The organism is Sporofaciens sp. St.21A7 (assembly GCF_059728535.1).
Genome location: NZ_BAAGFN010000001.1, coordinates 4140135 through 4255477, shown reverse-complemented (window position 1 = coordinate 4255477; position 115343 = coordinate 4140135). Strand labels below are relative to the sequence as shown.

Sequence of the window (115343 nt, the reverse complement as noted above, 5' to 3'; positions counted from 1 at the left end):
TAGATGTTCTGCAACATAGCGTAAGGCGGCTCCGTCCCGGTTGCCGTTTCTGGCGCTCATGTCCATCAGCCGGTAGCGGTCGGAAGAATCTAAGGAATTAAATTCTGCATAAGAGTACAGCGCTACCCCGGATTCACCGTCCGGCGTGGTATGTCCATAGATGGTAACCGGAATCTTAAGGCTCTGGCAGAAATCGTAGAGTACAATCGCCGTCATCCTTGCGTAAGTGATCCGGTCGGAGCTGCTCATGGAGCCGCTTTCGTCGATCAGGAGACCTACCGCCAATTTCTGTTCTTCCGAAGGAAGCCTTGTCCTTGTAAAAAATGTACCATCTTCATGGTGGAGCGCTCTTGTGTCCAGGCGTTTTCCAAACTGCAGGTTCTTTAATTTCCCGCCTTCGCTTTCTTCCTTCAGGAGCGGTGCGATGGTTTTCTGCAGTCTCTTGGAAGCCCGAAGAAGAGGCGGCGCAATGGACTGGTAATCTTTGATTAGATAATCCGGTACACTGCACATCCGGTTTACGGTCACATGGATTCCTGCATGGGCGTTGCCATAATGGATATCATTGGCTGCTTTCTGCAGTTCCTCCGTCATTTCCTGTTGGTATTGTTCCTCCGCTTTTTCCGTTGCAACACTGTTCAGGATACGGAAGAGGTCGCTGGCTGATTTCTCATAACCGGAACCCAGATATTGATGGTTATAAGTAATGCCGGGATTGTTTCCTTCTAAAATTGTGGAAGTTTTTGCAAGCTGAATCCGGTCGCCCTCCTCACTTACGACATCCTGTGCGTGGGACATGGCATTCTGGCGTGCCTGTGGAGATAACTGCAGAGGCGAAGAAGAACTTTGTGTCTTCTTTCCGGTTTCCGCCTGCTTCGGCATAGCCCCGCCTTTCCCGGAAGGCAGAGGGGTGCCGCCCTGGATCTGGTCGCCCAGAATTTCGCTCAGCAGTTTTTTCACATCATCTTCCGAAGCAGCGTTTAGCTTTTCCCTGGTGTCCTCCACCATTGGTTTGATATACTCCCAGAGAATCCCCAGGATTTGGTTGGAGGCATGGAGCCGGTCTTTCACATCATCCGAGTAGATAGATTCTTCCACATATGGTACGCAGTCCTCCAGATAATCCAGATAGGGACCGGTATAACCATTCAGGTTATTAACTGTACCTGACCTGCAGTATTGCAGGAGAAGGTTTGCCACAATAGAAAAATCAGAATACCCCTTATCAATCTGGCTCTGAAGGGACGGCATCAGCTCATTCATCCGCAGGCTGTTCAGCTCAATCCCCTGTTTAAAAGTACCGGGATAGGCGTCACACATGCGGGCTTCGATGTAAATGTCCTCTAAAATGTTGCTGATATGAGAGGCGCACTCAGAAAGCGTCAGGCATACCGCCTTGTCCTTTTCATGCATGGCTTCCAGCATTTCTTCACAGCTTTCCTGGTATTGGTCGTCAAAAGACGGTTCTTCCGGATAGAAGGAGCCATGTTCCATATTTCTCAGATAGAGTCCAAGGGTTGTGAAGTCTGTAAACAACAGATGTGCTGTTTCATGTCCGTTCATCCCCACAAGGCTTTCGGAGCGCAGCATCCGGGATGGGAAACTCTGTGTAACAAAGTTGCCGGCATTGATATGGATCTTATAATTGTCCGTATATGCAGCGCCACCGGAGGTATCCCACTCCATGAGGGTTTGCAGTCCCTGGCGATAGCGGCCGGTAGCCGCTTTCGCCATAGAGGACAGGTATTTCTGGTAGGCAGAGGATAAGAACAGCTCTTCATCCGTCAGGGTGAGGGTCTGGTCCTTGATCATCTGTTGTAGTTTTTTCTGGTTGCTGTTCAAAATTCATTCATCCTTTCTTTATCATAATTTTTATTTGTAACCGCAATTCCTCCGTGCAGTACATTTATAGAGATAACTGCCCAGTCATTGTGGTTAAAATACTTTTTCCGTCAGAAGTTCTTCCATGGTACAGCAAAAATACAGCGCCATACGGTAAGTGATATAGGTCGGCGGAAGGACTTTTCCGGATTCGTAATTCATGATGGCTTTCCTCGGTACATGCAGGATCTTCGCCAGCGTTTTCTGGGAGAGCCTCCACCGTTTGGATTTCCTGAGATAAGAAAGATTGGCGGCTAACACTCCCCGCATCTCTTCCTCTGTGATCTGATAATCCCTCATAAAAAGCCCCCTTTACGCCGCAAGGATGGAATCCAGGCAGCCGTTCTCCACTTCCTGCCTGCTCTCCGCGTCTGCCGAAACAGCGGAGAGAATGGTGTAGTGGGCGGCTTCCCGGATATCCCCGCAGACCATGAAGGACTGCACCCAGGAGATCAGCTCCCTGACTCCGCAGCATCCGTCTGTGATCAGGTTCTCGCGGCAGTATTCGGATACGGCTTTGACAATCTTTGCCATGGTGGTTACGGTCTTTTTGTCACTACAGCCGGTAATGCCAAGGACACGCTTGACTAAGGTATCCTCATCCGGCTCATCCAGATCGATCACAAGGTTCATCCTGGAGATGACAGACTGGTTCATCTGTTTACAGCCTGCATAGTCATTATTAGTGGTTACTACGATTGTGGTATCCGGGTGGCGGTGAATGACCTCCCCGTTTGGCAGGAACACGCTGTTACAGCGGTCCAGCAGGGAATTTAAGCCCACCAGCACGCCGGGATTGGCAATGACCGTTGGTTCCTGTAATTCCACAAGATAGCCATAGCGGATTGCTTCTACCAGCGGGGTGTCCACGTATTTAAACTTCTGGTGGGAATCCTGCTTTGCGTAGTGGTCATGCATTTCATTAATTATGGTATCCACCAGCTTCTGGTAAACCGTATCCTCATCCACCCTTTCATCATAGGTGCCGGTCAGCTTCTGGTAAGCCGTTGCCGGGTCCATCATGATGTCCTGGAATGTAGGATATTCACTCTGGAGAGCGGAAAGTTTCCCTTCTACATCGGGCAGGATCTGTCCGAGCAAATCGAAAATCTCGGTATTTGCAGAGCAGGTAATGCACCGGTAAGGGAGATGAAGGCCGGAAGCAATCGCTTTAGCGCCTTCGGTCTTTCCTGTCCCCGCTGGCCCTCTTAATAAGAAGTTCCGCATGGGTGATACGGTAGCCGTTGTTAATTTAGCGTGTTCGCAGATCCTTTTAATCTCCGGCGGTATGATGTACCAGTCGGGAAGCTGCGGTACGGTGAGTTCTTCCTGGGGAGTCAGTGTCCGGGATTCGGACAGGATGTATTTGCTTACGAAATCTTTTTTGGAAACGCTTGCCATTATTTTCCGGGTAGATGTACCGGGTTTTACGACCTGGAAGGTTCCAAGGATGACATCTGTGGGAGAATAAGTGCCTTTCTGTACTGTAAATGCTTTGAGTTGTGGAATGGAACCGTTGGTTGGCGTATCATTTGGAATTCCGCCGACTGTCAGGGAGGTTCCATAGCGGATACGCCGGTAAAGGTTATCGCACAGGATTGCTGCGGTCTCTGCCGTTTCGTCCATGTTTGGATAGCCGTTATCCCGGTCTTCCTTCAGCTTCTGGTAATGCTCATTAAACTCGTCATCCGCCATAGCAGTTGGAAGGAGTGCAAAGATCAGGGCAGCGCCGCTTTTGTCATCTTCCTTCAGCATATATTTTTCCGGATTGTTTTCCGGATCCGGAGGCATCTGGTAACAGCCTGCCGTAAACTTGCCGTTTGTCCGGTTGTAAACTGCTACGTGGAGTTCTCCGGTCTTGCTCGGATATTCCGCAATTGTGAAATTATTTCCCTGGCTTCCGATTGCACCAAGTTTCTCCGGCGGTTTCCCGCTTGTTGGTGACTCCAGTTCCAGATATGCGAGGATTGCCCGAAGCGTCGCCGCATGGAGCGTGGAACGCTTCTGGGGCTGTATGCAATGCTTGGAATAAACATTCTTAAATACCGGGTCATCCGTATAATCCGCGAACGGTTCCGGCAGCTTTCGCTTAAAGGACCAGTTGGGTAATATATTTCCATTTGCCATAATCATTCTCTCCCTTCTATGCCCAGGATAATTCCAGGGTGTCATTGGTTTCCGTTGCTTTCAGCTCATCACGGGTAAAGATATCCATGAGGACTGCCCAGTAATCTCTGGGAGGAAAATGTTGGAAGGTATCTTTTATTTCAGGGGTATTGTTGGCATAAATAAATATTTCCCCGGCTTCATTGATATACAGCTTCTGGTGCCCCCTTGCCTGCAGGTCTCCGATCAGTTCCGTCAGTAACGGCTTCCCGATGAGGGAATACCAGGATTCCGGATCTACATGGACAGGAGGTTCTGCCGGATTTTCCGGATTACCGGGCGTAGGGTTATCTGGATTCTTCCGCCCTGGAACGGGTGTGAAGTCTGTAATAGTCATCATGAAGAGCTTCAGATGCCCGTACCTGTCCAGAGAAATATCCGCGAAGTTATAATCTCCCGTATGGAAGGTTCGGATGCGGATGATCTCACAATTCAGCAGGGACTCCGCCTTAATGGGCAGGGTATATTCCCATGACGCATCCGGGAAAGCTGCTTTGATCTTATCGGTGATCTGGTAACCGACCTGTCGGATCAGCAGCGTTTCCATGTCAAAGACAGGACTTTTCTGACGGCTTTTCCTACGCTTCTGTCTGTGAAAAGGAGTATTTTTAAAAAAGGATGGAACTGAGATACGCGGCAGCATGGGAATCAGAAGGAAAAGAAGGCTTCCTGTGATTCCGGCGATTGCGATGCCGGCAATGACAGTCCGATTCATTTGTTCTGGAGTAAAGAGCAGAGCCAGGAATAAAATCAGGGCGGCTGCTCTTATAATCTTGATACGGTTGTGTTCTGTTTTTCTTGTTTTCATTTGGAATTCCTTTCTTTGAAATTTAGTGTAATAAAGGAACTGCAGCATCCGGATTGGACACGCAATTCCTTTCATTTAGTGATTCGCGGAAGCGGCTGTCGTCTGCCGACTCCGTAACCGGGTGATTCTGAAGTTATGCAGTAAAGGGAAGCTGTGAAGCCATGCCTTCCGGGATGTTGGTAAACCCGTCTCCGGCAAAACCGCCCTGCTGTTGGCCATACTGGGTGTTTCTGCCCTGCTGCTGGTACATCTGGTTTCCAACGGATCTATTCTGTTCAGGGGCATTTGCCTGGTAAGAACCGCTTTGCGGGGCTCCTCCGTTCGCAGGCTGTGAACCGTTGCCCATGTTGCCGCCTCCGCTTGGATAACTGCCGCGTGCAGTACCATTCCCGTTATTCGGATAGTTGGCACCTGCATTTCCGTTACCAGCATTGGAATAGTTCCCATTCGCAGTACCATTGCCGCCATTTGGATAGCGGCCTCCACCGGAGGGATTGCTACCGCTCGGATAGCTTCCGTTTCCGGTAGCATTTCCATTAGCAGGATAAACGCCTCCCTGTGCAGCACCAGCAGGATTCTGATAGCCGCCGTTTTGCGGGGCTGGATTCTGATAGCCCCCGGATCCCGGCGTTGTTGCACTTCCATTGTACGGCGGTGTGCCTGCCTGATTTCCGCCTGTGTCTCCTTCTGACTTGTTGGAAAGACAGAACTGCCAGTCCCGTACATTGATCTTTGCGCCGGAACCAGCCTGACCTGCTTTTTGTCCCTGGCTGTAAACAAAGGGATGTAGCTCAAGTTCTCCATAAATATACAGGCAGGTTCCTTTCTTGACTCCAGCCTTTGAAAGCCGTTCTGCCAGATGCTTGTTCAGATAACACTGATAAAAAACGGATTCATACGGATTTTCCGGGTTATTCTGTGCGTTCTGGCTTCTTTGTGAGGTAGCAAGGTCTAAAGAGATATACTCCGTACCGTTGTTCCTTCCCTGCTGCATGACGGGATCTCTGGTGACTCTCCCCATGAGATGAATGATTGCTGACATAAAATTTCTCCTTTCTGCCCTCTGGGCGTTGAAATAATAAAAATAGGTAAAATTTTAGGAAATCTAAGATTCAGATTTCTAATAAATAAAAAAAGAGCCATTAAGCGACCGCAGGATGCGGCTATCCTAATGACTCTGATTTCCAAACTTAAACTCGCGTGTGTTCTGGAGGAATGGTCCAGACTCCCGATGTGGGATAACACAAAAACTTAAATACATGATTATAATAACACAATATATAGGTTTGGTCAACAAATAAATCTATATGTTGTATATGTAAAATGGAAGTTGAAGTATCTCAGAAAGTAACAAGAGGTATTAATAAAATTAGAAATGTCTTGCTTTTATATTGTTATTTTTTGCCATCTAAGATTATGGTCGGTAGATATTTTAGAAGAAGGCTACGGCTATTTCTCGAATATCGTTTATATAGTCAATATAAATGACTGCATACGGTTTTGTGCCGTTCGTGAATTCTGTATCAGAATGATATAAATTAATTTTCAATGTATCTGGTTCGCCATTAAGACGATTATGTTCGTCTTCAATACGTTTATACAGTTCTTCGCTGTGTTGTTTGCTATAAACTGCAACATCTATCTCGGTTTCACGATGGCCGCCTGCAGATGAGGAACTATAACTTGACAATACTTCATAGTCTGAAAGATTAGTAGAGTCTATTTCAGGCTTATCTGACTTTGTTGCAATATGTTCGTTGGAAGATACGTCAGAGTTGTTCAAAATGCCATTTTCTGGCGAACTAGCATAATATACAACCACTCCTGTTAACAAAGCTACAATAATTGCGGTGATTATTCGCTCTTTTTTCACTTTTTACCTCCCAGATAGCAACTTGTTATCCACATTTGTAATAGGCAGATTGGCCTCTCATCTTTCGGTGAGAAAGCAAATCTGTCAATTTCACGATTTCTAAAAATATATGCCGTTATTGTTCTTACAAGAACAATGTTGCTATACACATTTTAATGCAATAATTAAAATACATCAATAGAAAGAAGAGCAGAAATGATAGTGTATGATAGATTATGGGAGACTATGAAGAAAAAGGGTGTTACGCAATACTCACTAATACATGATTACAACATTAACGAAGCACAGTTAGACCGTTTCAGAAAAAACGGTGTCATAAAGACTATTACTATAGATCGCCTATGCAATATACTGGACTGCAATGTAGAAGATATATGTCGGTATGTAAAAGATGAACCCAGAGAGTAATGGTATATGTTTTTGAAAAGCATATACTTTTTTTGTGGAATATTGTTTCTACAAGCACAATGTTATTTTTGGGAATCCCATGGAATAATAGTCATATAGACGTCAGAAAGGTAAGAATATGATTGTATATGACCGTTTGTGGGAAACCATGAAGAAAAAGGGGATTTCGCAATACGCCCTGATCAAAGACTATCATGTGAATGAAGCACAGCTTCACCGCCTAAGAAATAACATGATAATAAAAACGATTACGCTTGATCATCTTTGTGAAATATTGGATTGTGAAGTTGAGGATATCTGTAGACACATCAAGGATAAGTCTGATGAATCCTAGAGGTTGTTTTCATCGTCAATCCCTCAAAATAGCAATCCAGAAAACGGCGAATCCTTTATTTTCCATGGATTCACCGTTTCAAGGTGTATTTTATGATAGGATTATTTTAATTTTGTATCATAGTACTGTGCCATAAGCTCAACGGAGTTTTCAGGCACATGGAACGTTTCAGATATTTCTTTTATGGAGTTCTTTTCAATGCAATATTTCTGATAAACAAGTGCCGACATTTCACATGACTGGGCAATGAGTGTTCCAATCAATTTTTGCATTAGTGAATGGAACTCTTCAACATATGGACTTGGTTTTGATTCCTCTATCAGTTTTATCATTTTTTGTTTTTCACTAAGTTCGATATCAGACGCCATATTTTCCCTCATAAAAGTTAAAACCTTCTCTTTATCGGACTTCTCCATTCTGGAATATGTCCAAACAATTTCTATTATTTCTGTCGGCGTATCACATGGCAGCGGCGGTAATTGTATGTAATTTTCTGTCATTTTAATCATTATCTCCTGTTTTTCACTTATGCTTAAAGCATCTGCAGTATTAAATAGTTCCTTTTTACACTAGGTCTGAGCATATTATCAAATTCGCCGTAAACGTCCCAAAAATCTACTAATTCCTGCATGATCTGCTTAGACAGTTTTTTCGTTTGTTTCTCTCTGTAAAAAAAATAATCGATTGCCCATTTGGTACAAGGATATGTACCCATTCTCTTTAGTACTTCATCGTTACATTTTTCCAGCGCTCTTAATACCGCCAGGCGTGAGAAATCCCCATTCAGGTTCTCCAAAAATAATTCAGATAAATAAGTATTTTTCTTCTTTTTGTCCACGGTTCACCCTCCTTAAATAGATTTTTTTGATAGGGGGTTCTGAATATGGAACCTTCCGACAAGTAAATATTACTGCAATAATAAAAGAAAATCAAGAGGAAGAGTTCGACGGATTATGATAAAGTTTGACAAATTATGGGAAACGGCTAAAGCTAAAGGGTTTACAAATAATGCCCTCCATGAAAAACATCACATTAGTAAAGCGCAACTATCCAGACTGCGCCACAACAAAGGGGTGACCACTTGTACAATTGACCGTCTTTGTAATCTTTTGGAGTGCGATATTAGCGATATTATGGAACATATACCAGACGATAATTTTTTTTGACCTTTATAGTTCCGAATGTGGAACCTTATTGCCTGATTTTTTTCTTGCGATAATAGAAAAAAAGTAAAGAAGGGTTCACATGATTAAGTATGACAAACTTTGGAAAACGGCAGAAAAAAAAGGAATCACAAAATCTATGCTGACTAAGAAGTATAATGTAAGTAAAGCTCAGCTTTACCGTTTAAGATACAACCAGCCGGTAAGCACAAACACGCTTGACCGCCTTTGCAATATTTTAGAGTGCGATATCAACGATATTATGGAACATATACCCGATGATAATTTTTTCTAAGCGGTACAGGAATAGGTTCTATAAAAACATTCAACCAATACGATGAGAAAGCTGACTGCTGCCTGGTCAGTCAGCTTTGTAAATAGTGGTTTTAACATAGTTCGCCTTTTAAAACTGTTGGAATGAAATCTGTTTATTAAGGTATAGGTTTCCGATTGCCTGCAGTACTGGGTACTGGATGTGAAGAAGCTGAGTTTCTTCTGCCAGAGATTCATAGGTCGCATCCGTATCCTCATACAGCAGATTCCATATTTCTTTCGGATTTTTGGCAGTTTCCCCCTGGTCTACACAGGCGAGCAGTTCTGCGGTGGTAAGCTCCGTAGCTTTAGCGAGTTCCAAGACAGTTTCTTCCATTGGAGCGCATTTTTCTTTCTTCAGATACCGCCCGAAATCACGAAACCTTATTTTCCCCTCCAGATAGAGCTGGATACAGGTGAAGAGCCGTACCGAAAAATGGTCAATAACCGGCTGGATATGCAGTGTTCCAAGGAGCCGGTACAGGGCGTCTACTCCGGTCAGCCCGTCGCCCTTTACGATCAGTCCCCGCAGAAGCAGGCGGTTTAAGTAATGGGAAAAGGAAAGTCCTTCTGGGCGGCCGGAATCTGCAAGCCGTTTGCTATATGCCTTCTCCAGTTCATAGATCTGTAGGATCTGGAAAGCAAGACAGCTCCAGAGTACAAGTTCATGCTCAGATAATCCATATTCCTGCTGGTTATTGATGACTACCGGGACTGGATTTCCCATCTCATCCCGTTTGATTTTCAAACTTCCGATTGCGGTGTATAACGTCAGCATAATAACTACCTCCTCTTTTTCATGTATTTTCCTTTGGAATTATGCCAAAAGCGCATATAATTCCTGATCTTCCCTTAACTGTTTCCTTGCTTTGCTCTGCCATGCCCGAACATGGTTGGATGGGACATTGTAGAGCTTTGCCACTTCTGCACTGGTGTAGCCGTTCTGTTGGAGACGAAGTGAAGCAATCCCCTTTTTTATATGATTACTGCCTGCACATTCCAGCCTGTTCAGGTAAGAGGCGGATTCTTTCGACAGTACAGCCTGTTCTGGGGACAGTGCGTCTGTTTTAGAGAGTATAAATTCCGGCTCATAGGTACTGCCATCTTCGGCAGTAAGGATTGCATCCAGAGAGCAGAACGCGCTTTTACGTTTCCCGCAGTCCCGCCAGTAATCATAAATAGCATTCCGGATCGCCGCCCTCGCATATGGCGAGAACGGCTGTGTGGGACTGCATTTCATGGCGGCATTGCACAGGGCAAGGTATCCGATCTGTGTCAGCTCGTCAAACTCATCCTGAGACAGATGTGAAAAGCTTCTAGTAAGCGCCCGAACCATCCGGGGAACGAGGCTTAAATGAGCGATTACAAGCTGTTTCTGTTCATAATTCATGGTTCCATCCATGGTATCCCTCCTTTTTTATCCGGCCATACCAAGCGGTATGTGGTTATTCTGTAGAACTTTAGATGCTTCCTGTATCAGCTGGTCACACATGTAGTCGCTGAAATTCCCGATATGTGCCTGACGAGTTTGCAGGCAGAATTTATCGCCAATCCATCGGTAAGCCTCCTCGCGGCTGAAGATCCCTTTTCTCCAGAGCTGGTCGAAAATCTGATGGGCCTGGATGCGTTTCTTACGGAGCGTGCGGTTCGCTAGGGAGCCTTTTGGCAGGGAGGTCCCCTGATGGACGCCTACATAGGAATCACAAGCCGGATAGTGGCTGCATACATAGATTTTTCCTTCAAAAGCATTGTTGCCATACACATAGGAAGCATCTCTTAAGACCGCAGGACTGCCGCAGTATGGGCAGCGTATTGTCTGTTTTTTCATAAATGTTCACCTCTCTTACGTTTTGTATATGTATAAAATACTTAGAAATAACAACCTTTACGTTTTGTATACGTATATTATAAGTAAATAAGCAGGGGATTCCTATAAGGCAAGAGCAAAAACAGGTGCCAATTTGGGACTTTTCCCCAATTTCCTCCAGTTAATACGTTAATACGATAAAATAAAGAAATAAGCACTGGAAAAGGTGTCTGCACAAATCTTCCAATGCTTACTCTATGCAATCTTCTTTTATTACTCATTTGACAGCCAGCGGCTATTGAATTTCCGGATAAAAGACCGCCTGGATCAGAGGAAACAGTCCGCTGTCTGTAAATCTCGGATAGTTGACTGCGGTAAAGATAAATTTATCACAGAAATACCGGAGCAGGAACAAGATCACCAGTATGATGCATACCCGGTAAAAGATGCAAGTTCTTCTGCCTCTTTCTTTGGAAGGAAAGAACCTGCAGTATAGGATAAAACACATGGGTATAAAGATTAAACTGGTAAACGTCTGGTCAATGAATTGTATAATTGTAGTAAGGTTCCTCATAAGTCATCCCTCCGTTTTTCTTTTCTTTGTACGTGGCAGGCAGAGAAAGTGCAACGGATAGCTATAAAATGAATATATCTGTTTTATTACCAGTCATAGCAATCTTTATTCTGGATATCTAATAGCGCCATGCAGGGGCAGTCCGGAGAGATTATTTTTTTGCCTTTTAGGAATTCCGTATACATTTCCAGAAAAGCAGAATCGTTGAATACCGCAAGACATTCTTCCGGCTCCGGACGGCAGGCAAAAAGAATACTTGCATCCGAATGAGGAAGAACCAATGGAACCGCCCGATGATCCGGACAAAACAGGAATCCGGACGTATTGCAGGTTTTTTTCACTCTGCAGTTGGCACATTCTACATAAATACAATGATGCCAGTTCCCATCACAGGCATCTAAAAAGCGGCGGATATGTTTAGCATCCGCGAGGCAGTGTGTTATCTCCATAGTTACCTCCAGATACAGGCAGCTAGATGAAAATGCTGCCTGTGTTGAAATCAATGCCGGCAGATACAGTTGTCAGTGATTCATCCTGCCGCCTGCTAATCTGCCGCCATATAATGAACGAGTTGCCATATCAAATTTACTTCTGGTGCTTACGTCTCCAGTAGAAAACAAGCCCGCTGATAATAATGAAAAGCAGGGAGCCTGTAGCAATACAGATGTAAAGCAGGATCGGAGCATCATCCCCAGTCTTGACAGGAGAGGAAATGTCCGGTTCTTTTGGTTCGGTCGGTATTTCTGTTAGCTTTACAGTCTGGCTTTTGGCTTTGATGTCTTCATGGCTGGTTACTTCTACCTCTTTGTCCTTGTCTTCTTCCTTCACCGTGACATAGAGTTTCTCAAAGACAACCACATCATGTCCTTTGAGTTCTGTGGCATCAAAAGTGAAAGTAACATCAATGGAGCCGCTGGATTCTTCTGGTTTAAATGTAGTTTCCGCAGTAACCGGCTTGCCATCGATCAGGACTTCCTTACCGGTTTCTTTGTCCATTAAAGTTCCAACTAAACGATAGGAGGGGCCTCCGGCAACCAGATCCTTATATTTCACCGTATCTATGATCTGCGTCTCCTTTTCAGCCAGTGCTTCCTGATCCCCGTCCTTGCCATCCTTAGCAGTAGTACCGATTTCCGGTATATAAATGCTCTGCGGTTCAGATTCAATATCTGCGTGGACCGCGACCTCTTTTTCTTGATAGGAAACGGATTCAAACGCTACAACGGTTTTCCCTTTCAGGGCGCTGGAATCAAAGGTAAAGGAAAGCTCCACGCTTCCTTCCGCCTTTTCCGGTGTAAATACAAGTTCTGAGGTAACAGTTTTTCCATCAACCAGCAGAAATTCGCCATTTTCCTGATCCATGAGGGTGCCGGTCAACTTGTATTCTTTCCCCGGAATCAGACGCTGGTAGGTAACGTTATCTACAATCGTTAATTCTTTCTTGGCAGGTGCCATCTGGCTTCCAGTTTCCGGGCAGGTGGCTTTTGTGCCAATCTCCGGAAAATAGATGCTTTGTGGTTCAGAATCGATATCAGCATGAACCGTAAGTTCCTTCCCCTTGTGAGAAAGAGATTCAAAGACGACAATCGTTTTGTTCTTAAGTGTGCTTGCGTCAAATGTGAATGACAACTCCACAGTCCCGTCTGCTGTCTCCGGTGTAAATATCAGCTCGGAGGTAACCGGCTTTTTATCAACCAACAGGGGCTCGCCGTTCTCCTGATCCATGAGGGTTCCGGTTAATTTATACTCTTTTCCCGGAACCAGACACTGATAGGAAACGGTATCTGTAATCGTTACTTCCTTTTTCGCAGGTGCCATCTGGGATTCGGTTTCCGGGCAGATGGCTTTTGTACCGATCTCCGGGAAATAGATGCTCTGAGGAGTGGATTCAATGTCTGCATGGACAGCGACCTCCTTCTCCTGATAGGAAACGGATTCAAAAGCGACAATGGTTTTGCCCTTCAGGGCGCTTGCATTGAATGTGAAGGATAATTCCACCGTGCCTTCTGCCTCTTCCGGCGTAAAGACAAGCTCGGAGGTCACAGGCTTTTCATCAACCAGCAGGGGCTTTCCGCTCTCTTTATCCATAAGGGTTCCAGTGAGTTTATATTCCTTTCCGGGAACCAGATGATAGGAAACGGTATCTACTATCGTGAGCTCCTCCTTTGGAATCGCCATCTGGGATTCGGTTTCCGGACAGCTTGCCTTTGTGCCGATTTCCGGGAAGAACATCTGCTGATCCTTAAACTTCGGATCTGCATGCATCCCCACCTCTTTTTCTTCCTGGGTGACTGACTCATAGATGACCGTATTTTTGCCTTTCAGGGAACTGCCGTTAAATTCAAATACAACGTCAACGGTGCCTTCGCTGGCTTCCGGAGTAAATGTGGTCTGCGCAGTAATGGGAGTATCGCCGTCCAAAAGCGGTTCTTCTGTCTCTGCATCCATCAGCCTTCCGGCAGCGACATATTCCAGATTGGGAATTAGTCCTTTGAAGAAGATGGTGTCGGTAAGCTGTACTTTTTCATCCGCATTGGCGATATTATCTTCTGTATCGGAGTCCTTCGCCTTTGTGCCGATTTCCGGGAATGAGATCTGTTGCTCCGTATCCTTTAAATCTGTATGGGCAGCCAGTTTCTTCCCATCCTGATGAAGTTCCTCAAAGATTACTGTAGTCTTTCCTGCTAAAGAAGTTGCGTCGAACGTAAAGGTGACTTCCGCACTTCCGGATGATTTTTTTGCCGTAAATTCTTTTTCGGCAGTCACCGGCTTTTCATCAATCAGGATCGCTTCACCGGTTTCTGCATCCATCAGCGTGCCGATAATCTGATACTTCTGACCCTTCTTCAATCCAGAATATTCTACAGTATCAATCAGCGTCACTTTCTTTTCTGGTTTGCTCATATGAGTTCCTGTATTCTTATCAAGGGCGGTGGTACAAATTTCAATTTTGTCGTCGGTAAGCGTCCCTAAATCCACACTGACAGAATCCTTATAAATAGTGACCTCGAATTTTAAGAGATCCATGCTCTCGTTTGCATTGCAGCGCTGTTCTTCTATAGAATAAGTATCATAAGGAAGAGCGCCCTTGGAATCATCCGGTTTCGATGTTCCGAACCAGATTCCGTCTTCGGAAGTCTTACCCTGGTTGGTATTGTGGGTGTGCTTATTCCATTTGGAAGCAGTGCTGGCATAGCCGTTCTTATCGGTAACAATCGTGTGGCTTTCCCCGGTCGTTACAGATGTGATAGAAAACGGGACGTCAGAAAGCCGTCTCTGTTCTCCATCGACAACCTTTATTAGTTCCAGATCCCCGCGGATGACCTGGTTTGATATGGCCGCATCTTCAGAGGTCAGATTCACAATCTCACCATTTTGGGTGATGTCAAATTCCACGGAGAGCTTTCCTTCATTCAGATAGCCTTCCGGGGCTTTGGTTTCATCTGCCCGATAATGCCCGAAGGGGAGCACGTCATTCTTTGTGGAAGCCGATCCATTGCTGTCGGTCGTAAGAGTCATAACTACCTGGTTCTTAGTGTAGGTTTTACCATCTATTATGACAGGATTTTCATTCAGGGATGTGATGGTAAAGACTGCGCCTTCCAGCGTGGCGTCGCCTTGCGGTTCTTTCTTCTTTGTCTCAAAATCCCGTTTCTGAAGCTTGACGCCACCTCGGCAGATTTGTTCCTCTACGGAAGAAGCATTATAGCAGGATACAGTTTCCGCTTTGCCGCCTGCTGTAATCTTCTGTACAAACACTGTATCATTGGTGAAATAACCGATTGGAGCTTTTGTCTCCTGTACTGTTACTGTGCCAAGGGGGAGACAGAGAGTACATCCATCTTTTTGGGTATAGAATTCATCCCCGGATACCAGATAATTTGCGGAAAACTTCGCTTTCCCTTCGGAATCTGTTTTAAAAATCCAGGTACGTGCAGGAGTTGCGCCGTCAGCGGCAGGATCTGTATCAGACTGTTGAGTGTAAAATTTTACTGTGAACTGAGCCTCTGATAAAGAAGCTCGGCCCTGTGGCTGTGCGGCATTCATTTCTTTGTCAAGTTTTTGAAGCAATAGATCCATCGGATCATTCTGGGGTACTTCCGTTACATGAAGGGAAGCAGTTTTTTCCGGTTCTACAGTTACATTATGAACCGTTATGTCAATGATATAGCCTTTGGAAGCTTTCAGTTCTTTGACCGTGTAGCTTCCGGACTCTAGTTCATCGGATTTGGCATAACCATTCTGGTCGGTAGTCAGTTTTGTGACAAGTGTTTCCCCCTTATAAATGCCATATTCCGCACCCCTTAAGGAATAATTCCCATTCCCGTCAGAGACGGCAGCATTTGAGGAAACCTTGCGGAGTTCTATGTAGCCATAAGGAACTTGATACCAGCTTCCAACTAAGGTCTGGTCATTATTGCCCGGAATGATAAAAGCCCGGAAGGTTGCGGGAGGTTCTGGAAGCCCTCTGACGGCGTTTGCTACTTCGACGGCTTTATCAATGTAATTCTGGGGAGCGCCATGGAAGGCGCCGCTGTCTGAAGCATAGCCTGCATAGATGTACGCAACGACCAGATGACCGATGACGTAGGAATTGTCATCCGACCAGCCGCCGAGATATTGGTTCTTGATATGCCTGTCATATCCATATCCGCCATTCAGGTAATATAATGCTTTTCGGATGGGGGAGTTATTGCCAAGCAGGGTGTAGGCATAGGTTCCTGATGAGGGCGTAGGCTGTAACGGTTCTACGCAGTAAGCGGTATTGCTGCCGTCAAAGGTCATTTTTGTGGTACAATAGCTGCCATAATTGATAGTAGGTCCAGAATTGTATTGGATGGTGCCGTCTGCGGCATGTACAGGTACGCTGCCGGAAGGACAGGTTCCTGCAGTAACAAGGACTGCAAGCAGAAATGCGGACAGCCGTTTTATAAAATGTTTTGCTTTTTGTAACATTAATTTCCTCCTTGAAAATAAATTTGCCATCACTACAAAATCCATCGATGGCAGATTTCCTCGTAGGATGGCAAAGAAAAAAGCAGCCATATTAGCTGCTTGGTCTACGGTGTTCAGTTGTACCGGCAGATGTTTCTTCATACCGCTTTTCTTCATTCTATGGTTGGGACTCTTTGGCGGGCCGCGGATCTTCTGCATCAGGAAGTTCTGTGCTCTAAAATCATGGAGTACGTTTTCTGTAGTATTTAGCTCTGCGATCATAGGATTAACCTTCCCTGTGTTTTTGGCGCGCCAAGATCTCTAAGAGTTCCTGACGGTCGGTGGTGATCAGTTCCTTTTCCAGTGCAGAAGCTTTGAACTCTACGGTGATATTATTATTGTTTGTTGAGATTAAACCATTCCCCCTCTGAAAATGTGTGATGTTCATGACTTCGGTTTCGGAAAGATGGAGGATATGTTTCACCCTCTGGGCCTCCTCATCCTCCATGTTCAGGATGATCTTGGTCTTGCAGTTATTGATGATCCCTTTCCCATATTTACCGTCATCCAACGCAAAGAAATCATTTAAGTCCTGAGTGGCGAAGATCCCGGCTCCTGAGTAGGCACGGATGATCTTGGCGATCTCCAGTACAAATTCTGCGGCCAGCCGGTTGCTGGAAGCGCCGATCAACTGCCAGACCTCATCCACAAAGATTGCCTTTTCCTCCGTCCGGTTTTCCTTCGCTTTATCCCAGACATAATCCAGTGCCACAAACATGCCGACCGTTAAGAGGTCGCTGGAGCCGGTCAGCTCTGAAATATCCAGTACCGTATATTTATTGGTCAAGTCTACGTTGGTCTGTTGGTTAAAGGAAGAGGCGGAGCCATGCACCAGGCGGTTCAGGATATGTGCCAGCCGTTTGGTATCCCGGCTTTCCATCAGGATATCATAGACATCCTCCAGGATCGGCATTTCCTTATACTGGTCAGGATGTTCCGGATCAATCAGGGATTCATTTTTATGGGTGATCCCTTTTCTGGCATAGGTTTTGATCAGCGCTTCATCTAAAAGCTGTTTTTCCTCATGGTTCATATCCGGGATCAGCAGGCTGAAGAAGATATGCAGCTTCTGTATCTTGGAAGCAAGAGCCGAAGCGTCCAGCGTCGGGCCATCTAAAAGTTCATTAACGGAATTATCAATCTTTCGGATTTCCATGATGTTAATACAGCTCCGGCTGGCTGGAGAGATCTGGATAAATTCTCCGCCTACATTCTTACAGGCGCGGTAGAACTCATGCCCCTTTAACGGGGCGATAATGAAAACCTGAATGCTTTTCCGGCGCATCCGAAGCGCCATGGTCTGCATGGTAAAGGTCTTCCCGGCACCAGAGCATCCCAGGATGCAGATGTTGGAATTTTTATACTGTTTGGAATCAAAGATATCTGCAATGACCAGGGAATTATTATGCTTATTGACTCCGAACAGGATGCCGTTGTCATCGCAGATACTATAACTGGTAAATGGATAACAGCTTGCGGCACCTGTGGTCAGCACATTCCGTTTGGACAGCACATAAAGCTTCTTATCCAAGGAAGCAAGCGGCAGGGAAGATCGGAATCCCTGCTCCTGCAGGAAATAACAAGAGCGTAAGTCCATGTCCTGAGAGATCAAGAGTTTTTTCATCTCCTGTATCCGCCACTGCAGTTCCTCCAGGTCTGACGCCGTAATCGTAATGAGGAGATTCAGATAGTAGAAATCTTCATTATTGGCAAGCCCTGCTTTCAGAAAATATCCGGAACGGATAGCGGAATCCAGGTCATCGAAATCTGAGTTCGTATCCGAGGCATCCTTGATCTTGGAACGGTTGATACGGATCTGCTGTCCCAGGCGCTGCTGGATCTTGTCCTTTGGCTGCTTATGCAGATAGAAATCAATATCAATCCCTTCCCCCGCATTGATGAGGAGGGAGAGCCAGCCGGGAGTGACCTTATTCTTATATCCGTCTGAGGGAACCATGAGATAGGTATGGTAAAGCCCGTTGATCCGCACATAGTTACTATGCGTTAGGTTCAGAGATTCCGGCGCAGTAAATGCATTGCTGTGGATGGTATCCACGTCTTTGCCCTCCGCCATGCGCTGTCCCAGAACTTCAGTGATCCGCTCCGGGAGAGGCTTATCGGTACACAGTGTCCGGTTCAATAATGTATAGAGTACATCGGTGGTGAACTCATCCTCATTTTCGTGTGTGACCACATCATTGCCGCACTGATAGAGGAAGGTTTTTGCTGTCTGTGCCGCAGTCTCCAGCGCCGCCAGGATCTCCTTTTCTTCCACCTTCCGGTTTACGTTGAACGGCTCATACTCAAAGATAAGAAAAAAGCGGCGAGAGACTGCCTCCCTGGAGCTTAAATGACGCACGAACTGGATATAGTCCCTCTGAAGCTCCCTGCATCTGGGATCGGATTCACGTTCTAGCTCTTTTGCAGACTGCTCCAGGTGTCGGTTGATATCTGCTTTCTTGGAGATCATCTTAATCTGAAGCTTCACAGGACTGATCTTTAAATAAGAGATAAAGCTGTAGATAATGCTCTGCTGTTCTCTGGCACTTCTTAACAGGAAGTTGATGGGTTCGATCTCCAAGATCTTGACGTAACGGTGATCAGTGGTATAGACGATACCGTTGGCAATCTTTTCGATGGGGAGATAGTCCTCCAATGTCTGGTATTTACGCTTCTTCTTTTTTGCCGGAGAGGAAGGCGGGCTGTCCGGATGTTTCTTCCGGTAGGCAGCCTCCCTCTTTGCGTCCTTTTCACGCCGCAACGCGTCTTTTTTCTCAAATTTAGCTGTCCGGACGGCTTCTTTTTTATCCTCCTTTCTTTGCCGTTCGCGTGTTGCCTTCTCTTGTTTTGCCTCTTTTAACGCCTGAACCTGCGCTTTCTTTGCCAGCTTCCGATCTATTTTGAGTACACGGATGTCTTCTTTTGCCTGCTTTTTAATCCCGTTGCTGGTGGAAGTATCATAGATCCGGCGTTCCCGTTTCTTTTCTATTTTCTTACGTGCAGCCTCTTTTTTTCTGGCTTTCCGGCTGGAATGCCCAACTTCCTGAACTTCCCCGAAGTCCGATCGCGAATCCTGAACGGTATTTTCTTCGGAAACATCTTTATCATGATACTTTTGTTTATCAATGCTTTGTTTTGTGTTTCCTTTGTTCGTTTTCTGCTTCTGGCTCTTAGGTTCCCGGTTCCTTGCGTGCTGTCTCCGCTTCCGGTAATCTGGCATGACGTCAGAACGGTAGATGATCCTACGGTTTTTTACGAACCGGAGGGCATTCATTAAAAATGCAGTCAGGCTTTCCCCGCCAATCCCGATGAGGGCAACCATGGCGGCTGGGAGGGATGTCATGCACAGGATGATGATGCGAGTAGTCAGCGATACGGGCAGGTGGACAACTGGAATTCCGATTCCGGCTGCAAGCACAGCCCCTTCAATGGCATTCCGAATCTTGAACATCCCGCCCATAAAAGTGCCGCGTTCCATAAAGTTGCGGGGGATCAAAGCTGCCTGCTGTTCTTCCGGGCTGCTCATGGCGTCACCTCCTCTGCGTTATTTCCTGAATGATTTATAGTGCCATCAATTTGAACAGCGCTTACGGTGGAATCTGAAGCAATATTACCATCATTATTTTCTGTATCTGCATAACCGCCTTCCTGCATGGCTTCAATATCTTCCGTTGTTACGGAAGGAAGGGAATCATCCGTTTGACGTGTATAAATACGCGAATATACGTTTTCTAATGATGAGATCTGTCGTTCTTCTTCTCCAAATGTAAATGTCCCGTCTGCAGTGAGGCAGGTCACAGGAATCCTGCTTCCATCTGATAGTGCAAACTGAAACAGTATTTCTCCATTAGAGGGATAACTGGTCTCATCTACAACAAAGGTTACAGATGTTATATTTCTATATCCCGTATCCTGTAAATAAGAAACCATCTGTGTTTTTAAATCCTCTATCTGGATAAGTGGGAGAAATGTTTCCAAATCCTCAAATCCAAGATACTGCAATCCAGACAGAGAAGAGGTTCCTTTTATCGGTGATGGTTTCGGTGTTTTCCCAGTAGTCGGAACTGGCTTCTTTTTTGCCGGCTGTTCTTCCGTCTGATCATGGTGCATGGCCGGCAGTATAATGCCAACCGATACGAGCACAGCCATCAGGAGAATGGACAAAATTAATTTTTTTCTGCTCATATGGTATCCTTTCTATTTCTTGTCAAAAATCCAGTACGCATTGGATGTAGCATGGACTTCGGACATCATGTCAAATTCCCGGTTGATATAGTTCTTGGAAGCGCTGTCGTTCGGATCATTTACCAGAACCTTCCCGTTTGCAGTGACTCCCCGGAGGACAATGAAATGCCCGCCGCTTGTAAATAAGCCCGGACGCTGTGAGCTGATGACAGGATGCCCTTCCGACAGTGCCTTCAGGACTGTGTTGGCGTCACTGGTCTGGGTAACGGAACCACACCCGAAATGGGAGGCCGCCGCTTGGAAATAGGACCAGTAGGTTCCCACGCCCGGCTTATAATAGGAATTTCCGCACCAGGAAACCGCATCTACCGGGGTAATGGTTGTCCCGGTCAGATAGCTTGCAATCATGGCAAAGCTGGTGGGACCGCATCCGCTGGAAGCAATAGAGCCTCCGCCGTAAGGAATATTCCCATAATCTGTCTGCAGGTAGTGGGGGATCTGCATCCCGTTTGCCGGATAGGTGCCGCCTGTGGAAGTCACGATATAATAACGCAGGACATGATCCACATATTCCTTGTCACCGTATACAGAATAGTGCCAGCCTGGACGGGCGCACATCATATCAGAGTATGCAATGGCATTTTCCTTAGTGTAGCCACCGTCACGCGCTATCGCCCAGTCAATATAGCCGGAGCCATAATTATAGCCTTGAAGCGCCAGTTTGATCCGGTCCAGATCCGTCGGCCCGGTACACCCGGCTTTCGTGAGGACATGCTTTAATGCCTGAATCCCACATTCAATGCTGTATTCCGGATCAGTAATACTGCCCGGTGAATGAGGATATTTCTGGTTGTATCCGCTCTCAGATGCCTGCATGACATCCGTTCCGCGTCCACCGGATTCCTGCATCATGACGGCAAGGATCAGCTCCACGTATTGTCCCATACCGTATTTGGAAGCGATCCGTTCTACCGTGGTCCGGTAAGCCAGCACCTCTTCAGATACATTTGCAGTCGCAACCCCGGAAGCAGACGAACCGAAAAAGAGTTCCAGATTCTCCGCATAAGCTTCAGCCAGTTCCTTCTGCTTGTCCGTCAGATGGAATACGTGGTCTGCAAAATAGGTGTCACCGGCATATTTCACGACATAATTGTGCCGCGTAAAAGTAACTGTTTCGGTCTGTGGTGCAGAAGAGTTATTCCCGGCAGCGCCGTCATTGCCTGACTCGCCCTCCGCGCCTGTTTCCGTCTCCACTTCCATAGTGACGGTTTCTGTTGATACATCATAAGAAAAAAGATCATCCTTATTTTCCCGGATGACCTTCTGAAGCTCTTTTATATTAATTTCCTTATAACTTTCCCTGCTGGCACAGAACTGCGCGATCAGCAGATTGGAATTGACAGAGATGGAAGAGGCATAAGGATCGGTGATGGATACGGTATCCCCTTCTGGAACCTTGGACGCTTCTTTTTGGATTTCTTCTAATACCTCATCGTGGCACTCCATTAAAACCTCCACGATTGCCTGATTTGCTTTCTGTAGGTTCTCATTGATCAGGGTGCCGCTGTTTAATACGCCGGAGTTCTCCGATAAGTCCCCAAAGGTAAGTCCGGGAAGCATGGTCAGGAATAATACTGGAAGCATCAGTGCTGCGGTAATGGCAACGGCAGATTTCTTGATTTCTTCTTTATGCCCAAGAGCCATGCCGATTGCAGCGCCTGCAGCACCGCCAACTCCGCCTTTTACAGCCTTTGCAAATGGAGCTGCCCGTTTGAGTTTTAATAAATCAGATACAGCCGTGCCTACACCGGCTGCTTCAGACAGGCCGCTTTGCTGTTCTGCCAACTAAATGCGTTCCTTTCTTTGGGGAGCCTGCGGAAGTTTCTGGACAATGGATTCGTGGTAGGCAACTTTTCCATCCTCCGTTTCGTAAGGCGTCTTATTGACGGTCGGCTGGGCATACTGTTTGTACCAGGTAGCGCCGTCAACGGACTGCACAGTATCGAATGTCCCCGGTGTGGGAGCCAGATACTGGTCTGCATGGTACATAGCGAACTCTCGGTTTCCGGAATCGGTTGTCGTCTCCGTCCCGGTCATGCGTCCGCCGCCGATCTCCATGTTGGTAAATACCGGAAGCGGCTTGTCCTGGTCTTCCTTCATGCCCATATAGGAAATGAAGGCTTTTTCTGCCTCTTCACCTTTAATGGAGCCGACCTGGCTGTAATTTCCCTGGGCGACATTGCTGATGACGTTGTTGGCAAAATCCCCGCCCTTGTTCAAGGAAGAGTGGTACATGGCGCTTCCGATGCTGGAGTGTTCCGTATACCCGGTTACATGGTTAACAGCGCTCCGTTCGGTCTGTCTTCCCACCGATCCGGCAAGCCCGCCGGAGAGAAAACTTCCCCCTACGGCTGCATCACCGGGAGAACCGGATTTCCGGTATCCACCGCCGCCGTTACTGCCGCCACCCTTCAGGTGCATAGAGCTGGTTAAGCTCCGTCCAGCGATCAGAAGCTCTGCCATCATGTTTCCGCCTGTATTCCCAACGTTGATACCAAGACTTGACATGAAGGAATCTATCTTTTGGCTGACCTTCAGAAATGCAATGGCGCACAGAAACCAGATAAAAACATTTCCGGTGACGGCTTCCTTTCCCTGGTCTGCCACAGCCTGCTCTACTTCTGCTTCGGTAAGTTCTGAGGCAAAGACTGGCATTGAATAGAGAAGCGCCATGCAGGAAACCAGTAAGATTAATGATAGTATTTGTTTTTTGTATTTCACATTCGTCTCCTTTCATCAGATGGACAGTGGATTTGCAAGGAAGGTGCCGACCATAGAAGTAAACAGCCTCAAGCACCAGGCGTTCATTAATAATAGGAAGAACTGTCCGCCTAACATTCGGCACCAGCTCTTGAAGATATTTCCGGTAGATTGGGAGGCGCCTGTGGCAAAAGCAACGGGTGCTGTAAAGACCAGAACCCCCAGAAGGATGTAACGTTCTGCTGCTTCAAAGAGGAGCTTGATGTAATTCCATGCTAGGATTAGTACCAGAATCAAAGAGATGAGAGCAACCGCCCCATTTGCACAGACTCCTAAGATGACAGTAATGACTGAGCTGAAGTCCGCGAACTTTAGGGATGGAAGGTCATCGGTTAGTATCCAGCTATACGGTGTTCCGGCGATATCTAACAGCAGGTTCACAATGTCCTTTGCATAAAAGGTCAGAAACAGGAAGATAAAGGTTCGCATAGATAATTTCAGAGGATCTTCCGCTTCAACCCCTGCACCTGCAAAATAATTTTTAAAGAGCTGCCAAACCCAGTTTAAAAGAATCAATCCAATGGCAAGGGACAGAAAAATCTGATACATATTCTCGGCTGCCGGAAAATAGCGGAGGAAGGTATCCATGGAACATCCCAGTGCGCCCAATACTGAAGTAGTGATAAGATCCAGAATGTTCATGACCTGCTCTGCGATCCATTCCACGATTCCGTCTAAGATTTTCATACGGATGCCTCCTTTCTTATCCTATCCATTCCACTGGCCGCCCGCAAAGAACGGAGTGATGTAGGCCATAATGAATCCTAGCCCGTTTAAAATGGCCCAGGTGATGATGATCCGTTTGAGCCATGCGCGGGACTCATCCACGGTCTTGCCGGATTTGGAAAAGTTCATCATAAGTAGGGCTACGGATGCGGTTACCACAGCGGCAATGGTGGAGATCAGGACGATCTGGTTGTAAACGTCCTTCATGATTTCCTTTGCCTTGTCCCATACATTTGCTGCCATCACTGGCTGGACACTGCAGGCTAAGAATGTAAATAAAAGCGCCGCCGTATAGAGGTACTTCATGTAGTCGATATGGCGCTTCTGCTTGTTGTACATACGATGAGAATCCTTAGTGAATGATGTCGGATTTGGCGGTGTTTCTTTGACTTTGTGTTTTCTCATATCAGTGTTGTCTCCTTATTCTGAATCAGGCAGGGAGACTGTGTGCCATCCCTGACTGTCTGTTGCTGCCTGTCCGGGTATTCCGTGAATCTATATATTCGCTGTTTTGTGCTGGGCAGTGAGGTTTCTGGGGTATCCGGTACAGGAGGGGTTCCTGCCTCTGCCTGGATTTTCAGACGATGTAGAGAACGCGCCGTCGGCACGGTCCTTTGCATGTAATGAAAGAAAGCAGACTGGTCAATACAGTCTGCTTCCCACGGTTCCATATGAAATTGTAAGTCTATTTTCACCTCCTGCAATAAAAAACGCAGTCAATAATCCTGGGGTGAGGCAATGCCCAAGATATTGCTGCGCTTTTTCTGCATATAATTTTGACAATATCAATTTTAACATATGACTTTTACGGTGTAAATCGCAGAAATGTGCCAGTTTAAGACTTTTTTGTGCCAATTTCATGTCGCACTCTTAAAGCGTTGATACACATTCTGTTAGATACTGTTTGCCGATTCTGCTAACAAATATACTGATAAGAATGGTATACACGCTTTTAGCGTTGGTAAGAAATGGAGGTCAAACAGATGGAGGGATTAGGAAAACGGATTCAGAAATATCGGGAGAAGGCAGGAATGACTCAGGAAGTACTGGCAGAGCAGGTCGGAGTCAGTTGGAATCATCTTGGGGCGATTGAAAGAGGAGTTAAAACACCAAAGCTGGAAACCCTTGTCCGAATCATTAATGTTCTGGAGGTATCTGCGGATGATGTGATGCTGGATGTATTACGTGTTGGGAGGAAGGCTCAGTGTACAAGGATAGAGGAAAAGCTTCAGAGGCTCCCGAAGGAGAAACAGGATAAAATCCTGCGGATTTTGGATTTTCTGATTGAGGAAGAAGAAAAGTAGCCTGTGCTAGAGCGTAAATATTTTCTATCAATTATTGATTAATACGCAATATAATGCTGAAAATATGTGGAAATAAAGTAATATATGATGAAAATATTGTCTTGGTTTGGTATACTGATTCTGATAGCATTGGTACTATATCTATTAGAATTAGGAGGGAATATGGGTAGAAACAAGACAGTATTTGGAATCGGCGTCCTGTGTTTTATCATGGGGATGTGTCTGGGAGTAGTTTTGGCCGGGCTAAATAAGCAGGAGTTTCAGGCTGAAGAACAGAAAACGAGAAAGACATGGAAGAGACAGGAACAGCCTCCTGCTAACAGTACGCTTGCTGATACGGCAGAGTGTTATCTGTGTGGGAACCATAATCGAAGTTTGATGGGTATGTTCCGTGGGAGAGATGATCTGGGGGTAATCTGTGTCAACGACTGGTATGTAATGGATATGCAGATCCGGAATCTGGATGGAATGGGCGGAGGAGGTTCTGGATGGACTGTTGGCGCAGAGGATTCATGCAGCTTTCAGACAGACCGGTATCCAGAACGGGGAATTTCGGAGATAACGGTGGAATATGGTGCAAACAGTATCTTTGATGTGAAGAAGGTGCAAGGACATTTGTGCCAGTCCTGTCTGGATAAGCTATTGGAGGTCATGGATTGTTATGGATATGAAGGAAAAGAATCGGGGGCAAAGGATATATGTCTGGTGGATTTTCAGACGCTGGAGCTGTATTCCCTGCAGGAGCATTACAGTACGCGTTACATACGGGATTATTATGTCCAGATTGATGGCGGGGATGAGGAAGATATGGACGTAATAGGAATCTATACCCCGGTACTGGAGAATGGGGAGCGAACGCAAAGCATTACAAAGGGGTTGGAAAACAGGTATAATTGACCTACCTTGAATTGGGAAAGGATGTCTGCCATGATAGAGTGTATTGTTGGTGGAACTGGTGGATTTATGGGAGCGGTCTGCAGATATTTAATCGGAATGATCCCGTTGAAAGAAGGATGTGTATTTCCGAACAAAACACTAATGATAAATATTATGGGATCTTTTCTGATTGGAATTGTTACTACATTTTCCTCCTTGGCATTGGAGACAACAGATATGATGAAAGACGGGAAGATGCATCTGGTGGCCAGTTATACCGTACTCAGTGTTATGCTTGGGGTACTGGCTGTATTCGCAGGCCAGGGAATTGTCGGAAAGGGATAAGAGGACGATGAGCAGAAGGGGATATGATGTCAAACCAGTCACGACTTTTGTTGGCAATCATTACCTGTTTTCCGAGCGGCAGTGTCTGGCTCAGGTGCGGTCTGTGTTAGCTAGGGAATCTATTCAGAAACGGGAGAATAAAGAGCTACTGCAAACAGAAAGGGGACGCTTATCAGAGACGGTGCCTATAGATGGTTTTAATACGGTTATCACATTGGAAGTAGCACTGTCGGGTTCTCATGTTTTTTACTGCAAGGACTGGGCGCTGCGTGATCTGACCGGATTATGGGGAATATACCGCGTCATTGACAAAACGTAGACAGCGATCGAATTGTTGCTTAGGTAGTTGGAACTTCAGCATATATCTAAGGCATTTTTTTATTTAGATATGCCTGTATCTGATTCAGGCAGGCTGTCGGGATTAATCCGGCACATTGCGCACCCAATGATACAACATTTCTGTGTAAACGCGGATCATTTCGGATGTGGACCGAGTTTTAGTGCGAATGGAGGGGGGGGGAGTTGCGGAGATGCTATTATTCTAAACCGTTGTAAAAGCTGGCTGAATCTTATGCCATTGATTGTGTGTGGGGGGATTGGAGCCATCTAGAATCTTCTGCTTTGGTTTGGTTTCATCTGGAAGGCTGTAGTTGTATAATAGATGGCAAATTTGAATTTAAAGGATATATGAAAAAACAATTGAATTATAGGGGGTAATTATGAATAGAATTATTTCACAAATTGAAAACATAAGAGAAATAAATAATCAAAATAAGTTAGTTGTTTTTGTAGGTGCCGGAGTTTCCAAAAATTCTGGTGTTTGTTCCTGGTGGGAGCTTGTGAAAGATATTGCTATAAAAATAGGATATGATGATATTTGTGAAAAATGTGTAACGAAATATGATTATTACTCTGAAGATGGAAAAGGATATGAATTTTGCAATTCAAACAGCAAATGCTTTTGGAAGTACAATTTTTCTACTGATGAATTTTTAAAGATTCCACAGTATTTTTTTGATACCAAAGGGGAAGATGAATACTATGATTTTTTAAAAGAAAAATTTTGTCAACCATATGTTCCCAATGAAATCAATGAATTAATAATTCAATTAAATCCAGAATATATAATAACAACTAATTACGATCATTTGCTTGAAGATGTGAATAATCCTAATGTTGGAAATTATACTGTAATAAAAAGTGATAAAGATTTGCTCGAACAGAATGGGCGTCGTTACATAATAAAAATGCATGGTGATATAGATGATATAAAACAAATTGTTCTTAAGGAAGATGACTATTTAAAATATTCACAAAAACATATTCTTATTGAAACATATATAAAGTCGTTACTTATTGATAAAATATTTTTGTTTATCGGATATTCGTTAAATGACAGTAATTTAAGTCTAATTATGAGCTATATAGATTATTTTGTAAAAGATAAGGAAATCAAGAAGCGTTCACCACACTATTTAGTAGTAAATAATGTCTCAAATGCCAGCAGGCAAACTCCGTATTGGAAAAATAAAGGTGTGGAACTTATTGATTTATCACGGCTAAACAAGGATATGAAAAATAACACAGAATGCAAGACGCTTAAGTCAGAACAAGGACAAGCGCTATTTACGTTTTTAAAATATTTATACGATGATAAACTACCATATTCCAATAATAGACAAATTGCATTAGAAAGCTCTCTATTAAATATTAGTAGACAATTTGAAGCATTTAATTTTGTAAGTTATACAGATTTGATTATTGCCTGTCATTTTTTACATCCTGTTAAAGTCATTGATTCTATGCTTCATTTTACTAATCTAAGTGAATACAATTCATTAAAGTCTATTTTTGAAGAACAAAAAGACACCTCCCTAACGATAAAAAAAACCTTTACTAAAGCAGGATTATATGGAATCAGTTATAATAAATTTCATGATTCTTATGTTATTGAGGAAAATTGTTTAATAGAAGACACTTTATTCGAAATGTCACTGAAAAATCAATATAAAGAAATACTTGATATTGTTAAATATAGTAATAACGAATTAGAAAAAGCATATTATTATTCTTTAATATATAGAACTAGTGATAAGTTAACTGAAATTATGAATGAAATTGAAAAACGAATACACGGATTTAATTATTACAATTTATCTATTAAAGAAAAGTTGATTATTGCAATATTTGAATTTAATAATATTTCTACGCGTCTCTTGAATTTTGATCGTGTTAATGAAGAGCTACGAAAAAAACTTGCGTTTTTTTTAGACAGTGCATCTCATCAAAGTATAGCATTTGAAACTATAAAAAAATTAAGTGCTAACAACGACGAAACACTAAATATGTTGAACAGATATTTGATTAAGCATGAGGAATACTATATGAAAAAATCAAACGTAATCAAGCAGGGAGGCTCTATATATGGTGATTTGTTTGATTTGCAGAGTATAGTATACAATTATTATAAGTTTTATAAGAAAAATTATCTTATGTTAGACTGGTTCAATAATGTTGAAAAAATATGTGAGCCATATGTTAAAGCAATATTGTGTACCTACTATCCAGATGAATATCAGTTTTCAAACAATGGCATGGGCAGAACAAAAGTAATTGCATATCCAATAAACATTATTGATATTGACATGATTGTAAAACACACTACATATAAAAATTTTAATAGTTGGTTAACTCATTATAAGGTTTTTAAAATTAAAATTAACGATGATGTAGATATTGTAGAAATTTTTCAAAATTTTTGTTTTTCTATGCATAATTATTGGAATTTATATTTAGAAGATCAATTGAAAGTATTTGCCAAACTTATTTCATTAGTAGAATTAACAAAGGAACAAGAGCAAAGTATTTTATCCGCATTTCTTAAATTAGTCAAACCAGATGAAATAATAAATATTCGAATGCTTCGCAACTGTTTAAATACAATTTGGATATATGTACAAAAACATTATGATAATAGCGATAATAACTTTGAAACTTTATTATCATTAATGGTCAACGAGCAATTAATAATGGATCTTCTTGATGGCAGAATAGCATATGAAAAACTTATTGAGAAATTATCTGTTCATGCCAATAAAGATATTTATAATGTTTGTGTAAAAATTATTACTAGTAGTAAATCAAGTCGAGAAAAGTGTTATTTGACATTTGTTTTTCGAAATATATTGCTTGAACATGATAATAATTACTGGAAACCGTGGATAAAGAAGAACATAAGCCAAAATTTGGTTTCAGAAATATATACATATATAGAAAGCGAAATATTTATTTTTGACAATGAAATTAAAAACTATTTTAATAATAAAATGGTTGAGTACAATAAATGCAATGGATACAATACATATCCAGATTATCAAAAACAGGTTATTGAAGTTCTTTTAGTAATGTTATTAGTTGGACATATACCAAATTTGGAAGATATTGAATTCTTAAGGCAATATACAGAACAATCTGATTATCTTGATTTCTTATTTAATGCTGATACTTTTAATTATAGCAAGATAAAGTCAGCAGATTACATGTGGTGTAATTTTATTAATAATGATGATTTTAGAAAGAGAATACTACAGCACAAAGCTGAATTTTGGAGTGAGGATGACGAAAAGAGGATAAAATTAGGATTTGGAAGTGACTTTGAAAATAGAGTTGCGTATAAATATTTATTCAATTAATATTCCTGAAAAAACTGAACTTATTAAACTTGATTTATCCCTATAATAATTATAATTTGTCAATACTAAAGCAAATGAAATATTTCTTGTTAGAAGAATCTAGTTTATCAGAGAGTTGAAGAAGACAAAAGACAGGGAACGGCAGCTATCTGCTTTTGCTGCTGATCGGTCATTTGCAAAAATATCTGAGGTAAATATGATCTACTATGAAAAGGATTACTATGCGGTCCCGGATACAGGTGCAGAGAAGGCATACGAGCTCCTCCGTCAGTCTCTGCTGTTCCAGAAGAAAGTTGCTATCGCAAAAACCGTAATGGGAACCAACGAAAAGCTCTTGGTATTATATCCTACGAAGGAAGGCATTATTTTGCCATGATGAGATTGTGGCGATACCGAAGACAGTGCCTAAGATGAAATTAGATGAGAATGAACTTGATATGGCAAAAATGCTGATTGGACATATGACAAAACCTTTCAAGGTAGACGAATTCCAAGATGAATACCAGGCGAGACTGCGGGAAGCAATTATGAAGAAGATCTAGGGACAGGAAATTGTTGCAGTGGAAAGTAGCAGCCCATCCAATGTCATTGACCTGATGGAAGCTTTGCAGAAAAGCCTGGAATCATCGAAAAATCCGGATGAGGCAGCCAGAAGCAGCTTACGGGGACTGCATGATGGGGATATATGAAGCCCGCAGCGCAATCCCCATACTGAGTGCATGGCAGATGGAAACATTTGATAATCCGGCCTGGATTTATGAGTTGAAGATGGATGGCTTCCGGTGCCTTGCTTATATTGATAGAAATGATGTTGATTTTCGAAATAAACGGAATATGCAGATGCTGCCCAAATTTCCGGAGCTTGCAGAGATTTATAAGAATGTAAACGATAGGTGTATTTTGGATGGAGAAATCGTAGTGCTTGCAGACGGTGTGCTGGATTTCTACCGTCTTCAGACACGCCCCCTGTTGACAGACCGGTTTAAGATTGAACTGGAGGCGGAACGGCTTCCGGCTTCTTTCGTGGCATTTGACTGTATTTATCAGGGAAGCCAGGAGCTTGTCTTTCAACCACTTATGGAACGGAAACATAAGCTTTCCGGGATGATTACGGAAAATGACAGGATTGCAGTTTCTCGTTATATAGAAAAAGAGGGAACGGCGCTTTATCAGGCGGCGGAGGCAAGGAAATTGGAAGGAGTTGTGGCAAAAAGAAAAGAGAGTCTGTATTTTATGGGAAAGCGGACAAAGGATTGGATAAAGTTTAAACGCATGGCAGACGAGGAATTCATTGCCGCGGGATATATACAAAAGGAACATACCTTTAGCTTGGTACTGGCAAAATACCGGCTTGGTAGGCTGGTTTATAAGGGGCATGTCACTTCCGGAGTGACGAAGGATGCAGTAATGCACCTGAAGGAAACAGGAAGGAATCCATTTCAGATGCTGCCGACTGGGAATGAAAACGCTGTTTGGGTGGAGCCGAATCAGGTCTGTGTGGTGGAATATATGCCGAATACGCGGCATTCTCTCCGGCAACCCGTTTTTAAAGGATTTCGTGATGACATTCTCCCAGAGGACGTACAGGCAAGTGATGAGATATGAAATAACGTCTGGGAAAAGGCAGTGTCATTCATGCCGTATTTTGAAATACAGCAAAGAAAAATCTTGATACTCGTGTTAAGATGATGACATGAAATCGGAAGTTGTGGAAAATATTTCTATGAAAATATTGGTAGATGCGGATGCCTGCCCGGTTGTTTCCATTGTGGAGCATGTGGCAAGTAAATATAGGATACCAGTCATTCTCTTGTGTGATACGAACCATGTACTGTAGTCAGCGTACAGTGAAGTCAAAGTGGTTGGAGCCGGTGCGGATGTAGTGGACTTTGCACTGGTCGGTTTATGCCAGAAGGGAGATCAGATATTGTGGTAACGCAGGATTATGGTGTTGCTGCTATGATTTTGGGAAAAGGTGCATATGGAATCCATCAGAGCGGAAAGTGGTATACGGATGAGCATATTGACCACATGTTGATGGAACGGCATATTAGTAAGAAGGTAAGACGTTCAAAATCAAAACATCATCTGAGAGGGCCTGCAAAGCGGAAAGCAAAGGATGATATAAGATTTGAGGAGTCATTGGAACGGTTGCTCCAGAAAATACTCTGAAGCAATAGAAAGTTAATTGTTGCAGAGCTAGAATATAGTAATTGCACTCTAAATGGGGACTTGATTTCTCAAAGTCCCCAGTGTATAATCAAATCAAGGAAGGCATTCAGATGCAAGATCTGATGCCCTCAGTAAGTTGAATTATCTACGTATAAGACATAGCATCCATCAAACTTTCTCAGGGTCGTGGATGCTATTTCTTATTATGCCGGTTATCTATGTAGGTCAATGCCGTAAATAGAACCAATAACAGCGTTAAAACTTCCATTAGTGTCATGGGCATCACCCTCTTTCCTAAACTAGAGGGCAAACCAAAATCGCATCCGCTTTCTTCCCTGTTCAATTATACGAAAATAGTATATCATGCACCTTGGTCGTAGGCAATCAAATAATCGTTTGACTTTAGAAAAGAATACTGCTTACTGTCAAAGATTCTGCCTGATGATCCGGGAAATCAACCCAACTGCCACATTCCGTTCTTCATCAATATGCGTTACGACGAAGGATACTTCATCTTTCTTTCCCACCGTCCGGTTGTCATAGCAGGAGTGGGCGATGGCATTGACTCCGATGGAGAGCCGGACAAATACCGTCCCTTTATGGATATCTTCCACAGTTCCGGCATATTTGCCTTGAATTTTGCATTTCTTCATGTTTTCCTTGCTGGTATTGCCTTCCACACTCTTGACATCTGCTTTGATCGTTACGTTTTCTGTATTTTCAGCAGTAACGGACAGGATACGCACCAGGATATGCTCTCCTACATGAAAACGCTCCCTTGCATCCCCCAGCCAGTCAAAGGACAGGTCGCGTGCCGGGATGGAAGTCTCCACACCGAAGATCTCTGCCCGGACAACCTTTTCTGCCACAGCGACAATCCTTGCCTGCACGATACGGTCTTCATAAATCTTAGAATTGCCGGACGTATCCCGATCGAGATAAAAGATCTGACGTTTCTTCAGCATAGCTTCCTTCCGGCTGGCAACCACACTCCTTGACTGGGCATCCAGCCCTTTCACAATAAAGTCAATCTCGCAGCCGAGCATGTTGTTAAGGACTTTGTTCTGGCGGAGGGAAATGTCTCCGTAATCATGGGATTCATCCTGCACCAGATTGATCATCATCTCTGAGATTGGGATGATGGTACGGAACTCCTTATAATAAACGATCGCGATTAAACTTCCATTCTCCGTCTTTTCGATTCCGCCCAACATCCCCGTCAGTATCTTCTTTGTGCGGTAAGCATTCTGGATTTCGTGCCAGATGAGGTCTGCTTTCGACTGTGCTGTTTCCAGCACAGCGTCAGAATCAAGCGTTAATACAGGTACGTTTGTAATTGTGTTCTGTTCGTTTTGCATAAATGATCTCCTTTTCTATGACATGATTGAATTTTTATCTAATGGAACCATCTCCGGTTCATCGGACCATGGGTTATCGGATAGCCTGTCTGAAGAATCCGGATATAGTGGTTCCTGATAAACATGTTCTTGGGTTACATGTGTCGGCATTGCAGGCGATGTTGATCCTGGTGGCTTGCGGGGAACTGAAGCTGAAGAGCCATTCCTTTGTCTGCGTGGTTTCGGAGGTGCTTTGGGAAGATAATCATACTCTTCGGTTATCCCCTCTTCTTGCCATTTCGGGATATGTTCTGCCGCCTTTTTGGTTACCAGTTTTTTTGCATCCGGGTGCAGTGTGTAATCATATTTCTGAACCTTCAGCACTTTCTGCCCTCTTAAGATAATAAGCGCAGTATCCAGAGGGAGCCGCAGGATCTCATCTGGCGTCAGGAGTTTGCGTTTGCCGATGGACTGGGTTTTCCGGTATTCCGGAGAATAATCTGACACCCGCCAGGTATTGAGCTGCTTCGCTTCCGAACTGACACCCACAGTCACGTCTCCAGAGCGCGAACTGATAAATTCAGCCGTTACTTCGTCGGTACATCCAAGAAATAACTGAGTGTCGCAGTTCCCTATAATTTCCTGCCATTGGTTGAAGGGATAGCGGTTCTGCATCTGAGGCAGGTTCTGGAAGATGCACGAAATGCTTAACCCTCTGGAACGGCAGACAGAAATCTTCTTATTTAACTCCAGGATAGCCCCAGTGTTTGCCAGCTCATCCGCGAGGATATGTACCGGGACTGGCAGATGGCCGTCTACTCCGTGTTTATCTGCAAACCTTACCAGTTTGATAAATACAAAGGTCATAAACAGTGACGACAGGAAGTCAAAGGTGCTGTCCTGGTCGGACGTAATGCAGAAGTAAGCGCATTTCTGCTTCCCCGGCAATGTCAGGTCAATTTCATCATAAGAAGTGATCTGCCGGATCAATTTATTCTGGAATACCTGAAGCCTGGCACCAAGCCCGATGATTACCCCGGACCGCACGGTATCACTTGCCTGCTTGTAGATGCAGTAAGGAACCTTTGCCGGGTGGCTCACCGGAAGCAGGTCAAAGAGGCTGTTCAGTTCCTTTTCGGAGCTGAGCGTCAGCAGTTTGTATACCTGCCCGATGTTCTTGGACTCTGAGGGGAATCCCTGCTCTACATAGAGAACCAGCGCTTTTAGCAGATTTAATTCCGCGTTATCCCAGAAGTGATCCCCTTTTGCGGAGCCCGTATTCTGGATGATAACATCCGAAAAAACCTGCGCCATCGTCTCCTGGCCGTCAATCTCCATCAGGCAGTTCCATGCATCCGAGTTCTCCGGGTTCACAAGGTTAAAACACCGCACAGTGTAGCCCTCATTCTCCAGATAACCTGCCATGCTTTCGTACAATTCGCTCTTTGGATCGGTGATAATTAAACTCTCACCGACTCCACCGTTTTTCCCGCGTGCGACACACTGGAAGATCATATTACGGGCAAATGCCCTGGACTTCATAGAGCCGCTGGCACCATAGACGGCAATGTTGCGGTTCATGCGTGTTTCATAGGGGAGGCAGACCGCCTTCCCGTTCAGTTTTCCAAGAATTGTCCCTTTGGTTTTCTTTACATGGTCTGTCAGCTCCAACACCTTGTACATCTCATCCTGTGTCATAAATCCAGATGTACCATAGGTGCCTTTCAGGGAGTAATTCAGGTTGCGCTCTTTATCAAATACCTCCCCGTTCCGGTCAGCACCCATCCTCATCAGCAGAAAAACCAGGAGTCCGAGTGCAAGAAGGCAAAGAAAAATCCCATATAAGTTATATGGGAACTGAGCCAGTGCATGAAGGCATGCGATTGGGTGCAGGGAAGGAGTCTTTGGATAGGAACCGTTACCGGCGAAGTTGCCGGCGCTGGTCCAGACCTTATAGTTACAGATAAATTGTGCAATATAACCTCCGGCATATAAAATACAGAGGAAAATCGGAAGAACGAAAATAAGCTTCCACCATTTACAGTTCATGTAAAAACTCCTTTCTGAATTTAGCCAGGTCAATGCTGGAGAAACGTACATTACTGCTCATATATTTCTCCAAAACCGGAATCTGAAAGTCAAAACAAATTAGGTTTCCGGACATTCCATAGACATCCAGCCCTTTATTAAAGCGCCGGAGCCTTTGCATGTCAAAATCATACGCAAGTAATGTAGGGGTTCCATCTGAAGCAATAGCATCATGCTCCATAGGAATATTAACCCGGAGACTTTTCTGGTCGGACAGTAGAAGCTGATCCAGGCGGGCGGTCATTTTTGGGTGCAAAAGCAGTTCCAGCAAGATCTCGCCGTGTGTGTTGCTTGGAATAAAATGGAAATGTTCAAAGGAGTCATCCACCATAAATAGGCTCCTCCTATATCCGCCGGTACTGGATAAAAGCCGTAGGGCCGTTTCCATATTATCTCCAAACATCATTGCGCGGATTTCTGGTTGTCCGCAATAAGGAAATCCCTGTAGAGAATGTTGCAGGAACGCGTTCAGTTTTATTTCTGTCTTGTGTTCCCACTTTAAAATGTTGCTTCCAGTGTTATAAACGGCATAAACGCATTGTGGTGCCAACAGGATTCCAAGACTGCGGGAGCTCTTAATCTTTATAGTTACTTCACCAAGTTCCTTAACCTCCCTAGATGAATAAAAACATGGGAGAGCCTGTAGGTCAATCATTTCCCGTTCTGTAGAAAAAATCTGTGGTTTCTCATCATAATAGAATGGAATCCTTACATGGGAAAGCGTAAGATAGACCTGTGCTTTCTGATGAAGCCGGAGCCTCCTGGACACTTCGCTTCGTATATGGTTAGTTTCGGTACTGCCAGTGAGGTAGTATTGAAAGCGTAGAGGATTCTGGTGCAGAAGCATCTCCCTGGCTCTTTTCGTTAAGCGATAGCCCCTAAGTCTGTCTTTATAGTGGGTACGGATTAGTTTATCTGCCTTTAGCTCTGTGATCACCTTCTCAGCATAGGAAGGGCTGGAAAATAGTCTGTTTAGCTGGTCAGCCGGAAATTCCCCACTGATTCCGATCAGCTCCAGCAGTTGATATTTCTGGGTATTTGGTCTTAGCAAATTAGTATCACCTCAGTTCATTTAGATACGCATGTTAGCCTACACTTGGGTAGGATGTTCCTCTCTTAAATCTTCGGAATAAACAGGAAATAAGAGAGGAACACCGTATTTTTACACAAATCGGGTTTTCAGTGAAAAAAATCAGGAATTATCCGATATGTTTTTTATGGCAGTTTCATGGTCGGCTAACCATTTGGGAAAAGCGGATTTTTCCATAATATGAATGACCGTATGATCTTCGGCTCCCAATTCCGTCATATGATGGATGTCACAGAACTGTCCGCTGTCATCTATCAGGGCATGGGTGGAAATAACGTCCAGAATCTGCTTAAATTCCAGGTTATCATAGTCCCGGATTCTTTTCCGGGAGAGGGATTTGTCATACACCTGAATGAAGCATATAATGCAGTCCCGGTAAAGCGGAAAGCTTTGCTCTTTTACAAACTCGTGCAGAGCATAATTCAGCGGATCATGCAGAAAAGCTGTATTGGATCTTAACTTTCGCTTTGGAAACAGAGCCGGTAATGTAACGGACAGTATGCCGTTCTCCAGGGATATATGGATTCCCTGAGCTTCGGCAGCGTGTTTTAGATAGTCGGATTCACCAGTGAAATCGGTTATATAGACCAGCTTTCGTAACTGGCAGGCAAGTCGTTCAGCCTTATATGCAGCCTCGGTACTTAATTCCTCATAATTTGAACGATGCTTCTGAAAATCGATTGTCTGCAAGGCAAAAACAGTATTCTGCAGTTTCACAAGTTCAGCTTCTACTTTCTGGGTTTGCTGATAAATTGCTTTTTTGTCCATAAAATCATCCTCATTTCTTTTGTTTTGTGTAATAATTGACAGTTCCTTCGGGGCTTACCAAACAAAATGCCGTTATCCCGCCTATGTTGATTTGGGCTGCCTGCTGTTCGGACTCCAGTATGATCAGGCGGTTTGTATCTTTGGCAGGCAGGCTTGCCATTACATGGTTTATCAGTGCTTCTTGTCCCGGACTTATGTAGATTACTTCATATGCTTTATCTTGTGAGAAAAAATGAAGCTTAACAGGAAATTCGCCGCTGGTGTGGTAGGCAACGGCCTCTTTGAAGTCCAGAAGAACCCAGACGGCGGCAATCATGCTATATTCTGATGAACCAGAAGCTTCCGGAGTATCACATAGGAGGTCTCTGTCTTTGTCATAGTAGATACGCCCTTGCTTGATCAGGTTTGTAATCAGGGGCTTCATAGATTCCCTGTTACGAATAAAAAACTGCAGTACCTGTTCATACTGCAGTACATGGTAGGTAGTAATGAGCTTTAGTAGACGCTCACCTTCACCTTTGTAAATTTGGTTTCTTGATTTCATGACCTTCTCCTTTGTTTCATGGCCTGGCAGATCTTTGCATAAGCGAATTTGCAATGTATTTTATATGCGTATGGCGTATGCATAGTCTACGTGTTGTTCTGATTTTAATAATGGTACGCATGGTATACATACAGGTTATGTATCGTACCGCCGTCAATGATCAGTTTACGGGTTACAATAAGGAATCTGTTATTGGCAGTTCACTCCGTATGCTAAAAGTAAACACAGCACCCTGTATGGGTGCTGTGAAAAGAGAAACTTTAAGCAATACTATTATAACATGCGTGAATATACGGCACAATCGCAGAACAGTGCCAATGAATGTCAATCCTGTGCCAATTCTAAATATTCTCTAAAAATATGGATCATTTAGCACTGGAACTATAAAAAATATGGATTTATCTTAAAATACGGGTACATGCAAAAGATGCCAGAAGCTTTGGGGCGTAGCGTTGACTCATACGAAGCTGTAGGTTGTTTGTCAATATGATAGTATTATCGTAAATGCTGTGGATTTTTTCTAAAGAGACAAGGCAGTTTTGCCTGCATCTGATAAATCCATATGGTGTCAGGAATTTCTGTTCGTCAGTCAGAGAACCATATTTTTGATATATCCCGTGCTCTGTATGGATTGTAATATTATGTGTTTGTATTTTCATGAAGTAAATATCGCCAATTTTAATCCGAATAATGGCGGCTTTTGTTTTGTAGATGTATTCTGTCTGTGTGTTTGAATAAAGCTGTAGAGCTTTTTCTAATCCGGGAAATCCATGCTGGTCTAAGAAAGCAGTCAGAGAGCAACATAAGGATTCCTTTTGTATTAACTCTTGTATCCAGTCCATGTTTTCACATCCTTTTTATAGGGTTATATATATTAAGACAATCGAATTGCCAAAAACTGACGGCATCATTGAGAAATAATTTCTCCTTTTTCGGATGTGATGTAATTAGTATCGGATATGATAGGAATATATGTGTTAGCCTTCCGGAAAAAAATCATTTAGTATCTTGATAGTTTCCTTTGCTGTAAAACCCCACAGGATTGTACTTAGCGCTTCAATGGCAGCATGGCGTTTCCGGTAATAGGTACGGTAGGAAATGTTGGAAATATGAGTTCTTAGCTTCTCTATGATTTCGTTCACGCCCTTCAGTTCCTGGGGAGACAGGAAGGTATAGTATAGAATCCAGTAATACTGTTCTCCGTATTTGTGATTGGTTCTAAGCAAGTCTACAGAGGAATCCAGCATTTTCAGCATCCGGTTACTCCGTTCGATGCTTCTTGCACGTTCTTCGATATCACCTCCGGATAGATCGGCACCTGCGGCATAGATAGAATCAAGAAATTCATCTACGCTTGTCCCATATTTCATTCGGAATTGAGTTTCCATCTGACGTACTACCACTTTAAGGCTATAGTTGGCATCCCGGTATCTGCGAAGGAACTTATATGTGTCATGAAAGCGAGGATCTTCCTCTGGGAACAGATAGCCATGTTTATCCCTGACGTCTTTCATCTTTGCAGTTTTTATATTAGTTTTTCTGCTTTTCTTCATCTTTGCATTCTCCCCTTCCGAACTATTTATGCCTCTATCTTTTAATTTTGTTTGCTGATTACCAGTATTTTCCGTTTTTACAGCATTGGATCTTTCATCTTTTCTGTTTGGATCTTTCATCCTATTACACCCCCATTAGAATTTTTTCAACGATATCTGTATGCTCTTTCAGGATTGGATCTCTCTCCAGATAGTCCTTTTCTTCAGGCTTGACGCTTAGTTCAAATCTGTAGGCGGCATTTCCGTAAGGGCAGATAATACTTAGAGTATATATATTTACTATATTCTTGCAGGCAGAGGATAAAGGAGATAATATATAGCGGGTTTTGGGACACTCGCAGCACGGAATCCCTTGTGATTTCAGCATTTCCGCGACTTTTTGGATGATAAACTGCATGTGTAATTTTGGAACGCAGGGATCATTTTCTGGAACGCTGACCTGATCTTCTTTGATAACTTTTGAGACGCAGAGTTCTTCTTTGCTTTCTGGTACATGAATTGGCAGTTGCATGGTCATTGCGATTTCCTCTTTATCTATCATCACATCACTAATATCGAACATAACTGACAAATAATCATTTAGATAAATCATACTGCCATGTTTTCCGGTAAAGGACACTAATGTGATGAGATTCATTTCTTCAAATTTTTTTAAGGTACGTGATACGGTCGTTTTAGAATGATTCCAGCGGTCGCCTAATGTCTGGAAGCTGGTCATCGGATTGCCAGTATGGTTACGGTAATATACAACGGGGCCGGAATAGGAACCTTGTACAGACGGATCATTATATATGGCGTGAATCCACATATCTAAAAGCATATCCATCTCTGAGCACTTGCCCATGCTGATGAGTTCATGGACCTTAGAAATCGGGAAAAAGAAAAAGCCGTCATCCTTCTTGCAGGGGTAGTTATATTCCAGTGCGGTATTATCCTTCGGCCAGTTTGTAATCTTAAACTTCACAACTTTCTTATTCTCCAGAAGAGAGTATGTGATGTAGTTTTGTTTCTGCAGGTAGTCCAGAACAGAGGCTGCCTGATGCTGGAACCGGCACCGAAACCATGTGCGTAGATCTGCCAAAGTACAAATCCATTCTCCAGGCCCGACAAGATAAGTCATAGTTTCTGTGCGGCGGTAAGATGACCTGTAATTTGCATAAGAGCACAGGACTATGTAATAAAAAAGAAAAGAGCTTCCGTTTGTCCGGATGCCCTTGTTAGTGATGAGTGACCGTATGAAATCTCTGTAAATTCTGCAGCGTGGAAATTCTACGATTTGTTTCAGCTCTAATTGATAGGTTTGATTATCCATAAAATGCCTCCTTAACATATAAAAGCCGACACTAATAGTCGGCTCAAATTTGTATAGATGTTTAATATATTATTGTATTGGCTAATAGCTACCACATGTGCTATACTAAAAATGGTACTAAAAAACTAAATAAAAAACACTTATAGAAGCTATGGGTTCCGAAGTAGATAATCTTTGAAATATATGGAGTTGTGCGGATTTAAAGCACTTAAAGGAACAATGCGAATCTTTAAAGCCTAACGTCTTAAATGCTTCGGGACGTAGAGGTCGCGTGTTCGAATCACGTCACTCCGATTTTTGATGAAGATACCTCAAAGCCTTGTATTTACTGGCTTTGAGGTTTTTCTTAATTTTATGAGCAAAGACTAAATCTTATTTTTATCGCTTCATTCTAACACCCATTCTAACACTTATCCAACTCTGGTATTCAGCACTCCTGCAAGACGTTCAGAACGTTCTATAAGAGCCTTGGAATCTAAATGTGTGTAGATATTCATTGTGGTATAAAAATCAGCGTGTCGCAGCCATTCTTGGATTTCACGGGGGTGCCATCCTTTTGCCGCCAGTATGGAAGCCGTAGAGTGCCTCAGCGCATGGAATGTCATATCCGGTCTGCCAAATTCCGTAACCAGCTTCTTAAAATGGTGATATACATAATCAGGTGCAATGGGTCTTCCGTCATCCCAGACAAATAATTCCTTTTCCCGTTGATATCGGTTCATGACAATACGCAAGTTAGGGTTTGTTTTGCCTTCTGTGAGCATAAGATGATAGTATTCTTCAAAATGCAATGGTTTAAGGTCAACCAACCTTAATTTTTTATCACTGGAAATACTCAATAATATGCTTAGCGTTTAAAAGATATCCTTCATAGGTAGATTGTTCAACAATCCCTTTTTTCATATCCAGCCAATGCTTGACCCAGTCGCTGAACAGGGTCTCGGACGTTTCGTCAAATTCATTAGAAGTATATTTGGCAAGTTCGCTGCGAAGCATTTGTTCTGCCTTGCGTTTCTTACCTGTGACACATAAACCGGTAGCAATCCATTTGGGTTTTCTCTTGCCAGTTTGCTTGTTGTAGAAGTTCAACACCATATAATAATAGGTCTTACCGTCAGCTAATTTTTTAGTCTGTAGGCTACCCGTCATTTCAAAATCTCCCTATTGATACGGGCAGATATCAAATATATTTTAACAGTTCTGTCCGTATTTATCCATTAGTTTGTCATAAATTCTATAATCGCTTGCTTAGAAATACGATAAATCCGACCGATTTTTCGGTATGCAATTTTGTTTTGTGATAATAATTCGTAAGCTGCTTCACGGCTGATTTTCAGCATTTCTGCCATGGTAGTTACATCAACGACATCAGGGTATTGGGTAAACATTATAATTCCTCCTCATGTGGTATATTAATTTGGATTGTCTGCTGAAAAGTAGGGGTGCGGTCAGAACATAGTGTTCCCATGGCAAAGCATTGACCGGGCGGTAGGTTTGTTAGTAAGTCCAGACAGTCTTTCGTGGTTTTGTTAAATACTCAAACTTCCCACATAAAAAATGGGTTTTGCACCTTGATAAATCAATACTTGAACTCATAAAATAACATTTAGGCAGCCGCTGAACCGTACTCCAATGCTTTTTGCATGTACTTTGGCAGTCTCTGAACAAAGCTGGTAGTGAAATCCTCCAGCTGTTGTTCCGTGATGTGGAAATGTTCCATTACGGTATCCATTAGTGCATCTATGATAATCCTCATGGATTGACTAAAAGTGATATCATCCAGTTCATCCATGAGACGGTAAAACAATTCACAAATCGTTTTGTCATCGGTATTACACCGCTGCGTAACTGCAAGCATCATATATCGTACAAAAACCATAGACACATGCGCAGTCAAAGCGTCATAGGACAGGCTCCGGCACTCTTTTACCAGATGTAAATAGGATTTGCAGGTCTTGAAAAATACCTCAATATCCCAGCGTTTCCCATAAATACGGATGATTTCTTCTTCTGAAATCGTTGTGTCTGTACTGATAATGGCAAGCCAGTCTTTTTTTCTTGCTTTTGTTCCGGACACAGACGATTTTTGCCGGAATTGCCTCATCACCAACGGTGACATCAACGGAAAGCAGATATTTGGAGCGGCCTCTGCGTTTTTTGCATTGTTTGTAAATTTCTTTGATGTTGTATTTCCCATCCTGATATCCATATTTGATTTTACTGCTTTTCTTAACCATTGCGATTGTGTCTAATTCGCAGTCTGTCTTCAATGCAGTAATGGTCTTCGGTGATGAAAACCAGCTATCAAACAACACATATTTTGCAGAAATTCCGGATGATCGTGCTGCTTTGAGCAGGTCAATCATGACCTCTGTTGCTTTACGTCTGGATTGTTTCCGCCTTTTTCCGGCAAGGGAACGCCCATCGAAGTCTGCAGCTTTGCAGAGCAGATTTTTATCATCGGCTGCCGACATAAGACAATGGTTGAGCGGAACAAAGGAGTTCCCATCGGACCATCCGAGCGTCAGCATACGGTAACCGTTCTTGTACTTCATGGAACAGTGGTCAAAGACTTTCGCCAAAAGTTCTGTTTTCTTTGAACGGGAACGGTCAAACAGACTATCATCAATAATGAAGACATCTTTGCGGTTCTCACCTGTAAGCGGCTTCATGAAAACATTGATGATACGGCTTGAAAGTAAGGTTGTGAACCGAAACCAGTTAATCTTTGCATTATTGAGGAAACGATAAACAGTGTTTTTGCAGAATGAACCGTCAAATGTGCCGGTTTTCCGTTGCATATACATGCTCCGATTCGAGAAAATGAGACAAAACAGGTATCGAAACACTTCGATTACCGGGATTCCTTTTGCTTTTCCGGCATTACATTTGAAAAGAAGCTTTCCGATTTGGAATCTATTCATAAAATTTGTGACTGAATTGAAAATCTCGTTTTCGTTTTCCTCAGAATGTGGTATACTTGACATGGCATAAATCTCCTTGCTGTGTGATTGTTTTTCGCAACTCAATTATACCATAAGCAAGCGGTTTATGCCTTTTTTATGGACTAAAGTATTGATTTTTCAAGGTTCAGCACACCAAATGGTGTGGGAAGTTTGAGTAAAGTACAAATATATAGCGAAAAATGTCGATTTTTTTCTTAAAATATGATATACTAATAATGTTCTTAAATGTAAGGAAGTTAAGAAGTAATTTGTGCTTCTTTGTTTTCTTACTCTTTTTTTTTGGTATGTTTGTAAAATGCAGGTCGTGTTAAGTAATATATGATATACATAAAATTGCAGATAAATCAAAGGATATAAATCTCAGAATAAAAATGAAAGGGGATTATGATTATGAAGGAATTAAAAAGACAGCTTAGAGAAGAAATATGGGAAATATTAAAGGAGCAAGCAGTGAAAGGAAGTATAGTAGTTGCAGAAGTTCCACAAAGATTAAGGGAGCGGCTTGGAGTTGAGTGGAAGGATTTTGTGGATTATAGCGGCCCGGGAGAGTGTAAAAAGTGGTTATGTGATGAATTTGCACTTAGAGAAGATCCTAATAATAAACATTGTTTGTTAATAGATACATTTGTCAAATCCAGATTAGACAAACAGACAAGAAAAAAAATTGAAGGGATAATGACTGCAAACTTTAATGCAGAAGGATACATTATGAACTCTGCTATTCCATTAATGTTGAAGACATATGGGATAGAATGGAAAAAATTATCCGAGGGCGAGGGTTTTGAAGAATGGATTGAAAAAGAATTTCCTATGTTTTGGATTGACAAAAAGGGAAAAGCCCCTTGTATCCGCCGACGTACAGTAATAAAGGAAGAGCAGGGAGGGGATAATACAGAATTATATCCAATAAATATTGATATAGAATCCCAAGATTCTATATCGCAAGTAAAGGAAATGCATCAGTTTGCATTTATGGGATGGTGGTCAAACACGTCCAAGTTGTTGCGTAATTTGACTGGCTTTAAAGGTAATGACGAAAATATATGGAGGGGAATTATTGCAAGAAATATGGCTGTGGCAAAGCTTAATGTGGATGGGCACTCATATTTCGAAGCATTGGATGATGAAATACCTAAAATTGCTTTTAATACTGGTTTAAAGACTCCCGCAGGGAAGACAATCTATGGAATATTATGCGAAAACAGCCGCGAGAATCGCTCCCCCCAATGGATGTTGTCCTGTTTTTGTTATCCTGGGCAAAGCGGTGAGGGACAATGGCTGTCAAGAAGATTTTCTATTCCATCAGAAGACAAAAGTAATTATGAACAAATATATAATGACATGAGAGTTCAAATAAAAAGTCTAAAGGAAACACGTGCATTTTTAGTAAATGTGATGGATGGACTGAATCAGACAATTGCTGAGGGAAGGGCAATTAATGAAGAAACTGTTCAACAAATCAATAATTATTATAGAACATGGAATGAAGTGTTAAAATGCGTGGAAGTTATCTATCCAACAAATGTTACGTCTGACAAAAAATTGAATTTGGAAGAATTGGATACGTATATCTCCAAAAGTGAAACATATCATGAAATGCTCGGTCAAGCAGTTTCAAAATTTGGCATAATGGCAATGGAACTATATGACTGTATGTCAGTGCGTCATTTAATCAGTGGGAATATGGAAACGACCGCTATGTACCTGGATAATAATGTGATTGTCGGTACTTATAGTGAAAAATCCAATACAACAATGGATTTTTCTGCATTTTTTAAGATTATTGATTATTACAAAGCTCTTAAATATATTGTAGATAGCCACAGCGTGAACGATAAAGTAATGGATGATTCGGAAAAGGTATCCGAACATTTTAATATACCTTCAAGGGCGATTGGCATGTACCTGCTCGGTACTGGTCCCATAACCGCGTTAGATCATATTGCTGTCATTGACAATATTTTAAACCAGTGTATTATTTCAAGTAAGAGACAGGAAGTTAATAGATTATCGATTAAATGTGAAATTGAACAACCAGTTAATAATATGTTAACTCAAACCGTAAAATCGGTTTTTTCTGAGGAAGGCATTTCTAAAGAAGCTCTTAGGAAATACTTTGTTGCTGAAAACGAATTTGAAACATGCATTATTACCAATCAGATGAAACAAGCTGTCAAAATATGTTCCAGCTCAGAAAAAATGTTGTCTATGGGTTATATCCAGGAAGAAATTGACAGAATAAACAGCGTTTTTTTGTATAAGAAGGAAATGTCTGGAAGCTTAAAGGAATACTTCTGTGCGTGCAGGCTTTTGAAATTTCAGGAAAATAAGAACAGACAGGCAGAAAAATATTTGTTATTGGCTGACAAAACAAATGAAACGATTATAAAGCTATTGGATATATACCGCAGGGAGGAGCGAATTGAAGATTTTCTGTTAGTCTATGATAAATACTGCCAGGACTATAACATCGATTTTGTTAACAAGAGCTTTTTAGTCCAGATTTATTCGAAATATATGATGCAGGGAAATTTGCTGGCGCTAATTGCAAATCATCCGGAAGTGACATATGACGATGAGAATTTGTCGCATATTATCCAGGCATTAGAAGAAAAAGGACAGGAACAGAACTTAATAGAATTGCTTTCCGACCGCAAGAACCTCCTTGAAGTCCAGCCGGTTCTGAACAAATTTGAGGAGGCTCTGGTAAATTCCGACCAGGAAGAAATGGCAAGGCTGGCAAACGATAAACGACTATTATCAGAATTAGGCTATAGCGATGAGGAACAGAATAATATTTATCAAAGCTTTATGTTGGGAGATTACCCGGAACAAACTGGCAGTTCATGGGAATTTGAGACCGGATGCAGAATATATATCTTCCAAAAAAACAAACATATGCTTGCTGAACAATATTTATGGAAGGGGTTAAATCAATCCAATCTAACTTTGCAATGTCTGAAATTATTTGCAATCCTAAGTGGTGAGCGCAGATGGAAGGAATGTATTTCTTTATATGAGGCATATGAAAACAAATTAATGGCGGTCGAAGGTGCCAGAAAATACTATATCACTGCAATAATTCACACTGACATAGAGCGCGTGTGCGATATGATTAATTCCAACTTGATGGATTTTTTGGATGATGAAGTCTTTAGTCTATTACAGCAGAGTGGAAACGATGAAAGAAGCAAAACACTGATACGGCAGATTCAGGAAATTTTAAAACGCATTGATAATGATTACATTTCCAGTGTTGTATATATTCGGCCTGAATTGCGGGAATTTATTGTTCATCCGGAAAGAATGGAAGATTATGGAATATTTTCTGACGAAGCGAATAAAATAGTCAATTTATATAAAAATGATACATTTTCTTATGGAACTAGTGCCTTGGAAATTGCGAAAAGAGTATTTGCTTTTTGGAAAAATAGAAATAATCTGGCAGAAATGTTTGCGGCTATGGCGCAGCCCAAAACGGAAGCAGCAGCATTTTTAGTGCAAATTTTTGATGAAGTTCAAGATTATGACAAACTGCTAGATATATTCGAACAGATGCCCGATCTGGTAAAGAAATATCCATTGAATTACCTAAAAACATTGTTTTTTAAAAAAGACTACAATAAGTTTCTTGACTTATATGAACAAATAGATGACGATGCCAGAACACCATTATTGAAAGTTGAGGCATCCATCTGTTATTTGGTTTTAGAAAGAGATTGTTCAGAGAATCAAAACGAAAAACTTTCTCACCTAGATGAGGATATTATTAAATCTCACCCTTGGCTAGTGATACGATTTATGTCAGTCCTTACAGAAAAAAAGAAATATGGTATCTATGAAGAACTATTAATAAATTATTTTGACAAGGTGATAAACAATTATGAAACGGATATGATAAATGCTTTTATTACAGGTAATAAAAATCTAGGAGAGGAGGAGCTTCTTGTTATTCAGCAGAACTGCGAGCAGATAGATAAGAATGATATTGCCATATATTTGTACAATGTACTTGGCATTGGAGACAAGAAGGGCTTGGCTGATGAATTTTATCGTAAAAGGCGCGAAGAAATTGCTGAAATGGAAGATTCTGAAAAACTGATATGCATTAATTATCTGGAGAAACTATACCCTCCCATGTATAGTGAGCTTTATCGCCTTGAAGTTTCTTACAGCCTGGAAAATATACTCACCTGCAATAGAACTGATTTAGAAAAAAAACAGATGATTATTGCGTTCTTACAGAATTTGAAGGTAGATGAAGTACTGTTTGAGGAAATTGTAAATCGTTTTGAACAAACTGCTTATCTGGATTTTCCGGCAATTTGCCAAGAACTATACAATGCATACAAGGCTGCAGGCTGTGTAGTAGAAAAGCCATTGAGTTTGTTCAGTAGACATGCCATTAAGTTGTGGGTTCAAAACAAATTGGATAGCAGCTATTGTAAGTTTGTCTGTAAAATTTATATAGAAGCTATCCTGGAGCATAGATTTCCTGATAATATTCGTCCTGATGCGATTTTTATCTGCAGGAAATATATGGAAAAGACCGAAAATAGTGAAGCGGCATTTTGCTTGTATAAAATGTATCAACAGTGCGGAAACACAAAAATGTCTGAACTGGCATTTCAGTATATTATGGATATGTCGCCTTCTGAATTGCCGGTTGAGATATACGAACAGATTAGCGAAGATATAAAGTCAAATAACGGGGCGGTTAGGACAAGGTTGTTAAATATTTTTAAGGAAGAGCTTGAAAGCCGCAAAGTTGATGAAGTAATGGATTTTATTGACGAAGTTAAATGCTTTATTCATTTAAATCAGTCTGCGATTGAGTTTTTAGGACAAGTCGAAAAAGAGAACAATAATACTGTATATTCCGAGGAGGAAAGCGAATATCTTCTTAAAATATTATTTCGAAATACGACATCGCCTAAATTATGGGAAAAGTGCATAAATCTGCCATTTAAAAGCGAGCCAGAGCTCTATGCGAAAATCCTTTATAATATTGCTAAAAACGACGCTGGATCATGGTTGGACTGTGTTAAGTACTGTGAAAAATACGAATTGAAAAATTTGATGTTTGAATCTTTATACTGTTGGCTGGGCAGCGAGCAAGAGTGGGGTGATATCATAGAATGTCAGAAATTCTTTATGCATTTGGAGAGTAATACAAATTATCTACAGGAATTCGACGATAAGATAATGATGCAGGGTATAGTCGAACGATTATGTAAAACGTATGATATGCCAGATATGTCAGATGAAATGTCTCATGAGGCCATGCGCTCTATTGCTATGGTGGCAGTTGCAAGCGGCATGGAAGAGATTTTATATAATTGGTTTTCAGATATTCTCGCTACTAAAGAAAGCTATGTGGCAACTGTCGTTATTAGCAGTCTGCTCTTGAAAAGCCGGATCCCATATGCATATAAATTGTTGCAAAAAATGGCAGTAAATATTAATAACTGCCCATTTAAGCAGTTCATTACTCAACTTGCAGAACTTTCGGAGGAAGAATTAGAAATAGAAGTTAAAGGAAAAGTGATACAAAACATATTGCAATTATCGCTGCCAAAGGGAAATCGTCCAAATGTAGACAGTATACAAAATTTTATATTAAGGGCATTGCTTGAAAAGAAAACAGAGGAAGCTGCAAAGACGCTTGACTATTTTTTGGATGTATTTAAAGATGATATTGTATATTATAGCGGATTGTTTCTTTTGAGCAAAGAACCGTTTCATACGTACGAATTATATTTGCAGAAAGGACTGTACGGTTTGACTCTGCTGTCAGAGATGACTCCAAAAACGATTGCTATTTATCACCCAAAGGGAAGGCCATATAAAAAGTGGTTTTGTATAGCTACCGCCGTCGTAATACAAAAGTATGGACGTACGCTGCTCGAAGACTTTAGAGTGGATGAACCAATTGGGACATACTATTTGAAGCATAATCCGGCGGCCTCTACAGGTGAACTTGTCGAGATGAACGACTATTATAATTGGATTAAAAACCTGTTTGATAACCGTTCCGAAGAGGAAAAAGGATTATTGTATGAGATTATGCTGTCCTGTATTACTGGGAACTGGAAAAAAGTATTGCAAAGCATATATGAAAATAACGAAGATCCAACTCCATATAAGGAATTTTTCAAAATCAGTAACGATGGTATTATGAGAAGTATTTTGCAAATTTTCAGGGAGTATTCAGATGAGAAACAGAAAGAGTTTAGAAGATGGCTGAATGCTACGATAAGAGAGTGGCGGCCTGACTTACAAGAGAGATTACAACTAATATGCGATAAGGAATTGCTGTGCGACAAGGAAGGAATCGTGCAATTTCGGGACATTGACTTGTATCTGAGCTATCCATTTGAAGAAGGGTTTATTTATAAATTACTGTATGAAAAAGTGGTTAAAAATGCGGATACAGAAACTTTGTTTGACGCTTATCTTACAGCAGGCGTACTGTCCAAAAACAACGAACTGGCAAAACAATGTTTTGAAGCAGCAACGGAGAGTTTTAATATGGGAAACGATGCGAGAGCCTATGACCTGTACCGTGTATCCTATATGCTGGCTTACCGTTTGGGAATTTATCACACAAAAAACCAACGAAGTTATCCATTTTGCCGTATACAATATCAATGCCGTGTAGCAATTTCGGGTTGTTTCGCTAATAAGAAAAGGTCTCTTGCGCGAATCAGCAGTGAGACGCTAGACAGTCCGGAGTGTGCCAACCTTGTTCTGCAGCTGCTATGCACCACCCGGGCAAATGAAATAGACCGCCTAAAAGAGTATATGTCGGCAAAAAGCAGAAGATTGTGTGAGAATATTGTTATATGTGTTAATCAAAAGCTTACAGATGACTATAAAATTGAAATTGCAAAAGATACAAAAGATTTAGTTGAGAGATATATTCTTTTTCAAATTTTAGTCTTTAAACGGTGTGGTAAGCTCTGTTATCTTAAGAGTGATAACAAATACGAGACGGCAAAACAAATGATGGAGGAAACAGCAGTACAGATCAATAATAATGAAAATTTTAGGGAAGGTAAACCCAAATATTTATTGAACATTCCCGAATTTGCCCATTCTTCTGTCTATGAACAAAGGGAACTGAGCGCGTTTTTTGGCAATGTCAGAGAACGGCCTAGCGTAGCGTCAAAAAAGAATATGCCTATGTTTATCAAAAAGCTGGAACAAAATTATGCAGACACGGAGGTGGAGGGTCATTTTGAAATATTACTAGAGGAATACGAAAGGCTTCCCCTAGAAGATAAAAGCTTACGGAAAGAATATTCGGAGAAATTGTATATATCTGCCAAAATTAATGGTTTTTCTTCAAAAGAACTGGATAATTTTGTTATACAGTCGGGGATCGACAGTTATCAATTTGATTCGGATAAAGATGTTTTGTTCGAGACTGCGAGATATGCGGCACATACGGATCACGACAGCCGTGGATATAAAATGTTCTGCAAATTAGGCTCCAGCGCACTGTTTAATGTTCTCAGTGAATACAGACAAATTACAGATTTAGTCAATTCATATAAAAATAATAAAGACGCTTTTAAAATCCTGTGTGAAACAGTGGATTCTGATTTGGCCAAAGAAATTGTTGGCGGATTTTATCTGGTTATCGACGAACTGGTTTCTATTTACTCTTCTGCAGCTGTTGCGAATAATGTTGCATTGCAGGCGCAGTTAAGATTGGCCTACAAAAAATTTGAGGAGATAGAGTATAGCCGGGAATGGTCTGTGATTAAAAACCGCCTTCAGATGCTAATAACGATGGAAATTAACAATTTAGGCAGATGCCCCATCTTAGTATGCGAAGTGCTTAATCAGGGTATAAATACATTGAATGGACGGATTTATGGGCAAATCCGTAATGTGGGATATGAGCGCGCTGACCGTGTAGTGCTTCAAGCAGTTATCAATAAAGATATTCGTACGGCAAAGTATCAATTAAATATGTTGTATCCGGAGAATAAAGCTGCTTTTGAAATTGATTATGCAGTTGAGGAAGACGTGGACGAGATTCAATATGAGATTCTAGTTTCTTACGAATATAAAGGAGAAATATGCACATGCGAGAATAAATGCGGAATATTACAAGTGTCCTCTTATCCAAGGCGTTATCACTTGCCAGATTATAATCTGAGTACAATAAGAAAGTTTATGGTTGATGACAAGGGCGAAGTTATCAGTGGCAGCGACAACATTTTATTCGGACGCAATATCGAAAAAAATAGAATTAAGCAAACATTCCAAGGCGCTTTCGAGGGATATAAAGATACTCTGATTCGAGGGGTCCGCCGTGCAGGGAAAACATCGCTCTTAAATTATATGCTGTTTTATATTAACTACTTTTGTAGGGATGTTGTTTCCGTATGTGTTGACTGCCAGAGCGCCACGGCCAGTCAGTTCATTCAAAGTGTTTTTATTGATATAGCCTGTGACAAGTTAGAAAGAAGTGTTCCAGAACTTACACAGAGTAATGAATGGACGGAATTTCGCAAGGAATGGAAACTGACAGAAACAGAACGGGATAGAAATCCTCGTCTGTTAGAGAATTTTTATTGGGAATTGTCACGCCGTCTGGATGGGAAAAAATTGGTTTTGATCTTGGACGAAGTTGATACGTTGTTTGAAAGAATTTCAAAGGAGCAAGGGCTGGATACAAACCTGTTCCCAGTGCTTGGCGCAATTTTATGCAATATGGAAATGTCCCAGATTGTCCACTTTGTTTTTTGCGGCTCCAACAATTTAATAAAATACAGTATGGATGGGGGTGTGTTAAATCAGTTTTTTCAGCGTTTTGGGAATGTAATTGAGGTTGGCCGGCTTCCCGTTCAGGATATGAATACAATGCTTGAGCGATCCTGCGGCGAAGAATCCGAATTAGTTTATACAAAAGAGGCGCTTGATTGGACATGGCGTCTTACAGGAGGACTTGTGTGGTATTCAAAGGCATTAGGACAGGAGGTGTTAAAACGAGCGAGAAACGAGAACAGAAATGTGATCTATCCATCTGATATCTGTCTTGGCATCAATTCGCTCGCATCCGATGATTATTGCAAACAGTTTATGGAAGGATGCGGTCAGATTGAATGTAAAGTAATCGATGCATTTCAAAGCCTTGTAGATCACGAAAATGAATATGTCCCGCTGGAAGACATTATCGTATTGCTGACAGGTCAATATGAAAGAGGGACCATAGAGCAATCTTTAAACCTTTTGATAAAGCTGGATATCTTCGAAAAGAGTATGATAGACGGCAAAGAAGCATTTAAATATACATTAGATTTGTATAGAAGATACTTTAAAAACAGACTATCGGAAGGGACTGGACAGCAGCAGGCGGATTCTTTATTCAGATATATGCATACCAGAAAGAAAAAATATTAATTGGGAGGGTGATTATGTATAATCCATTTGATGGAACAATGCCTCCGGTGGAAAAGCAAAATGATTTCATTGGACGACACAATATTTACGAGAGATTAAATGAAAAGATACAAAACCAGCAAAATATAGTCATGCAGGGCGTGAAAGGATCTGGTAAAACCTCTGTACTGAGAACCTTTTTCGGTTCTGAATACAGAAACAAGATGGCACGGTATGAAAATACGATTATTGTTTTTGATTCCTATCCCGTTTATCTTCCGTGTGACAGAGTGCTAGAGTTCTTTTCGGAAAGGATTGCAGATGCCTTGTGTGTTTTGCAGTATTGTGGGAAAGAAGATGTATTTGAGAATTTAAAAAACAAGATAAAAGTAATTCGAAATGATCACTCAAATACCGATGCGTGTTTAAGAGCCATTGTGGAACTTTTGTATAATGAAGGATATAAAGTACTATTGGTATTGGATGATTTTGAAGTTTTTACATCATCTACAGAGGTTACTGTAAACCATCACAATCTGTTGCGTTCCTTGATGAACAAGGGATTGCAGTTTGTTGTGGCCACTAATTTTGACCTGACAAGGGATTCATTGAATGGAAAAATAGAAGGAGGCTCCTTCTTGATTCAGACGTTTCTTGGAAATGAAGTCTTAGTTTCGGGATTCGATAAACAGGAAACCGCCGAATACTTACATAGATATCTAAGAACGGATGTTTGCCATGAGTTCAGTAATTATGAAATACACTCAATTTATGTCATTTCAGGAGGAATACCTGCGCTCGTACGTTTGACAGCAAAGTATGCGTTTGAAAAAAAATATGCCTTAAATCGGGAATTGCATACAGAAGATTTTGATACAATAATTCCGCAGGTAATATCTGACGCAGGAAATATTCTTGAAGGCTGGTACAAATATTTAACAAGAGATCAATATAATACAATACAGTATCTTTTAGAGAAACCGGGAATTGATAGCAATGATTCGGTGATGAAGAAGTTTTATGACAGAGGTATCTTCAAAGCTTATACGGATCTAAATAAAAATGGTATTGAATGTGAGATTGTGGGTACGTATGATTTTAATTCTGTGATTTTAGAAGAATTTAGTAAAAATTCTGAAATATTGATTCAATTGATGAAACGAAATGAACCGTTACCAGTCATTAAAATGACAGAGTATGACAGAATGATTGAAAAAATCAGCAGCAGAGATTCAAAGTGGATGGAACGATATGCTCAGTCCATATATGATTCCGAGGAGTTGCAAAATCAGTTGGAATTAATCATAGAATCCTGCAATTTACAAAAAAAGGAACTTGATGCAATAAGGGGATTGATCATAGAGTTATCCAGTCAAAGTTCTATTAAAACAGGCATTGTGGAAAAAGTGAAAAAAGGACTAACAGCATTGTCAACAATAGTTACATTGACAACTGCAGACTATACTCAAATCGAGAAGGTGTTTGATATCCTAACGCGTATTTTGACAAACAGCTAGAATCTACTTCTGCCTACAGGTTTCTGGCATACCCATTTGCCAAAGCCAGGAATATAAACAAAAACGGAAGCGTATAAATGGAATAATCATTTACCAATGCCTGTACCATATAGGTGATTATGTCAATACGGTTATGATATGGAAGCTATCTGCCTTCCAGCTCCGTAAGCCCCTGATCAGTGTAGAGATCAGCAGGTCAAAGTACCCGATCAGGCCAAGCAGTCCCATATTCATGGTCATCTGCAGGAACTCATTATGAGGGTCCGCATATCCGCTGTCAAATGGAAGCTTTTGCAGGGTATCCATAACCGACCGGAAGGAATTAAGTCCATTCCCGAATAATTTGCGTAGAAGTGGTTCATCCTTGATTGCAGAAGTGGTCCTGCGCCATATATATCCGCGGTCATTAAAGGAAGAGTCTGTCAGGACAAGATGATGCAAGAGGAAGCCCTCGGACAGATTCGAAGTGATCATATTTACAAATACAATACATATAACACTAATACAGATGGCTGCTAAGGTAATGACAAGGAATGTCTTTCTTGCGGCTGCAAGCTTTTCTCTGAGTACTTTCTGGTTTCGCTTCCATACAAAAGGAATGCCAGATAGCAGGATATCTCGCAGAGCAGAAGCCTGTAGTCCAGTATAAGCGCGTCTGTCCCGTAAAATGGATGGAGCTGGTTTCCGGGCAAAAGCCGTAAGATGCAGATCGTTAGCTTGGAACCAAGATAAATGCCGGTAATCTTGGGTAAAGCGGTTTGCCCATGAGTCCGATTCCAAAGCAAAGTATCCTAATATAAACATTCCCAGGATGATTGCAAGGACGGAGCTTTCAGTTTTTATAAAAATACAGAACAAAAAGCCCAGATAGAGGTTGATCCCGCAGATTTTTGTGTAAAGGCTTGTAGAGGGCTGAACTGCCGGCAATCCACCCCCACAGGAGTGCCTTGTCTGCTTTGCCGTATTGCCGGACTGCGAAGAAGACGGCTAGGATGAACAGGAAACACAGGCCGCTTCCCCACTCATACAGTGCAGTAAGTATTTGCGGCAGTATGGCATAAAAGTAGATAATAGAAGAAATTAGGAAAAAATTCTACCTGTACGGTTGGAAATGTGTTTAAGGGGGCTGTCCTGAAAACGTAACTTATTAGCAACCTAAAAAACATGCATCTTTAATAAGCTCGCCTTTGGGCGGGCTTATTTCTTTGTTAGGCTAAGGGCCTGTTTACCAATATGGAGTTTTTCGTGTTCCGAAAAATGGAATATTGGTAAACAAAAAAACCACCTGTTATACAGGTGGTGGGAATTGCTTTAGCTTACAGTAAAAACCTCCAATGTTATAATAATGTTGGTTTGCCAGCCACATTAAAAACAGAGGAGGTATCCATATGGATAATAATAGTTTATCACATACAAAGTGGAATTGTAAGTATCATATTGTGTTTGCGCCTAAGTTTAGGCGGAAAATAATCTATGGACAGTTAAAGCAAGATATAGCGAATATATTAAGCACCTTATGCAAAAGGAAGGGAGTCCATATAGTAGAGGCAGAAATATGTAGAGATCATTTACATATGTTAGTGGAAATTCCGCCAAGCATAAGTGTATCAAGTTTTGTAGGGTATTTGAAAGGGAAAAGTACACTTATGATATTTGAAAGGCATGCAAATTTGAAATATAAATTTGGGAATAGGCATTTCTGGTGTAGAGGATATTATGTAGATACTGTGGGTAAAAATGCAAAGAAAATACAAGAATATATTCAAAATCAATTAAAGGAAGATTATGAATATGACCAGATATCATTAAAAGAGTATGTTGACCCGTTTACGGGCGAGCCGGTAAAAAAGAACAAATAAGATAAGCCCATAGGGCTTAGTACGGAATGATGTTGCGGCTGGCGAACCATTCGGTGAGTCTTTAGACTCCAGTGCCGGTAATGAGCCCTTATAGGGCGTGAGCAAACCACCGGCTAAGCCGGTGGTTCTGATTGTGCATCATAAAATATAAAACATTAGTTCGGTTGAATGATTATATTTACACCTAACTTTTCTAAAGAACGAAGATTTCTTCTTATCATCTTTTCTTGGTTGATAATAGTATACACCACTTTACAACTTATACAAATGAAAGCATTGTTGCTGAATCCATCGTTTCAATGTGTCGGACGGCAAATTGATGGAAACGCAAACAGCGAATTATTTTTCCGACATTTATCCTATTGACTGCGCAGTGCTGTCTGCAAATGCACAATCCTGTCAAAAATGCTGCACGTTGTTGTCGGTATTGTTTTGCGCCTGAAATGCAAAAGGCCATGGATCCCTCATGAGACACATGGCCCATATGAAAAATTTAGTTTTTCCCCTGCCTGTCGGCCAGAACAGGAAGATGAACCAGGCCGGTGGCGACAGTCACCGCATCCACCTTCCGCATCAGGGAGCCGATCCTTTCTTCATTCCAAAAGATATCGGAGAAATCGGAGAGCTCGCACCCTACATCATGGTTAGGGATGCACAGGTAGTTCCCATATTTATGCCGTCCGGCGAGGATGTGGAAGTAAGTCCCCCGCCCATTGATCTCAGCTTCATACCATCCGTTCCCCGTGCTCAGCAGGATGATCTGCCCCGTCCAGGTCTCCTTGCGGGAACCGCTTTTCAGGATACAGGTATAATTCATGTTCCATTCCTCCTATCCGAGATTCTGGCTGCTGACAGAAGCCAGGATGACATCCGTATCGATCACTTTCTTGTCCATCTGTGCCCCCAGAGTCAGCGCGTCGGTCATCAGGTTGTCCACCAGGCGGGGGCTCCCCTGGGAGTGACTGTGGACGGCAGAAAGCGCTGCCTGGTCGATGATGGAGGCTGCGCCTCCGGCACAGGCGATCTTGTGGAGGATATACTGCGCCACTTCCGAGTCTGAGAGACCGGAAAAGTTGTAGTGTACGGTGATGCGCTGGCGCAGGGCCTCATGGACGGGCTTTTTCAGGGTGCTGTTCAGGTGGGGCTCCCCACAGAGGATGAGCGTGAAGCAGTTCAGGGAGTCATACCCGTAGTTCATGAGCATCTTGATATCCTCCAGGATGCCGGTGGAGAGGTATTGTGCCTCATCGACTGCCAGGAGGAGGGGCTGCTTCTTGTCCTTGTAGAGGTAGAGTATCTGCTCCTGTACGGCGCGGAACATCCCAGGCTTGCCGCCCCTTGGCTCTAGCCCCAGAACAGAGCAGAGCTGGCGGTAGAACTCCATGACGCTGACCGTGGAGAGGCAGATGTACTCCATATGGTAGAGGTTGGGGTTGAGGCACTTTGCGAAGCAGCGCAGGGCGAAGGATTTGCCCATGCCGGGGCGTGCGGTGAACAGCCCGATTCCCCTTGTGTCCTTGAGGTAGTCCAGCCGGGACGTCATTTCCGAGATGTCCTTTGAGAGGAACCGGTCCTTTTCTCTTGCGTTCTGTTTGTCAAAGGGATTGAAGGAAAGCCCATAGTAGGAACGGAACATCAGCTCTCACCCCCAATCCTTGAATAATCGATGGACGGCGTGTTATTGCGTTTCGTCCTGCAGTTCTCGTTTTTATCCGTAGGCCGTATGGGATAATGTTCCCCCTCATAAAGGATGAAGGCACTGGACATGTCGTCTGGCAGGAAGCGGATCTCCACTTTTGAAGAAATGAACTGCATGGGAACGTCATAGGACACCTTGTCGATGGAGACGGTAGAGTCCTTGTTCACCTTCCTGGTGATGCGGTTCAGGAAACATTCCTCCAGCCACTCCCTGGACTTAGGGTTCCGGATGGAGGAGCGTGACTGCTGGTAGCGGTCCATGGGCGTTGTGCCGATGCCGGAATGGACAGATGTATTGTAGGTGCGCATATAGTCTTTAAGCAGCCGGTTGAACTGTGCCAGCGTGGTGATGGAATCCAGATCCAGCGTATAGAGCCAAGTCTCCTTGAGCGTTCTGAACTGGCGTTCTATTTTGGCTTTGGAAGCACCATCACGAATTTTTGTGTGTAAAAGTACGGTGCCGATGGAGCCGCAGATGAGGGAAAGCTGCTCATTCGAGTAACTGCAGCCATTATCGACATAGAGCTTTGCCGGGATTCCATGGGCTGCCACAGCGTCCTTCAACACCTTCTGGAAGTTATAGGCATTATCGTTATAGAAGAGGCCGCCGCCCACCAGAAAACGGGAATGGTCATCAATAATCATGATGCAGTAGACTCTCCTGCGCTGGCCGTGCTCCGTGATATAAGGCAGGTAACAGGTATCGGCCTGCCACATCTTCCCAAAGGCGTCTTCTTCAAACGCCTTCCTGTCCCGCATGCCTGGGTTGCGTGCTGATTTCAGGTCATGTTTCTTCACGAAGCGCTGGACGGCGCAGACGCTGACTGTGGCAGGGATGAAGGCTTCTTCAACGAGGTGCCGGTGGATCTGGGTGGAGTTCAGCCGTGGGAAGGCTTCCTTGAGGCGGTAGATCTCCTCGATGGCCGTGTCCGGGAGCACCCGGGTGGAGCCCTTATCGGAACGCTCCTGCGGCATGAGGGCGTCGATGCCACCGTTCTGGTAGAGGGACACCCATTTGCTGAGGGTCTTTGGGCTGTACTGGAATACCGAGCCGTCAGGCAGGGTGAGCGGTTTTTCGGTGATACGCAGGTAGTAAGCGTTCCTGGACGCATCCGGATAAAGGCCATGGATGACCGGCGCTATGAGAGCGAGGCGGAACTGTGCCATGGCGGCTGCGTCCGAAAGTTTTTTTGGATTGTTGTCCATAAAAATGTCCTCCTTAGGTGGTTTTCCACCATTATGCAGGAGAGAAGGGAGGGAAGCCATACCCGTGGCGTGTGGCCGACGGAAAAAGGGTCAGGGGCCGAACACCTGCTGGCAGTAAAGTGTCGGGTTTTTATGGGACTGGAGGAAAGACTTTGTAAAACGGCGGACAAAGGCGGAGGCGAAATCCGAATAAGCCGGCTGCGTGAGCAGGGACTTCAGGAAGGAAAGGCCGGAAACCTCCATGGAGGAAAGCACGCCGAGCCAAACTTCCTTCTGCACCCGAAAGAGCTGCAGCCACCGGCGCAGCTGGGAAAGGGTGATGCCGAAGCGTTCGCATAGCCTTTCCACAGTGGAAAGGCGCAGGAAATACTCTGCCAGGACACGTAGAAGGAAGAACAGGCCGTAGCCGGAGTAGGGAATGATGAAGTCCGGGAGGATGGCATGGGTATGGCCACAGGTACAGATAAGGCGCATGATGCAGAGGCTGTGGCGGACCTGGGTGCCGCCTATAAAGTCCACCAGGGAGCGGTCATAGTAGGCATGGATGCGGCAGGATCCCTTTACCCCACAGCAGGGACAGGTCTGCAGTTCCGAACGGAATCCGGCCATAAAGGAATCGAACAGGATCTTTGATGAACTTTTTATACGAACCAGCTTGCAAAACAGGGAATTTTCTCTTATCATAATATATGTCGGTGGTGCTGGAGCCTCATGAGCGGGACATGATCCCGTATATGGCAGGCACACTGGTATGTGAGAGAAAGAACGAACTGTGGAAGGTGCTGTTCTTTCTCTTTTTTTTGTTCCATAAAAACTATATCGGAATGACATGGGATGGTCAAGAGGAAAACGTGCCGCCTCCTGTAGCACACTTTTATAGACAGTGTTTAAAAACTGAGATTATAATTTGACGTTTTTGTGCGGGAGATAGGAACTTTAATTTGCTGGGCTACATTCAATGCGTTCATAAGTAGGCTGGATTTTATATTGGTTTCGATGTTTTGCAGCAAACTGGCATAAAATATCTGCTGACGGATTTGTTCACTGATCACAAAGCGAAACTCCTGTGCACTTTCATTGCGGTACGCAAAAAAGGATTCTTCCTGATAAGGAAGTATTTTCATTGTACAATTCTTTAGGAAAGTATCAGATTCAGGGCAGACGAAAAGAGCAGCTTTATACAAAAGATAAAACTGCCCTGAATGTGATTCTTTCCGATTGTACCAGACTGCGGACCTTTAGCCAATATGTGTATGGAGGAAGTATTTTTCACAGTTAGTGAAACTGCACAGATTTTGCAGGTACTTCCTGGCATAAGCATCTGTTTTTTGTGTAGATTTACAAATATATCCGGTAAAAAGGCATGCTTCGCAAGCCTTCTTGCGGAGGCTTTTAAAAAATTTATTCAGTAAGAAAAAGTTTGTATCAGGATGAACCATATGTCCTTCCGGCCTGTTGCATCCTGTGGCGCCCGCATTCCGGACAAATGCGTATATCAATCTTCCAGACCACAGCCAGCAGCTCTCCTATAGATAGTCCGGCATACCTTTCTTTAAACCGCTGTCCTCCCTGGATTTTGAAGATCCGTTTCAGGTTCTTGCTTTTATACCGGTTATTTAAAAAGCCGTAATAGCGGATCTTCTGAAAACCGGGAGGGAGCACATGCATCAGGTAACGCCGGATGAATTCCGTGTTTTCCAGGGTGATAGTCCTACGCGGATTGCCGGGCCTTTTTCCTCTGGCAGAAAAAGTGGTTTTCTGTTCATCCACATCCAGGATACGGCTGTTTGAAATGGCAATCTTATGGGTATATCGTCCAAGATATTCCAGGGCATTGCCAAATCTGTTAAAGGTTTCCTTAATGTATGGGCACCAGTCCTTTTCGTAAAGGGAATTGCGGAATGTGGCCCATTCATAGGAACTGCGCAGTTCTTCGCAGGAAGCGGAAAACTCCAGGCTGGCGCTTTGATAAAGGGCATCAAGCGCTGCAAGGAATTTTCCCTTGAATTTATTCCTGAGGACTTTTACGGGGAGGAAGAAGCTTTTCTTTGTTTTCCGTATTTTATGGTCTTGGGTGAGCCCGCCGCCAGAGATAATGCAATGCATATGTACATGGTAAAGCATCTCCTGATCCCAGGTATGGAGTACCTGGATGATGCCGGGGACTGCACCTAGGTATTTTTGATCTGCGGACAGTTCCAGGAGTGTTTCGGCGCAGCATTTGTGGAGCAGCCCATAAAGGAGCTGCTGGTTGCAATAAAAGAGGCTGTTTAATTCGTGGGGAGTGGTAAACACCACATGGAAATAGGGCGCGTCGATCACCTCAGCCCTGCGCTTATCCACCCAGATTTCCTTATTAACAGCCTGGCAGCTCGGACAGTTTCTGTTCCGGCAGGAATTATTGCGGACCTCTATATGGCCGCAATCCGGACACTGTGAAATATTTACGCCGAGTCTGCCGGATTTACAGTTTAAAATAGCATAGGATGCTTTACGCTGGACATCAGACTGGAAACTCCCGGAAGAAGTGTACTCCCGGTAAGAGAGCTGCCAGATCCTCTGGATTTGGGAATTACTCATGGGAAACACCTTCCATCCGGTCAAAGGGGCTTATGGCAGTATGTGTACCGTTAGAAGCCAGGTGGACATAAATCGTAGTGGAATTTAAAGATTTATGTCCGAGCAGGGCTTTTATGGTAAGCAGGTCTGTACCGTCCTCATACAGATGGGTGCCAAAGGCGTGGCGCAGGGAATGGCAGGTGATCCGTTCTTCCCAGCCGAGTGAGCGTTCTACAGCATGGATATGCCGGGAAAGGTAAAATGTATCAATGGGTTTATCCGGGCAGGTCTGCTTTGGGAAAAGCCAGCCTCTTGGCCTGCCAAAGGCAAACCAGTAGGAAGTGAGGATATCCAGAGCCCTTTTAGAAAGGATGGCATAACGGTCGGAACGATTCTTTCCGTGACGGATATGGATACGCATATTTTTGCGTTCAATGTCCTCATACCGTAAATGGCAGACTTCGCCGATGCGCAGACCGGAGGAATACATGAGGGAGACCATAGCCTTCTGCTTGAGGTCGGGCATGGCGTCGATCAGGATGGAAACTTCCTCTTTGGAAGGGACAAAGGGGAGGTATTCATCAAACTTACGCATGGGAAGCTGGGTATCGTCCCATGGCTTATGAAGGACATAAAGGGTAACAAAACGCAACTGTGAAATGGCACAGTTGACCGTGCGGTCAGAAAGATTTCTGGAACGCTTTAGCCAGCGGATATAAACACGGAGTTCATCCCAGGAAACATCCTCCGGAAGCTTGCGGAGTACGCTGGAGAGATAATCAAGGTAGGCACGGATATAAGTGCAGTAATTTTTAAGTGTGTGGGCGGTAAGGCCGCGAAGGGAGATCATTTCCCTGAAAGAATCTAAATAATTGTCCATAATGGAACCTCCACGGTGTGATTTTGATAGAGTGAACAGGAAAAATCACAAAAGAGGTGGCGGGCGGGCAAAAAAATGAAATATAGAGTTGTTGAGTTTGAAAATCCATGATAATATAAACATAGCAGTTTTTGGGGTTATGTTTGCAGTTGTGTGTGGTAACTCAACAATACAACATAAACCAAAAAACTGCTACTTTTATTTTGAGAAAACGAAAAAATTTTGAAAAAGTAGTGGAATCACGTACCTAGGGCTAGCCACCGCGCTAGCGGTTTGGTACAATATGTAATATTGATCAGATTCACCATCATTTCGATCCCTTTGCCGCTACGAACCATGTAGCTGCATATGCACCAGAATGTTTTTTGCTCATAATAGCTGACTTCAATATTCTATCTAAAATAGTAACACAGTATTGGAATAAACTGCATACGCTCACTTCCGGTCTGGTTCAGCGGTGCTTTTTCCTGCCATGCACAGAAGAGTTCTATCTGATTTGGAAAAATAGTGCTGAAAAATAAACGTCTGGGACCTTGGGCTTTTTCAGTTGCCGTCACATAGGCAAGGATTTCCCTCTGGCCAAAGAGGTTACTCAGGACTCGGCGTACCCCCAGATAGTAGTCTCCAATCTTTTCAGCCGAAAGAACAAAATCTTCCTCCAGGGAAAGGTGTCTCCCATGCTTGGCTGGTCTGCCTCTTTTGCCTGTAGGCGGCGGAGTAAGATCATAAATGACGGAATCTGATCTGGCATTACAGATGATATCCAGATTTTTATATTCATCTACAACACATACCAGATCCTTTTTGGCATACCAACTATCACAGAGGATGATAACATTCTTACAGAAAGAGAAACAAGGCATAACCTGCCGCACCATAGAAGCAGCCAGATTTAGCTTAGAGATCTCCTTTTTCCACATACGGTATCCTAATGGAACAAAAAGGTAAACAATCTGTTGGTTTCTCCATACAGGAACGCAGAGCATAAGGCTAACAAAGCAGTGACCATTCAGGTAGTTGGAGCCATTGTGCGCAGCATGGTCGAAAAGTTTTGATACATGTTCAAACTTTTTTCCGAACTTAGACACCATAGTATCATCAATACACAGAAAGACAGGGTGACTGCGTAGGATATCCGGGATCAGTTTTAAAGCAACAGACGCTGTAACATTCATAAATTTAGAGTAATCCGCTTTTGCATAAGAGCAGGCATAGTAAAACGCATTCAAAGATTTTTCTGTAATACCAGACAAAAAATGTCTATAAAGAAAACGAATGGAATGACCAGATTCCATTGCTAAAATGGATAGCACCAATAGAAACAACGTTTCAGCAGTTGGAGTGGAAAATGTATCAAAATAAATAGAAAAATATTGATGAAGTCTACCAATTAGGCCCTTGTTGTTGTATAATGAGTTTATCGTACAGAATCACTTTCTTTCGTAATGGTTGTCGTAAACTCATTATACATCAGAAAGTTCTGTACGATATTTTTTTTATGAAAAAACTTGTAAAGTGGTGTAGTATAATGAGCAGCCCCAAATCACAATAAGGCACTTTCTCTTTTAACATATGATAGATTGCTATCAGCATCGTGTGTGCTACCGCTATAATTGCACGCTTCCCTCCCCGTCGTGCGACTATCCGTTGATAGCGTGAGTATAAATAGCTCTGCTTATTTCGTATTGCAGAACGTGCACATTCTACCAGGGTTGCTTTTAAATATTTATTTCCTTTCCGTATCCTTGTACTCATTTTTTTGCCGGCACTTTCCTTACATTCCGGCACGAGACCTGCCCATGAGCTGAAACGGGATTCATTTTGGAAGTGTTCCATTTCCACTCCTGTTTCTGCCAGAATGCGTTCCGCACTCCTCCTGCCAATTCCTGGGATGGCATCCAAAGCCTCTATCGCCCACTTGATAGAATCTGTTTTTTTGATATCTTCATCCAAATCCGTAAGCAAAGACCCAAGGCTTTCAATATGTCCCAACTGATGTTCCAGCATTTTCCGCTGGTGTCATAGAAGAGATCACCTATATTTACAGCTGTCCGAAATGTGGAAAAATGCAGCGGCCAGAGAAGCCCCCTGCACTTATGAAAGGGAGCGTTGCCACACCGTCCCTGGTTGCAGGGATCCTGAATGCCAAATATGTAAATGGGATGCCGCTTGCACGCCAGGAGCGGGAATTCGCACGGTATGATCTGAACCTGTCAACCAAAACGATGGCAAACTGGATCATCTTGTGTGCCGGGCGGTATCTCCAGCCAGTCTATGACCTGATGAAAGAGGAATTCTTGCGCAGTAAGTATGTTCATGGTGATGAGACACGGATCCAGGTCATAGACGAACCAGAGCAGAAAGGTACGACACAGAACTGGATGTGGGTATATCTTACGGATGAGAACAGCGGGTCTCCGAGAATGGTCCTCTTCCAGTATGAGAGAACCCGGGGCGGCTACCACCCGGTGGAGTTTCTGGGAGATACATTTGAGGGTTATTTTACCTGTGATGGATACCAGGCGTACCATAGTCTCCCAGAGAGGATCACCGTAACAGGGTGCATGGCCCATGCAAGGCGCCGCTTTGATGAAGCCCTTACAACATTGAAAAAAGATTTCACCAAAGAGCAGCTGAAAGAAACAACTGCATATCAGGCAATGGGCCGGATCGGCATGCTCTATAAGATAGAAGAAATGATCCGCGGCAAATCGCCGGAGGAAAAATATACTGAGCGTCAAAAGCAGTCAAAACCGCTTTTAGATGCCTTATTTGAGTGGCTACATTCTCTGGAGGATGCTGTAGACCGGTCATCGAAAATAGGAGAAGCGGTTTTGTATACGATAAACCAGAAGCAATACCTAAGAAGATACTTAGATGATGGGCATTTGAGTATTGATAATACGGCCGCAGAGAGAGCCATTAAAAACTTTGCAGTAGGACGCCGCAACTGGCTGTTTTCCAAGAGCATCAAAGGAGCAGAGGCCAGTGCAACCGTATATAGCATAACAGAAACGGCAATCCTAAACGGACTCAAGCCTTATGATTATCTGACCTATCTATCGGAAAAGATGAAAGATCTGGCGCCAATTCCGACAAAAGAAGAGATTCTTCCACTATTGCCATGGTCTGAAACAATACCGGAAAACTGTCGTACCAAACGCTCAGAGGGCACACCCACTTAGCAGAAACTGTTAGGTGGATTTTTTTCAAAGTGCGGATGAAACGATATTCATCTTTAGGACATATTTTACCAAATGTATAGATTTATGAACGGGTACGGATTATTTCTTACTTACGCTCTATCTGATCACAGGCTTATTCTCACGATATTTTTATCCTCATCTTTTTGATACATCCCCTATTTATAAGCTATTTAGCTCAAGAGTATGAGGATAAAAATATTTGTGCGATAATGAAATCACTATAAATTTTTGAAAGGATGGTGATTTCATGGATTACCAAACAACTGTTGACGCAGTAATGTCTCTACTAAAAGAAAAGAAAGAATGTTCCAGCAGCCGGTGGTCTCATAAAGATTCCTATGATTCTTTGGAGGAATTCTTAAATCAGACAGGAATATTCAGAAAAAGCAAGAGATGAATGGCTTTCACTTATTAAAAGTGAATATCCAAGCCAAAGATATGAGGTCTGGAAACAATATATCTGCATATTGCGACACCCAACGGCCGGTTTTGCGGAGCAAAACGGCCGCAATGCGAAGCTAATCGGCCGCAGGCCGTTGCTTTTATAAATTGAATCCTTTCATAATGGAGCTATGCCTTTTAAAGAGGTAAATAAATCCATTTGAAGGAGGATAATGAATGCTTGACTACAGAACAATCATTATCAAACGCTATGCGTTGAATCTGTCTGGCAGAGAGATTGCTAAACAGATTGGTGCCAGCAAGTCAGGAGTCAATGAGTTCCTGAAATCATTTGAGGAGTGCAATGCCATCAGCTATCCACTCCCTAACGGTATTACCAACTATGGAATAGCTGAACTGGTGTATGGAAACCCGCCTGGAAACAATGGCAGAAATCCGAATATCGAATATCCTGATTACGAGGATGTGCACAGGCAGCTCTCCACCAGAAAGAACATGACACTGGTATTTCTCTGGAACAGGTATAAGAAGAAGTGCGAGGAGACAGGTAGACGTTATTACCAGTATCGTCAGTTCTGCGAACATTACTCCGAATGGTGCGAAGAAAATACGGAGACCTTACATTTCAATGCTGTCATCGGCGAGAAGATGGAGGTAGACTTCGCCGGAAAGACTTTTGGTATCACGGATCCATTAACTGGTGAGATCTATATGGCCGTTGTATTCGTTGCCATTCTACCCTATTCCCAATACATCTATGCAGAAGGCATGCTTTCAACAAAGGAGCCTCATTGGATTGATGTGAACAACCACGCTCTGGACTACTTTGGCGGAGTCCCTGCAATTGTAATCTGTGATAACTGCAAGCAGGCCGTTATTGCAAACAAGGATTGGATCGCACCAGAGCTTAATAAGGATTATGCTGAATGGGCGGAACATAACCAGACGGTTATCCTGCCTGCGAAGGTTCGCAAACCGAAGTATAAGAGTTCTGTCGAAAATGCAGTGGGTATTTTAGAAAAGGGCTTTTTTCATGAAATGGAAGAACGCCAGTATTTTTCCCTAGAGCAGTTCAATCAGGATTTAAGGGGTTTTCTTGATCAACTAAATAAGGAACCTTTTAAGAAAAAGGAACATAACAGATACTTCTACTGGCAAGAAGAAAGAATGGAGTTGATGCCGCTTCCCTCCGTGCATTATGAGTACACGGAGAGACGGACGGCAAAAGTATCAAGCGATTTCCATGTCCGCTTTGACAATGCTTATTATAGCGTAAATAAGAAATATGTGCATAAGGAAGTTTTGATAAAAGCGACAGCATCCTTTGTACGTATTTATAGCAAGCAGGGCGAATTCCTGTGTGAATGGCCCCGTGCGGAGTATAAGGGCAAATGGTCCACAAATCCCGATGATCTTCCTGCTAACTATCCGGGGTATGGTCAATGGAACGCGGCATTTTTTATTAATAAGGCAAGGCTCGTAGGGGCATCGACGGAGGCGGTCATCCAAAGCATCCTTAAGTGCCGCAAATATGAGGTCCAGACATACCGTATGTGCCTCGGTGTAGTCAACTTTAGCAGCAAATATGGGAAGCCTGTATTGGAGGAATGTTGCCGCCGTGCCATTGATTGTGGAAAAACCACATATACATTCATAAAGAACACCATTCCCGCGGTCGCGAATGAAATGGGTGTAGAGGTTCGCAAAGGCGGTGCTGCTCCGGCAGAAAAAGGCGGATACGCCATGAACTCCGATGCAACGGATATAAATAAGCTTTTAAGCCGCAGCAAGGAGCTGGCAGACAGGCAGAGGGGAGGTGCCCAGTAATGCTCACTGGAAGCAACCTTCTGAATACGCTTGTGGATGAATTAAACGAGCTGGGACTGCCCAATATGGCAGCGGAACTGGATAAGCTCTACGCTTCTCCTGGATTCCTTGAGATGGACCACCTTACGCTGCTCTCAGAGCTTATATCTCCTGAATACAGGGATAAAATCAGTAAACGGATAAATAACCGTCTTCGTTCGGCAAAGCTCATAGGATGCCCCGCAGAGATTGAGAACTGTAAGGATTCCGGGGAAAGGGAATACTTGCCGCCTGGAATTCCGCAACTCTTGTCAACACTGGAATTTGTTCCAAAAGGTTTTAACATTTGCATTCTGGGCGCATCTGACACTGGAAAAACCTATCTGGCAAAGGCAATCGGCATAAAAGCGTGTATGGATTACCGGGTAGGATATTTCCACTGTGAGGAACTGCTGGAAAGTCTTTCATCACAGAAGCAGCTGGATTACGGTAAATACGAGCGGAAAATAGCTGGATTGTTCAAACAGGATATTTTGATATTGGATGATTTTCTTCTTCACACAATTGAAGATGAGGCAGAGATCAAGATTTTATTTGCACTATTGGAGGGCAGGTCAGAGAGACAGAAAAGTACCATCATCTGTTCTCAAAGGGCACCGGAAAACTGGAAGCCAATGATTATGAACGATGAGATATCAGCGAACTCTATCGTAAAGAGGGCAACCAAGCATTACACGATTATGATTAATAGACGATAATTACCGTCAAACGAGCGGCCGTTTTGCTCCGCAAGGTGGCCACTCTAAAACGCATCAGTGGACGCTGAGCCCCGCAGAATGCAATATATCTTTCAATTGGAAGAAATGGCAGAAACCGGCACGATATCTGACCGGTATTTATATCTCAACCGTTCACATTACCATAAACTCCCGGACACATTGAGGGATGAATTGGACAGTTATCTTGACGATTGCAGCAATAAATACACTGCCCGGACTTTGGAATACACACGCATCATCTGTTCAGAGGCCCTTTTACTGCTTTTTGATCAGGGCATAACTACTGTCAGGGAGATTACCTATCAGACTATTATTGATCTAATGGAAACAGACCGGACTTGTTCGGTTGAGTAAGTGGTAAATTTAAAGGGCGGGGTTGCGAAAAGTTTTACTTCGGTAAATATGGTTTATGAATTGTGGCGCTACACAGCATAGAGAATATTCCGGTAAACTCTGACCGATCTGACTGATCTGCCGTCCTGAAATCTTCAATCACAAGTGGACCGCCTATTCGTTCTCTAATTTTCGTGCCATTTCTTTTTCAAAGATCGTATTATACAAAGTGATGGAATCAACCATCTGCTGTACTCTGCCGTTTCCCATGATCTGCAGTACGCGGTGTTCCAGCTCATTAAGCGGCACCAGTAATTCCCGTGCATAAGAAGCACCTTTTTCCGTTAAGGAAACCTGTTTTTCGCGTTTGTCTCCGGTACCTGGTGAGAGGGTCACATACCCTTCTTTTTTCAAGGAACGAATCACATTATTTACCGTCTGCTTTGTCAGACCTGTAGAATTGCAGATCTTTTTCTGTGTCATGGTCTTTTGTCCATCCAGGGTGTACAGGACAAAGAGCAGATAGTAATTGATGTTCTTAGAAGCAGCCCAAAAATCATATAGTGAACCTGCCTGCCCCCATACTTGCCACAATTTTTCTTCATCAGTCAGCATAGCATCTCCTCCTTATTTCAATGTATTGTTTCTTATCCGCGACAGTTCAGACAAGCCGCCCTGTTACTTTTATCCAGTCTTTTCAAAGGTTATTATAGTATACTGGAATACTGATTGCAAGAATTTTCTTATTTACAGCGGCAGGTCTTTCTTTTAAAACCATACAATACCAATCGCATATAAAGCGATTGCAAGAAAGCCCATAATCACAAACTCTTCCTGATAGCCGCTGGTAGGTTCGACCAGGAGTAAGAGCTCCGGGTCATGTATGAAAGCAGGCCTATACAAATTTATCCTGCGCAATCTATACATATTATTTCGTGATAGTTCCTAACCAATTTACACCTAAAACCAGATGGTCGAAGGGCCTCCGCAGACATTCCAGGATGGTTTCAAAAATAATAATGAGTACCATATAAAATACTAATTTGTCCATTATAGTCATTATTATACTCCTTTTAGATTTTATTATAGTAACTATATATACTATAATGGTACTTATTATTGCTTTAGTCAAGAAATAATAAAGAAAAATTTTAAAAAAGTATTTGACATTTAGTAAATATATGGACTATGCTATATAAAGTACATATATAGACTAATAAGGGCAGGAGGTAGAAATGAATAAGCGTGATTTAAGAATCTTTTTTCAATTTGTGCTCCCATCTGTATTGTCTTTCGCATTATCGGGAGTTTATGCGATTGTAGATGGGTTTTTTGTAGGAAACAGTATCGGTGACGTAGGGCTGTCCGCCGTGAACATTGCGTACCCAATCGTTGCAGTCATCCAGGCGATAGGTACAGGGATCGGTATGGGCGGCGCAATCTATTATTCCATCAATACGGCGGAGAAACAGGAGAAAAGGGCCAGGGAGTTTACGGCAGGCGCATTATGGGTTCTGATCCTTTCCAGTATCCTCTTCACATTTTTGATCTTCGTATTAAACAGGCCGCTTTTGAGCTTGTTGGGCGCGGGAGGGGAAATCCTGTCACTTGGGGAAGAATACATTGCCATTATTGCCCTGGGTGCGGCACTGCAGATCATCGGAACCGGACTGATCCCGTTTATCCGGAATCACGGCGGCTCCTTCTATGCAATGATCGCCATGATAGCAGGCTTTTTGACAAATATGCTTCTTGACTATGTATTTGTATGGGAATTAGAGCAAGGTGTTGCCGGAGCCGCCATCGCAACGATCATCGGTCAGGGTGTCACGATGCTGATCGCACTGGTTTATTTATTGCGCAAAAAGCAGTTTACGTTACACATTGCATTCTCAAAGCTGGGAAGGACAGCGGCGGATATCATCAAGGTTGGGATTGCCCCCTTTGGCCTTGCCATGAGCCCGAATATCTCCCTGATCATTATCAACCGTTTCTCCATGTCCTATGGAGGCGAGAAGGCAATCGCCACTTATGCGTGTATTGCCTATATCATCTGTATCATTTATTTGCTCTTCCAGGGCGTGGGCGACGGATGCCAGCCGCTGCTCAGCCAGTGTTACGGGGAAAAGGATTATACCAGGTTGAAAAGCTTCCGGAAAATGGCGTATGCATTTGCCCTGATCTTATCTGTAGTGGGATGCATTGTGATGTTTTTAATGAGGAACAGCTTAGGGACCCTGTTTGACGCTTCCAGTGAAGTTAATATAGAGATTGCAAAGATCATACCGATCTTCCTGGTTTCTGTGCCTTTTGTCGCAATCATCCGTGTGGCGACGGCAAGCTTCTATGCAACGGAAAAAAGCATGTATTCTTATATTTTAACTTTTATAGAACCAGTTTTTATGCTGGTCCTCATGCTGATCCTGCCGCCTCTGTTCGGAGGCCAGATCATGATCTGGTGGAGTACGGTAAATGCAAGGATTTTGTCCGCACTCTTAGCTTTATTCTTAAAACAGCGGGTAGATAAAGAGGATTTGTACAAAGGAGGCGAATTGGCGAAATGATGCAGGAAAAAAATGTTTTAATCTCTTTTACAGGCTGCTCTCCAATCATTCTGGATGAACCCACGGTAGGGCTGGATCCTATCCAGATTCTGTTATTTTCAGCTCCCATATTCTCTCGGAGGTACGGGCAATCTGTGAGAAGGTCCTTATTATTGCAAAAGGAAGGCTGGTGGCATTTGACGAGCCGGAGAGACTGAAAAAGCTGCTGCTTACATCCAACAGTATTTCATTTGTGACAGAAGCACAAAAAAATAAATTATGAGATTCCAACAGATATCTGCCGGGAGCTATTTTTTGTTTTGCCAGGCGAAAAAAAGCAATTGTTGACTTGCCATAGCATACGGAGGAAGCTGCCAGTGGCAGGTTCTGTAGTTGGAATAATCTGCAGTTGATTTTCCCGGCCTGATTACATACAATATGATTATTAATTGCGAATGATAAACAGCAATCAAAGTCGAAATTGCCAAAATTACAGGATAAGCAGGTGAAATAAATTGAGATATTATATTGCAGACCCGCATTTCTTTCACGGGAACTTGAATACAAAGATGGACTGCCGGGGATTTGCGGATGCGGAGGAAATGAATGGATACATGTTGCAGAAATGGAACGCGAAAGTCCGGAAGAATGATGAGGTTGTGATTCTGGGAGACTTGTCATGGGGCAAGGCGGAAGAAACCAATGAACTGCTAGGGAAGCTGAACGGGAGGCTCTATCTGATTCAGGGGAACCATGACCGGTTCCTGAAGAATAAGGACTACAATGCCAGCCGTTTTGTCTGGATCAAGCCTTATGAGGAACTACAGGATAACAAGCGGAAGGTCATCCTCTGCCACTACCCCATCATGTGTTATAACGGGCAGTATTGTCTGGACGGAAATGGGAATCCTAAAGTATATATGCTCTATGGTCATGTGCATGATACCTATGACCAGCGGTTGGTTGAACAGTTTCAGGAGATCACAAGGCGCAGTATCCGTGAGAATCCGGATGGGGAGAAACGGGCGATTCCGTCGAATATGATTAATTGTTTCTGCATGTATTCAGACTACACCCCGCTGACGCTGGATGAATGGATAACCTGCGACAAGAAAAGGAGAGAAACATTATGTGCGGAAGGTTCTATGTAGATGAGGGGACAGCCAAGGAAATTGAACGGGTAATCCGGGGAGTAGATCTGCGGATACAGAAAATGTGTACAGGAGATATTTACCCATCACAGTCTGCCGGTATTTTGACTTGCCACAGCCAGCAGAAAAATTCGTTATCAGCAGATTCTGCAGCGGAAAATTCACCGGCATTGGAACTTACAGAAATGCAATGGGGATTCCCGCAGTATCAGAAGAAAGGACTGCTGATCAACGCCAGAGCAGAGACGGCACTGGAAAATTGGAGGACTGGGTTTATGATGATAAATTTACGGAATATGCGCTTCATAAAACTCCGCCAGAGCTTTTGCGGGAACAGGAATATGAGCAGCAGCCCGAAGGGCTTTTACAGAAAGAAACTTGCAGGAAATAAGGCAGGGATTTTAGAAATATTTGTATTTGGCGGGGAATCATAGTATAATGAGTCCAGAAATGAAAAGTAAGCAAATTCGGAAAGAGTGCATTTGAAATGCCCCAGATTAGGCAAGAGGCAGTGAAACGAAAAAGGGGAGACAAACATGATTAACAGGGAAGATTTTATGTGGCTTATTATGGCTTTATTTTCCGCATTCTTTGCCGGGGTGACGGCAATTCTTGCAAAGTGTGGGATTAAAAAGACAGATTCTGATGTTGCGACTGCATTGCGGACTGTGGTGGTTCTGCTGTTTTCGTGGATCATGGTGTCCATCGTCGGTTCTGGCGGGACGATAACACAGATAAGTGGGAAATCTTTCGTCTTTCTGGTTCTGTCAGGGCTGTCCACAGGAGCGTCCTGGATCTGTTACTTCAAGGCATTGTCAGCCGGAGATGTCAATAAAGTAGTCCCTATCGACAAGTCCAGTACCATTCTCTCTGTTTTGATGGCTATTTTCCTGCTGGGCGAAACAGAACATTTGGCTGTCAAGCTGGGAGGAACTGTGCTTCTCGCACTGGGTGTTTTCCTGATGATTGAGCAGAAGGAGACGGACGGCGCAAAGGGGAATGGGATATGGATGCCATATGCTGTCGCGTCTGCGGTTTTTGCCGCTCTTACAGCGATTCTTGCAAAGATTGGTATCAGCGGTGTGGAATCTAATCTGGGGACAGCGGTCCGCACAGGGGTGGTTCTCGTGATGGCGTGGTTAATCGTATTGTTAAAGGGAAAGCTGGGGCAGGTTCGGGAGATTGACCGGAGGGAGCTGCTCTATATTTCTCTCTCCGGCCTTGCCACAGGCGTATCTTGGCTATGTTATTATTACGCGATTCAGAACGGCGTAGTCAGCGTGGTTGTCCCCATCGACAAGCTGAGCATTCTTGTTACCGTGGTCTTTTCCTATATAGTATTCAAGGAAAAGTTGTCTAAAAAAGCAGCCGTCGGTCTTACATTCATGGTGCTTGGAACGCTGATCATGGCTATATGGGCCTGAATCTACATAGCATTTCCCGCCCCCCTCTTTGTTTCGCCTAGACGATTTCTTTTACCTCCACCCATTCACGGTTCTTTGCGGATTCCAGAATGGCATCCGATATCAATTCCACTGCATATCCGTCCCGGAAGTTAGGGGACGCCTCCGTATCATTCTGCAAAGCACGGAAGAAATCATAACATTCAATAATTTTCGTCTCGGTATATCCGATGCCTAACGCCGGAATCGGCCACAATCCCTCTCCATACGGATGGTTCGGCCCTGTGTATACCGTCCGGAATCCCCGGCGGTCGGCAGGGTCGTCGGCAAAGCAGACCTGCAGCTCGTCCCGCCGTTCGTAATTGAAGTAAATAGACCCCTTAGTCCCGTGAATCTCGAAAGTAATATAATTATTGCGCCCCCATGCGTTGCGGGTCGCTTCGATACTCCCGAAAGCCCCGTTCTTACACTCAATCATGAACATGCACTGGTCGTCCACATCCACCGCCGCTTTCGGGGCGTCCTGCCCTACCCGGAGATTCCCAAGGGTATCCGCCGCGCCGGATTGCAGCGGGCGCTCCTTGATATAAGTCGCCGTCCTGGCGTTGACCCGCTTAAAATCTCCTACCAGAAAACGAAGCATGTCTACCACATGGGTTCCGATATCCCCAAGCGCTCCGCTTCCGCAGACGCTTTTTTGGAAACGCCAGGAAAGAGGAGAGTCCGGATGGGCAGACCAATCCTGCAGATAGGTTCCCCGGAAATCGAGGATGTCTCCGATTGCCCCCTCGTCAATATATTTTTTTGCAAGCTGTACGGCAGGCGTTCTGCGGTAGTTGAAAGCCACCATAGTCTTCACGCCGTTTTCTGCGGCGGCCCGGTACATTTCCCCTGCCTCCTGGGAGGTCAGCGCAAGGGGCTTTTCACAAAGAATATGTTTTCCCGCTTTTGCGGCGGCGATTGCAATCTCGGCGTGTACATTGTTGGGCGTACAGATATCCACCACCGAAATCTCCGGGTCGCTGACAATGTCGTGCCAGTCGGCAGAGTAAGACTCAAAGGCAAACTTCTCCTTTGCGTCCCTTGCAATATCTATGTTCATATCTACAATCATTTTCTTTACCGGAATCGCCGGGGCAGGCCAGAAGAACATGGGCATACCTGCGTATGCGATGGAGTGTGCCTTTGCCATAAATCCGGCGCCGATGAGTCCGATGTTAATTCTCTTTGGGTTCATGTGTTTTCTCCTTTCAGATAACAAATTGTCTTATATAACCGTAAGAAAGCCGGAGCGCGTCCAGCACTCTTTCGGAAGAATCCTCGAAAGCCTTGTCTTCAATCTCGATACAGCTATAGCCATTGTAGCCGATATCTGTCAAGGCAGACACGTATTTTCCCCAGTCTACATCCCCAAGCCCAGGGAGCTTTGGAGACATATAGTCCAAAGGATACGCCATGGTCCCAACGTCGCTGAGTTTATCATGGTAGACCTTGATGTCTTTGTAATGGACATGGAAAATCTTTTCCCGGAATTCATACAAAGGCTTGATGTAGTCCATTTGCTGCCATACAAAATGGGAAGGGTCGTAATTCAGGCCGAAATATTCGCTTGGAATCAGGCTGAATGCTTTGCGCCAGATTGCGGGCGTAGTCATCAGATTCTGTCCGCCGGGCCATTGGTCTGCACCGAAAAGCATGGGGCAGTTTTCGATGGCAATTTTTACCTTGTATTTTTCGGCAAGCCGGATGATAGGAGTCCATACTTCTTTGAATACTTCCAGATTCTCTTCAACGGTGAGGGTCTGGATACGGCCGATAAAAGTGGTTATTGTATGGACGTTTAACTGCGGCGCGGCGGCAATCATGGCTTTTAAGTGTCCGACCGCCTTTTCGCGCTGTTCGGGGTCTTCGGACAGTGTGTTGGGATAATAGGCAAGGGCGGAAATCTCCACATGCTTCATACTGCAGTATTCAAGGATAGAGTCAATCCTGCTTTCGGTGAGCGCTTCAATATCAATATGTGTGATTCCGGCATAACGTCTGGCTGCTTTTTCTTTCGGCCAGCAGGCGACTTCGACACACTCATAGCCAAGTTCGGCGGCGGTGTCGATGACCTCCTCAAAAGAAGAGGTATCAAGGATGGAACTGATAAATCCAAGTTTCATAATAAGCTCCTTTCTGCTCTTATGTTTTATTGTTTGCGCAAAATTTGCGCAAATATTTTGTAGAACTATTATGGAGTAATGCGAAATAAAAGTCAATAAGGAAAAATAGACAAAAAGCAATGCCCATTATTATGCAAAAAGTCGTATTGACATAGAGGATGAAATGAAATATGATGAACACGAAAGAAAATTTGCGCAAATACATAAAACGAACAAGGAGGAAGAAATGATGAGAGTTGGTTATATGACAAACGGTTTTGGCCCTCTGGTAGGGGACGGCGCCGGAGTGACAAGTGTGAAGGATATCCGGTATCTGACGATGGGCAATGACGAAGAAATCCTGAAAAGCATTACGGAAACCGGCTTCAAAAGTATAGAAGTCCTGGAGGGAAACCTTACAAAGTACTGTAACGACCTTTCCGTCCTGAAAGACATGCTGCAAAAGTACTCGGCGGAAATGATGAGCGTCTGTGTCGGGGCGAACTTCATCTATCAGGACGCGCTGGAAGACGAGATGTTCCATATGGAAACGGTGGCGAAAGCGGCAAAGGAAGTAGGCGTGACCTACATCGGAATCTGCGGCGGCGCAATCCGGGGGAAGGGCATTCAGGAAGAAGATTACGCGCTGCTGGGTAAGGGCCTTGATATGGCGGAAAAGATATTCGCGGAGTATGGGTTAGAAGCAAGCTACCATCCACATCTTGGTTCCATGGCAGAGGCGCCGGAGCAGATCGATAAGCTGTTCTCAAAGACCTCCATCAAGATTTGCCCGGATTTGGCGCATTTGGCTGCTGGCGGCGGGAATCCGCTGGACATCATAAAGAAATACTACGACAGGATTTCCTTCGTACACTTAAAGGATTTGGACGACAATGGATTTGCTCCTCTGGGCACAGGCAGGCTGGATATTGACGGAGTGCTGGATTTCCTGAAGCAGAAAAAGTACGATGGGGACTATCTCGTAGAGGTAGACGGCTATGCCGGAGATTCTTTGTACGCATGCCGCACCTCCTATGAATTCTTGAAAGGAAGGATCTTTTAAACAATAAAAATAGAGACAGGAGGAAAAACCATGAAAAGAAAGATAGGAAGTATTCTGTTAACAATGTCAATGATGGCCGTACTCTTAAACGGCTGCGAGAGCTACGGGGCAGGCGAAGAAGGGGCGACGCCCGGCGAAACACAGTCAGAGGTTCAGAATGAGGATAAGCAGGAGGAGACAGAGGCGCCGTCTGCAGATGAAAACGGCATTATGTCTACAGGCCCTAATGGAGAGAAGGCGACTCCTGCGTCTGAGATTACACTGACCGATGAAGAGAAGGAAAAAATCCGCAGCGGCGGGTATAAAGCGGCAATCTCACTGCATTACGGCGGAAATGATTGGGCGACCTCCCAGATTGAAGGGTTAAAGGCAACCTTTGAGGAGCTTGGAATCGAGCTGGTGGCAACTACGGATGCAGATTTTTCGGCGGAGCAGCAGGTATCCGATATCGAAACAATCATGGCAAAAAATCCGGATGTCATCGTCAGTATCCCCACAGACGCAACGGCTACCGCAGACGCATTCCAAAAGGCTGCAAAAGACGGGGTGAAGCTGGTGTTCATGGACAATGTCCCGGCGGGCATGACGGCAGGAGAGGATTATGTAAGCTGTGTGTCGGCAGATAATTATGGAAACGGCTGTGTTGCTGCGGAGCTGATGGGCGAAGCGCTGGACGGAAAAGGACAGATTGGAATGGTGTATTATGACGCAGATTTCTTCGTGACCAACCAGAGGGACGAGGGATTCCGCAAGACCATGGCAGACAAATACCCTGATATCGAGATTGTAACGGAACAGGGCTTTACGGATGAGAACGGCTGTGCAGAGCAGGGGGATGCAATCCTGACTCAGTATCCCATGATTAACGGCATTTATGCAAGCTGGGACGTTCCGATGGAAGGCGTGCTTTCTTCTGTCAAAGCGTCAGGGCTTACCAGCGAAGAAGTAAAGCTGACCACCATAGATTTGGGAAACAATATTGCAAAAGAAATTGCGGAAGGCAATGTAGTAGGGCTGGGGGCGCAGCTTCCCTATGACCAGGGTGTGGCAGAAGCAACACTTGCCGCATACTCCCTGCTGGGAAAAGAGGCTCCTACCTATGTGGCAGTCTCGGCAAAGAGAGTAGAGCAGTCGAATATTCTGGAAGCCTACGAGGATGTTTACCATGCGGCAGCGCCGGATTGGCTCGAGAAAGCGGCTGGCAAATAAGGAGGACATGATGAACCAATACGTGCTTGAGATGCGGAGGATTGAAAAATCCTTCGGGGTACGAGTGCTCAAAGGCGTGGATTTTTCCCTGAAAAAGGGAGAAATCCACGCGTTGGTGGGGGGCAACGGAGCCGGGAAATCGACGCTTATGAAAATCATGACAGGCGTTTATACAAAGGACGCAGGAGAAATCTTAGTCAACGGGCAGGAAGCGTCTATCCAGGATACCCACGACGCAAAAAGGAATGGGATTGGAATGATATTCCAGGAATTGTCCCTTGTCCAGAGCATGACGGTGGAGGAAAATATTTTCCTTGGCGCAGAGGTTGTTGAAAAAGGGCTTAGAAAGACAGCTTATATGACGGAGCGCTCCCAGGAAGTCTTAGAGGAGCTGGGAATTGACGTAAATCCCAAAGAGGTGGTAGGGAAGTTAAGCGTAGGCATGAGCCAGATGGTGGAAATCGCAAAAGCCATGGAAAAGAATGCCAAGATTCTTGTGCTGGACGAGCCGACGGCTTCCTTGTCTGACTCAGAGACGAGACAGCTTTTTAAGATGATGCAGGAGCTTCAGGAAAAAGGGGTTTCCATGATATACATTTCACACCGTATGAGTGAGATTATGGAGATTGCGGACAGCATCTCTATCCTGCGGGACGGGAAAATCGTACATACGGGGCGGATTGCAGATATTACGATGGATGAAATTATTGCGCATATGATGGGTGAGAACACCGGGAAGAAATTCGACTGGGTTCCAAGAACCTACGACCAGACAGGGCCGGATTTGCTGAGTGTGGAACACCTGAAAGTCAATGAACGGATCGCAGACATTTCCTTTCACCTGAAAAAGGGAGAAATCCTTGGGTTTGCGGGACTGATGGGAAGCGGCAGGACGGAGATTTTAGAAACGCTGTTTGGGCTGAGGAGAAGAGAAGGCGGGACCGTCATGCTTAACGGGGAAGCCGTCCAGATGGGAAATCCCGGGGAGGCAATCCGAAACGGTTTTGCACTGATTCCGGAAGACAGAAGGAAAAAGGGCCTTGTCCTGATTCATTCGGTCAAGGAGAATGCGATTCTGCCCAAAGTGGCGAAGATGAGAAAAAATGGAATCTTCGTGGATGAAAAAGCGGCGGTGGAAATGGTAAACGACAATGTGAGCAAGCTCAATATTGTGACGGACGACATCCATAAACGAATCAACCTGCTTTCCGGCGGCAACCAGCAGAAGGTCATCATTGCCAAATGGATGAACATGCAGCCAGAGGTCATGATGCTAGACGAGCCGACGGCGGGCGTAGACGTAGGCGCAAAAGCGGAAATCATCGACCTTATCAGGACTTATGCCGATGAGGGGAAAGGGGTGCTGTTCGTATCTTCGGAGCTGGCAGAGCTGATGGCGGTCTGCGACCGGATTATTACCTTATACGACGGGCGAATCACAGGAGAAATCGGCCGGAGCGACATAAAGGCGGAGGAGGAGTTACAATATGCAATTCAGCAAAAATAAAAAGAGCATACAGTGGGATAAATACATGGTCTACATCATATTTGCCGCTGTATTCATTCTGTTTGCGGTCATTCTTGGGAATAAAGGGTTTTTGCAGCCAAGGAACCTGATTAATATTCTGAGGCAGACTGCAATGATTTCGGTCATGGCGGTGGCAGGCGTCTTCGTCATGGCGGCAGGACAGATTGATTTGACGGTGGGGGCGGTCACTGCTATGACGGCGATGCTGGTATCTCTTGTTCTGCAGGCGACCAACAGCATCCTGCTGGCGCTGCTTGTTGGCCTTGGGTTCGGCATGGCTGTTGGCTGTATCAACGGATTGCTGGTCACAAAATTAAAGCTTCCGGCTTTTCTTGCCACCTTGGGTACGATGGAACTGGTAAGGGGCGCGGCGATGTGGATTACGGATACGGCGGCGGTTCCCATTGACAACAAGGCCTTCTGTACAGTTTTTGGAATCGGAAGCGTGGCAGGGATTCCGGTACTCGTGTTGTGGACGGTGCTGTTCTACGCCGTCGGTATTTTGATTTTTAATAAATGCGCCTTCGGCCGGCATATCCTCGCCACCGGCGGAAATGAAAATTCTGCTATTTACAGTGGAATCAATACGGTGAAGGTGAAAATCATCGCATTTACCATGTCGGGCGCATTCGCGGCGTTTGCGGGAATCATGTATGCGGCGCGGATGCAGGCGGGACGGTATTCCTATGGCGACGGCGATGAGATGTCCGTCATCGCGGCGGTAGTGCTGGGCGGAACCGCAATGTCCGGCGGAACCGGCTCAGTCATCGGGGCGTTGTTCGGCTCTGTGCTTATGGGGATGATGAACAACGCGGTTATCCTTGCGAATCTGAGTTCTGCGCAGCAGACTATGATTAAGGGAGGAATCATCATCCTTGCGGTGGCAATCAGTAATTTGAGCCAGAGAAAGAAGAGTAATTAAAATTAAAATAAGTAGGAGGAGTTAATCATGAAAAAATTAAATGTAGGTCTGGTAGGGGCAGGTTTTATGGGAAAGGCACATGTGGTCGCATATTCTAACATGCCGAAATTTTTCTGGCCGGCTCCGGCTGTACCGGTACTGAAGACGATCTGTGATATTGAGCCGTCTATTGCGCAGGAGGCGAAAGAGAGGTTCGGGTTTGAGAAGTGCTGTACGGATTGGCATGATATCGTCAATGACCCTGAGATTGACGTTGTGAGCGTCTGTACGCCTAACGACTCCCATGCCCCGATTGCTATTGCGGCATTGCAGGCGGGCAAGCATGTTATCTGTGAGAAACCGATTGCTTCAAAGCTTGAAGACGCCAAGGCTATGGCAGATGCGGCCAGGGAAGCGGCGAAGAAGGGGATTGTAAGCATGAACGCTTATCAGTACCGCAGGGTTCCGGCAATTGACCTGGCGAAGAAGTTTATTGAGGAAGGAGCGGTGGGGGATATTCTCAACATCCGCTGTACCTATCTGCAGAGCTGGTCGGCTGACCCGGATTCTCCGCTGTCATGGAGATTCCAGAAGGACATTGCCGGGGCTGGGACTTTGGGCGACATCGCTTCCCATGTCATCGATATTGCCCAGTATCTTGCGGGCGACATTGACGAGGTGGTTTCCATGGTGAAGACTTATATCAAGGAAAGGCCGGTGCAGGAAGGCGGCGTAGACCTGCTTGGAACGGTGAAGCTCGGGGCGGAAGCGCCAAGAAAAGAAGTGGACGTGGACGATGAGGACGCATTTCTTGTAAAATTCAAGAGCGGGGCAGTGGGAAGTATCGAGGCAACCCGCAATGCATGGGGAAGGAACAATTTCATTACCGTGGAGCTTCACGGAACAAAGGGCAGCATTGCGTTCAATTATGAAAGGCTGAATGAACTGCAGGTTTGCTTTGCAGACGACCCGGACGACAGAAGGGGATTTAAGACGATTTATACCGGCCCGGCTCATTTCCATGGGGAAGTTACCTGGAATATTCCGGGAATGAATATTGGATACGGCGAATTGAAGACAATCGAAATGTACGAATTTATCAAGGCGATTGCCGGAGAATACCAGCCAAGCACCAGCTTTGAAACTGGATACCGTGTGGAGAGAGTCTGTGACGCGGTCATGAAATCGGCGGATACCAGACAGTGGGTAAAAGTGGAAGATTAAAATTGAGAGGCAGGAACCTGTAATGTGACGGGTTCCTGCCTTTTGGTTGTGCGATAATGAATTTCGGCAGATTGACTTTTTTCCGCTGGAAGGTATAATTAAGATATGATAAGAGTGTAGGAGACTTTGGATTATGGCTACGATTAATGATATCGCAAAAATGGCCGGCGTATCGGCGTCAACCGTATCTCATGTGGTGAACAAGACCAGATATGTCAGCCCCGAAAAAGTCGAGAAGGTAGAACGGGCAATCCGGGAATTGGACGACTTGCCGAATTTTATCGTGAAAAAGGCGTCTGCCCAGACGGTGCAGGCGAAGAAACAGTATATTTTGATGGTGATTGCAGATAAAAAAAGTGATTTTCAGCGCCGTATCGAGCAGCAAGTCGATGAACATCTGAAAGATACGGGCTATACCTTGATTACGGTAGCGTGTAATTCAGATGTTTCCGAAATGGAGGCTTTTTTCCGGATACTGCTGGATGGCAACGGGGTAGCCGGGGCGTTGGTCTTTCCGGATGAAAAGGATGTTATCTTGCGCGGTATCTTGGCGGAGGCAAAGATACCGGCAGTCATCCTGGGGCGGGAAGTCGAGGGTTATATGGCGGATATGGTTTATTCGGATACGATGGACGGCGCATATAAGGCCGCCAGACATCTGATTAAGAAGGGGCATGAGCGAATCGGATTTCTGGGGAGGAGCCGGGGACGGACGCCCCGGCGGCTGGCCGGATTTCAGAAGGCGCTTGGGGAGTATGGTATTTTGGAGACGCCGGAATATATTCATCCGTTTTTGCAGAAGGAGCAGGATGTGTTCGACGTGCTGGATAAGCTCCTGGGCGGGGAGCAGGCGCCAACGGCGCTGTTGATTGCCAACTATGCGGTTGCGATTCCGTTTTTAAAATACATCGACGCCCACAACATTACATGCCCGGCGGATATTTCCATCGTGTGTTTCGGCAGCTTTGACTGGGCGTCCTTGCATACGCCGGCGCTTACGACGGTAGAGCTTGATACGGCAGAGTTCGCCAGGCGGGCGGTTTCTGTGCTGATGAAGAGGATTGGGAATCAGGAGTGCGCCAATATGCCTGCCTGTAAAGACGTTTATCAGGCCATTACGCTGCCTATGGAGCTTATGGTGCGTTCGTCTACCTGCGGAATCGGCCGGGGACCTTTTGGGGAAAAGGCTTCTTCTATGAATGAATTGCTGCTGTCGGAGGAAGAGGTACAGAGTATCCGGTCAAAAAAGGCGACGGCGGTCATATCTTTCCACTATGCGGGAAAAGCGTGGATGGAGCTGCATTTGAAAGGAATCAGGAATATTTTTGATAATCTGGGCATCTCCATTATCGGGACGACGGACGCCCATTTTGACCCACAGCTTCAGTGCAGGCAGCTTGAGAGCCTGAGGATGTTAGAGCCGGATATTTTGATTGCCATTCCAACCGACCAGAAGATTACGGCAGAGGCGTTCCAAAAGATTACGGAGTGCGGCATCAGGCTGATTCTGATTTCCAATGTCCCGGATGGGCTTGGACCAGGGGATTATGTGACCTGTGTGTCGATTAATGAACATTCCCACGGGCAGAACATGGGGCATGGGCTGGGGGAATATATGCGGCGGCATAATCTGAAAAACTATGGCATGATTGTCCATGGGGCGGATTTTTATGCCACGGCCCAGAGGGATAACGCGGCAAAACAGGTGTTGAGCGAGGAATACCCATCCCTCCGGTTGTGCGAGACGGTCAGGTTCGGGAAAGAGGACGAGGTTTATAAAAAGGCGGGTGAGCTGATAAAAAGGTATCCGGAAATCGAGGCGCTCTATATTTCCTGGGACGGGCCGGCGATGGAGGTGATCTCTGCGTTGACGGAGCTTGGCAGGACGGATATTGCCATTGTGACCAGTGATTTGGATTATGCGGACGCCTTGAACATGGCGAAGGGCGGCATGATTAAGGCGCTGAGCGCCCAGTGTCCTTATGAGCAGGGGCAGGCGATTGCGCTGGCGGCTGCGAAATCGGTCTTGAACCAGCCGGTTTCTTCTTTTATCGGGATTGAATCTATCAGCGTTACGTCGGATAATCTGTTGAAATCCTGGAAGAAGGTTTTTAAGGAGGAACCAAGGCAGGAATTGCTGCAGGCGTTCAAAGAGAATCCGAATTATGTCTCTGGGAGGGAGTAGGCGGTGGAAAGTGATAAAAATTTTGGAGCTAAATTGTGCAAAATGACTAAAAAAAGATAAAAATAATACAAATATTGACAATTTTTATGCTATATGATAGGATATAGAACGTGGATAAGAGTTAGGGGCAAAAAAGAATGGCAAAAATACAGAGAATGTCTCTTCAATATGAAATTATTTCTTATATTAAGAATTATATACAGGAACATAATTTAAAAGCAGGAGAACGTCTGCCCTCACAGGCTGAGATGCTTGAGATGATGGGGGTAAGCCGTACTGCATTGCGGGAAGCAATCAAGACGTTAGAAGCCAAAGACGTTTTAGAGGTAAAGAATGGGAAGGGCGTTTACGTAAAAGAGAATTTCAAGGAAGCCCTTTATAATCAGGTTGATATTGTAAAAGAGCAGGAATCGCTTGTTCAGATGTTAGAGGTACGTCTTATCCTGGAAAAAGAGATGCTCAAGTTGGTCGTACAGAACAGTACGCAGGAAGAATTAGATGAGTTAGGCGGGATTGTGAAGGTTCTGATGGAAAAATACCATCGCGGCGAAAGACAGAACAAAGAAGACGAGGAGTTCCATCGGAAGCTATACCGGATGTGTCATTGGGATGTGTTGGAACAGCTTTTGGCTTTTTTGGCGAATCAGATGAATTCAATGTGGAATTTTCCTTTGGATATGGAGAGCCCTTTTACAGAGACGATACCGTTGCATGAGGAATTGTATCAGGCGCTGTGCCAGCGGGATGTCAGGAAGGCGATAGAGATTGATAAGAATATTTTGAGAAGGGAAATAAAAGAAATAAAAGAGCTTTAGCGGCTCTTTCATTTATGACACAACCTATATTATAGCATATAGCATATAGCTTTGAAAAATAGATTTAATTACTGGTGCGTTGGAACAGTTGACCGAAAGAAAATGTGTCATCATACCAGAGAGCTGAGGAGGATAGGATGAGTATATTGTTTGAATTAGAAAGAATGGAACGGTTAATAAAAGATATCGAAAAGCTAAGGTATCCAATCTGTATCCCAATCCGTGATTACAAAATGTATGAAGGAAAGCTGGAAGGCGGGGAAAAATGCGATGTGACCAAGTGGCAGGATTATAAAATCGATACGCCGTGGAATACCCTGGATTCGCACCGATGGCTGCGGACGACGGTAGTGATTCCAAAAGAGATGGATCACAGGCACGTAGAGATGCAGCTAATCTCCGGCAGGGAAGGGCAATGGGATGCGACGAACCCGCAGATGCTTTTCTATGTGAATCAGAAGTTGGCACAAGGGGTAGATGTGAATCACAGGGAGGTTACACTTTCTTTCGACGCCAAAGCCGGTGAAGTATACGAGATTGCCATGCTGGTTTACAGCGGCTCGGTTCCGGGAGATTTGATATTAAGAAGCAATCTTATCGTAATTGACGATGCGGTCCAGAAATTCTATTATGATTTTTCCGTCCCGCTAGAGAGCGCAAGGCTTTTGAAAAACAGCGATGAAGAGAATTGCAGGAGGATTCTTCAAAAATTAGACGGGGCGGCAGGCAGGATTGATTTGAGGAAACCGTACAGTCCGTTGTTTTATGGCTCCTTATCGGCCGCTGATGAATTGCTTGTCAAAGAATTCTACACGGAAGTGGATGAAAAAGCCCCGGTCGTAAGCTCAATCGGACATACCCATATCGACGTTGCGTGGCTCTGGACGGTGGAGCAGACAAGGGAGAAAGTGCTTCGGAGTTTCTCGACCGTACTGCGCTTGATGGAACAGTATCCGGATTATAAGTTTATGTCGAGCCAGCCGATTCTTTATCAGTTTGTAAAAGAACAGATGCCGGAAATGTATGAAAAAATCAGGCAGAGGATAAGAGAAGGGCGTTGGGAGACAGACGGCGCCATGTGGCTGGAGGCAGATTGCAACCTGGTCGGGGGAGAATCTTTGGTCAGGCAGATCATAAAGGGAGAGAGATTTTTTAAAGAAGAGTTTGGAATCCCAAGCAAGGCGTTATGGCTTCCGGACGTGTTCGGGTATTCGGCGGCATTGCCCCAGATCTTGAAACGTTCAGGCATCCCGTACTTTATGACGACAAAAATTGCATGGAACCAGTACAATCAGCTCCCGAACGACACCTTTATGTGGAAGGGGATAGACGGAAGCGAAGTATTTGTCTTTATGCCTACCGCATGTGATTTCGATAAAACTTTTGGAATGAACGTATCGTTTTCAGATACGAGAAATACGACGACGTATACCGGAATCATTAACCCGAATATGGCGCTTGGAACTTTTAAAAGATTCCAAAACCGTGACCTGACGGAAAACACGATCATGCTTTTTGGATTTGGGGACGGAGGCGGCGGCCCGACAAAGGAGATGCTTGAAAATGCAGAGAGGCTCCGGTACGGCATACCTGGCATTCCCAGGATTGAACAGGAGTTTGAAAGGGAGTTTTTTGACCGGACTTACGAGAAGGTTGCAGGGCTTCCGGATATGCCGAAATGGAATGGAGAATTGTATTTTGAGTACCACAGGGGTACGCTGACGTCTATAGCAAAAAACAAGCGGTATAACAGGAAAAACGAAATTTTATATATGCAGTTAGAAACACTGGCGTCTATGCTGCGGGAGCAGGGGGTTGCGTATCCGTCGGAGGTGATTGAACGGGGATGGGAGATACTTCTTCTAAACCAGTTTCACGATATTATTCCTGGAAGCTGTATTGAAGCGGTTTACCGCCAAAGTGATCAGGAGTATGAAGAAATACAGAAACGAGGGGAAGAAACTTTAAGGGCAATTGCTGAAAAAGGAGCAAAGACGGTGGATACACAGGACCATGCGATTGTTGTATATCATACGCAGGGATATGTAAGGAACGACGTCATTTTTGTAGAGGGGCTCGAACAGGTGCCGGTTGAAAAGGTTACAGAGGAAGACGGGAGAGAGCTTGCGTTCCAGAGGACTTCTGACGGCAAAATTGTATTTTATGCAGAGGGGATACCGAAACTTGGCTGTAAGGTTTTCTATTATACAGCAGGCGATGAGAAAAAACATTCGTGTCAGTGGGACGGACATTTTGAAAACCGGTTCTACAGCGTTACTTTTAACGAATGCATGGAGATTGTGTCTCTGATTGAAAAGCAGACGGGAAAACAGCTTATTAAGGACGGCAAAAAAGCCAATGAAATCATAACATATGAAGACCGTCCTATGAATTGGGATAACTGGGATATCGACATTTTTTACAAGAAAAAACCCTATTACGCAGATAAGGTTTCTGATGTGCGGGTCTTAGAAGACGGGCAGGTGAGGAAGACTCTGGAAATCATAAAACAGTTTGCAGATTCCACAGTAATACAGAAAATCCACCTTTACTATGATGTGCCCAGGATTGATTTCGAGACGCATGTAGATTGGAGAGAGCATAATGTCCTGTTAAGGGTTAATTTCCCGGTTGAAGTCAATACGACAAAAGCGGCGTATGAGATTCAATTTGGAAATATAGAAAGGGAGACGACCAATAATCATAGCTGGGATACTGCAAAGTTTGAAGCGTGCGGACATAAATGGGCAGATTTATCAGAAGAAAATAATGGAATCACCCTCTTGAACGACTGCAAATACGGTTATGGAATTAAGGATGGGAATTTGTCTTTAACGCTCATAAAAGCAGGTATTTATCCCAATGAAAATGAAGATATAGGAGAACACGATTTCACTTATTCGATTTATCCCCATGCGGGAAGGTGGCAGGAAGCAGAAACAATCGAAATGGCGTACAACTTAAACGTGCCGCCGGTGGTGGTTTTGCAGGGGCGTAACAAAGGTGGGAAAGCCGGAAAAGAATTTATCAAATGTGAAGCCGAAAACTGCTTCATCGAGGTCATAAAGCAGGCAGAAGATAAAAACGGCAGGATTATCCGTATGTATGAGAACCGAAACAGGTATACGAAGACGGAGATTTCCCTTCCGGAAACGGTCAGCCGGATGTATGAGTGTAACCTTCTGGAAGACAATGAAAGAGAAATTCCCATAAGCGGATGTTTGGCGGAAATTATATTAAAGCCATATGAAATCAAGACATATAGGATTATATAACGAAGGAGGAAGGAATATGCTGAAAGAATTGGCGGAAATCTGGGGTGTAAGAGGTTATGAGAAAACAGTCTCAGATTATATCCTGGAACAGGTGAAAGCCCATGGGGATGAAATCGTTAGAGACGCTGTGGGCAACCTGATTGTGTTAAAAAGGGGAAACGGAGAAAATAAGAAAAAAATTATGGTCGCGGCGCATATGGACGAAATCGGGCTGTGTGTTGTGAAGATTACGGATGAAGGATTCCTGAAAGTGAAAAAAGTCGGAGGGGTTTCTGCCCACTGTTCGTTTATGAACCGGGTGGTGTTCCAAAACGGGACGGTTGGAACTGTGGCGGCGTATGAGAAACCAGAAGATTTTAAAAGCGGCGACATAGATAAACTGTATATTGATATCGGCGCAGGCTCAAAGGAAGAGGCAGAAAAGTATGTGAAGGTGGGCGACTGCGCGATGTTTGAAGGAAACTATCAGGAACTTGCCGGAAGAAACGTGATGGCAAAAGCCTTTGACGACAGAAGCGCGTGCTATGTGCAGCTGGAAACGCTAAAGGCGATGAAAACCCCTTATCACGACGTCTATTTTGTATTTACGGTGCAAGAAGAAGTAGGGCTTTTCGGGGCGACCACATCGGCGGAAAGAATAAAGCCAGATCTTGGAATCGCAATCGATATTACAGGTTCTTTTGACGTACCGGGAGACAAACATGGAAACGCGGTATTGGGAAAGGGGGCTGCAATCTGTATCAGCAATGCCTGTGTAACCTGTGATGAAGACATGGTAGGCCAGATGGTCGAATGTGCCAAGGAACATCAGATTCCATATCAGTTCGACGTGCTGGTGAACGGAGGAACCGATGCCGGGGCAATCAATAAATCTTACCGGGGAGTAAAGGCAGTGGGAATCTCGATTCCTACAAGGTACGGCCATTCTCCGAACAGCATTATCAATCTTGATGATCTGCAGTCATGTATTGAGTTGTTAAAAGTATATGTGGAATGTTCACTTCGCATTGTTACGGAAGAAGTGTTCAAATAAAGAAAGAGCTTGGGCTTACATATTTGTTTATTGCACATGATTTGTCAATGGTAAAGCATATTTCCGACAGGGTCGGTGTTATGTATATGGGGCAGCTTGTTGAGATTGCGTCTAGCGCTGAATTGTATGCGAATCCGATACATCCGTATACAACGGCATTGTTATCTGCGATTCCGATTCCTGACCCGCAGATTGAGCGGAACAAATCTATGATTCCGCTGGAAGGCGAGGTCGGAAGCCCGATGAATTGCACGGCGGGGTGCCGGTTTGCCAGCAGATGCCGTTATGCGACTGAGCGGTGCAGGACGGAAACACCGCAGCTTGAGGATAGAGGGGAACATCATTTTACGGCGTGCCATAATCTGAAAAAAATTTTATAAAATTTTATCTTTCTTATCTAAAAATTCGCATCAGTATGCTATAATAAAACATACTTGATGTGAGAGGACAAAAAGATATGAAGGTAAATATACGTAGAATCAGCGAAATAACAGGGTTTTCCATGTCTACGGTATCCAATGCATTGAACCATAAAAAGGGAGTCAACAGAAATACTTCAGAGAAGATATGGAAGGCGGCGGAGGAGCTGGGATATCGGGTGGAAGAAGAGATCACCAAGATTCGGTTCGTCATATTCCGGAAGAATGGGATGATTATTGACGACAGTTCTTTCCACCCGGCCGTGATTGAAGGCGTGGAGCGTCAGGCGAAGCTGATGGGGTATGAAACTGTATTTTGTTACGTGGACAGCAGTGATTCGGATTATGAGGAACAGCTTCTTGACATTCTGTCGGATATGCACAGCGGCGTGGTTCTTCTCGGGACGGAGATGATGGAAGAGGATTACGCTCCTTATGAAAGAGCGAAAAACCGGATTATTTTGCTGGATGGGCGCAGCGATAGATATGGGTTTGACAGTGTGCTGATAAATGATACGGAAGCGGCGCAGGAGGCGGTAGGATACATTGCCGGGAAGGGGCATGAACGGATCGGCTACCTGCAAGGAGAGTTCCGGATTCAGGCGTTTCGTTCCCGTGAGGCGGGATATTACCGTATGATGGAGCGTTGCGGATTGCCGGTAAAACCGGAGTATGTTGCGACGGTAGGAACCAGGATTGAGACGGCGTACCAGAAGATGAAAGAGTATCTTGCCGGGGCGAAGGAGCTGCCGACGGCGTTTTTTGCGGACAATGATGTGATTGCCATCGGGTGTATGCGGGCGATGAAAGAATGTGGTTATGACGTCCCCGGGGATATCTCTGTGATTGGGTTTGACGACGTCGCCTATGGCCAGGTTTCAGACCCTCCCTTGTCTACGATGCATGTATATAAGCAGGAGCTTGGGGCGCGGGCAGTCCGTGAGTTGTTGGCTATGGGTGAGAAGGACGGCAGGGCGAAGGTGAAGATTCAGGTCTGCGCAGAATTTGTGGAGAGGGGCAGCGTTAAGGATATTAGGAAATTGTGAAGAGTGAAAAGAGAATGGAAGAGCTGTTGCGGGTGTAGATGAATGTTCTGCACGGCAGCAGTTTTTTTGATGCAGAAAATGGAATAAAGTATGGCTTTTATATAAAATTTTATATAAAACTTTATTTATTGATTTATTAATCGAGTTTGGAAAGTTTTAAAATGACTTAGATGTAGAAAATAAAATATGTGCAATATGCACAAAAATAAAAATGTTAAATTATATATAATAAACAAATCGTGAATTACGGGTAAAAAATATATGAAAATCTATTGAAAATTTTATATAAAAGTTTATAATGTGAAATACAAGAAATGCAAACATAAAAGGAAGTCACGAGAAACGAAAATCATGAGGAAGAGAATTCGTGGGAAACGAAAGCCACATGAAACAAGTTCAAAAAAGGAGATGTAAAAATTATGGGAAAGATTGGAGTAGTCGGAAGTATCAACATGGATATGACTGTGAAAGCAGAAAGAATCCCCCTGAAAGGCGAGACGCTCAAAGGTGAAGACTTGAAGTACATCCCGGGCGGAAAAGGCGCGAACCAGGCGGTCGCCATGGCGAAGCTTGGCGCTAAGGTTGAGATGTTCGGATGTGTTGGGGATGACGCGGCAGGGGTAAGCCTTGTGAAGAACCTACAGGATATGGGCGTTGAGACGAAGTGTATTAAGACGGTAGCAGGTGTGCCTACCGGGCTTGCAATGATTACGGTGGGAGAGAACGACAATACCATCATTGTAGTTGCAGGAACGAACGACTGTGTAGACATTGATTATGTTAACGAAATCAAAGATTCTCTCCTTGAGTGCGAGATTGTCCTGCTCCAGCACGAAATCCCGCAGGAGACGGTAGAATATGTCATTGAGCTGTGCGCAAAGAACGGCGTAAAAGCAGTCCTGAACCCGGGACCGGCAAGGCCGGTAAAACAGGAGATTCTCGAGAAGGTTACATACCTGACGCCCAATGAGCACGAGGCAGTGATTCTTTTCGGGGAAGGTATTTCCTTTGAGGATATGATGAAGAAGTATCCGGAGAAGCTGGTCATCACCCAGGGCTCCCGGGGGGTAAGCACATGCCGAAAGAGTGGGGAGGTCATCCTTGTTCCCGCAAGAAAGGCGAATGTGGTAGACACCACCGGAGCAGGAGATACGCTGAACGGGGCGTTTACGGTGGCGTTGATGGAAGGGAAGGATATTGCGGACGCGCTTGCATTTGCCAATACGGCGGCAGGGCTGTCTACGGAAAAGTTCGGGGCACAGGGCGGAATGCCGACCTACGATGAAGTAAAAGAAGCGATGGGGAGATAAGGACAATGAAGAGAAACGGAATTTTAAATGCAGATATTTCAAGGGTGCTTTCCTACATGGGGCATACGGATACTCTTGCCGTGGGAGACTGCGGCCTGCCAATCCCCGAGGAGACGGAGCGCATCGACCTTGCGCTAAAGCTCGGCGTCCCGTCCTTTATGGAAGTGCTGGAAGAAGTGGCAAAGGAAATGAAGATTGAAAAAGTAGTTCTGGCTGAGGAAATCCGGGAGAAGAACCCGAAAATCCACGAGGAAATCCTGGAGCTTGTAAATAAGATGGATACGGAATGCAGTGTGGAATATGTATCCCATACAAAGCTGAAAGCACAGACAAAGACATGCAAAGCGGTAATCAGGACGGGGGAGACAACGCCATACGCCAACATCATCCTACAGTCCGCATGTTTATTTTAAGAAATCAAGGGAGGAAAAGAAATGCAGATTGAGATGAAGGGGATTGACAAATCCTTCGGAACGAATCAGGTGCTAAAAGACGCCGGGTTTGTCCTTGGGCATGGGGAAGTCCATGCGCTCATGGGAGAGAACGGCGCCGGAAAATCTACCCTGATGAAGATTCTGACCGGCGTTTACACGAAAGACAAGGGGACTGTCATTGTGGACGGCCAGGAAGTAAATTATAAGAATCCTCAGGAGGCAGAGAAGGCGGGAATCGTGTTCATCCATCAGGAGCTTAATGTGTTGTTTGATCTGACGGTGGAAGAGAACCTGTTCATGGGGAAGGAAATCAAGAAAAAGTTCGGTTTCTGCGACCAGAAGGCAATGCGGCAGAAAGCGACGGAGGCCCTTGGGCGTCTGGGCGTGCGGATCGACCCGGGAGAAGTCATGTCCAACCTGTCCGTAGGGCAGCAGCAGATGATTGAAATCTGTAAGGCGCTGATGGTGGACGCTAAGGTCATTATCATGGATGAGCCTACTGCCGCGCTGACCCAGAGCGAGACGGTGGTGTTGTTCGAGGTCATAAAGTCCCTTCGTAAGTCGGGAGTGTCCATCGTGTACATTTCCCACCGAATGGAGGAAATCTTCGAGCTGTGCGATAGAATCAGCGTATTGCGGGACGGTACATATGTGGGAACCAGAAATATCCCGGAGACGAACATGAACGATATCGTGAAGCTGATGATTGGGCGTGAAATCGGGGAGCGGTATCCGGAACGAGACTGTAAGATTGGGGAAACTGTCCTGAAAGTAAGCGGGCTGACCAAAAAGGGCGTGTTCGAGAATGTGGAGTTCGAGGTGAAAGCCGGGGAAGTCCTTGGGGTGTCCGGCCTTATGGGAGCAGGAAGGACGGAAATCATGCAGGCGATTTTCGGAAATCTCCCTTATGATTCAGGAAAGATTGAGATTGACGGAAAAGAAGTGCAGATTAAGTCTCCGATTCAGGCGATGAAGAATGGGATTGGCTTTATTACGGAAGACCGGAAGGTGGAAGGGCTGATGCTGGAGGAAAGCATTGAAAAGAATATTTCTCTTGCCAACCTCCCGATTATTTCAAAGAACCATGTAATTGACCGGAAGAAGGAGAGAGAACTGGTCACAAAGGGGATTGAGGAACTGCGTATCCGGTGCTTTGGACCATTCCATGAGTGTAATAATCTAAGCGGCGGAAACCAGCAGAAGGTGGTATTTGCGAAATGGGTCTATACAGACCCCAAGATTCTGATTCTGGATGAACCTACCCGGGGTGTGGATATCGGTGCGAAGAAGGAGATTTACAATATTATCAACGACCTTGCGGCAAAAGGGGTGGCGATTATCATGGTGTCTTCCGAACTGCCGGAAGTGCTTGGCATGAGCGACCGGGTGATGGTCGTGCGTGAAGGACTGGTCAGGGGAATTATTTATAGGGAAGAAGCGAATCAGGAAAATGTTATGACGTTAGCAACGGGAGGTACAATTTAATGGAAGCGAATAAGAAGAAAATTACAGATCATATGCAGGATCTTGGGGCGCTGATTGCGCTGGTGCTGCTGGTCGTGGGAATCGGTATTGTAAGTCCGGAATTCCGGACGTGGAGCAACTTTTTGTCTTTGCTGCGCCAGTCGTCCATCAATGGACTGATTGCGTTTGGTATGACTTGTGTTATCCTGACGGACGCTATTGATTTGTCGGTAGGTTCTGTCCTTGCGCTTAGTACGGCGCTGTGCGCGGGCATGATTTCAAACGGCGTCCCGGCAGGGGCGGCAATGCTGGCGGCGCTGGTAATCGGCGCGGGCCTTGGAGCAATCAGCGGCCTGCTGGTAACGAAAGGCAGATTGCAGGCATTCATTGCTACGTTGATCACGATGACGGTCTACCGCGGCGCGACCATGATTTTCACAGGCGGGAAGCCAATCTCGAACCTTGGGGATAGCTTTGTGCTGAAGCTGGTGGGAAGAGGGAATTTCTACCGTATCCCGATTCCGGTAATCCTGCTGCTCTTAGTTTTTGCCGGATTCTATTTCCTGCTGAATAAGACCACCTTCGGGCGTGCGGTCTATGCGACGGGCAGCAACTGGAAATGTGCGAAACTGGCTGGTATTGACATCCATAAGACGAAGATTATTGTATATGCGATTTCAGGATTTATGTCAGCGTTGTCCGGGCTGATTCTGTTATCAAGGCTTGGCTCTGCACAGCCGGTACTTGGGGAAGGGTTCGAGCTTGATGCGATTGCGGCGGTAGCCCTTGGCGGTACGAGTATGAGCGGCGGTCGCGGTAAGATTTACGGGACGTTTATCGGTGTGTTGATTATCGCTGTGCTGAATAACGGGCTTAACATTCTCGGCGTGTCTTCTTATTATCAGGATGTGATTAAGGGATTGGTAATTCTGGTGGCGGTATTGTCAGACCGGAAGCGGTAGGATTACGCGCGGCGGCAAATGGATAGTATTAAGAAAAGAGGAGAAAAAGCATGAAAAAAATAGTAAGTATCATGATCGTGTTGTGTATGATGTTCGGGCTTGCCGGATGTAATGCAATCACCATTGACGGTGAAGGGGAGGCGGCGGAGAGTACCGGGAATGGTTCTATCGGGCTGTCGGTCTCCACGCTTAACAATCCGTTTTTCGTATCCCTGGCAGAAGGGGCGGAGGAAGCGGCAGAAAAAGAGGGAGTTAAGCTGGCTGTGGCAGATGCGGGCGACGACAGCGCGAAGCAGCAGAATGATATTGAGGATTTGATTTCCAGGAATGTGAGTGTGCTGATTGTAAATCCGGTGGATTCTGACGCGGTTGCACCTGCGGTGCAGAATGCTGTTTCCCAAGGTATTAAGGTTATTTCGGTTGACCGTGTGGTAAATGGCGTCGATGTGGACTGCCAGATTGCGTCTGATAACGTGGCAGGAGCGAAGATGGCTACGGAATATCTGATTGAGCAGATTGGAGAAGGCGAAAAGGTGGCGGAGCTTCAGGGCGTGCCGGGGGCGTCTGCGACCATTGACCGGGGAGCCGGCTTCCATGAAGCGGCGGATGAGGCTCTTAACGTGGTGGCGAGCCAGAGCGCGAATTTCGACCGTGCGGAGGGAATGTCGGTAATGGAGAATCTGCTCCAGTCGGATTCCTCTATCAAGGGTGTATTTGCCCACAATGATGAGATGGCTCTCGGGGCGCTGCAGGCGATTGCGGCCAGCGGGAAGGATATCAAGGTCGTTGGGTTCGACGCCACGGATGACGCGGTAGACGCGGTGAATGCCGGGAAGATGACGGCTACGGTGGCGCAGAAGCCGGAACTTATGGGAGAGACTGCGGTTCTGACGGCGATTAAACTGATTGCCGGGGAAGCGGTGGAGAAGTCACTTCCGGTAGAGGTGGAGTTGATTACGAAGTAATCTTGCGGTGTGCCCTTGGTTAGGGTTTGATGGAAAAGGCTCGAAATTTCCTTGACAGTAAGGAGTTTCGGGCTTTTTTCTTTCTGTGCTTTTTTTTGGCGGGTATTTATGATAATCTAGGATGTGTGGAGACATTTGCTATGAATGTGAAATTCCCTAAGGAGGATTTATTATGACGCGAGAAGAGTTATACCAGTCGATTTACACACATGATACCATTTACCTGCCGCCCCATGAACAGGCGACGGCGGCGCTGGAAGTGGCGCTGGGCTGTAGCTGGCATAAGTGTACGTTCTGTGATTTTGCAAAGGATACGTTTCGGATTCATCCGCTTGAGAGGATTGAACATGATTTGGAGATTCTTGCTAAGCTCCGCCCGGACGATACGCGCCTGTTTTTCCTTGGGGAGAATGCGTTCTGCATGGGTGCGGATCAGATTCTCCGGATTATGGAGCTGGTTCGTAAGTTTATGCCGAAAGTTAGTGAGTATGCCATGTATTCAAGGATTGACGATATACTCAGAAAGACGGACGAGGAGCTTTTGCGGCTTGCAAAGGAAGGTGTTCAGGCGCTGCATATCGGGGTGGAGAGCGGGAGCGACTCAATTCTTGAGGCGAGGAAGAAAGGGGTTACTTCGGTGCAGATTGCAGAAGCTCTGCTTAGGCTAGACCGGGCGGGGATTGATTATTATGTGACGGTGATTCCTGGGCTTGGAGGGCGTAGTTTTTCGCGGCTTCATGCGATTGAGACGGCAAGGCTGTTAAATCAGGTGCATCCGCGCAATATCTGGTGCCTGAAATTGAAGCTGTGGGAGGGTACGCCTCTTTATAAAGAAGCTAAGGCAGGAATGTTCGATGAGATGACGCCTAAGGAGATTTTGCGGGAGGAAAGGCTGTTGATTGAGAATCTTACGGTTACGGACTGCCTGTTTGAGGATACGACGGTTTTGGATGAGTTTACGGTTCAGGGGGTGCTTCTGGGGCAGAAGAAGGAGCTTTTGGGGGCTGTGGATTATCTGCTCGGGCTGGCGGACTTCGTCCAATAAGGTGTGCCCTTGGGTATAGAAGGAGAGATATGGGATGAATTATGATAACATCCGGCAGGGGACGTTTCGGGAACGCCCCAATCGGTTTATTGCGTATGTGGACATAGATGGAAAGAGGGAGACTGTCCATGTAAAAAATACGGGGCGGTGCGCCGAGCTGCTTACACCGGGGGCAATCGTGTATGTGCAGGAGGCGGACAGTCCAGGGAGGAAGACCGGATGGGACCTAATTGCTGTATGGAAGGGCGGTCGGCTTGTGAATATGGATTCCCAGGTTCCGAATAAGCTTGTGAAGGAGTGGCTTGAAGAGGGGAATCTTTTTGGGGATATTGCGAAAATACAGCCGGAATATACCTATGGCAAATCTCGTTTTGACTTGTATGTGGAGGCTGACGGAAAGAAGATATTTATCGAGGTGAAGGGTGTTACGCTGGAGGAAGACGGTGTTGTGCGGTTTCCGGACGCGCCAAGCGAGCGGGCCGTGAAACATGTGGAGGAATTGAAGGCGGCTGTGGGAGAAGGGTATGAAGCCTATGTGTTCTTTGTGGTGCAGATGAAGGGCGTCAGGTATTTTACGCCGAACATGGATACACATCCGGCTTTTGGAGAGTCTCTTTTAGATGCGGCTGCAAACGGCGTCCGTGTGATTGCGTATGACTGTGATGTGGAAAAGGATTCGATTCATATTGCAGAGCAGGTAGCGGTGATCCTGCAGGGGCAGGAACTTGGGGGCTTGAAGGAGCCGGAAGGGGAAGGACAGGAAGATGTATTGCGTAATATTGTAAAACCTGTAGTTGCCTGGTTCCGGGAACATAAGCGGGATTTGCCTTGGCGCAAGAACCCGGACGCCTACCGGGTATGGGTGTCGGAAATTATGCTGCAGCAGACTCGGGTGGAAGCCGTGAAGCCTTACTATGAGCGTTTCTTAAAGGAACTGCCCACGGTCAGGGAGTTGGCGCAGGCCCAGGAAGACAAGCTGTTAAAGCTGTGGGAGGGTTTGGGATATTATAACCGTGTACGGAATATGCAGAAGGCGGCGCAGCAGATTATGGTCGATTATCAGGGGCGTTTCCCGGAAACCTATGAGGAGATCCGTGGCTTAAAGGGAATCGGGAATTATACGGCCGGGGCAATCAGCGCATTTGCATACGGACTCCCTAAGCCTGCCGTGGATGGCAATGTCCTGCGGGTAGTGTCGCGTCTTACGGGGAGTTTTGAGGATATTATGAAACAGAGTGTCCGAAAGAAGATGGAGGATGCGTTAGAACAGGTGATTCCGGAAGATGCGGCGGGGGATTTTAACCAGGGTCTGATTGAGCTTGGAGCTATCGTGTGTGTGCCGAACGGAGAACCTAAGTGCAGGGAGTGTCCGGTGGCTGGGTTCTGCGAGGCGAGAAAGCGGGGAGTGATTGCAGAGATACCGGTCAAAAGCAAAGGGAAGGCAAGGAAGATTGAGGAGAGGACTGTCTTCGTGTTCCGGGACGGGAGGCAGATTGCGATTCGGAAACGGCCTTCTAAGGGACTGCTTGCGGGATTATATGAATTTCCCAGTGAACCGGGGTGCATGAGCATGGAGGATGCGGCGGCTTACAGTAAGGAGATAGGACTTGCGCCGATACGGATCAGGGAACTTGGCGAGGCGAAACATATTTTCAGCCATATTGAGTGGCATATGACGGGGTATGAGATTCTTGTGGATGAGTTAGAGAAGACGAACCGGAGAGGGTTTTTGTTTATCCGGCCGGAAGAGATTGAGGAGGCGTATCCGATTCCGTCGGCATTTGGGCATTATGCGGGGGTTTTGCGGCGTTGAGGGGGTTAATAACGAGAGGTTTTATATGTAAGCGCGCGAAATTCTAAATTATACCTTATTGGACGAAGTCCACCCGCCCCGTCAGGGGCATGCATTACGGTGTGCCCTTGGGTATAGATATAGAAAAAAACTATATATATAGCAGTTTATCATCATTTTCAATTTTATGATACTCCTTAGAAGTGGTATGATATGTAGTAGGACAAATATGGCGAAACGCTAAGGAGGAAACATATGGAAATTATCAAGGATTTACCAGAAGTATTTGAAGAATTTGCGGAGCAGCGGAAGAAGTCTTTTCTTGCAATGAAAGAGCTGAAAGATAAGGGAGTGCCGGTAGTCGGCGCTTACTGTACATATTTCCCGCAGGAAATCGCGATGGCGATGGGAGCGGCGACCGTTGGGCTGTGTTCTACGTCTGACGAGACGATTGCAGAGGCGGAGAAGGATTTGCCTAAGAACTTATGTCCGCTGATTAAGTCCAGCTATGGATTTGCAAAGACGGATAAATGCCCGTTCTTCTATTTTTCCGACGTGGTCGTGGGGGAAACGACTTGCGACGGGAAGAAGAAGATGTATGAGTATATGATGGAATTTAAGGATGTGTTCTTGATGGAGCTGCCGAACACCCAGGGCGAAGAGGCGCTGAAGCTGTGGAAGAGCGAGATTATCCGTTTCAAGGAATATCTGGAGAAGAAGTTTGACGTCACGATTACGGAGGAGGATATCCGCGGTGCAGTCAAGACCAATAATGAAGTGCGCAGATCACTGAAAAGGCTTTATGAGGTCATGAAGCATGATCCGGTGCCGATTAAGGGGCAGGATTTGTTCAAGGTATTGTACGGAAGTACGTTCAAGTTTGACAGGAAGGCCATCCCGGCGGAGGTGAATGCCCTGGCGGACAAAGTGGAGAAGGAGTATGCGGAGGGCAAGATGTTAGAGAAGATGCCGCGTATTCTGGTGAGCGGCTGTCCGGTGGGCGGCGCAACGGAGAAGGTCATCCGGGCCATTGAGGACAACGGCGGCGTGGTAGTGACTTACGAGAACTGCAACGGTGCAAAATCCATCGACAAGCTGGTGGATGAGGAGAATCCGGACATCTATGATGCGCTGGCAAGACGTTACCTGAATATCGGCTGTTCTGTCATGACCCCGAATCCGAACCGTCTGGATCTTCTGGACAGGCTGATTGATGAGTATCAGGTGGACGGTGTCGTTGAGATGACGCTTCAGGCATGCCATACATATAATGTGGAGGCAATGTCCATCCGCAGGTTCGTGAATGAGAAGAAGAAAATTCCATATATCAATGTGGAGACAGACTATTCTCAGGCAGATATCGGACAGTTAAATACAAGGATTGCGGCGTTTATTGAGATGCTGTAATTGCGGCTTACTGTTGCTTGGAATGCCGGGAAATGTAAAAACCTCATTTCCCGGCATTCCCTTCCTGCTTATTTGGCAGATTGAATTTCAATATTTCCGTTCTCGCAGGATACCGCGATTTTTTTCGGGCTGTCTCCGGCCGATGTGTAGATGATCTCGTCGCCGTCGTCTCCGATCCTTTGGTTTCCGACGCGGATATCGCCGTACTCTGTTTTCAGGTTAAGCCCGTAGGTTTCCGTCTTCCCGGAAATCCCTAAGCAGACATCGCCGTAGGAATTGGTAATCTTTGTGTCGGAGAAATCCATCTGCTTAATCTTGCAGTCCCCAGATTCCATCCGCATGGTCAGGCGGTCGCCGGCGGCGTCTGCGATTGTCACGCTGCCGTACTCGTTGGACATTTCTGTGTCGGAGAAATTGATACGGTCAGCTTTCAAGCCGCATGATTCCATCTGAACCGTCAGGTTGTTGCCGGCAGCCTCGGATATCTTAATTTCTCCGTATTCATTGCGAAGGTCTGCCTGTGCTGCATTTACCGTGCCAAGAGAAAGATTGCCGCTTTCAAGCCGGATATCCAGCGCTTTGCCATCGTATTGCTCAAGATTGACATCCCCGTATTCGTCGTCAATTTTTAGCGTATCTGCTTGAATAGAGGAAATGGCAAGATCCCCGCTTTCTATGTCAAATACTGCTTTGGACAGCTTTGTCTTCTTGGGAATCGTCACTTTTACAAAATAGCGGGGTTCATGAAAGACCACGCCCATCGTGCCTGTGAAGAATCCCATATTGAAGGAGTGGGAACGTTTGGATTCCTGGAAGATGAACCTGCCGTTCTTGACTTCGCAGACGGGCTTCCCGCTGGTTCCCCTGAGACAATATTCGACGGAGAATTTGTCGGAAAGAATCAGTTCCACGTCTGCGTAATCTGCATGGATCTCTAGGCTGTCAAATTCTTTTAAGTCCATAGAGTCCTGTATGGGTTCTGCCATTTCGGTATTGCCGGCAGCATGGACGCCGTTCTGGTCAATGTAGAATCCGGCATGGCCTCCCATCAGCCGTCCTGCCGCCGTGAGGATGATTCCCAGTATAATGCAGATGATTGACGCAGTAATCCAAAATCTTTTATTTTTCATTGTATGCTTCTCCTTTCGCTATAGTGTTTTCTCCCTTCCGCTGCTTTGCCGAACAGGCGGGTCATCAGACGAAGGACTCCTTTCCCAAGCGCGGCGCTTCCTATCAGCAGCCAGTATCCAATCCCAAGACCCAGCAGGCCGATTCCGATGGTGGCGATTCCGTCTGCAAATGAGGTAAACAGCATCCACACACCGATGACGATGCAGGGAATTGCGGAAACAGCGACGGAGAGTGTCAGTATAAATACGCAGAATACGAGCATCAGGATAACGAACACGAATGTGAGGGCCAATATCCCAAATGTCAATGCCAGTGGGACGCCGATTGGGGCTGCGAAAACGGCAAGGATTCCCACCCATACGGCGGAAATGCCGCGCCGTACATCCTTCACAGGCCTGTTCGCATTCTCCATTGCGAAATCGCGTATGATCTGGTCTGCCGCCATCTCGGGGGAACCAAGGTCTTCGATTGCCTGCGCTTCTTTGTCCGGTCCTGCTTCTTCAAAGTATTCCGTGAAGTAAGACACTGCCTTGTCATAGTCTTCCTTTGGAAGCCTTCTGAGCCTGTATTCCAGGCGTTTCATGTATTCGTCTCTATTCATCTGCCATCCCTCCTGACTTAACAATCTGGTCTACCGCATCCCGGTAGGAACCCCATTCTTCTGACAGCATCCGGTACTGCCGCCGTCCGGATTCGGTTATCCGGTAGTATCTCCGGTTCCGTCCCTGGTAGGACTGGTCATAGACGGTGAGGAATCCTTGTTCCTGCAGCCGCTTGAGAACCGGGTAGAGTGTGGAATCTTTTGTGTTGGACACCTGCTTGATGACCTGGCTCAGCTGATAGCCGTAGGCATCTTGTTTCTCTGTGATTGATAATACCAGCAGGTCGAACATAGGAGCGTTCATTGGAAAAATCATCTCGGTTCACCTTCTTAATATATATTTTGTGAGTATATTATATAAAATATAATATATAATGTCAATGTATATATAATTTTAATATATATTATTTTGAGATGTATACACAAGAGCACACCGTAATGCATGCCCCTGACGGGGCGGATGGACTTCGTCCAACAAGGTATATTTACTTGAAGCGAAGTTTGCCTGTACATTTATATAAATATGTCTGTAAAGGCACGATTCGTTTTTGTCATTCATGTGAAATGGTTAAAAAATAGAGGAAATTGATTTCCAGATATGAAAATCTTTACGAAATGATATATTTTAATTGTCAAGCAGTATTAACATATTTTATGTGTTTTGGCTCCATTTCCTAATTGGTGTAGGCAATGGAGCACAATAGTCTGCATTATATCTGGCGAAACTCCGCGGAATATTCGTTCTTCAGCAAGGCAGATTTTCGGCGGCGTAGCGGTGGCTGTTGTCACAAGGAATCCTTCCGCAAGCGTGCCCCTTTTTTTATTCATCAAATAAATCTGAATGTGACCCCGTCCTGTCTAAATACAAGTCGTTCCCGTCAACTTCATAAATCAATAACCAGTCTGGCGTAATATGACATTCTCTGCGTCCTTTATAATTTCCTTTCAAATCATGATCCTGATTTTTTACAGGTAATGTTGCCGGAAGTGCCAATATATTCACAACTGATTTTAATAAGTCTATATCAAGACCGCGTTTAATGCATTTTTTATAATCCTTTTTAAAGCGTCCAGTGTAAATAACGTTTAGCATTATGATTCCTCCAAGCTGTTCCATAAATCATCAAGATTGTCAAATCGATGCCCTGTTCCCGTCCGTCTCATCTGGTCTGCTTCGGCAAATGCCTCCAATGTTTCTCTATTTGGCTTTACATCTTCACCCTCGGTTATACCTTGTAAATAGGCTATTACATAGCCTATTTTGTATTCTGGCACAACATCTAACAACTGATATATTCTTTCTCTATCACTCATATAAATACCTGCTTTCCGATTGATACTACCTATTATATGCAAAAGCTATGGATATTTCAAGTCTGATGAAACATCGTTTATATTATGTTATTTGCTTTTTCCGTTTTTATGAATGCTGACAGGAGGTTGACAGGAGATTCAGAAATTCGTTGCTTGAAGAGACAAAAGATGGTAGAATCTTAGATTAGAAGAGAAAAGAGACAAAAGAAGGCGTTAGTCAGGCCGGAAGGTTCAGGATAGAAGCAGATAGAGACGAAGGCAGGGAGATTTGGGAATATGATATATGTTACCGGAGATTGCCATGGGGATTACCGGAGATTCAGCACGGCAGTATTCCCGGAGCAGAAGGAGATGGGGAAGGACGATTATGTTATCGTCTGTGGGGATTTTGGCTATTGGGATGAGTCGAAGGAACATAAGTATTGGCTGAAATGGCTGGATAGCAAGCCCTTTACCACTCTCTGGGTGGATGGGAATCATGAGAATTATGATTTGTTGAAAAAACACAGGGTGGTACAGTGGCACGGCGGAAAGGTGCAGTATATCATGCCGTCGGTCATACACCTGATGCGCGGGCAGATCTATGATATAGAGGGGTATAGGGTCTTTACGTTCGGCGGCGCTAAGAGCCACGATATTTCGGGAGGGGTATTGGAGGCTTCTGACCCGAATCTGAAGGCGAAGCAAAGGAAGCTTGAGAAAAAGAATGAATTGTACCGGATTAACCATGTAAGCTGGTGGAAGGAAGAGATGCCCTCGGAGGATGAGCTGGCGGAGGGGCTTAGGAACCTGATTCGGAATGATTGGGACGTGGACTTTATTTTTTCCCATTGCTGTGCGAGCAGTACTCAGGAGCGGATTGCGGGCGGGATGTACCAGCCGAATATTCTGACCCGGTATTTTGAAAAGATTAAGGAGATGTGCCGGTATCGGAAATGGTTCTTTGGGCATTATCATGATAATAAGAATATTGGGAATAAGGAAATCTTGCTGTATGAGCAGATTATCAGGATTTGTTAGTATTTAAGCCAGGATCTATTTGAAGAAAGACAATCAGTGAGGAAAATACATGATTGAATTAAATGTTTTAAATCAAAGATATCCATGTAGAACCAAGGATTATCTGTGGTACAGGGAGATCCGCCAGACTGTGATCATGATTTTAGAAGAACATAGGACATTGGCTGAGATTAAGCGGCTAAGTGAAGAAGAAAATCTATATAACGCAGTAAGTCCTTCGAGAGCGAATGAGATACGTACCGTCGTTGCAAGGCGGATTCAGAGTGTGAATGAGAGGTTTTTGTGTGTTTTCCTAGAGCAGGATACGCAGACTCAGAAGGTACTCAGTGTTGTGTAATATTTTTGTTGATTTTTGTGATATAATTGCATATAATAAAAACAGATAGGAAACTATCTTTGGAGAGTTCCTGCCAGATAGTGGAAGATTTTAAACTCGTGGGGAGCAGTAATGCTCCCTCTTTTTTTAGAAAGGGCTAGAATGGAAGAATTTAAACTGTATAGTGTGTCAGACGAATACATAGAGTATTTGCGGAAAGTGTTCCCAAATGTATACCCAAGGGCACACCGTAATGCAGGCCCTTCGGGCGGGTGGACTTCGTCCATTAAGGTATATTCAAATAAGGAAACAACGAGAATTCATACCTGAAAGTATGTTGGTATTGTATTAATACTTTCCCAATCTGCCGGACTATAGAGTACTGACAGACTGGGATGAATTCTTTCTAGGGCGACCACGTGGGCGCTTTGGCTTCTGCTCATACTGATCTTTGGGCTTGGGTTTACGGCCACGTTTCTTGGGTGCTGGCTTTGGTATCGGTTTTGACAGACCCAAGGCCTCAAGTTCCTCAAATACAATCTGCAGTGTGTGAACCCAGTATCCATCATCTGTTGCCGGTTCTTCCGGGGCATCTGTTCTACGCCAGGCTGATGATAGGTCATCCATCAGTTCTCCATAGGACATATGGTCAAATAATCCTGCCGTCCGCGCCTTTCGTATGATACGGCAGGTGGCAACTGTAGACAGGAAGTTCACAAACTCACCGCCGATGACGGAATAATCATTCTGCACATCGGTATGATCCAGGCATTCATCGCTTTTATACCGATTAAATACCAGTTCCAGAAGCCAGCGGTCCTCATAACAAAAGTATGCCATTTTCGCATCTAAGTCCTGGTCGGATTCAAGAACGATTACACCAAAAACAGCTTGTTTCTTTGCGTATTTCTCTGGGAGAAAGGTATTTTTCTTCTGAGCGTTCGCAAGATAGGCTGCTTCTTCAGCTGATGCTTTTTTCGTATCCTTGAATGCATATAGGTATCGGCCGCCCTTGATCTGTTTCTTCTTATAAACTATATGAGCGGCAATGCCAGTTAGTACTCCTTCGAAGGAAAGCATATCATTATCCGATATGCGGGCATCATTCCGTTTGATCGGCGTAAGGAAATGAAGATCCGGACGCTCCTGCAATTCTGCTTTGATTTTGCTTGGAGGGAATCCTTTGTCAGCAACAATGATCCCTTTGCGAATGTCATTATCACGGATAAACGCCGGATAGGAACTGGCATCAATACTGTTTCCCGGAAATACTTCGGCACAAACCGGTTCCATCCGCTCGATGTCATAAGCATATAGGACAGACACTTCACTGCAGCCCCTTACTCTTGCCTTACGGGAATAGGCAGAAAGATCATTGACCTTGCTGTTATCCTGTTTCAGCGTGCCATCAATCGCCACATGATGGTCGGCGGAAGTCGATTGAATACGTAACTGGTAGAACTGTTTGCGCCTGGAACCGTCCATCCCAATCCTTTGCAGAAGGTTTCCAATAGAATTCGGGGACATTGCTGCTCCGGGATAATCTTTGCAGACGAATGTCCTATGGTAATGTGTTGCCATCCGGTTTGCGGTAACAGCCGGCTTGATCACTTTAAGGGTCGCAATAGACATCATTGCATAAGCATCCGATGGATCGTACACAGCAAGGAGATCTGACACAAGGTCTTTCGTGACAGACTTAACAAGTGCGGAAGCGCCATAGGACAGCATATCCGGTTCTGCAGAAGTTCCTGCTTTCGACTCGTGGATTGGCACATATTTATGATCAATGATGTGACCGACCACCTTGCCGTTTCGCGGCTGGGGATTGCCACCGGGAACATATTTAGAAGAGGAACGTTGCCTGACAGCATAACGTTTGGGGCCATCCCGGCCGTTGTCATCCACTATGGTATTAACCGGTCTTGGAACTGCTCTGATATCAGCAGGTACGGGCATAAAAATCACTCCTTTATATAGTCCTATTATAACACATTAGGACTATACATAATAGATTTTTATACACAATTTTACAAAAATCTAAATGGATTAACAGGTGTAGCACGGTTAAAAATGGCCATTTTTTAGGGATTATTGCTTTTAATAACTAGTTTTTGAATGTATTATATAGTTTTGGGTGAGTTTGCGGGTCTATTCTATAGTCCGGTAAATTGGGAAAGTTTTATTGTATTATGTTTGGGAAATTACCATTATTATATACCGATGTCTTCGCCAAAAGAATCAGATTATCAGATTGCTGGTGAGAAAAAGGCAATTAAAAAGAGTATTGTTCCGATTATACGGATCGTGGTAAAAAATTCAAAGGGACAAAAGGAATTAAAGGGAACTCTGCGAATCAGTCATATGATACCAGTCCCACCATCAGAATTGCAGCTTTATGAGATCGAAAATGAGCCGGACAAAACATATAAAGATTTGGTGCAAAATGAAATTATATTTATTCGTAAAAACCAAGATAAAATTCTTTCTAATGCAAAATTGTTATATAAGCAAAAACAGAAAATGACTTATCGGCAGGATATGTAAAAGTTGCATTAGAGTATAAAGCTTTAGAGAAACTGTGCAGAAGTTTTATGGGTGAAAGGAAATAAGAAAGATAATGAGGATGAGAACTCATCCTGTCCAAAATGAACAGGATGGTGAACAGGATTTATTTTTCTAATTAATACAATGAAATCAACGAGTAAGGATCATACGAATGAATAAAACAGCAATTAAGAACTTTTCAATATGGGCACGCGTAAAGTTAAGAGAAGAGATGGTTACACGGGCAGGATTTCTTGGTATTACTGAAAATGGTATTCAAGAACCTCTGAAAGCTTCAACAAGAGAGATTCAATATTTTGAGATTGGTGCGGATAAACCGATTTCTATCCGGGAATAGAGATATTCCAACGAGAGAAACTGGTTCGCAGGCTCCTTAACGAAACGGAAATGATTGGTTATGTGCGAGCCTATGAGAATATGATTGAAACAAGTGCATCGGATTGGTTCAACCGTCTGATTGCGATTCGATTTATGGAAATAAATGAATACGCACCGTTAGAAACCCGTCTTTTATCATCCGCAGAGGAAGGGAAACAAGATCCGGATTTGTATCGGATCCCTTTGTATCAGATTTGGATTTTTCCGATACAGAATATCATCAGATTATGGAATGGAAGAATGAGAACAGGACGGAGAATTAAGCCGCATATCAGGGAGCGAACACTATTTTTGGGGAGAATCGTTTTCTCCTTATGGTAGTACTATACAAACAAAACCATTCTATGTCAATCACTCGCTAAAAAATTTTTATTTCCATTCCATTTCAGCAAGATAGTGACAAATGCATTGGAAAAGGTTATAATAAACCTTATCTATGTAAGGAAGAAAAGAACGTTAAGAGGATGATTATGGGCAGTAAGATTACGGGAAAAGAGTATCCTTTAAGTAAGATATTCAGTGAAGAATTTGATTATTACATTCCGGTATACTAAAGACCTTATGCATGGACGGAAGAAGAGGCAGAAACATTATTCGACGATCTGCAGGATTTTTATCTGAAAGAAGAGGCAGATAATTACTTTTTGGGGAGCATAGTTTTAATTAAAGATGATGACAAGCCCCATGCAGATGTAATAGACGGGCAGCAGAGGCTTACGACGCTTACGATTTTGTTTGCAGTCATCGCCTCTTACTTGACAGGGGAGAATCGGGGCAATTGTTATAAATATCTCCGGGAGCCGGGAAATGAACTGGAAGGCCTTGAGCCTTTGCCAAGGCTTCATCTCCGTCAGAAGGATCAGGATTTCTTTCAAAAATATATACAGAATGTAAAACTGACTGAGCTTGCAAAATTAGATATGGAAATCCTGCCAAATGAATCGCAGCAGCATATAAAGGAGAATTGTGCCCTGTTCATAAAAAAGATGGATGGGTTTTGCGGGGGAGATGAGAAAAAAGTCACTGATTTTTGTAGATTTTTGGTTACAAGATGTTACCTTGTAGCAGTCTATTCACCGAGCCAACAGTCGGCGTTCAGGGTCTTCTCGGTGATGAATAGCAGGGGGTTAAATCTGATGCCGGTGGATATCATTAAATCAGATGTCATCGGGCAGATACCGGAAAAGGAACAGCAGGATTATACGGATAAGTGGGAAGATTTGGAGGTACAGACATCGCGCTCAGGATTCAATGAGGTTTTTACGCATACAAGCATGATTTTCGCAAAGGCAAAAGCGAAACAGAATCTCCTGGATGAATTTCGGCAAGCTGTATTGACAAAGGTCACGCCAAAAGAATTGATTGACGATATTCTGGAACCATATGCGGAGGCATATACGATTCTGACCAATAAAAATTATGTCGCTGTGAAAAATGCGGAACAGGTAAACCAATCTTTGTTTTGGCTGAATAAAGTCGGCAATTCAGACTGGATGCCATCGGCAATTAAGTTCATGGCCGAACATAAAAATGAACCGGATTATGTGCTTTGGTTTATGGAAAGGCTGGAAAGGCTGGCATCATTCCTCCATGTTACGGCAAAAGATATCAACCGCCGTATTGAAAGATACAAACTGCTTTTGGAGGAGATGGAGATGAATCCTTTCCATAGCATGGACGACCCGTTGTCGTCAATAGAACTGTCAAATGGGGAACGGAAGGAGTTTGCAGATGCGCTGAACGGGGAAATATACAAGTTTACAGGGGTAAGGCGGAATTATATTATATTAAGGCTGAATGCGTTCGTAAGCGACGGGGCTGCCAGATTTGATTCTGAGCCAAATATACTTACGATTGAGCATGTCCTTCCGCAAACGGTAAAGCCCGGGTCTGAATGGGAGAAACTGTGGCCGGATACGGCGGTGCGCGAACTGTGGCTCAACCGGATCGCCAATCTTGTGCCTTTGACCAGAAAGAAGAATTCAGAGGCACGGAATTTTGATTTTGAGAGAAAGAAGGAGATTTATTTCAAAGGGAAGAACGGTACTACCACCTATCCTCTGACAACGCAAGTGCTGGGTGAAAACACATGGACTCCTGAAATTGTAGAGTCAAGGCAGAAAGAGCTTATGGGTAAGTTCATAGAATGTTGGAGGCTGGAATATATAGAAGATAAAGAGAAAAAAGAGACGGCGGAAAATGATACGGCTCTGTTTTATATTTCTAATAAAAGGGGAGCGGATTCGTTAGGCTATCCGACAGAGGGTGGATTCGTTGTAAAGGCAGGCAGTAAGATGTCGGATGGGACTGTAGATAAATTTGAAATAAATTATCCGAATGCATACAGGCTGCGTGAAAGCCTTTGTGGGGATGGTGTAATTGTTGACGGCGTCTTTCATTCCGACTATGAGTTTGAAAGTATTTCTCTGGCTGCGTCGCTTATTCTCGGAAGGAATGCCAGAGGACAAAAAGAATGGGTTGACAGCGCCGGGATTCCATATGATGAATGCATAGGGACGGAGGGGAATCGTGGCGAATTCAATATTAATGATGAAAGTACTTATGGCGCTCTGAAAGTGGGGGCATTGGCATTTGAATTATTCAAAAAAGTATTTGAGTCAGGCAATATCACAGACGAGGAAATAGAAAAATTTAAAGGAAAAGAATATTCTAAGCAATTGTTCAGCAAAACAGATTATCCGATTTTGGCAGATAACAGGGAAGATAACCGTGGTAAAAGTAATGTTATCAGATACCGGAAAGAACCGATTGTTTATGGGGGGAAGAATATCTACTTTACCACGCAGTGGTTTGCCGGAAATAGAAATGATGTTATTTCATGGTATCGTAAGCATCTATGATTTTAAACCTTAATGGATGAAGTATAGTATTGGAGTCGGAGGGGTATAATGACGCAGTTATTTATAACTAAATTAGATATCGACAAGGTTCGGCATTTGGAGAATATTTCTATACCGTTGGCGGATGACCGGATGAAGCATTTGATTCTGACAGGGAAAAATGGCAGTGGAAAGACTAGCGTAGTGGAAGCTATGGCTGGCTATATAAATAATGTATTTACAGACGAGTTCTTTCATGAGAAAGAAGGGTGGCTGTGTCAGGCGAAGAATGCGAGAGACGATGCGGTTAAAAGAGGTGAAAAAGAAGATGAATTATTCAGGCTAGAAAGAAATATATGTGGAAGGGAAGAGGATTTGCTCCAGAGCAGGAGAGGGGTAGATATACGATTTAATACAGAAGCGAAATATATTTATGCATTAAAAGAAAAGAATCATTATATATCGGCATACTATAGCGCAGATAGAATTTTTCAGGCGGAACAGCCCAGGCATGTTGAAAAAATACAGCTAAAAGATGATTACAGGATGACAGAATTCCCACGTTCTGAGTTCGTTAAGTATCTATTGGATTTGAAGATGACGGAGGCGTTGGCAAGAAGCAGCCAGAAGATAGAAAAGGCAGACGAGATAAAAGTTTGGTTTGAACGTTTAGAGAATCTTTTAAAAAATATATTTGCAGATGAAACAATTCGATTAATATTTGATGAAGAAACTTTTGAATTTCATATTGCTCAGCATGGCAAGGAGACTTTTGACTTTCATACGTTGTCCAGCGGGTATCAGGCGGTATTGGATATCGTGTTGGATATTATGATGCGTATGCAGAAGCAGGCCGGACGTTCTTTTAATTTCAATCTTCCGGGGATTGTGCTGGTGGATGAGATAGAAACCCATCTTCATCTCGAATTACAGAAAAGTATTATGTCTTTGTTAACGGCTATGTTTCCTAATATTCAATTTATTGTAACGTCACATTCGCCATTTATATTGAATAGTTTAAAGGATGTTGTAATCTATGATTTGGAGAATAACGTTCTGGTAGAATCTGGGCTTCAGGATGTGCCTTATGATGGTATTGTGGAGGGATATTTCCGCGCAGAGAAGTTGTCCCATGTATTGAAGGAAAAGTTTGAACAATATCAGAGTCTTGTCAAAAAAGAGAGTTTATCAGACGATGAGATATGTGAGATTGCGGAATTGGAGATGTATTTAGATGAGATTCCTGATTATTTAGCCATTGGTATTGCTACGGAATATCAAAGGTTGAAATTGGAATTCATGAGTCGGGAGGATATGGATGGTTAAGGTAGAACGTTCTTTTCCCGCGCCTGAGTCATTGGCTGAGGAAGCAAAGAAAGTGAGCGGAAGGTATGATAAGCAGGATGTAATAGATAGGCTGAAAAAAGATTTCCATAACAAATGTTACATCTGCGGGCTGAAAGAGCTGCAAGACCCTAATGTGGAGCATTTGCTCCCACATAAGAACGGGCAGTATCCAGAGAGAAAATTTGACTGGGAAAATCTGTTCTGGGCATGCGGGCATTGCAATGGCGTAAAGAACAAAGACATATATGACAAAGGTATTTTAGATTGCTGCAAGCAGGACCCTGAAAAATATCTGCATTTTTATGTTCAGAATAATGATGTAGTTGTAGATGTGGCAGACCCGGATAATGATATGCTGAAACGGACGGCAAGTTTAATTAATGAGACATTTTCTTTGAAAAATACGGGTATGAGAACTTATACGTGCGACGAGCGGCTGAGACTGCTTCAAAAAGAGATGAATTTGTTATATAAACAGCTTGAAAAAATGCATAAAAATCCGGATTCAAAGGTTGTTATGAGAACAATCCGTAGTTTATTAAGGCGGGAATCTGCATTTGCAGCGTTTAAGAGGCGTTATGTTCGCCAACATGCTGTAAAATATCCGGAGCTGCAAAAGTATGTGGCGTTAGATACATAGATGATAAAAAAAACGATTAAGCAGGCATGCCAGATATCTCTTAGTCTAATTGGAGATATCTGGCTTAAATAACGAGAAAATAATATTTTGATATTCAAAATACTTGACAAACAAAATAAATTGTTATATACTTTGAAAATCAAAATAATTTAATTTCAAAACAAATCAGAGGAATTCATATGACAGCGACAATATGCGGGACGGGTTCATACATACCGTCATATACAATGGATAATCACGATATTGCCAAGCTGGTAGACACCAGCGACGAGTGGATACGGGAGCGGACAGGGATAGCCCGGCGGCATATCATACAGAATGAGACTACCGTTTCCATGGCGGCAGAGGCAGGACGAAGAGCCCTTGAGGACGCAGGGCTGCCGCCGGAAGAGGTTGAATTAATCTTGGTTTCCACCATATCCTCCAACCTGATTCTTCCCTGTGCGGCATGTGAGGTCCAAAAAGAACTTGGCGCAGTGAATGCTACCTGTTTTGATTTAAGCGCCGCCTGTACCGGATTCGTCCTTGCCTATAATACGGCTATGGCGTACCTTACCGGAGGCGTTTACCGGACGGCGTTAATCATCGGGAGTGAAAGTCTGTCGAACCTGATCAACTGGGAAGACAGGGGAACTTGCATCCTGTTCGGGGACGGCGCGGGCGCGGCTGTATTGCGGGCAGGGGATTTGGGGAAGGCGGCAGCGCAGGGAGACGTTCCTGGAATTACCGACGCCTATTTCCCCGTCACCCATTCTGACGGCGGCAGAGGGGCGGCGCTGACCTGCAAGAGCCGGCATGATTACAATGGGCTGAATTGCCATAAGGGGAGCGGGGATGATGTATCATACTACATGCAGATGGACGGTCAGGCAGTGTTCAAATTTGCCGTAAAAAATGTACCGGAAGTCATCGGAGAAGTCCTTGCCCTCAATCATGTAGACCCAGAGGAAATCACCTATTATATCCTGCATCAGGCGAACCGAAGGATTGTGGAAGCCGTGGCGAAGCGCCTTGGCGAGCCGATGGAAAAATTCCCCATGAACCTTGAGGAATACGGGAACACCTCGTCTGCCAGCATCCCAATTCTGCTGGATGAAATGAACCGGCAGGGAAGGCTTCGCGCCGGGCAGAAACTTGTGCTGGCAGGTTTCGGCGCTGGCCTTACATGGGGAGCCGCGATTGTAGAATGGCGGACTGGCGAGGCAAGAAACAAAAAAGAGAAAAAGGAGAATGAATCATGTTAGAAAAAATCAAAGAAATCGTATCAGAAAATTTAGGAGTTGACAGCGCAATGATTACCGAGACTTCCTCATTCAAGGATGATTTAGGCGCAGATTCCCTTGACTTATTCGAGATGGTAATGGCGTTGGAGGACGAGTACGAAATCGAAATCCCCACAGAAGACTTAGAGCAAATCGCAACAGTGGGAGACGTTATGAATTACATCAACGAACATAAGGAATAAAAAGCATTAATTAAAAGCATCAACCAACGGAGGTTTTCACTATGCAGACAGAAGTGACCAGATTATTAGGAATTGAATATCCGATTATCCAGGGCGGAATGGCATGGGTCGCAGAGTACCATCTGGCGTCAGCCGTGTCCAATGCAGGCGGCCTTGGCTTGATTGGCGCCGCAAGCGCGCCTTGTAAGTGGGTACGGGAGCAGATTCAGGAGGCAAAGAAGCTGACGGACCGTCCCTTCGGCGTCAATATCATGCTGATGAGTCCCTATGCGGACGAGGTGGCAAAAGCTGTTGCCCAGGAGGGGGTCAAGGTAGTGACTACAGGCGCAGGAAATCCCGAGAAATACATGAAGATGTGGAAAGAAGCGGGAGTGAAGGTGATTCCGGTGGTTGCTTCCGTAGCTCTGGCAAAAAGGATGGAACGCTGCGGCGCAGACGCAGTCGTAGCAGAAGGCTGTGAAGCCGGAGGGCACATCGGAGAAAATACCACCATGGCGCTTGTCCCGCAGATTGTGGATGCGGTAAATATCCCGGTCATTGCGGCCGGCGGCATCGCAGACGGAAGAGGAATCGCGGCGGCGTTTATGCTGGGCGCAAAAGGCGTACAGATGGGGACGCATTTCGTCGTGACGAAAGAATCCCAAGTCCATGAAAATTACAAAGAC

General features: G+C 44.4%; 99 protein-coding genes and 5 pseudogenes (2 of these 104 cut by a window edge). 55 read left to right on the top strand and 49 right to left on the bottom strand.

Annotated elements, in window-relative coordinates; all coding sequences use genetic code 11:
• The 6 genes from AC6I3O_RS20930 to AC6I3O_RS20905 all read right to left on the bottom strand — a co-directional run.
• Positions 1-1842 carry the 5' portion of a vWA domain-containing protein gene (locus AC6I3O_RS20930; protein ID WP_497852531.1) on the bottom strand. It extends 267 nt beyond the left edge of the window, so only the first 1842 of its 2109 coding nucleotides appear in the window; the start codon lies at positions 1840-1842; its stop codon lies beyond the left edge, outside the window.
• 93 nt (positions 1843-1935) lie between these two features.
• A complete protein-coding gene (locus tag AC6I3O_RS20925; protein ID WP_125129211.1) occupies positions 1936-2181 on the bottom strand; it encodes a helix-turn-helix transcriptional regulator in 246 nt (81 codons plus the stop codon).
• Positions 2182-2193: 12 nt separating this feature from the next.
• Positions 2194-4008, bottom strand: coding sequence for a P-loop NTPase family protein (locus AC6I3O_RS20920; protein ID WP_497852530.1), 1815 nt, complete (start codon positions 4006-4008; stop codon positions 2194-2196).
• Positions 4009-4024: 16 nt separating this feature from the next.
• A complete protein-coding gene (locus AC6I3O_RS20915; protein WP_497852529.1) occupies positions 4025-4855 on the bottom strand; it encodes a hypothetical protein in 831 nt (276 codons plus the stop codon).
• 133 nt (positions 4856-4988) lie between these two features.
• Entirely contained in the window at positions 4989-5897 is a 909-nt protein-coding gene (locus AC6I3O_RS20910; RefSeq protein WP_497852528.1) for a single-stranded DNA-binding protein, read from the bottom strand.
• A gap of 390 nt (positions 5898-6287) precedes the next feature.
• On the bottom strand, positions 6288-6728 hold the full coding sequence (locus AC6I3O_RS20905; protein ID WP_289302046.1) for a hypothetical protein: 441 nt from the start codon (positions 6726-6728) through the stop codon (positions 6288-6290).
• A 195-nt stretch (positions 6729-6923) separates the two neighbouring features.
• Between AC6I3O_RS20905 and AC6I3O_RS20900 the strand changes: the two genes are divergently transcribed.
• Entirely contained in the window at positions 6924-7136 is a 213-nt protein-coding gene (locus AC6I3O_RS20900; protein WP_289302047.1) for a helix-turn-helix domain-containing protein, read from the top strand.
• 118 nt (positions 7137-7254) lie between these two features.
• On the top strand, positions 7255-7470 hold the full coding sequence (locus AC6I3O_RS20895; protein WP_289302048.1) for a helix-turn-helix domain-containing protein: 216 nt from the start codon (positions 7255-7257) through the stop codon (positions 7468-7470).
• Between the two features lie 101 nt (positions 7471-7571).
• Here AC6I3O_RS20895 and AC6I3O_RS20890 read toward each other — a convergent pair whose 3' ends face one another.
• Together AC6I3O_RS20890 and AC6I3O_RS20885 are read right to left on the bottom strand one after the other, a co-directional pair.
• Positions 7572-7970 (bottom strand): hypothetical protein, encoded by a 399-nt coding sequence (locus AC6I3O_RS20890; protein ID WP_497852527.1) that lies wholly within the window; start codon positions 7968-7970, stop codon positions 7572-7574.
• Between the two features lie 32 nt (positions 7971-8002).
• Positions 8003-8308, bottom strand: coding sequence for a hypothetical protein (locus AC6I3O_RS20885; protein ID WP_289302050.1), 306 nt, complete (start codon positions 8306-8308; stop codon positions 8003-8005).
• A 115-nt stretch (positions 8309-8423) separates the two neighbouring features.
• On the opposite strand from AC6I3O_RS20885, the gene AC6I3O_RS20880 reads away from it, so the two are divergent.
• Together AC6I3O_RS20880 and AC6I3O_RS20875 are read left to right on the top strand one after the other, a co-directional pair.
• Complete coding sequence (locus tag AC6I3O_RS20880) at positions 8424-8636, top strand: helix-turn-helix domain-containing protein (protein WP_497852526.1); 213 nt, start codon at positions 8424-8426, stop codon at positions 8634-8636.
• Between the two features lie 79 nt (positions 8637-8715).
• Positions 8716-8928, top strand: coding sequence for a helix-turn-helix domain-containing protein (locus AC6I3O_RS20875; RefSeq protein WP_286153897.1), 213 nt, complete (start codon positions 8716-8718; stop codon positions 8926-8928).
• 108 nt (positions 8929-9036) lie between these two features.
• On the opposite strand, the gene AC6I3O_RS20870 is transcribed toward AC6I3O_RS20875, so the two are convergent.
• The 11 genes from AC6I3O_RS20870 to AC6I3O_RS20820 all read right to left on the bottom strand — a co-directional run bounded on the left by AC6I3O_RS20870 (position 9037) and on the right by AC6I3O_RS20820 (position 24457).
• Positions 9037-9723, bottom strand: coding sequence for a cell division protein (locus tag AC6I3O_RS20870; RefSeq protein ID WP_286153898.1), 687 nt, complete (start codon positions 9721-9723; stop codon positions 9037-9039).
• Positions 9724-9762: 39 nt separating this feature from the next.
• Positions 9763-10347, bottom strand: a complete 585-nt coding sequence (locus tag AC6I3O_RS20865) for a sigma-70 family RNA polymerase sigma factor (protein WP_286153899.1) — start codon at positions 10345-10347, stop codon at positions 9763-9765.
• Positions 10348-10362: 15 nt separating this feature from the next.
• Positions 10363-10773, bottom strand: coding sequence for a zinc-finger-containing protein (locus tag AC6I3O_RS20860; protein ID WP_286153900.1), 411 nt, complete (start codon positions 10771-10773; stop codon positions 10363-10365).
• A gap of 639 nt (positions 10774-11412) precedes the next feature.
• Entirely contained in the window at positions 11413-11775 is a 363-nt protein-coding gene (locus AC6I3O_RS20855) for a hypothetical protein (protein ID WP_497852525.1), read from the bottom strand.
• Between the two features lie 136 nt (positions 11776-11911).
• Positions 11912-16282, bottom strand: a complete 4371-nt coding sequence (locus AC6I3O_RS20850; protein WP_497853551.1) for a VaFE repeat-containing surface-anchored protein — start codon at positions 16280-16282, stop codon at positions 11912-11914.
• A gap of 265 nt (positions 16283-16547) precedes the next feature.
• Positions 16548-19847 carry a VirB4 family type IV secretion system protein gene (locus AC6I3O_RS20845; protein WP_497852524.1) on the bottom strand — a complete coding sequence of 1100 codons (3300 nt, stop codon included), beginning with the start codon at positions 19845-19847 and terminating at the stop codon, positions 16548-16550.
• Complete coding sequence (locus AC6I3O_RS20840) at positions 19844-20506, bottom strand: DUF5038 domain-containing protein (protein ID WP_497852523.1); 663 nt, start codon at positions 20504-20506, stop codon at positions 19844-19846. Before AC6I3O_RS20840 ends, AC6I3O_RS20845 begins: the two co-directional genes overlap by 4 nt.
• A 12-nt stretch (positions 20507-20518) precedes the next feature.
• On the bottom strand, positions 20519-22351 hold the full coding sequence (locus AC6I3O_RS20835; RefSeq protein WP_497852522.1) for a lysozyme family protein: 1833 nt from the start codon (positions 22349-22351) through the stop codon (positions 20519-20521).
• Positions 22352-23287 (bottom strand): hypothetical protein, encoded by a 936-nt coding sequence (locus tag AC6I3O_RS20830; protein WP_286152852.1) that lies wholly within the window; start codon positions 23285-23287, stop codon positions 22352-22354.
• Between the two features lie 15 nt (positions 23288-23302).
• Positions 23303-24013 (bottom strand): hypothetical protein, encoded by a 711-nt coding sequence (locus AC6I3O_RS20825; RefSeq protein WP_286152851.1) that lies wholly within the window; start codon positions 24011-24013, stop codon positions 23303-23305.
• Positions 24014-24034: 21 nt separating this feature from the next.
• A complete protein-coding gene (locus tag AC6I3O_RS20820; protein ID WP_286152850.1) occupies positions 24035-24457 on the bottom strand; it encodes a fimbrial protein in 423 nt (140 codons plus the stop codon).
• A gap of 578 nt (positions 24458-25035) precedes the next feature.
• Between AC6I3O_RS20820 and AC6I3O_RS20815 the strand changes: the two genes are divergently transcribed.
• From AC6I3O_RS20815 to AC6I3O_RS20770, 10 genes and pseudogenes are all read left to right on the top strand, one after another.
• Positions 25036-25356 (top strand): helix-turn-helix domain-containing protein, encoded by a 321-nt coding sequence (locus AC6I3O_RS20815; protein WP_286152849.1) that lies wholly within the window; start codon positions 25036-25038, stop codon positions 25354-25356.
• Between the two features lie 162 nt (positions 25357-25518).
• Positions 25519-26253, top strand: a complete 735-nt coding sequence (locus AC6I3O_RS20810; protein WP_497852521.1) for a hypothetical protein — start codon at positions 25519-25521, stop codon at positions 26251-26253.
• A gap of 30 nt (positions 26254-26283) precedes the next feature.
• Positions 26284-26577, top strand: coding sequence for a fluoride efflux transporter FluC (locus AC6I3O_RS20805; protein WP_497852520.1), 294 nt, complete (start codon positions 26284-26286; stop codon positions 26575-26577).
• Between the two features lie 7 nt (positions 26578-26584).
• Positions 26585-27187: pseudogene (locus tag AC6I3O_RS20800) on the top strand (DUF434 domain-containing protein).
• Positions 27188-27296: 109 nt separating this feature from the next.
• On the top strand, positions 27297-30269 hold the full coding sequence (locus AC6I3O_RS20795) for an SIR2 family protein (RefSeq protein ID WP_497852519.1): 2973 nt from the start codon (positions 27297-27299) through the stop codon (positions 30267-30269).
• Positions 30270-30465: 196 nt separating this feature from the next.
• A complete protein-coding gene (locus AC6I3O_RS20790; RefSeq protein WP_497852518.1) occupies positions 30466-30645 on the top strand; it encodes a Ku protein in 180 nt (59 codons plus the stop codon).
• Between the two features lie 7 nt (positions 30646-30652).
• Positions 30653-30811 (top strand): hypothetical protein, encoded by a 159-nt coding sequence (locus tag AC6I3O_RS20785; RefSeq protein WP_497852517.1) that lies wholly within the window; start codon positions 30653-30655, stop codon positions 30809-30811.
• Positions 30812-30829: 18 nt separating this feature from the next.
• Complete coding sequence (locus AC6I3O_RS20780) at positions 30830-30958, top strand: hypothetical protein (protein WP_497852516.1); 129 nt, start codon at positions 30830-30832, stop codon at positions 30956-30958.
• Positions 30942-31874: an ATP-dependent DNA ligase gene (locus AC6I3O_RS20775; RefSeq protein WP_497852515.1), complete on the top strand. Its 933-nt coding sequence runs from the start codon at positions 30942-30944 to the stop codon at positions 31872-31874. The genes AC6I3O_RS20780 and AC6I3O_RS20775 overlap by 17 nt, the downstream gene beginning before the upstream one ends.
• Before the next feature lie 118 nt (positions 31875-31992).
• Positions 31993-32441 (top strand): annotated as a pseudogene (locus tag AC6I3O_RS20770) (YaiI/YqxD family protein).
• A 425-nt stretch (positions 32442-32866) separates the two neighbouring features.
• Here the strand turns inward: AC6I3O_RS20770 and AC6I3O_RS20765 are convergent.
• The 12 genes and pseudogenes from AC6I3O_RS20765 to AC6I3O_RS20710 form a co-directional block, all read right to left on the bottom strand.
• Positions 32867-33799: an RNA-binding protein gene (locus tag AC6I3O_RS20765; protein WP_497852514.1), complete on the bottom strand. Its 933-nt coding sequence runs from the start codon at positions 33797-33799 to the stop codon at positions 32867-32869.
• Positions 33800-33814: 15 nt separating this feature from the next.
• Entirely contained in the window at positions 33815-35827 is a 2013-nt protein-coding gene (locus tag AC6I3O_RS20760) for a VirD4-like conjugal transfer protein, CD1115 family (protein ID WP_497852513.1), read from the bottom strand.
• Positions 35817-36917: a hypothetical protein gene (locus tag AC6I3O_RS20755; protein WP_286153232.1), complete on the bottom strand. Its 1101-nt coding sequence runs from the start codon at positions 36915-36917 to the stop codon at positions 35817-35819. Before AC6I3O_RS20755 ends, AC6I3O_RS20760 begins: the two co-directional genes overlap by 11 nt.
• Before the next feature lie 141 nt (positions 36918-37058).
• A complete protein-coding gene (locus AC6I3O_RS20750; RefSeq protein ID WP_286153233.1) occupies positions 37059-37724 on the bottom strand; it encodes a DUF6100 family protein in 666 nt (221 codons plus the stop codon).
• 10 nt (positions 37725-37734) lie between these two features.
• Positions 37735-38268, bottom strand: coding sequence for a DUF5697 family protein (locus AC6I3O_RS20745; protein WP_286153234.1), 534 nt, complete (start codon positions 38266-38268; stop codon positions 37735-37737).
• A 398-nt stretch (positions 38269-38666) separates the two neighbouring features.
• On the bottom strand, positions 38667-39110 hold the full coding sequence (locus AC6I3O_RS20740) for a LytTR family DNA-binding domain-containing protein (protein WP_286153235.1): 444 nt from the start codon (positions 39108-39110) through the stop codon (positions 38667-38669).
• A gap of 135 nt (positions 39111-39245) precedes the next feature.
• A complete protein-coding gene (locus AC6I3O_RS20735; RefSeq protein ID WP_300887298.1) occupies positions 39246-39782 on the bottom strand; it encodes a hypothetical protein in 537 nt (178 codons plus the stop codon).
• A gap of 163 nt (positions 39783-39945) precedes the next feature.
• Positions 39946-41133 carry a MarR family transcriptional regulator gene (locus AC6I3O_RS20730; protein WP_497852512.1) on the bottom strand — a complete coding sequence of 396 codons (1188 nt, stop codon included), beginning with the start codon at positions 41131-41133 and terminating at the stop codon, positions 39946-39948.
• Between the two features lie 410 nt (positions 41134-41543).
• Positions 41544-41855: a tyrosine-type recombinase/integrase gene (locus AC6I3O_RS20725; protein WP_497852511.1), complete on the bottom strand. Its 312-nt coding sequence runs from the start codon at positions 41853-41855 to the stop codon at positions 41544-41546.
• A gap of 100 nt (positions 41856-41955) precedes the next feature.
• Entirely contained in the window at positions 41956-42282 is a 327-nt protein-coding gene (locus tag AC6I3O_RS20720) for a tyrosine-type recombinase/integrase (RefSeq protein WP_297183936.1), read from the bottom strand.
• A gap of 68 nt (positions 42283-42350) precedes the next feature.
• Complete coding sequence (locus tag AC6I3O_RS20715) at positions 42351-42521, bottom strand: helix-turn-helix domain-containing protein (RefSeq protein ID WP_300887300.1); 171 nt, start codon at positions 42519-42521, stop codon at positions 42351-42353.
• Positions 42522-42739: 218 nt separating this feature from the next.
• A pseudogene (locus tag AC6I3O_RS20710) lies at positions 42740-44120 on the bottom strand (IS4 family transposase).
• Positions 44121-44489: 369 nt separating this feature from the next.
• On the opposite strand from AC6I3O_RS20710, the gene AC6I3O_RS20705 reads away from it, so the two are divergent.
• Together AC6I3O_RS20705 and AC6I3O_RS20700 are read left to right on the top strand one after the other, a co-directional pair.
• Complete coding sequence (locus AC6I3O_RS20705; RefSeq protein WP_497852510.1) at positions 44490-53516, top strand: ATP-binding protein; 9027 nt, start codon at positions 44490-44492, stop codon at positions 53514-53516.
• Between the two features lie 14 nt (positions 53517-53530).
• Positions 53531-55012 (top strand): ATP-binding protein, encoded by a 1482-nt coding sequence (locus AC6I3O_RS20700; protein ID WP_497852509.1) that lies wholly within the window; start codon positions 53531-53533, stop codon positions 55010-55012.
• A 117-nt stretch (positions 55013-55129) separates the two neighbouring features.
• On the opposite strand, the gene AC6I3O_RS20695 is transcribed toward AC6I3O_RS20700, so the two are convergent.
• The gene (locus AC6I3O_RS20695) at positions 55130-55939 is read right to left on the bottom strand and encodes an O-antigen ligase family protein (protein WP_497852508.1); all 810 of its coding nucleotides are present in this window, start codon (positions 55937-55939) and stop codon (positions 55130-55132) included.
• A gap of 461 nt (positions 55940-56400) precedes the next feature.
• Here AC6I3O_RS20695 and tnpA point away from each other — a divergent pair, with 461 nt between their 5' ends.
• The gene (gene tnpA / locus AC6I3O_RS20690; RefSeq protein ID WP_497852507.1) at positions 56401-56871 is read left to right on the top strand and encodes an IS200/IS605 family transposase; all 471 of its coding nucleotides are present in this window, start codon (positions 56401-56403) and stop codon (positions 56869-56871) included.
• A gap of 493 nt (positions 56872-57364) precedes the next feature.
• Here the strand turns inward: tnpA and AC6I3O_RS20685 are convergent, their stop codons facing one another.
• From AC6I3O_RS20685 to AC6I3O_RS20650, 8 genes are all read right to left on the bottom strand, one after another.
• Positions 57365-57688 carry a DUF6618 family protein gene (locus tag AC6I3O_RS20685; RefSeq protein ID WP_302134599.1) on the bottom strand — a complete coding sequence of 108 codons (324 nt, stop codon included), beginning with the start codon at positions 57686-57688 and terminating at the stop codon, positions 57365-57367.
• 12 nt (positions 57689-57700) lie between these two features.
• Positions 57701-58507, bottom strand: coding sequence for an ExeA family protein (locus AC6I3O_RS20680; protein ID WP_016222687.1), 807 nt, complete (start codon positions 58505-58507; stop codon positions 57701-57703).
• A complete protein-coding gene (locus tag AC6I3O_RS20675) occupies positions 58507-59775 on the bottom strand; it encodes a DDE-type integrase/transposase/recombinase (protein WP_497852506.1) in 1269 nt (422 codons plus the stop codon). Before AC6I3O_RS20675 ends, AC6I3O_RS20680 begins: the two co-directional genes overlap by 1 nt.
• 90 nt (positions 59776-59865) lie before the next feature.
• Positions 59866-60459, bottom strand: coding sequence for a DUF6431 domain-containing protein (locus AC6I3O_RS20670; protein WP_304532924.1), 594 nt, complete (start codon positions 60457-60459; stop codon positions 59866-59868).
• Positions 60460-61200: 741 nt separating this feature from the next.
• Positions 61201-62355 carry an IS91 family transposase gene (locus AC6I3O_RS20665; RefSeq protein ID WP_497852505.1) on the bottom strand — a complete coding sequence of 385 codons (1155 nt, stop codon included), beginning with the start codon at positions 62353-62355 and terminating at the stop codon, positions 61201-61203.
• Positions 62348-63214, bottom strand: coding sequence for a tyrosine-type recombinase/integrase (locus AC6I3O_RS20660; RefSeq protein ID WP_497852503.1), 867 nt, complete (start codon positions 63212-63214; stop codon positions 62348-62350). The genes AC6I3O_RS20665 and AC6I3O_RS20660 overlap by 8 nt, the downstream gene beginning before the upstream one ends.
• Positions 63215-63606: 392 nt before the next feature.
• Entirely contained in the window at positions 63607-64578 is a 972-nt protein-coding gene (locus AC6I3O_RS20655) for an IS701 family transposase (RefSeq protein WP_497853549.1), read from the bottom strand.
• A 106-nt stretch (positions 64579-64684) separates the two neighbouring features.
• Positions 64685-65206, bottom strand: coding sequence for a transposase (locus AC6I3O_RS20650; RefSeq protein ID WP_497852502.1), 522 nt, complete (start codon positions 65204-65206; stop codon positions 64685-64687).
• Positions 65207-65232: 26 nt separating this feature from the next.
• On the opposite strand from AC6I3O_RS20650, the pseudogene tnpC reads away from it, so the two are divergent.
• The 4 genes and pseudogenes from tnpC to AC6I3O_RS20630 form a co-directional block, all read left to right on the top strand.
• Positions 65233-66399, top strand: a pseudogene (gene tnpC / locus AC6I3O_RS20645) (IS66 family transposase); the annotation flags it as partial.
• A 639-nt stretch (positions 66400-67038) separates the two neighbouring features.
• Positions 67039-68649, top strand: coding sequence for an IS21 family transposase (gene istA, locus AC6I3O_RS20640; protein WP_497852501.1), 1611 nt, complete (start codon positions 67039-67041; stop codon positions 68647-68649).
• Positions 68649-69386, top strand: coding sequence for an ATP-binding protein (locus tag AC6I3O_RS20635; protein ID WP_497852500.1), 738 nt, complete (start codon positions 68649-68651; stop codon positions 69384-69386). Before istA ends, AC6I3O_RS20635 begins: the two co-directional genes overlap by 1 nt.
• Positions 69387-69491: 105 nt before the next feature.
• Positions 69492-69761: a hypothetical protein gene (locus AC6I3O_RS20630; protein ID WP_497852499.1), complete on the top strand. Its 270-nt coding sequence runs from the start codon at positions 69492-69494 to the stop codon at positions 69759-69761.
• Positions 69762-69914: 153 nt separating this feature from the next.
• Here AC6I3O_RS20630 and AC6I3O_RS20625 read toward each other — a convergent pair whose 3' ends face one another.
• Positions 69915-70355 carry a MarR family winged helix-turn-helix transcriptional regulator gene (locus AC6I3O_RS20625; RefSeq protein WP_497852498.1) on the bottom strand — a complete coding sequence of 147 codons (441 nt, stop codon included), beginning with the start codon at positions 70353-70355 and terminating at the stop codon, positions 69915-69917.
• 620 nt (positions 70356-70975) lie between these two features.
• Here AC6I3O_RS20625 and AC6I3O_RS20620 point away from each other — a divergent pair.
• The 4 genes from AC6I3O_RS20620 to AC6I3O_RS20605 all read left to right on the top strand — a co-directional run bounded on the left by AC6I3O_RS20620 (position 70976) and on the right by AC6I3O_RS20605 (position 74858).
• Positions 70976-72304, top strand: a complete 1329-nt coding sequence (locus AC6I3O_RS20620) for an MATE family efflux transporter (RefSeq protein WP_497852497.1) — start codon at positions 70976-70978, stop codon at positions 72302-72304.
• Positions 72305-72798: 494 nt separating this feature from the next.
• Positions 72799-73434: a metallophosphoesterase gene (locus AC6I3O_RS20615; protein WP_497852496.1), complete on the top strand. Its 636-nt coding sequence runs from the start codon at positions 72799-72801 to the stop codon at positions 73432-73434.
• Complete coding sequence (locus AC6I3O_RS20610) at positions 73413-73868, top strand: SOS response-associated peptidase family protein (protein ID WP_497852495.1); 456 nt, start codon at positions 73413-73415, stop codon at positions 73866-73868. The genes AC6I3O_RS20615 and AC6I3O_RS20610 overlap by 22 nt, the downstream gene beginning before the upstream one ends.
• A 123-nt stretch (positions 73869-73991) precedes the next feature.
• On the top strand, positions 73992-74858 hold the full coding sequence (locus tag AC6I3O_RS20605) for an EamA family transporter (RefSeq protein ID WP_497853547.1): 867 nt from the start codon (positions 73992-73994) through the stop codon (positions 74856-74858).
• Between the two features lie 37 nt (positions 74859-74895).
• Here the strand turns inward: AC6I3O_RS20605 and AC6I3O_RS20600 are convergent, their stop codons facing one another.
• Positions 74896-76074 carry a levoglucosan dehydrogenase gene (locus AC6I3O_RS20600; RefSeq protein WP_497852494.1) on the bottom strand — a complete coding sequence of 393 codons (1179 nt, stop codon included), beginning with the start codon at positions 76072-76074 and terminating at the stop codon, positions 74896-74898.
• A gap of 13 nt (positions 76075-76087) precedes the next feature.
• Positions 76088-77002, bottom strand: coding sequence for a sugar phosphate isomerase/epimerase family protein (locus AC6I3O_RS20595; protein ID WP_497852493.1), 915 nt, complete (start codon positions 77000-77002; stop codon positions 76088-76090).
• A 226-nt stretch (positions 77003-77228) separates the two neighbouring features.
• On the opposite strand from AC6I3O_RS20595, the gene AC6I3O_RS20590 reads away from it, so the two are divergent.
• From AC6I3O_RS20590 to AC6I3O_RS20500, 19 genes are all read left to right on the top strand, one after another.
• The gene (locus tag AC6I3O_RS20590; protein ID WP_497852492.1) at positions 77229-78044 is read left to right on the top strand and encodes a sugar phosphate isomerase/epimerase family protein; all 816 of its coding nucleotides are present in this window, start codon (positions 77229-77231) and stop codon (positions 78042-78044) included.
• A 30-nt stretch (positions 78045-78074) separates the two neighbouring features.
• Positions 78075-79253: a substrate-binding domain-containing protein gene (locus AC6I3O_RS20585; RefSeq protein ID WP_497852491.1), complete on the top strand. Its 1179-nt coding sequence runs from the start codon at positions 78075-78077 to the stop codon at positions 79251-79253.
• Entirely contained in the window at positions 79201-80760 is a 1560-nt protein-coding gene (locus AC6I3O_RS20580) for a sugar ABC transporter ATP-binding protein (protein WP_497852490.1), read from the top strand. The genes AC6I3O_RS20585 and AC6I3O_RS20580 overlap by 53 nt, the downstream gene beginning before the upstream one ends.
• The gene (locus AC6I3O_RS20575) at positions 80741-81703 is read left to right on the top strand and encodes an ABC transporter permease (protein ID WP_497852489.1); all 963 of its coding nucleotides are present in this window, start codon (positions 80741-80743) and stop codon (positions 81701-81703) included. The genes AC6I3O_RS20580 and AC6I3O_RS20575 overlap by 20 nt, the downstream gene beginning before the upstream one ends.
• Positions 81704-81730: 27 nt before the next feature.
• Entirely contained in the window at positions 81731-82906 is a 1176-nt protein-coding gene (locus AC6I3O_RS20570) for a Gfo/Idh/MocA family protein (RefSeq protein ID WP_497852488.1), read from the top strand.
• A 133-nt stretch (positions 82907-83039) separates the two neighbouring features.
• Positions 83040-85091: a LacI family DNA-binding transcriptional regulator gene (locus tag AC6I3O_RS20565; protein ID WP_497852487.1), complete on the top strand. Its 2052-nt coding sequence runs from the start codon at positions 83040-83042 to the stop codon at positions 85089-85091.
• A gap of 137 nt (positions 85092-85228) precedes the next feature.
• Entirely contained in the window at positions 85229-85906 is a 678-nt protein-coding gene (locus AC6I3O_RS20560; RefSeq protein ID WP_497852486.1) for a FadR/GntR family transcriptional regulator, read from the top strand.
• Between the two features lie 137 nt (positions 85907-86043).
• Complete coding sequence (locus AC6I3O_RS20555) at positions 86044-89181, top strand: alpha-mannosidase (RefSeq protein WP_497852485.1); 3138 nt, start codon at positions 86044-86046, stop codon at positions 89179-89181.
• Positions 89182-89197: 16 nt separating this feature from the next.
• Entirely contained in the window at positions 89198-90214 is a 1017-nt protein-coding gene (locus AC6I3O_RS20550) for a M42 family metallopeptidase (protein ID WP_497852484.1), read from the top strand.
• A 47-nt stretch (positions 90215-90261) separates the two neighbouring features.
• Complete coding sequence (locus tag AC6I3O_RS20545) at positions 90262-90594, top strand: oligopeptide/dipeptide ABC transporter ATP-binding protein (protein WP_497852483.1); 333 nt, start codon at positions 90262-90264, stop codon at positions 90592-90594.
• Between the two features lie 77 nt (positions 90595-90671).
• Complete coding sequence (locus AC6I3O_RS20540; RefSeq protein WP_497852482.1) at positions 90672-91679, top strand: LacI family DNA-binding transcriptional regulator; 1008 nt, start codon at positions 90672-90674, stop codon at positions 91677-91679.
• Positions 91680-92098: 419 nt separating this feature from the next.
• Positions 92099-92989, top strand: coding sequence for a ribokinase (gene rbsK / locus AC6I3O_RS20535; RefSeq protein WP_497852481.1), 891 nt, complete (start codon positions 92099-92101; stop codon positions 92987-92989).
• Positions 92990-92994: 5 nt separating this feature from the next.
• Positions 92995-93402 (top strand): D-ribose pyranase, encoded by a 408-nt coding sequence (rbsD, locus tag AC6I3O_RS20530; RefSeq protein WP_497852480.1) that lies wholly within the window; start codon positions 92995-92997, stop codon positions 93400-93402.
• A gap of 21 nt (positions 93403-93423) precedes the next feature.
• Entirely contained in the window at positions 93424-94908 is a 1485-nt protein-coding gene (locus tag AC6I3O_RS20525; protein WP_497852479.1) for a sugar ABC transporter ATP-binding protein, read from the top strand.
• Entirely contained in the window at positions 94908-95849 is a 942-nt protein-coding gene (locus AC6I3O_RS20520; protein ID WP_497852478.1) for an ABC transporter permease, read from the top strand. The genes AC6I3O_RS20525 and AC6I3O_RS20520 overlap by 1 nt, the downstream gene beginning before the upstream one ends.
• A gap of 50 nt (positions 95850-95899) precedes the next feature.
• Positions 95900-96814 (top strand): substrate-binding domain-containing protein, encoded by a 915-nt coding sequence (locus tag AC6I3O_RS20515; RefSeq protein WP_497852477.1) that lies wholly within the window; start codon positions 95900-95902, stop codon positions 96812-96814.
• Between the two features lie 172 nt (positions 96815-96986).
• Positions 96987-97859: a radical SAM protein gene (locus AC6I3O_RS20510; protein ID WP_497852476.1), complete on the top strand. Its 873-nt coding sequence runs from the start codon at positions 96987-96989 to the stop codon at positions 97857-97859.
• 34 nt (positions 97860-97893) lie between these two features.
• A complete protein-coding gene (gene mutY / locus AC6I3O_RS20505) occupies positions 97894-99672 on the top strand; it encodes an A/G-specific adenine glycosylase (RefSeq protein WP_497852475.1) in 1779 nt (592 codons plus the stop codon).
• Between the two features lie 234 nt (positions 99673-99906).
• Positions 99907-101058: a double-cubane-cluster-containing anaerobic reductase gene (locus AC6I3O_RS20500; protein ID WP_497852474.1), complete on the top strand. Its 1152-nt coding sequence runs from the start codon at positions 99907-99909 to the stop codon at positions 101056-101058.
• Positions 101059-101126: 68 nt separating this feature from the next.
• Here AC6I3O_RS20500 and AC6I3O_RS20495 read toward each other — a convergent pair whose 3' ends face one another.
• The 5 genes from AC6I3O_RS20495 to AC6I3O_RS20475 form a co-directional block, all read right to left on the bottom strand.
• The gene (locus AC6I3O_RS20495; RefSeq protein ID WP_497852473.1) at positions 101127-102188 is read right to left on the bottom strand and encodes a DUF4097 family beta strand repeat-containing protein; all 1062 of its coding nucleotides are present in this window, start codon (positions 102186-102188) and stop codon (positions 101127-101129) included.
• Entirely contained in the window at positions 102185-102790 is a 606-nt protein-coding gene (locus AC6I3O_RS20490; RefSeq protein ID WP_497852472.1) for a DUF1700 domain-containing protein, read from the bottom strand. Before AC6I3O_RS20490 ends, AC6I3O_RS20495 begins: the two co-directional genes overlap by 4 nt.
• A complete protein-coding gene (locus tag AC6I3O_RS20485) occupies positions 102783-103106 on the bottom strand; it encodes a PadR family transcriptional regulator (RefSeq protein ID WP_497852471.1) in 324 nt (107 codons plus the stop codon). Before AC6I3O_RS20485 ends, AC6I3O_RS20490 begins: the two co-directional genes overlap by 8 nt.
• A gap of 504 nt (positions 103107-103610) precedes the next feature.
• Positions 103611-103883, bottom strand: a complete 273-nt coding sequence (locus tag AC6I3O_RS20480; protein ID WP_497852470.1) for a type II toxin-antitoxin system YafQ family toxin — start codon at positions 103881-103883, stop codon at positions 103611-103613.
• Positions 103883-104104, bottom strand: coding sequence for a hypothetical protein (locus AC6I3O_RS20475; RefSeq protein WP_497852469.1), 222 nt, complete (start codon positions 104102-104104; stop codon positions 103883-103885). Before AC6I3O_RS20475 ends, AC6I3O_RS20480 begins: the two co-directional genes overlap by 1 nt.
• A gap of 276 nt (positions 104105-104380) precedes the next feature.
• On the opposite strand from AC6I3O_RS20475, the gene AC6I3O_RS20470 reads away from it, so the two are divergent.
• Both AC6I3O_RS20470 and AC6I3O_RS20465 read left to right on the top strand, forming a co-directional pair.
• Positions 104381-105124 (top strand): metallophosphoesterase family protein, encoded by a 744-nt coding sequence (locus tag AC6I3O_RS20470; protein ID WP_497852468.1) that lies wholly within the window; start codon positions 104381-104383, stop codon positions 105122-105124.
• A 49-nt stretch (positions 105125-105173) separates the two neighbouring features.
• Positions 105174-105461 carry a BrxA family protein gene (locus AC6I3O_RS20465; protein WP_497852467.1) on the top strand — a complete coding sequence of 96 codons (288 nt, stop codon included), beginning with the start codon at positions 105174-105176 and terminating at the stop codon, positions 105459-105461.
• Positions 105462-105812: 351 nt separating this feature from the next.
• Here AC6I3O_RS20465 and AC6I3O_RS20460 read toward each other — a convergent pair whose 3' ends face one another.
• Entirely contained in the window at positions 105813-107399 is a 1587-nt protein-coding gene (locus AC6I3O_RS20460) for a transposase (RefSeq protein ID WP_497852466.1), read from the bottom strand.
• Positions 107400-107573: 174 nt separating this feature from the next.
• Between AC6I3O_RS20460 and AC6I3O_RS20455 the strand changes: the two genes are divergently transcribed.
• The 9 genes and pseudogenes from AC6I3O_RS20455 to fabK form a co-directional block, all read left to right on the top strand.
• A complete protein-coding gene (locus AC6I3O_RS20455) occupies positions 107574-107987 on the top strand; it encodes a type III toxin-antitoxin system ToxN/AbiQ family toxin (RefSeq protein ID WP_497852465.1) in 414 nt (137 codons plus the stop codon).
• 172 nt (positions 107988-108159) lie between these two features.
• Positions 108160-108345 (top strand): hypothetical protein, encoded by a 186-nt coding sequence (locus tag AC6I3O_RS20450; protein ID WP_497852464.1) that lies wholly within the window; start codon positions 108160-108162, stop codon positions 108343-108345.
• Positions 108346-108952: 607 nt separating this feature from the next.
• Positions 108953-109540: pseudogene (locus tag AC6I3O_RS20445) on the top strand (DUF262 domain-containing protein); the annotation flags it as partial.
• Positions 109523-111247 carry a DUF4357 domain-containing protein gene (locus tag AC6I3O_RS20440; RefSeq protein ID WP_497853545.1) on the top strand — a complete coding sequence of 575 codons (1725 nt, stop codon included), beginning with the start codon at positions 109523-109525 and terminating at the stop codon, positions 111245-111247. The pseudogene AC6I3O_RS20445 and the gene AC6I3O_RS20440, both read left to right, overlap by 18 nt.
• A gap of 48 nt (positions 111248-111295) precedes the next feature.
• Positions 111296-112552: an AAA family ATPase gene (locus AC6I3O_RS20435; RefSeq protein ID WP_497852463.1), complete on the top strand. Its 1257-nt coding sequence runs from the start codon at positions 111296-111298 to the stop codon at positions 112550-112552.
• Positions 112545-113213 carry an HNH endonuclease family protein gene (locus tag AC6I3O_RS20430; protein WP_497852462.1) on the top strand — a complete coding sequence of 223 codons (669 nt, stop codon included), beginning with the start codon at positions 112545-112547 and terminating at the stop codon, positions 113211-113213. Before AC6I3O_RS20435 ends, AC6I3O_RS20430 begins: the two co-directional genes overlap by 8 nt.
• A gap of 179 nt (positions 113214-113392) precedes the next feature.
• Positions 113393-114457: a beta-ketoacyl-ACP synthase III gene (locus tag AC6I3O_RS20425; RefSeq protein ID WP_497852461.1), complete on the top strand. Its 1065-nt coding sequence runs from the start codon at positions 113393-113395 to the stop codon at positions 114455-114457.
• Complete coding sequence (gene acpP, locus AC6I3O_RS20420) at positions 114451-114678, top strand: acyl carrier protein (RefSeq protein WP_497852460.1); 228 nt, start codon at positions 114451-114453, stop codon at positions 114676-114678. Before AC6I3O_RS20425 ends, acpP begins: the two co-directional genes overlap by 7 nt.
• Positions 114679-114719: 41 nt before the next feature.
• On the top strand, positions 114720-115343 hold the 5' portion of the coding sequence (fabK, locus tag AC6I3O_RS20415) for an enoyl-[acyl-carrier-protein] reductase FabK (RefSeq protein ID WP_497852459.1). 315 nt of this gene lie beyond the right edge of the window; 624 of the gene's 939 nt are visible here — the first part of the coding sequence; it begins with the start codon at positions 114720-114722; its stop codon lies beyond the right edge, outside the window.

Excerpts from the sequence above, each read along its gene's own strand:
- AC6I3O_RS20430 (WP_497852462.1), top strand. The coding sequence starts at position 112,545 with ATGGTTAAGGTAGAACGTTCTTTTCCCGCGCCTGAGTCATTGGCTGAG.
- AC6I3O_RS20565 (WP_497852487.1), top strand. The coding sequence starts at position 83,040 with ATGGCTACGATTAATGATATCGCAAAAATGGCCGGCGTATCGGCGTCA.
- AC6I3O_RS20735 (WP_300887298.1), bottom strand. The coding sequence starts at position 39,782 with ATGAAAGACGTCAGGGATAAACATGGCTATCTGTTCCCAGAGGAAGAT.
- AC6I3O_RS20855 (WP_497852525.1), bottom strand. The coding sequence starts at position 11,775 with ATGGAGATAACACACTGCCTCGCGGATGCTAAACATATCCGCCGCTTT.
- AC6I3O_RS20840 (WP_497852523.1), bottom strand. The coding sequence starts at position 20,506 with ATGAGCAGAAAAAAATTAATTTTGTCCATTCTCCTGATGGCTGTGCTC.
- AC6I3O_RS20510 (WP_497852476.1), top strand. The coding sequence starts at position 96,987 with ATGACGCGAGAAGAGTTATACCAGTCGATTTACACACATGATACCATT.
- AC6I3O_RS20765 (WP_497852514.1), bottom strand. The coding sequence starts at position 33,799 with ATGCAAAACGAACAGAACACAATTACAAACGTACCTGTATTAACGCTT.
- AC6I3O_RS20435 (WP_497852463.1), top strand. The coding sequence starts at position 111,296 with ATGACGCAGTTATTTATAACTAAATTAGATATCGACAAGGTTCGGCAT.
- AC6I3O_RS20605 (WP_497853547.1), top strand. The coding sequence starts at position 73,992 with ATGTGGCTTATTATGGCTTTATTTTCCGCATTCTTTGCCGGGGTGACG.
- AC6I3O_RS20465 (WP_497852467.1), top strand. The coding sequence starts at position 105,174 with ATGATTGAATTAAATGTTTTAAATCAAAGATATCCATGTAGAACCAAG.
- AC6I3O_RS20470 (WP_497852468.1), top strand. The coding sequence starts at position 104,381 with ATGATATATGTTACCGGAGATTGCCATGGGGATTACCGGAGATTCAGC.
- AC6I3O_RS20660 (WP_497852503.1), bottom strand. The coding sequence starts at position 63,214 with ATGGACAATTATTTAGATTCTTTCAGGGAAATGATCTCCCTTCGCGGC.
- AC6I3O_RS20865 (WP_286153899.1), bottom strand. The coding sequence starts at position 10,347 with ATGGATGGAACCATGAATTATGAACAGAAACAGCTTGTAATCGCTCAT.
- AC6I3O_RS20570 (WP_497852488.1), top strand. The coding sequence starts at position 81,731 with ATGAAAAAATTAAATGTAGGTCTGGTAGGGGCAGGTTTTATGGGAAAG.
- AC6I3O_RS20450 (WP_497852464.1), top strand. The coding sequence starts at position 108,160 with ATGAATAAAACAGCAATTAAGAACTTTTCAATATGGGCACGCGTAAAG.
- AC6I3O_RS20560 (WP_497852486.1), top strand. The coding sequence starts at position 85,229 with ATGGCAAAAATACAGAGAATGTCTCTTCAATATGAAATTATTTCTTAT.
- AC6I3O_RS20715 (WP_300887300.1), bottom strand. The coding sequence starts at position 42,521 with ATGTTTACCCAATACCCTGATGTCGTTGATGTAACTACCATGGCAGAA.
- AC6I3O_RS20870 (WP_286153898.1), bottom strand. The coding sequence starts at position 9,723 with ATGCTGACGTTATACACCGCAATCGGAAGTTTGAAAATCAAACGGGAT.
- acpP (WP_497852460.1), top strand. The coding sequence starts at position 114,451 with ATGTTAGAAAAAATCAAAGAAATCGTATCAGAAAATTTAGGAGTTGAC.
- AC6I3O_RS20910 (WP_497852528.1), bottom strand. The coding sequence starts at position 5,897 with ATGTCAGCAATCATTCATCTCATGGGGAGAGTCACCAGAGATCCCGTC.
- AC6I3O_RS20925 (WP_125129211.1), bottom strand. The coding sequence starts at position 2,181 with ATGAGGGATTATCAGATCACAGAGGAAGAGATGCGGGGAGTGTTAGCC.
- mutY (WP_497852475.1), top strand. The coding sequence starts at position 97,894 with ATGAATTATGATAACATCCGGCAGGGGACGTTTCGGGAACGCCCCAAT.
- AC6I3O_RS20630 (WP_497852499.1), top strand. The coding sequence starts at position 69,492 with ATGGCAGAAACCGGCACGATATCTGACCGGTATTTATATCTCAACCGT.
- AC6I3O_RS20745 (WP_286153234.1), bottom strand. The coding sequence starts at position 38,268 with ATGAAATCAAGAAACCAAATTTACAAAGGTGAAGGTGAGCGTCTACTA.
- AC6I3O_RS20845 (WP_497852524.1), bottom strand. The coding sequence starts at position 19,847 with ATGAGCAGCCCGGAAGAACAGCAGGCAGCTTTGATCCCCCGCAACTTT.
- AC6I3O_RS20610 (WP_497852495.1), top strand. The coding sequence starts at position 73,413 with ATGTGCGGAAGGTTCTATGTAGATGAGGGGACAGCCAAGGAAATTGAA.
- AC6I3O_RS20860 (WP_286153900.1), bottom strand. The coding sequence starts at position 10,773 with ATGAAAAAACAGACAATACGCTGCCCATACTGCGGCAGTCCTGCGGTC.
- AC6I3O_RS20825 (WP_286152851.1), bottom strand. The coding sequence starts at position 24,013 with ATGAAAATCTTAGACGGAATCGTGGAATGGATCGCAGAGCAGGTCATG.
- AC6I3O_RS20485 (WP_497852471.1), bottom strand. The coding sequence starts at position 103,106 with ATGATTTTTCCAATGAACGCTCCTATGTTCGACCTGCTGGTATTATCA.
- AC6I3O_RS20495 (WP_497852473.1), bottom strand. The coding sequence starts at position 102,188 with ATGAAAAATAAAAGATTTTGGATTACTGCGTCAATCATCTGCATTATA.
- AC6I3O_RS20775 (WP_497852515.1), top strand. The coding sequence starts at position 30,942 with ATGATGGGGATATATGAAGCCCGCAGCGCAATCCCCATACTGAGTGCA.
- AC6I3O_RS20685 (WP_302134599.1), bottom strand. The coding sequence starts at position 57,688 with ATGAATTATACCTGTATCCTGAAAAGCGGTTCCCGCAAGGAGACCTGG.
- AC6I3O_RS20590 (WP_497852492.1), top strand. The coding sequence starts at position 77,229 with ATGATGAGAGTTGGTTATATGACAAACGGTTTTGGCCCTCTGGTAGGG.
- AC6I3O_RS20795 (WP_497852519.1), top strand. The coding sequence starts at position 27,297 with ATGAATAGAATTATTTCACAAATTGAAAACATAAGAGAAATAAATAAT.
- AC6I3O_RS20875 (WP_286153897.1), top strand. The coding sequence starts at position 8,716 with ATGATTAAGTATGACAAACTTTGGAAAACGGCAGAAAAAAAAGGAATC.
- AC6I3O_RS20850 (WP_497853551.1), bottom strand. The coding sequence starts at position 16,282 with ATGTTACAAAAAGCAAAACATTTTATAAAACGGCTGTCCGCATTTCTG.
- AC6I3O_RS20815 (WP_286152849.1), top strand. The coding sequence starts at position 25,036 with ATGGAGGGATTAGGAAAACGGATTCAGAAATATCGGGAGAAGGCAGGA.
- AC6I3O_RS20880 (WP_497852526.1), top strand. The coding sequence starts at position 8,424 with ATGATAAAGTTTGACAAATTATGGGAAACGGCTAAAGCTAAAGGGTTT.
- AC6I3O_RS20555 (WP_497852485.1), top strand. The coding sequence starts at position 86,044 with ATGAGTATATTGTTTGAATTAGAAAGAATGGAACGGTTAATAAAAGAT.
- rbsD (WP_497852480.1), top strand. The coding sequence starts at position 92,995 with ATGAAGAGAAACGGAATTTTAAATGCAGATATTTCAAGGGTGCTTTCC.
- AC6I3O_RS20540 (WP_497852482.1), top strand. The coding sequence starts at position 90,672 with ATGAAGGTAAATATACGTAGAATCAGCGAAATAACAGGGTTTTCCATG.
- AC6I3O_RS20580 (WP_497852490.1), top strand. The coding sequence starts at position 79,201 with ATGTTTACCATGCGGCAGCGCCGGATTGGCTCGAGAAAGCGGCTGGCA.
- AC6I3O_RS20700 (WP_497852509.1), top strand. The coding sequence starts at position 53,531 with ATGTATAATCCATTTGATGGAACAATGCCTCCGGTGGAAAAGCAAAAT.
- AC6I3O_RS20425 (WP_497852461.1), top strand. The coding sequence starts at position 113,393 with ATGACAGCGACAATATGCGGGACGGGTTCATACATACCGTCATATACA.
- AC6I3O_RS20675 (WP_497852506.1), bottom strand. The coding sequence starts at position 59,775 with ATGGACAACAATCCAAAAAAACTTTCGGACGCAGCCGCCATGGCACAG.
- AC6I3O_RS20575 (WP_497852489.1), top strand. The coding sequence starts at position 80,741 with ATGCAATTCAGCAAAAATAAAAAGAGCATACAGTGGGATAAATACATG.
- AC6I3O_RS20525 (WP_497852479.1), top strand. The coding sequence starts at position 93,424 with ATGCAGATTGAGATGAAGGGGATTGACAAATCCTTCGGAACGAATCAG.
- AC6I3O_RS20475 (WP_497852469.1), bottom strand. The coding sequence starts at position 104,104 with ATGAGTGATAGAGAAAGAATATATCAGTTGTTAGATGTTGTGCCAGAA.
- AC6I3O_RS20895 (WP_289302048.1), top strand. The coding sequence starts at position 7,255 with ATGATTGTATATGACCGTTTGTGGGAAACCATGAAGAAAAAGGGGATT.
- AC6I3O_RS20820 (WP_286152850.1), bottom strand. The coding sequence starts at position 24,457 with ATGAGAAAACACAAAGTCAAAGAAACACCGCCAAATCCGACATCATTC.
- AC6I3O_RS20725 (WP_497852511.1), bottom strand. The coding sequence starts at position 41,855 with ATGAACCGATATCAACGGGAAAAGGAATTATTTGTCTGGGATGACGGA.
- AC6I3O_RS20705 (WP_497852510.1), top strand. The coding sequence starts at position 44,490 with ATGAAGGAATTAAAAAGACAGCTTAGAGAAGAAATATGGGAAATATTA.
- AC6I3O_RS20585 (WP_497852491.1), top strand. The coding sequence starts at position 78,075 with ATGAAAAGAAAGATAGGAAGTATTCTGTTAACAATGTCAATGATGGCC.
- istA (WP_497852501.1), top strand. The coding sequence starts at position 67,039 with ATGCTTGACTACAGAACAATCATTATCAAACGCTATGCGTTGAATCTG.
- AC6I3O_RS20730 (WP_497852512.1), bottom strand. The coding sequence starts at position 41,133 with ATGGATAATCAAACCTATCAATTAGAGCTGAAACAAATCGTAGAATTT.
- AC6I3O_RS20900 (WP_289302047.1), top strand. The coding sequence starts at position 6,924 with ATGATAGTGTATGATAGATTATGGGAGACTATGAAGAAAAAGGGTGTT.
- AC6I3O_RS20670 (WP_304532924.1), bottom strand. The coding sequence starts at position 60,459 with ATGATAAGAGAAAATTCCCTGTTTTGCAAGCTGGTTCGTATAAAAAGT.
- AC6I3O_RS20515 (WP_497852477.1), top strand. The coding sequence starts at position 95,900 with ATGAAAAAAATAGTAAGTATCATGATCGTGTTGTGTATGATGTTCGGG.
- AC6I3O_RS20595 (WP_497852493.1), bottom strand. The coding sequence starts at position 77,002 with ATGAAACTTGGATTTATCAGTTCCATCCTTGATACCTCTTCTTTTGAG.
- AC6I3O_RS20750 (WP_286153233.1), bottom strand. The coding sequence starts at position 37,724 with ATGGACAAAAAAGCAATTTATCAGCAAACCCAGAAAGTAGAAGCTGAA.
- AC6I3O_RS20500 (WP_497852474.1), top strand. The coding sequence starts at position 99,907 with ATGGAAATTATCAAGGATTTACCAGAAGTATTTGAAGAATTTGCGGAG.
- AC6I3O_RS20625 (WP_497852498.1), bottom strand. The coding sequence starts at position 70,355 with ATGCTGACTGATGAAGAAAAATTGTGGCAAGTATGGGGGCAGGCAGGT.
- AC6I3O_RS20720 (WP_297183936.1), bottom strand. The coding sequence starts at position 42,282 with ATGACGGGTAGCCTACAGACTAAAAAATTAGCTGACGGTAAGACCTAT.
- AC6I3O_RS20480 (WP_497852470.1), bottom strand. The coding sequence starts at position 103,883 with ATGCTAAACGTTATTTACACTGGACGCTTTAAAAAGGATTATAAAAAA.
- AC6I3O_RS20600 (WP_497852494.1), bottom strand. The coding sequence starts at position 76,074 with ATGAACCCAAAGAGAATTAACATCGGACTCATCGGCGCCGGATTTATG.
- AC6I3O_RS20440 (WP_497853545.1), top strand. The coding sequence starts at position 109,523 with ATGCCGGTGGATATCATTAAATCAGATGTCATCGGGCAGATACCGGAA.
- AC6I3O_RS20810 (WP_497852521.1), top strand. The coding sequence starts at position 25,519 with ATGGGTAGAAACAAGACAGTATTTGGAATCGGCGTCCTGTGTTTTATC.
- AC6I3O_RS20490 (WP_497852472.1), bottom strand. The coding sequence starts at position 102,790 with ATGAATAGAGACGAATACATGAAACGCCTGGAATACAGGCTCAGAAGG.
- AC6I3O_RS20520 (WP_497852478.1), top strand. The coding sequence starts at position 94,908 with ATGGAAGCGAATAAGAAGAAAATTACAGATCATATGCAGGATCTTGGG.
- AC6I3O_RS20920 (WP_497852530.1), bottom strand. The coding sequence starts at position 4,008 with ATGGCAAATGGAAATATATTACCCAACTGGTCCTTTAAGCGAAAGCTG.
- AC6I3O_RS20550 (WP_497852484.1), top strand. The coding sequence starts at position 89,198 with ATGCTGAAAGAATTGGCGGAAATCTGGGGTGTAAGAGGTTATGAGAAA.
- tnpA (WP_497852507.1), top strand. The coding sequence starts at position 56,401 with ATGGATAATAATAGTTTATCACATACAAAGTGGAATTGTAAGTATCAT.
- AC6I3O_RS20680 (WP_016222687.1), bottom strand. The coding sequence starts at position 58,507 with ATGTTCCGTTCCTACTATGGGCTTTCCTTCAATCCCTTTGACAAACAG.
- AC6I3O_RS20760 (WP_497852513.1), bottom strand. The coding sequence starts at position 35,827 with ATGAACTGTAAATGGTGGAAGCTTATTTTCGTTCTTCCGATTTTCCTC.
- AC6I3O_RS20665 (WP_497852505.1), bottom strand. The coding sequence starts at position 62,355 with ATGAGTAATTCCCAAATCCAGAGGATCTGGCAGCTCTCTTACCGGGAG.
- AC6I3O_RS20460 (WP_497852466.1), bottom strand. The coding sequence starts at position 107,399 with ATGCCCGTACCTGCTGATATCAGAGCAGTTCCAAGACCGGTTAATACC.
- AC6I3O_RS20915 (WP_497852529.1), bottom strand. The coding sequence starts at position 4,855 with ATGAAAACAAGAAAAACAGAACACAACCGTATCAAGATTATAAGAGCA.
- AC6I3O_RS20790 (WP_497852518.1), top strand. The coding sequence starts at position 30,466 with ATGATCTACTATGAAAAGGATTACTATGCGGTCCCGGATACAGGTGCA.
- AC6I3O_RS20620 (WP_497852497.1), top strand. The coding sequence starts at position 70,976 with ATGAATAAGCGTGATTTAAGAATCTTTTTTCAATTTGTGCTCCCATCT.
- AC6I3O_RS20740 (WP_286153235.1), bottom strand. The coding sequence starts at position 39,110 with ATGGACTGGATACAAGAGTTAATACAAAAGGAATCCTTATGTTGCTCT.
- AC6I3O_RS20545 (WP_497852483.1), top strand. The coding sequence starts at position 90,262 with ATGGTAAAGCATATTTCCGACAGGGTCGGTGTTATGTATATGGGGCAG.
- AC6I3O_RS20805 (WP_497852520.1), top strand. The coding sequence starts at position 26,284 with ATGATAGAGTGTATTGTTGGTGGAACTGGTGGATTTATGGGAGCGGTC.
- rbsK (WP_497852481.1), top strand. The coding sequence starts at position 92,099 with ATGGGAAAGATTGGAGTAGTCGGAAGTATCAACATGGATATGACTGTG.
- AC6I3O_RS20890 (WP_497852527.1), bottom strand. The coding sequence starts at position 7,970 with ATGACAGAAAATTACATACAATTACCGCCGCTGCCATGTGATACGCCG.
- AC6I3O_RS20635 (WP_497852500.1), top strand. The coding sequence starts at position 68,649 with ATGCTCACTGGAAGCAACCTTCTGAATACGCTTGTGGATGAATTAAAC.